The organism is Klebsiella sp. GFKo11 (genome assembly GCF_056490265.1).
On sequence record NZ_CM151369.1, the window covers coordinates 2,123,781 to 2,239,123 of the forward strand.

98 protein-coding genes and 1 other annotated feature (2 of these 99 cut by a window edge) are annotated in these 115,343 nt (G+C 50.3%); of the genes, 63 read left to right on the plus strand and 35 right to left on the minus strand.

Annotation, left to right across the window (positions count from 1 at the left end):
- On the minus strand, positions 1–144 hold the start of the coding sequence (locus AC07P6_RS10225) for a tetratricopeptide repeat protein (protein ID WP_181485648.1). 579 nt of this gene lie to the left of the window's left edge; the window shows 144 of its 723 coding nt (coding positions 1–144); the start codon lies at positions 142–144; its stop codon lies off the left edge, out of view.
- A gap of 50 nt (positions 145–194) precedes the next feature.
- On the opposite strand from AC07P6_RS10225, the gene AC07P6_RS10230 reads away from it, so the two are divergent.
- Complete coding sequence (locus tag AC07P6_RS10230; protein ID WP_181485649.1) at positions 195–551, plus strand: hypothetical protein; 357 nt, start codon at positions 195–197, stop codon at positions 549–551.
- Here the strand turns inward: AC07P6_RS10230 and baeR are convergent.
- The 7 genes from baeR to AC07P6_RS10265 all read right to left on the minus strand — a co-directional run bounded on the left by baeR (position 450) and on the right by AC07P6_RS10265 (position 11,958).
- Positions 450–1,172, minus strand: a complete 723-nt coding sequence (gene baeR, locus AC07P6_RS10235) for an envelope stress response regulator BaeR (protein ID WP_181485650.1) — start codon at positions 1,170–1,172, stop codon at positions 450–452. The two genes, AC07P6_RS10230 and baeR, sit on opposite strands and share 102 nt — an antisense overlap.
- Positions 1,169–2,695 (minus strand): envelope stress sensor histidine kinase BaeS, encoded by a 1,527-nt coding sequence (gene baeS, locus AC07P6_RS10240; RefSeq protein WP_181485651.1) that lies wholly within the window; start codon positions 2,693–2,695, stop codon positions 1,169–1,171. The genes baeR and baeS overlap by 4 nt, the downstream gene beginning before the upstream one ends.
- Positions 2,692–4,107: an MFS transporter gene (gene mdtD, locus AC07P6_RS10245; RefSeq protein ID WP_181485652.1), complete on the minus strand. Its 1,416-nt coding sequence runs from the start codon at positions 4,105–4,107 to the stop codon at positions 2,692–2,694. The genes baeS and mdtD overlap by 4 nt, the downstream gene beginning before the upstream one ends.
- A 1-nt stretch (position 4,108) precedes the next feature.
- Positions 4,109–7,186, minus strand: a complete 3,078-nt coding sequence (gene mdtC, locus AC07P6_RS10250) for a multidrug efflux RND transporter permease subunit MdtC (RefSeq protein WP_181485653.1) — start codon at positions 7,184–7,186, stop codon at positions 4,109–4,111.
- Positions 7,187–10,309: an MdtB/MuxB family multidrug efflux RND transporter permease subunit gene (locus AC07P6_RS10255; RefSeq protein WP_181485654.1), complete on the minus strand. Its 3,123-nt coding sequence runs from the start codon at positions 10,307–10,309 to the stop codon at positions 7,187–7,189.
- A complete protein-coding gene (locus tag AC07P6_RS10260) occupies positions 10,309–11,568 on the minus strand; it encodes an MdtA/MuxA family multidrug efflux RND transporter periplasmic adaptor subunit (RefSeq protein ID WP_181485655.1) in 1,260 nt (419 codons plus the stop codon). Before AC07P6_RS10260 ends, AC07P6_RS10255 begins: the two co-directional genes overlap by 1 nt.
- Positions 11,569–11,772: 204 nt before the next feature.
- Complete coding sequence (locus tag AC07P6_RS10265) at positions 11,773–11,958, minus strand: hypothetical protein (protein WP_478316153.1); 186 nt, start codon at positions 11,956–11,958, stop codon at positions 11,773–11,775.
- Between AC07P6_RS10265 and AC07P6_RS10270 the strand changes: the two genes are divergently transcribed.
- The 4 genes from AC07P6_RS10270 (at position 11,953) to AC07P6_RS10285 (ending at position 14,994) form a co-directional block, all read left to right on the plus strand.
- Positions 11,953–12,714 (plus strand): dimethylarginine dimethylaminohydrolase family protein, encoded by a 762-nt coding sequence (locus AC07P6_RS10270; RefSeq protein WP_478316154.1) that lies wholly within the window; start codon positions 11,953–11,955, stop codon positions 12,712–12,714. The two genes, AC07P6_RS10265 and AC07P6_RS10270, sit on opposite strands and share 6 nt — an antisense overlap.
- Positions 12,715–12,742: 28 nt before the next feature.
- Entirely contained in the window at positions 12,743–13,516 is a 774-nt protein-coding gene (locus AC07P6_RS10275) for an ABC transporter substrate-binding protein (protein ID WP_182207325.1), read from the plus strand.
- Between the two features lie 63 nt (positions 13,517–13,579).
- Positions 13,580–14,272 carry an ABC transporter permease gene (locus AC07P6_RS10280; RefSeq protein WP_182207324.1) on the plus strand — a complete coding sequence of 231 codons (693 nt, stop codon included), beginning with the start codon at positions 13,580–13,582 and terminating at the stop codon, positions 14,270–14,272.
- On the plus strand, positions 14,269–14,994 hold the full coding sequence (locus tag AC07P6_RS10285; protein WP_182207323.1) for an ABC transporter permease: 726 nt from the start codon (positions 14,269–14,271) through the stop codon (positions 14,992–14,994). The genes AC07P6_RS10280 and AC07P6_RS10285 overlap by 4 nt, the downstream gene beginning before the upstream one ends.
- Here AC07P6_RS10285 and AC07P6_RS10290 read toward each other — a convergent pair whose 3' ends face one another.
- Positions 14,995–15,450: an Lrp/AsnC family transcriptional regulator gene (locus AC07P6_RS10290; protein ID WP_182207648.1), complete on the minus strand. Its 456-nt coding sequence runs from the start codon at positions 15,448–15,450 to the stop codon at positions 14,995–14,997.
- Positions 15,451–15,464: 14 nt separating this feature from the next.
- Here AC07P6_RS10290 and AC07P6_RS10295 point away from each other — a divergent pair, with 14 nt between their 5' ends.
- Both AC07P6_RS10295 and AC07P6_RS10300 read left to right on the plus strand, forming a co-directional pair.
- Positions 15,465–16,583 carry a succinylglutamate desuccinylase/aspartoacylase family protein gene (locus AC07P6_RS10295; protein WP_478316156.1) on the plus strand — a complete coding sequence of 373 codons (1,119 nt, stop codon included), beginning with the start codon at positions 15,465–15,467 and terminating at the stop codon, positions 16,581–16,583.
- A 240-nt stretch (positions 16,584–16,823) separates the two neighbouring features.
- Positions 16,824–18,056, plus strand: coding sequence for a dicarboxylate/amino acid:cation symporter (locus tag AC07P6_RS10300; protein WP_249421917.1), 1,233 nt, complete (start codon positions 16,824–16,826; stop codon positions 18,054–18,056).
- Positions 18,057–18,360: 304 nt separating this feature from the next.
- Here AC07P6_RS10300 and AC07P6_RS10305 read toward each other — a convergent pair whose 3' ends face one another.
- From AC07P6_RS10305 to AC07P6_RS10320, 4 genes are all read right to left on the minus strand, one after another.
- A complete protein-coding gene (locus AC07P6_RS10305; RefSeq protein WP_182207320.1) occupies positions 18,361–18,978 on the minus strand; it encodes a helix-turn-helix domain-containing protein in 618 nt (205 codons plus the stop codon).
- Between the two features lie 107 nt (positions 18,979–19,085).
- Positions 19,086–19,226, minus strand: coding sequence for a small membrane protein (locus AC07P6_RS10310; protein WP_142462796.1), 141 nt, complete (start codon positions 19,224–19,226; stop codon positions 19,086–19,088).
- 368 nt (positions 19,227–19,594) lie between these two features.
- Entirely contained in the window at positions 19,595–20,293 is a 699-nt protein-coding gene (locus AC07P6_RS10315; RefSeq protein ID WP_182239856.1) for a response regulator transcription factor, read from the minus strand.
- Positions 20,290–22,260: a sensor histidine kinase gene (locus tag AC07P6_RS10320; protein ID WP_478316159.1), complete on the minus strand. Its 1,971-nt coding sequence runs from the start codon at positions 22,258–22,260 to the stop codon at positions 20,290–20,292. Before AC07P6_RS10320 ends, AC07P6_RS10315 begins: the two co-directional genes overlap by 4 nt.
- Before the next feature lie 808 nt (positions 22,261–23,068).
- On the opposite strand from AC07P6_RS10320, the gene AC07P6_RS10325 reads away from it, so the two are divergent.
- Positions 23,069–24,355: a citrate synthase gene (locus AC07P6_RS10325; protein ID WP_478316161.1), complete on the plus strand. Its 1,287-nt coding sequence runs from the start codon at positions 23,069–23,071 to the stop codon at positions 24,353–24,355.
- A gap of 100 nt (positions 24,356–24,455) precedes the next feature.
- Here AC07P6_RS10325 and yegD read toward each other — a convergent pair whose 3' ends face one another.
- Positions 24,456–25,808 (minus strand): molecular chaperone, encoded by a 1,353-nt coding sequence (gene yegD, locus AC07P6_RS10330; protein ID WP_478316162.1) that lies wholly within the window; start codon positions 25,806–25,808, stop codon positions 24,456–24,458.
- A 136-nt stretch (positions 25,809–25,944) separates the two neighbouring features.
- Between yegD and alkA the strand changes: the two genes are divergently transcribed.
- The 4 genes from alkA to asmA all read left to right on the plus strand — a co-directional run bounded on the left by alkA (position 25,945) and on the right by asmA (position 30,096).
- Positions 25,945–26,793, plus strand: coding sequence for a DNA-3-methyladenine glycosylase 2 (gene alkA / locus AC07P6_RS10335; RefSeq protein WP_478316972.1), 849 nt, complete (start codon positions 25,945–25,947; stop codon positions 26,791–26,793).
- A gap of 114 nt (positions 26,794–26,907) precedes the next feature.
- Positions 26,908–27,549: a uridine kinase gene (gene udk, locus AC07P6_RS10340; RefSeq protein WP_110275489.1), complete on the plus strand. Its 642-nt coding sequence runs from the start codon at positions 26,908–26,910 to the stop codon at positions 27,547–27,549.
- Positions 27,550–27,639: 90 nt separating this feature from the next.
- Positions 27,640–28,221 (plus strand): dCTP deaminase, encoded by a 582-nt coding sequence (dcd, locus tag AC07P6_RS10345; RefSeq protein ID WP_110275488.1) that lies wholly within the window; start codon positions 27,640–27,642, stop codon positions 28,219–28,221.
- 27 nt (positions 28,222–28,248) lie between these two features.
- On the plus strand, positions 28,249–30,096 hold the full coding sequence (gene asmA / locus AC07P6_RS10350; protein ID WP_478316164.1) for an outer membrane assembly protein AsmA: 1,848 nt from the start codon (positions 28,249–28,251) through the stop codon (positions 30,094–30,096).
- A 326-nt stretch (positions 30,097–30,422) separates the two neighbouring features.
- On the opposite strand, the gene AC07P6_RS10355 is transcribed toward asmA, so the two are convergent.
- Entirely contained in the window at positions 30,423–32,009 is a 1,587-nt protein-coding gene (locus tag AC07P6_RS10355) for a TerC family protein (protein WP_478316165.1), read from the minus strand.
- Positions 32,010–32,990: 981 nt separating this feature from the next.
- Between AC07P6_RS10355 and galF the strand changes: the two genes are divergently transcribed.
- The 20 genes from galF (at position 32,991) to ugd (ending at position 60,533) form a co-directional block, all read left to right on the plus strand.
- Complete coding sequence (gene galF, locus AC07P6_RS10360) at positions 32,991–33,887, plus strand: UTP--glucose-1-phosphate uridylyltransferase GalF (RefSeq protein WP_182207313.1); 897 nt, start codon at positions 32,991–32,993, stop codon at positions 33,885–33,887.
- Positions 33,888–34,346: 459 nt separating this feature from the next.
- The gene (locus AC07P6_RS10365; protein WP_478316167.1) at positions 34,347–34,976 is read left to right on the plus strand and encodes a phosphatase PAP2 family protein; all 630 of its coding nucleotides are present in this window, start codon (positions 34,347–34,349) and stop codon (positions 34,974–34,976) included.
- A 994-nt stretch (positions 34,977–35,970) separates the two neighbouring features.
- Positions 35,971–37,410: a capsule assembly Wzi family protein gene (locus AC07P6_RS10370; RefSeq protein ID WP_478316169.1), complete on the plus strand. Its 1,440-nt coding sequence runs from the start codon at positions 35,971–35,973 to the stop codon at positions 37,408–37,410.
- Positions 37,411–37,483: 73 nt separating this feature from the next.
- Complete coding sequence (locus tag AC07P6_RS10375; RefSeq protein ID WP_478316171.1) at positions 37,484–38,620, plus strand: polysaccharide export protein; 1,137 nt, start codon at positions 37,484–37,486, stop codon at positions 38,618–38,620.
- A 2-nt stretch (positions 38,621–38,622) separates the two neighbouring features.
- Positions 38,623–39,057 (plus strand): arsenate reductase/protein-tyrosine-phosphatase family protein, encoded by a 435-nt coding sequence (locus AC07P6_RS10380; protein WP_478316172.1) that lies wholly within the window; start codon positions 38,623–38,625, stop codon positions 39,055–39,057.
- Between the two features lie 17 nt (positions 39,058–39,074).
- Positions 39,075–41,237: a polysaccharide biosynthesis tyrosine autokinase gene (locus AC07P6_RS10385; RefSeq protein WP_478316174.1), complete on the plus strand. Its 2,163-nt coding sequence runs from the start codon at positions 39,075–39,077 to the stop codon at positions 41,235–41,237.
- Between the two features lie 81 nt (positions 41,238–41,318).
- A complete protein-coding gene (wbaP, locus tag AC07P6_RS10390; RefSeq protein ID WP_478316176.1) occupies positions 41,319–42,746 on the plus strand; it encodes an undecaprenyl-phosphate galactose phosphotransferase WbaP in 1,428 nt (475 codons plus the stop codon).
- 18 nt (positions 42,747–42,764) lie between these two features.
- Entirely contained in the window at positions 42,765–43,820 is a 1,056-nt protein-coding gene (locus tag AC07P6_RS10395) for a glycosyltransferase family 4 protein (RefSeq protein ID WP_478316177.1), read from the plus strand.
- Between the two features lie 17 nt (positions 43,821–43,837).
- Positions 43,838–45,256 carry a hypothetical protein gene (locus AC07P6_RS10400; RefSeq protein ID WP_478316179.1) on the plus strand — a complete coding sequence of 473 codons (1,419 nt, stop codon included), beginning with the start codon at positions 43,838–43,840 and terminating at the stop codon, positions 45,254–45,256.
- A complete protein-coding gene (locus AC07P6_RS10405) occupies positions 45,243–46,169 on the plus strand; it encodes a glycosyltransferase family 2 protein (protein WP_478316180.1) in 927 nt (308 codons plus the stop codon). The genes AC07P6_RS10400 and AC07P6_RS10405 overlap by 14 nt, the downstream gene beginning before the upstream one ends.
- 140 nt (positions 46,170–46,309) lie before the next feature.
- Positions 46,310–47,479: a glycosyltransferase gene (locus AC07P6_RS10410; protein WP_478316181.1), complete on the plus strand. Its 1,170-nt coding sequence runs from the start codon at positions 46,310–46,312 to the stop codon at positions 47,477–47,479.
- Between the two features lie 37 nt (positions 47,480–47,516).
- Positions 47,517–49,271 carry a hypothetical protein gene (locus AC07P6_RS10415; protein ID WP_478316182.1) on the plus strand — a complete coding sequence of 585 codons (1,755 nt, stop codon included), beginning with the start codon at positions 47,517–47,519 and terminating at the stop codon, positions 49,269–49,271.
- A gap of 66 nt (positions 49,272–49,337) precedes the next feature.
- Positions 49,338–50,483 (plus strand): glycosyltransferase family 4 protein, encoded by a 1,146-nt coding sequence (locus tag AC07P6_RS10420; protein WP_478316183.1) that lies wholly within the window; start codon positions 49,338–49,340, stop codon positions 50,481–50,483.
- 139 nt (positions 50,484–50,622) lie between these two features.
- A complete protein-coding gene (locus AC07P6_RS10425) occupies positions 50,623–52,140 on the plus strand; it encodes an MATE family efflux transporter (RefSeq protein ID WP_478316184.1) in 1,518 nt (505 codons plus the stop codon).
- Positions 52,137–53,477, plus strand: coding sequence for a Coenzyme F420 hydrogenase/dehydrogenase, beta subunit C-terminal domain (locus AC07P6_RS10430; protein WP_478316185.1), 1,341 nt, complete (start codon positions 52,137–52,139; stop codon positions 53,475–53,477). Before AC07P6_RS10425 ends, AC07P6_RS10430 begins: the two co-directional genes overlap by 4 nt.
- Positions 53,478–54,611 (plus strand): polysaccharide pyruvyl transferase family protein, encoded by a 1,134-nt coding sequence (locus AC07P6_RS10435; RefSeq protein WP_478316186.1) that lies wholly within the window; start codon positions 53,478–53,480, stop codon positions 54,609–54,611.
- Positions 54,612–54,759: 148 nt separating this feature from the next.
- Positions 54,760–56,166: an NADP-dependent phosphogluconate dehydrogenase gene (gndA, locus tag AC07P6_RS10440; RefSeq protein WP_478316188.1), complete on the plus strand. Its 1,407-nt coding sequence runs from the start codon at positions 54,760–54,762 to the stop codon at positions 56,164–56,166.
- 227 nt (positions 56,167–56,393) lie between these two features.
- Positions 56,394–57,809 carry a mannose-1-phosphate guanylyltransferase/mannose-6-phosphate isomerase gene (locus tag AC07P6_RS10445; protein ID WP_478316189.1) on the plus strand — a complete coding sequence of 472 codons (1,416 nt, stop codon included), beginning with the start codon at positions 56,394–56,396 and terminating at the stop codon, positions 57,807–57,809.
- A gap of 22 nt (positions 57,810–57,831) precedes the next feature.
- Positions 57,832–59,202 carry an O9 family phosphomannomutase RfbK gene (gene rfbK / locus AC07P6_RS10450; RefSeq protein WP_478316190.1) on the plus strand — a complete coding sequence of 457 codons (1,371 nt, stop codon included), beginning with the start codon at positions 57,832–57,834 and terminating at the stop codon, positions 59,200–59,202.
- A gap of 164 nt (positions 59,203–59,366) precedes the next feature.
- Positions 59,367–60,533, plus strand: a complete 1,167-nt coding sequence (gene ugd / locus AC07P6_RS10455) for a UDP-glucose 6-dehydrogenase (protein WP_182207294.1) — start codon at positions 59,367–59,369, stop codon at positions 60,531–60,533.
- A gap of 733 nt (positions 60,534–61,266) precedes the next feature.
- Here the strand turns inward: ugd and AC07P6_RS10460 are convergent.
- Together AC07P6_RS10460 and AC07P6_RS10465 are read right to left on the minus strand one after the other, a co-directional pair.
- Positions 61,267–61,389 (minus strand): small membrane protein, encoded by a 123-nt coding sequence (locus AC07P6_RS10460; RefSeq protein ID WP_142512903.1) that lies wholly within the window; start codon positions 61,387–61,389, stop codon positions 61,267–61,269.
- A gap of 476 nt (positions 61,390–61,865) precedes the next feature.
- Positions 61,866–62,870 carry an NAD-dependent epimerase gene (locus AC07P6_RS10465; RefSeq protein WP_182207293.1) on the minus strand — a complete coding sequence of 335 codons (1,005 nt, stop codon included), beginning with the start codon at positions 62,868–62,870 and terminating at the stop codon, positions 61,866–61,868.
- A gap of 1,151 nt (positions 62,871–64,021) precedes the next feature.
- Between AC07P6_RS10465 and AC07P6_RS10470 the strand changes: the two genes are divergently transcribed.
- From AC07P6_RS10470 to AC07P6_RS10505, 8 genes are all read left to right on the plus strand, one after another.
- Positions 64,022–65,437: a mannose-1-phosphate guanylyltransferase/mannose-6-phosphate isomerase gene (locus AC07P6_RS10470; RefSeq protein WP_478316191.1), complete on the plus strand. Its 1,416-nt coding sequence runs from the start codon at positions 64,022–64,024 to the stop codon at positions 65,435–65,437.
- Positions 65,438–65,460: 23 nt separating this feature from the next.
- Complete coding sequence (gene rfbK, locus AC07P6_RS10475) at positions 65,461–66,837, plus strand: O9 family phosphomannomutase RfbK (protein ID WP_478316192.1); 1,377 nt, start codon at positions 65,461–65,463, stop codon at positions 66,835–66,837.
- A 1-nt stretch (position 66,838) separates the two neighbouring features.
- A complete protein-coding gene (gene wzm, locus AC07P6_RS10480) occupies positions 66,839–67,633 on the plus strand; it encodes an O8 family O-antigen export ABC transporter permease subunit (protein ID WP_110275459.1) in 795 nt (264 codons plus the stop codon).
- Entirely contained in the window at positions 67,633–68,847 is a 1,215-nt protein-coding gene (wzt, locus tag AC07P6_RS10485) for an O8 family O-antigen export ABC transporter ATP-binding subunit (RefSeq protein WP_478316193.1), read from the plus strand. The genes wzm and wzt overlap by 1 nt, the downstream gene beginning before the upstream one ends.
- Positions 68,847–70,127, plus strand: coding sequence for a methyltransferase domain-containing protein (locus tag AC07P6_RS10490; protein ID WP_182207289.1), 1,281 nt, complete (start codon positions 68,847–68,849; stop codon positions 70,125–70,127). Before wzt ends, AC07P6_RS10490 begins: the two co-directional genes overlap by 1 nt.
- A gap of 2 nt (positions 70,128–70,129) precedes the next feature.
- A complete protein-coding gene (locus AC07P6_RS10495) occupies positions 70,130–73,768 on the plus strand; it encodes a glycosyltransferase (RefSeq protein WP_478316195.1) in 3,639 nt (1,212 codons plus the stop codon).
- 65 nt (positions 73,769–73,833) lie between these two features.
- Entirely contained in the window at positions 73,834–74,979 is a 1,146-nt protein-coding gene (locus AC07P6_RS10500) for a glycosyltransferase family 4 protein (RefSeq protein ID WP_304260384.1), read from the plus strand.
- 9 nt (positions 74,980–74,988) lie between these two features.
- Positions 74,989–76,104 (plus strand): glycosyltransferase family 4 protein, encoded by a 1,116-nt coding sequence (locus AC07P6_RS10505; RefSeq protein WP_478316197.1) that lies wholly within the window; start codon positions 74,989–74,991, stop codon positions 76,102–76,104.
- 41 nt (positions 76,105–76,145) lie between these two features.
- Here AC07P6_RS10505 and hisIE read toward each other — a convergent pair whose 3' ends face one another.
- The 9 genes from hisIE to hisL form a co-directional block, all read right to left on the minus strand.
- Positions 76,146–76,742, minus strand: a complete 597-nt coding sequence (gene hisIE, locus AC07P6_RS10510; protein ID WP_110275454.1) for a bifunctional phosphoribosyl-AMP cyclohydrolase/phosphoribosyl-ATP diphosphatase HisIE — start codon at positions 76,740–76,742, stop codon at positions 76,146–76,148.
- A complete protein-coding gene (gene hisF / locus AC07P6_RS10515) occupies positions 76,736–77,512 on the minus strand; it encodes an imidazole glycerol phosphate synthase subunit HisF (RefSeq protein WP_182207286.1) in 777 nt (258 codons plus the stop codon). The genes hisIE and hisF overlap by 7 nt, the downstream gene beginning before the upstream one ends.
- Positions 77,494–78,231, minus strand: coding sequence for a 1-(5-phosphoribosyl)-5-[(5-phosphoribosylamino)methylideneamino]imidazole-4-carboxamide isomerase (gene hisA / locus AC07P6_RS10520; RefSeq protein WP_112216607.1), 738 nt, complete (start codon positions 78,229–78,231; stop codon positions 77,494–77,496). Before hisA ends, hisF begins: the two co-directional genes overlap by 19 nt.
- Entirely contained in the window at positions 78,231–78,821 is a 591-nt protein-coding gene (gene hisH / locus AC07P6_RS10525) for an imidazole glycerol phosphate synthase subunit HisH (RefSeq protein WP_478316198.1), read from the minus strand. The genes hisA and hisH overlap by 1 nt, the downstream gene beginning before the upstream one ends.
- The gene (gene hisB, locus AC07P6_RS10530; RefSeq protein ID WP_182207283.1) at positions 78,821–79,888 is read right to left on the minus strand and encodes a bifunctional histidinol-phosphatase/imidazoleglycerol-phosphate dehydratase HisB; all 1,068 of its coding nucleotides are present in this window, start codon (positions 79,886–79,888) and stop codon (positions 78,821–78,823) included. The genes hisH and hisB overlap by 1 nt, the downstream gene beginning before the upstream one ends.
- Positions 79,885–80,946, minus strand: a complete 1,062-nt coding sequence (gene hisC / locus AC07P6_RS10535; RefSeq protein ID WP_182207282.1) for a histidinol-phosphate transaminase — start codon at positions 80,944–80,946, stop codon at positions 79,885–79,887. Before hisC ends, hisB begins: the two co-directional genes overlap by 4 nt.
- Positions 80,943–82,247, minus strand: coding sequence for a histidinol dehydrogenase (gene hisD / locus AC07P6_RS10540; RefSeq protein ID WP_478316200.1), 1,305 nt, complete (start codon positions 82,245–82,247; stop codon positions 80,943–80,945). The genes hisC and hisD overlap by 4 nt, the downstream gene beginning before the upstream one ends.
- Before the next feature lie 39 nt (positions 82,248–82,286).
- Positions 82,287–83,186: an ATP phosphoribosyltransferase gene (hisG, locus tag AC07P6_RS10545; RefSeq protein WP_110275568.1), complete on the minus strand. Its 900-nt coding sequence runs from the start codon at positions 83,184–83,186 to the stop codon at positions 82,287–82,289.
- A 47-nt stretch (positions 83,187–83,233) separates the two neighbouring features.
- Positions 83,234–83,356: a sequence feature (His leader region), on the minus strand.
- The gene (gene hisL, locus AC07P6_RS10550; protein ID WP_009654477.1) at positions 83,332–83,382 is read right to left on the minus strand and encodes a his operon leader peptide; all 51 of its coding nucleotides are present in this window, start codon (positions 83,380–83,382) and stop codon (positions 83,332–83,334) included. It overlaps the preceding feature by 25 nt.
- Positions 83,383–83,556: 174 nt before the next feature.
- Here hisL and AC07P6_RS10555 point away from each other — a divergent pair, with 174 nt between their 5' ends.
- The 4 genes from AC07P6_RS10555 to AC07P6_RS10570 all read left to right on the plus strand — a co-directional run bounded on the left by AC07P6_RS10555 (position 83,557) and on the right by AC07P6_RS10570 (position 86,957).
- On the plus strand, positions 83,557–84,381 hold the full coding sequence (locus AC07P6_RS10555) for an SDR family oxidoreductase (protein ID WP_110275447.1): 825 nt from the start codon (positions 83,557–83,559) through the stop codon (positions 84,379–84,381).
- Positions 84,382–84,420: 39 nt separating this feature from the next.
- Positions 84,421–85,311, plus strand: a complete 891-nt coding sequence (locus tag AC07P6_RS10560; protein WP_434662619.1) for a LysR family transcriptional regulator — start codon at positions 84,421–84,423, stop codon at positions 85,309–85,311.
- A 235-nt stretch (positions 85,312–85,546) separates the two neighbouring features.
- Entirely contained in the window at positions 85,547–85,609 is a 63-nt protein-coding gene (yoeI, locus tag AC07P6_RS10565) for a membrane protein YoeI (RefSeq protein ID WP_098949253.1), read from the plus strand.
- On the plus strand, positions 85,599–86,957 hold the full coding sequence (locus AC07P6_RS10570; protein ID WP_434662621.1) for an APC family permease: 1,359 nt from the start codon (positions 85,599–85,601) through the stop codon (positions 86,955–86,957). Before yoeI ends, AC07P6_RS10570 begins: the two co-directional genes overlap by 11 nt.
- Before the next feature lie 163 nt (positions 86,958–87,120).
- Here the strand turns inward: AC07P6_RS10570 and AC07P6_RS10575 are convergent, their stop codons facing one another.
- On the minus strand, positions 87,121–87,432 hold the full coding sequence (locus tag AC07P6_RS10575) for an ArsR/SmtB family transcription factor (RefSeq protein WP_004103633.1): 312 nt from the start codon (positions 87,430–87,432) through the stop codon (positions 87,121–87,123).
- 238 nt (positions 87,433–87,670) lie between these two features.
- On the opposite strand from AC07P6_RS10575, the gene fusA reads away from it, so the two are divergent.
- Complete coding sequence (gene fusA, locus AC07P6_RS10580; RefSeq protein WP_478316202.1) at positions 87,671–89,773, plus strand: elongation factor G; 2,103 nt, start codon at positions 87,671–87,673, stop codon at positions 89,771–89,773.
- A 104-nt stretch (positions 89,774–89,877) separates the two neighbouring features.
- On the opposite strand, the gene sbcB is transcribed toward fusA, so the two are convergent.
- Complete coding sequence (gene sbcB / locus AC07P6_RS10585; protein WP_478316204.1) at positions 89,878–91,302, minus strand: exodeoxyribonuclease I; 1,425 nt, start codon at positions 91,300–91,302, stop codon at positions 89,878–89,880.
- Between the two features lie 180 nt (positions 91,303–91,482).
- Here sbcB and dacD point away from each other — a divergent pair, with 180 nt between their 5' ends.
- The 7 genes from dacD (at position 91,483) to cobS (ending at position 97,718) form a co-directional block, all read left to right on the plus strand.
- A complete protein-coding gene (dacD, locus tag AC07P6_RS10590; RefSeq protein ID WP_478316205.1) occupies positions 91,483–92,649 on the plus strand; it encodes a serine-type D-Ala-D-Ala carboxypeptidase DacD in 1,167 nt (388 codons plus the stop codon).
- A 154-nt stretch (positions 92,650–92,803) separates the two neighbouring features.
- A complete protein-coding gene (locus tag AC07P6_RS10595; RefSeq protein WP_478316207.1) occupies positions 92,804–94,240 on the plus strand; it encodes a capsule assembly Wzi family protein in 1,437 nt (478 codons plus the stop codon).
- 127 nt (positions 94,241–94,367) lie between these two features.
- Complete coding sequence (gene sbmC, locus AC07P6_RS10600; RefSeq protein ID WP_478316208.1) at positions 94,368–94,841, plus strand: DNA gyrase inhibitor SbmC; 474 nt, start codon at positions 94,368–94,370, stop codon at positions 94,839–94,841.
- A 98-nt stretch (positions 94,842–94,939) separates the two neighbouring features.
- Positions 94,940–95,998, plus strand: coding sequence for an FUSC family protein (locus tag AC07P6_RS10605; protein WP_142514892.1), 1,059 nt, complete (start codon positions 94,940–94,942; stop codon positions 95,996–95,998).
- 168 nt (positions 95,999–96,166) lie between these two features.
- Positions 96,167–96,502: a DUF496 family protein gene (locus AC07P6_RS10610; RefSeq protein WP_110275437.1), complete on the plus strand. Its 336-nt coding sequence runs from the start codon at positions 96,167–96,169 to the stop codon at positions 96,500–96,502.
- A 197-nt stretch (positions 96,503–96,699) separates the two neighbouring features.
- Positions 96,700–96,912, plus strand: coding sequence for a bifunctional adenosylcobinamide kinase/adenosylcobinamide-phosphate guanylyltransferase (locus AC07P6_RS10615; protein ID WP_478316210.1), 213 nt, complete (start codon positions 96,700–96,702; stop codon positions 96,910–96,912).
- A 65-nt stretch (positions 96,913–96,977) separates the two neighbouring features.
- A complete protein-coding gene (gene cobS, locus AC07P6_RS10620; protein ID WP_478316211.1) occupies positions 96,978–97,718 on the plus strand; it encodes an adenosylcobinamide-GDP ribazoletransferase in 741 nt (246 codons plus the stop codon).
- A 119-nt stretch (positions 97,719–97,837) separates the two neighbouring features.
- Here the strand turns inward: cobS and AC07P6_RS10625 are convergent, their stop codons facing one another.
- Positions 97,838–98,947 (minus strand): adenosylhomocysteinase, encoded by a 1,110-nt coding sequence (locus AC07P6_RS10625; protein WP_478316212.1) that lies wholly within the window; start codon positions 98,945–98,947, stop codon positions 97,838–97,840.
- Positions 98,948–99,258: 311 nt separating this feature from the next.
- On the opposite strand from AC07P6_RS10625, the gene AC07P6_RS10630 reads away from it, so the two are divergent.
- The 6 genes from AC07P6_RS10630 to AC07P6_RS10655 all read left to right on the plus strand — a co-directional run bounded on the left by AC07P6_RS10630 (position 99,259) and on the right by AC07P6_RS10655 (position 105,367).
- Positions 99,259–99,990 carry an HPP family protein gene (locus AC07P6_RS10630; RefSeq protein WP_478316213.1) on the plus strand — a complete coding sequence of 244 codons (732 nt, stop codon included), beginning with the start codon at positions 99,259–99,261 and terminating at the stop codon, positions 99,988–99,990.
- Between the two features lie 380 nt (positions 99,991–100,370).
- Entirely contained in the window at positions 100,371–101,795 is a 1,425-nt protein-coding gene (locus tag AC07P6_RS10635) for a sugar porter family MFS transporter (protein ID WP_112216589.1), read from the plus strand.
- Positions 101,796–101,816: 21 nt separating this feature from the next.
- Positions 101,817–102,827 (plus strand): Gfo/Idh/MocA family oxidoreductase, encoded by a 1,011-nt coding sequence (locus tag AC07P6_RS10640; RefSeq protein ID WP_475699890.1) that lies wholly within the window; start codon positions 101,817–101,819, stop codon positions 102,825–102,827.
- Between the two features lie 24 nt (positions 102,828–102,851).
- Positions 102,852–103,301: a PTS mannitol transporter subunit IIA gene (locus tag AC07P6_RS10645; RefSeq protein ID WP_478316215.1), complete on the plus strand. Its 450-nt coding sequence runs from the start codon at positions 102,852–102,854 to the stop codon at positions 103,299–103,301.
- Complete coding sequence (locus tag AC07P6_RS10650; RefSeq protein ID WP_181485696.1) at positions 103,298–104,239, plus strand: sugar phosphate isomerase/epimerase family protein; 942 nt, start codon at positions 103,298–103,300, stop codon at positions 104,237–104,239. Before AC07P6_RS10645 ends, AC07P6_RS10650 begins: the two co-directional genes overlap by 4 nt.
- A gap of 123 nt (positions 104,240–104,362) precedes the next feature.
- Positions 104,363–105,367: a LacI family DNA-binding transcriptional regulator gene (locus AC07P6_RS10655; protein WP_434662639.1), complete on the plus strand. Its 1,005-nt coding sequence runs from the start codon at positions 104,363–104,365 to the stop codon at positions 105,365–105,367.
- Here AC07P6_RS10655 and AC07P6_RS10660 read toward each other — a convergent pair.
- Positions 105,364–105,753, minus strand: coding sequence for a tautomerase family protein (locus AC07P6_RS10660; protein WP_434662641.1), 390 nt, complete (start codon positions 105,751–105,753; stop codon positions 105,364–105,366). The genes AC07P6_RS10655 and AC07P6_RS10660 overlap by 4 nt on opposite strands.
- Before the next feature lie 114 nt (positions 105,754–105,867).
- Between AC07P6_RS10660 and AC07P6_RS10665 the strand changes: the two genes are divergently transcribed.
- On the plus strand, positions 105,868–106,785 hold the full coding sequence (locus AC07P6_RS10665; RefSeq protein ID WP_478316217.1) for a LysR family transcriptional regulator: 918 nt from the start codon (positions 105,868–105,870) through the stop codon (positions 106,783–106,785).
- Here the strand turns inward: AC07P6_RS10665 and AC07P6_RS10670 are convergent.
- Both AC07P6_RS10670 and shiA read right to left on the minus strand, forming a co-directional pair.
- Positions 106,778–107,521: a lipoyl protein ligase domain-containing protein gene (locus tag AC07P6_RS10670; protein WP_478316218.1), complete on the minus strand. Its 744-nt coding sequence runs from the start codon at positions 107,519–107,521 to the stop codon at positions 106,778–106,780. The two genes, AC07P6_RS10665 and AC07P6_RS10670, sit on opposite strands and share 8 nt — an antisense overlap.
- Before the next feature lie 16 nt (positions 107,522–107,537).
- Positions 107,538–108,863, minus strand: coding sequence for a shikimate transporter (gene shiA / locus AC07P6_RS10675; protein ID WP_182239770.1), 1,326 nt, complete (start codon positions 108,861–108,863; stop codon positions 107,538–107,540).
- Positions 108,864–109,164: 301 nt separating this feature from the next.
- Here shiA and AC07P6_RS10680 point away from each other — a divergent pair, with 301 nt between their 5' ends.
- From AC07P6_RS10680 to AC07P6_RS10695, 4 genes are all read left to right on the plus strand, one after another.
- The gene (locus AC07P6_RS10680; protein ID WP_110275423.1) at positions 109,165–109,662 is read left to right on the plus strand and encodes a putative pterin-binding protein; all 498 of its coding nucleotides are present in this window, start codon (positions 109,165–109,167) and stop codon (positions 109,660–109,662) included.
- A 10-nt stretch (positions 109,663–109,672) separates the two neighbouring features.
- A complete protein-coding gene (locus AC07P6_RS10685; RefSeq protein ID WP_478316220.1) occupies positions 109,673–111,598 on the plus strand; it encodes a putative bifunctional diguanylate cyclase/phosphodiesterase in 1,926 nt (641 codons plus the stop codon).
- A gap of 206 nt (positions 111,599–111,804) precedes the next feature.
- The gene (locus tag AC07P6_RS10690) at positions 111,805–112,137 is read left to right on the plus strand and encodes a TehB family protein (RefSeq protein WP_478316221.1); all 333 of its coding nucleotides are present in this window, start codon (positions 111,805–111,807) and stop codon (positions 112,135–112,137) included.
- A gap of 8 nt (positions 112,138–112,145) precedes the next feature.
- The gene (locus AC07P6_RS10695; protein ID WP_110275567.1) at positions 112,146–112,484 is read left to right on the plus strand and encodes a DUF1869 domain-containing protein; all 339 of its coding nucleotides are present in this window, start codon (positions 112,146–112,148) and stop codon (positions 112,482–112,484) included.
- 142 nt (positions 112,485–112,626) lie between these two features.
- On the opposite strand, the gene AC07P6_RS10700 is transcribed toward AC07P6_RS10695, so the two are convergent.
- The 3 genes from AC07P6_RS10700 to AC07P6_RS10710 all read right to left on the minus strand — a co-directional run.
- Entirely contained in the window at positions 112,627–113,085 is a 459-nt protein-coding gene (locus AC07P6_RS10700) for a hypothetical protein (protein WP_478316222.1), read from the minus strand.
- Between the two features lie 136 nt (positions 113,086–113,221).
- The gene (locus AC07P6_RS10705) at positions 113,222–114,691 is read right to left on the minus strand and encodes an EAL domain-containing protein (RefSeq protein WP_478316224.1); all 1,470 of its coding nucleotides are present in this window, start codon (positions 114,689–114,691) and stop codon (positions 113,222–113,224) included.
- Between the two features lie 28 nt (positions 114,692–114,719).
- Positions 114,720–115,343: the 3' portion of a fimbrial protein gene (locus AC07P6_RS10710; RefSeq protein WP_478316226.1), read on the minus strand. Its footprint extends 282 nt past the window's final position; the window shows 624 of its 906 coding nt (coding positions 283–906); its start codon lies beyond the right edge, outside the window — the gene reads right to left on this strand; it ends in the stop codon at positions 114,720–114,722.

Here is a 115,343-nt window from a genome sequence, read left to right on the forward strand (position 1 = left end):
GTAGAACTGCTCGCCCTGATTGGCCCAGTCCGGGATTTTTGCACAATCAGCCTCGATCTGCTGCTCGGTGATTTCTGCTCTGGCGGCGGCGCAGAGCAGAAGCAGAGCGTAAAAAGGTAAATATTTCTTTGTATTATCACTCATGGCATTCCTTGCGCAGTTGAGTATTAGAGAATATCTGGATGGAATATATCATGACGTCGGATGATTTCTTATTCTTGAGGGTATTCTCAGATTATGGCGTGGGGGAAGGTGGATATTTCCCGGAGGCGATGCTGCGCATCTGTCCGGGCTACCGGCCCGCAGGCGGCGGTGAACCGGTTGCCTGGTCAGCGCAGCGCCACCGGGAAGACGCTACGCCGATGCATCAGGTCCGGCACATTTCCCCGGCTACCGGCCCGCAGACGGCGGTGAACCGGTTGCCGGGGAAATGTCGGGCAGTTGGCTCACTACGCCAGGCGGCAGGCGTCGGCTTCCCAACGATAGCCTACGCCGTAAACGGCGCGGATAAACGACTGCTCGGCGTCCAGCGACTCCAGCTTGCGACGTAGGTTCTTGATATGGCTATCGATGGTTCGGTCGGTCACCACGCGGTAATCATCGTACAGATGATTCAACAACTGCTCGCGCGAGAAGACTTTGCCCGGCTCCTGGGAAAGGGTTTTCAGCAGGCGGAACTCTGCGGGTGTAAGGTCCAGCAGTTTATCGCGCCAGGAGGCCTGGAAGCGGCCTTCGTCAACGATCAGCGGGCTTTGCGCATCCAGCGCCTGCAGATCGCGCTGCGGCTTGCAGCGGCGAAGAATGGTCTTCACGCGAGCGACAACTTCACGCGGGCTGTAGGGTTTACAAATATAGTCGTCGGCACCGATTTCCAGCCCGAGCAGACGGTCGATCTCTTCGATTTTCGCCGTCACCATCACTACCGGAACTTCGGAGAAGCGGCGGATTTCGCGGCATAAGGTGAGTCCGTCGGTGCCGGGCAGCATCAGATCTAACAGGATCAGATGCGGCGGCGTCTGGCGAACGTACGGTAGAACCTGATCGCCGTGATTAATCAGCGTCGGCGAATAGCCCGCCGCCTGGAGATAATCGATCAGCAACTGGCCTAGCTTGGGCTCATCTTCCACGATCAGAATGCGTGGTGTGTTTTCATCAACAGGTAATTCAGTCATACGTCTCTCGATAAATTACGTTCCAGAGGTAACTCTACTTTAATGCTAACCCCGCCCAAAGGCGAATGACCGGCACGCAAAGTGCCACCGTGGGCAGCCACAATGTTAAGGCAAATCGCCAGCCCTAAACCAGAGCCGCCGCTGGCACGATTGCGCGACCCTTCGGTACGGTAAAAGCGCTCAACCAGCCTTTCCAACTGCTCATCGGTTACACCCGGAGCGCTATCGGCAAAGTCGAGAACCAGCATGCGGCCATTTTGGCTGGCGCTAATCTGCAGCCCCCCGCCGCTATCGGTATAGCGCAGGCTATTTTCCAGCAGGTTATTAAAGAGCTGCATCAGGCGATCCCGGTCGCCGAAAATCGTCGCGCTTTCCGGTAGCGAAACACCGATCGACAGTCCGCGGCTGGCGAAACGTTCGCGGAACGCGCCAGCGGCGACTTCCAGCAGGTTGATGATATCCACCGAGGTTTTCTGGTAGGAGAGCGCACCTTCATCGGACATCGATAGCTGATGTAAATCGTCAACCAGTTTGGTGAGAGTGGCGACCTCGGCCTGTAAAGAGGTGATGGAGTCCGGGGTGAATTTCCTGATGCCGTCCTGAATCGCTTCCAGCTCGCCGCGCAGCACTGCCAGCGGCGTGCGCAGTTCGTGAGAAATATCAGCCATCAGGTCCCGGCGCATTTGCTGATTGCGCTCCAGGGTGCTGGCTAACTGGTTAAAATCCTGCGCCAGGCGGCCCAGTTCATCGCTGCTGCTGGCCGTAACACGGGTCGAGAAATCTCCGGCAGCCAGACGATGGGTGCCCTCGACCAGCCGCTTGACCGGCGCAAGCAGGCCGCGCGCCAGCGGGAAGGTAGCCAGCGCGGCGAGGAGCGTCGCGAGGGCGACAATCAGCCAACTGGTGCGTTTCTGCTGGCGGTCAAAATTGATATCTGTATTGCGCGTCAGACGTTCAACCGGCGACGCAATCACCGCGCCGACTTCCACGCCGTTAACCATAATATTGCGCCGGGTGCCATCTTTCGGTAAGCGTTCGCGCGGCCCTACCAGCACGCGGCCTTTTTGATCGACCACCCAGAACATGGTACGCCAGCCGTGCGGCGGAATGTCCGGGCCGGGACCTCGATCGCCGCGTGGGCCATCGAGCGGTCGGTCTGGCGCGGCATCCGGCGGCATCTCCCCGGGGCCGGGACCCGGTCCAGGCTCATCCATTGGCTCAGGTCTCATACCGCGCCCCTGCGGCGAGTGGTCGTCGTTGTCGCGCTCAAACGTTTTCAGCAACTGGAAAATAAACCGGTCATTATTGCGCAGGAACTTCCAGCTACCGTGCTGGGCATACTGTTCGCTCAGGGCGTCCCCGAGCATGGTCAGCCGCTGCTCGTTTCCGCGCTTGATATAGTCGATAAACCCGCGTTCAAAACTGATGCGCACCGCCCAGTGCATGCTGATTAACAGTACGATGCAGGTGGCGAGGATCGCGATAAATAGCTTGCCGGTAATGCCGGGACGCCAGAACTTCAAGATTCACTCCTTTTGCGACGACCAATCACGGTGTTGGTGGTGTCGTCGTCCGGTACGCGGGAAAAAATCAGCGCGGGTAGCGCGATAATCACCGCCATGCTTAAGTAGGTATAGAGAAAGACCTGATGAGTGGTTGTCGCATCGGCGCTGATATGCTGCTGACCATAGAGACCCAGCAGCATGCCGGCGATGGTGACGCCGATACTCATCGACAGCTGCATGACCATTGACAGCATGCTGTTGCCGCTGCTGGCGAGGTCATCGGGCAGGTCTTTCAGAGTCAGCGTGTTCATTGACGAAAAGCGGCTGGAGTTGATCATCCCTTGCAGGAATAGCACCACCGGCAGCAGCCAGTACCAGCCCGCGAGAGCGACCGCCATAAACAGCAGGCTGACCAGCGCCAGGCCGATTGTTGAGGCCACCAGCACCCGACGATAGCCGAAGCGGTTGACCACCTGGACCACGATACGCTTCATGCCCATGCTGCCGAGCACCATCGGGATCATCATCAGCCCGGCGTGGAATGGCGTAAAGCCGAGGCCAATCTGCAAAAATACCGGCGTCATAAACGGCAGCATGCCGCTGCCGATGCGCCCGGCGAAGCTGCCGCCGAGGCCGAGAGAGAAGGTGCGGTTGCTGAACAGTTTCAGGCTAAACAGCGCGTTGCGATTACCGCGCGCGTGCCACAGATAGAACAAAATGGATGCAACGCCGGCCGCTACCAGCGCCGCCAGCCACTGCACAGAGATACCGAGCCCTTTTTTACCGTCGAGCGCCAGGGTTAGCGTGGCCATTCCCGCCGCCAGCAGAATAAAGCCGAAGATATCAAAGCGCCGGGTTTGCAGGGTGTAGTTGGGCATCAGGCACAGGGTGGCGATGGCGCCGATAATCCCGACCGGAATATTAATCAGGAAGATCCAGTGCCACGAGGCGTACTCCACCAGCATTCCGCCGAGCGCTGGGCCGAGCAGCGGGCCGACCTGGCCGGGGAGGGTGACGAAGGTCATCGCCGCCATATATTGACTGCGCGGGACGATTTTCATCACCGTCAGGCGACCGACGGGAACCATCATCGCGCCGCCGACGCCCTGCAATACGCGGGCAAGTATTAACTGGTCGAGAGTAGCAGCCTGAGCGCAGAACAGCGAACCTGCGGTAAACAGGATGATAGCGCTGAAGAAAATATTACGTACGCCCACCCGGTCCGCCAGCCAGCCGCTGGCGGGCAGCATCACCGCTACCGTCAATACATAAGAGACGATAACCATATGCATATGCAACGGACTCTCCCCGAGGCTTTTCGCCATTGAGGGGAGGGCGGTGTTGACGATAGTGGTATCCAGCGCCTGCATAAAGAAGCCGAAGGCCACTATCCATAACTGCCAGCGCACGCTGGCGGGGAGATCGGTCATGTTATTCGCTTACCGGTTGATGGAGTTTTCGCGAAAAACGCAACCGCAGACGGTCGAAGAACAGATAGACCACTGGCGTGGTATACAGGGTCAACAACTGACTCATCACCAGACCGCCGACGATGGTAATCCCCAGCGGCTGGCGCAGCTCGGAGCCATCACCACTGGAGATAACCAGCGGCAGCGCGCCGAACAGCGCTGCCAGGGTGGTCATCATTATCGGGCGAAAACGCAACAGGCAAGCCTGGAAGATGGCTTCTTCCGGCGGCAGGTTGCCGTTACGCTGCGCCTCAAGGGCAAAATCGACCATCATGATGGCGTTTTTCTTCACGATGCCAATTAATAGCATAATCCCGATTAGCGCGATTAGGCTGAACGGGGCATCGAAAAGCTCCAGCGCCAGCAGCGCGCCGACGCCAGCGGAAGGAATGGTCGAAAGGATAGTCAGCGGATGAACGTAGCTCTCGTAGAGGATCCCCAGCACGATATAGACCGTGGCGATTGCCGCCAGAATCAGAATCACCTGCGAGTTCATGGTCTCCTGGAATACCTGCGCGGTCCCGGCGAACGAGCCGCGCACGCTTGACGGCACGCCAAGCTGGGTCATTGCCCGGTTAATCGCATCGCTGGCTTCCGACAGCGACTTGCCGGTCGGCAGGTTAAAGGAGATGGTCGACGCCGCCGACAGCCCTTGATGGTTCACCGACAGCGGGGCGTTGGCCGGTTGCCATTTGGCGAAATAAGAGAGCGGAATGGGTTTATCTTCGCTGTTGATCACAAACATCTTATCCAGCGCGCTGACGTCCTGGGTGTAAACCGGATCGACTTCCATCACCACCTTATATTGGTTCAGAGGCTGGTAAATGGTTGAGATCTGCCGTTGACCGAAGGCGTTGTTGAGCAAGTTATTGGCGTCCTGCACGCTGATCCCCAGACGCGACATGGTATCGCGATCGTAGATCAGATCCATCTCCGCACCGTTATCCTGCTGATCCGAGTTAACGTCCGCCAGTTCCGGCAGCGCCGCCAGCGCTTTGCGGATTTTTGGCTCCCACTCGCGCAGCGCCGCAAGATCGTCCGACAGCAGGGTGTACTGGTAGCTGGCATTAGCCTGACGTCCGCCTACGCGAATATCCTGTACCGCCATCAGGAACAGGTTGGCCCCCGGCTCTTTCGCCAGTTTTTTACGCAGCCGGTCGATAATCTGCTGCGCCGTTTCGTGTCGTTCATCGCGCGATTTCAGGGTGATAAACATCATCCCGCTGTTGACCCGTGAGCCGCCGGTAAAGCCAGTGACGTTATCCACCGCCGGATCTTCACGAATGATCTTCATAAAGTCCTGCAGCTTGCCGCGCATTGCCTGGAACGAAATGCTCTGGTCGGCCTGAATGCCGCCCATCAGTACCCCGGTATCCTGCTCCGGGAAGAAGGTTTTCGGAATCGAGATATAGAGCCAGATACTGAGCGCGATGGTGCCGAGCAGCACCAGGCCGGTTAAGCGGCTGTGCTTCAGTACCCATTTCAGCGACTTGCCGTATCCGCCCTGAATAGCCACCAGCAGACGACCAAAACCGCGCTTGCGCGTCGGCTCGTTGGGCTTGCCGCTTTTCAGCAGCCAGCCGCACATCATCGGCGTCAGGGTCAGCGACACCGCTAGCGAAATGCCGATCGCCACCGACAGGGTAACGGCAAATTCGCGCAGTAACCTCCCCGGTAGCCCGCCCATCAGCAGTAGCGGCAGGAAGACGGCGACCAGCGACACGCTCATCGACAGCACGGTGAAACCGACCTCCCGACTCCCTTGAAGTGCTGCCTGTAGCGGCTTCATACCCGCTTCGAGATGGCGGGAGATGTTCTCCAGCACCACGATGGCGTCATCGACCACAAATCCTGTGGCGATGGTTAGCGCCATCAGTGACAGGTTATTCAGGCTGAAGCCGCACAGGTACATCGCCGCAAAGGTGCCAATCAACGAGACCGGAACCGCCACCGCCGGGATCAGCGTTGCTCGTCCCGAGCGCAGGAACAGGAACACCACGAGGATCACCAGGCCAACCGAAATCACCAGCGTTTGCTCGACTTCTTCCAGCGAGGCGCGGATGGTTGGCGACCGGTCCTGGGCGATTTGCAGGTCGATAGATGCCGGGATCGTGCGCTGCAGATCCGGCAGGCGGGCGCGAATGCTGTCCACCGTTTCAATGATATTGGCTTCCGGCAGCTTGCGGATCATCAGCAAAATTGCCGGTTTAGCGTTGGTCATCCCGGCGTTGCGCACATCCTGTACCGAGTCGGTGACGTTGGCGACATCACCTAACCGCACCGCCGCGCCGTTATTGTAGTGCACGATTAATGGTTGATATTCGGCGGCGGTTTTTAGCTCGTCGTTGGTTTCTACCTGCCAGCGGTGGGAGGCGTCTTCCAGCGCTCCCTGCGGTTTACGCACGTTGGCGTCGCTGATGGCGGTGCGTACCGCGTCCAGCGACACGCCCTGGTTAAACAGCGCCTGCGGGTTGAGATCAACGCGCACGGCGGGCAGGGAGCTGCCGCCGACGTCAACGTCGCCGACGCCGTCAATCTGCGCAATGGTCTGCGCCAGCTGGGTAGAGGCGAAATCGTACAGCTCACCCTGGGAATAGGTATCCGAGGTGAGGGTGAGGATCATGATCGGCGCGTCGGACGGGTTGGCCTTGCGATAGGTCGGGCGGCTCGGCATGCCGCTCGGCAGCAGGCTTTGCGCGGCGTTAATTGCCGCCTGTACGTCGCGCGCGGCGCCGTTGATATCGCGATCGAAGTTGAACTCCATAATGATTCGCGTACTGCCAAGCGAACTGGAGGAGGTCATCTCGTTCACCCCGGCAATCCGCCCCAAAGAGCGCTCCAGCGGCGTCGCCACCGAAGAGGCCATAGTTTCCGGCGAGGCGCCGGGCAGCGAGGCGCTGATCATAATGACCGGAAAATCCACCTGCGGCAGCGGCGCGACCGGCAGCAGGCGGAAACCGAGGACGCCGCACAGGGTGATGGCGAGCGAAATCAGAATCGTCGCCACCGGGCGATAAATGAAGAGGGCGAAAAACTTCACTTACGCCTCCTCCTCACGCCGTGGGAACCGGCTCTTCATATACAGCGACAGGCGGTCGAACAGCAGATAGATGACCGGAGTAGTGAACAGGGTCAGCACCTGGCTGAGCATCAGGCCGCCAACCATACCGATCCCCAGCGGACGACGCAGTTCCGCGCCAACGCCGGTGCTCAACATCAGCGGCAGCGCGCCGAACAGGGCCGCCAGCGTGGTCATCAGGATCGGACGAAAACGCAACAGACAGGCCTGATAAATCGCCTCGCGCGGCGGCATGCCCTGTTCGCGTTCGGCGGCCAGCGCGAAGTCGATCATCATGATGGCGTTTTTCTTAACGATACCGATAAGCAGAATGATGCCGATAATGGCGATAACATCCAGCTCGCTACCGGCCAACCACAGTGCCAGCAGCGCGCCGACGCCCGCCGTTGGCAGGGTAGACAGGATGGTGATTGGATGAATAAAGCTCTCATACAGCACGCCGAGCACGATATACATCGCCACCACGGCGGCAACCACCAGCCAGACGGTGCTGCCGAGCGCCGACTGGAAGGCCAGAGAACTGCCCTGGAACTGGGTACGAATATCGCTCGGGAACTCCAGCGCCTGCTCGGCGCCAAGAATCGCCTCGACCGCATCGCCCAGCGAATAGTTGCCTGGGACGTTAAACGAGATCGTGGTGACCGGGAACTGATCGAGATGGTTAATCGACAGCGGGGCAAAGCGCTGCTCCACTTTGGCGATCGCCGTAAGCGGCACGATCCCGCCGTCGCTGCTGGTCAGGCGGATATTGTCCAACGCCGCCAGCCCCGGCGTCGCCTGGGTATCATGCTCCAGCACCACGCGGTACTGGTTCGCCTGAGTATAAATGGTGGAAATCAGGCGCTGACCGAAGGCGTTGTACAGCGCGTTATCGATATCGGACATGCTGATGCCGAGACGGCTGGCGCTATCGCGGTCAACGTTGATATACGCCGCCAGGCCTTTATCCTGCCAGTCGCTGCTGACGTCGGAGAGCTGCGGCAATGCCTGCAGGCGGGTCAACAGCTGTGGTACCCAGTTGCTCAGCGCATCAAGCGAGTTGGCCTGAAGCGTGAACTGGTACTGGGTGCGGCTGACGGTAGTGTCAATCGTCAGGTCCTGGGTTGGCTGAAGATAAAGTTCGATACCGGGAATGCCGTCCACCGCGTTTTGCAGGCGGGCGATGACCGTTTGTACGCGATCGTCACGCTCGTCCAACGGCTTGAGGTTGATTTGCAGGCGGGCGCTGTTCAGCGCCGGGTTGGTGCCGTCAACCCCAACGTATGACGTCAGGCTTTCCACCGCCGGATCTTTAAGAATGACCGCGGAAACCTGCTGCTGGCGCTCGGCCATGCTGGCAAACGATACCGACTGCGGGGCCTGTAGCGTGCCCTGGATGATACCGTTGTCCTGCGTTGGGAAGAAGCCTTTCGGAATAAACACCCATAGCATAATCGACAGCGCCAGCGTGCTAAGGGCCACGCTCAGCGTCAGCCACGGATGGTTCAGCACCCGGCTCAGCCAGCGGCCATAGACGGCGATCACCCGCTCAAAGAAGCGTTCGCTGGCGCGGGAGAAGCGGTTTTGCTTGCGCAGCGACTCGTGGCTTAACATGCGTGCGCACATCATCGGCGTCAGGGTCAGCGACACCACTGCCGAGATAAGGATCGCCACCGCCAGGGTGACGGCGAACTCGCGGAACAGGCGGCCCACGATATCACCCATAAACAGCAGCGGGATCAGCACCGCGATCAGCGAGAAGGTCAGGGAGATAATGGTAAAGCCGATCTCACCCGCGCCTTTCAGGGCAGCGGTCAGCGGTTTTTCGCCTTTCTCGATATAGCGCGAGATGTTTTCGATAACCACGATGGCGTCATCGACCACAAACCCGGTGGCGATGGTCAGGGCCATCAGCGTCAGGTTGTTAATCGAGAAGTCGAGGAACACCATTACCGCGAAGGTGCCGACCAGCGACAGCGGCACGGCGATGCCGGGAATAATGGTCGCCGGGACGTTGCGCAGAAACACGTAAATAATCATCACCACCAGGGCGATCGCCAGCATCAGCTCAAACTGAGTGTCGCTGACCGAAGCACGAATATTGGTGGTGCGGTCAGAAAGTACCTGCACTTTGACCGATTTAGGCAGGCTTTCGGTCAGCTGTGGCAGCATCTCGCGGATGCTGTCAGCAGTGGAAATGATGTTGGCCCCCGGCTGGCGCTGAACGTTCATCACGATCGCCCGCTGGTTATTGGCCCATGCCCCGAGCCAGCTGTTTTCCGCCCCCTGTTCAACTGTTGCGACATCGCCGAGGCGAATCGCCGCACCGTTCTGCCAGGCGATAATCAGGCGGCGGTAATCTTCCGCCGATTGCATCTGATCGTTAGCTGAAAGCGTAACCGCACGGGACGGACCGTCGAGGCTACCTTTTGCCGAGTTAACGTTGGCGCTGGTAATCGCGGTGCGGACCGTTTCGCTGGTCAACCCGAGGGCGGCAATGGCCTGGGCGTTCAGCTTCACGCGCACCGCCGGGCGTTGACCGCCCGCCAGAGTCACCAGCCCGACGCCGGAAACCTGGGAGATTTTCTGCGCCACGCGGGTTTCTACCATATCTTCGACCTGAGTCATAGGAATGGCGGAAGAGGTGACCGCGAGGGTCATAATCGGCGGGTCAGCAGGGTTCACTTTGCTGTAGACCGGCGGGTTAGGCAGATCTGACGGCAGCAGGTTAGTCGCGGCGTTGATGGCCGCCTGAACTTCCTGTTCGGCAACGTCCAGCGGCAGCGTGAGCTGGAACTGGAGCGTGACCACCGATGCGCCGCCTGAACTCTGGGACGACATCTGCTTAAGCCCGGACATCTGGCCAAACTGGCGCTCCAGCGGCGCGGTGATCGACGAGGTCACGACATCCGGGCTGGCGCCAGGGTAGAGCGTCACCACCTGAATGGTTGGGTAATCCACTTCCGGCAGCGCTGAAACGGGCAGGAAACGATAGCCGATAATCCCGGCCAGCATAATGGCCGCCATTAACAGCGTCGTCGCTACCGGGCGCATGATAAACAGACGGGAAGGGCCACCCGTACTGCTCGGCGGTAACACTTGCATCAGGAGCGCGCTCCTTTTTTACCGTATTCACGGCTGGTGGCTTTTGCCGGTTCGGCTGCGGTGGTGGCGTCGTGAGCCTCAACCACTTCGACCTTCGCGCCTTCCGTCAGGCGGTCGATGCCGTCGGTCACCACGCGATCTCCGGCGGAAAGCCCGGCGTTAATCACCACTTTCAGGCTGTCCTGAATCCCGGGCGTCACCGTATGCTTGCTGACTTTGTTTTCATCGTTCAGCACCCAGACGAAATGACCCTCGTTGCCCATTTGCAGTGCTGCGGTCGGAATAACCACCGCGTTTTGCTCGGTATCCACCAGCATCCGGGCGTTGACGAACTGATTCGGGAACAGGGCGTCGTCCTGATTATTAAAGCGTGCTTTAAGCTTGATGGTGCCGGTGGTGGCATCAATCTGGTTGTCGAGACTCAGCAGAGAACCTTCGCTGATCTTCTGTTTGTTGGTACGGTCCCAGGCTTCGACGACCAGGTTTTTGCCCGCCTTTTGCGCCTGAACCACCGTGGCGATTTGGTTTTCCGGCAGCGTAAAGACCAGGTCGATAGGGTGAGTTTGCGTTAGCACCACAATCCCGGTGGTGTCGCCGCTAGAGATCTGGTTGCCGATATCAACCTGCTTTAAGCCGACCCGACCATCAATCGGCGCGGTGATGCGGCTCCAGTTCAGCTGTAATTGGGCGCTGGCGACGGCGGCTTCATCGGCTTTAATCGTGCCCTGAGATTCGCTGACCAGCGATTGTTGAGTATCCAGCTCCTGGCGTGAAACCAGGTTGGTTTTGACCAATTGCTGGTAGCGCGCCAAATCGCGACGAGCGTTGGCCAGGGTGGCCTGATCTTTTGCCAGCTGGCCCTGAGCCTGGGCGAGGGCGACTTTAAACTGGCTGGGGTCGATTTCGGCGAGCAGGTCGCCCGCCTTTACCTGTTGGCCTTCCGTGAAGTGGATAGCCAAAAGCTGACCGTCAACGCGGCTGCGCACGGTGACGGTGTTCGCCGCCGTTACCGTACCAAGGCCGGAGAGATAGCGAGGGACCGATTCACTGGTGGCCGTTGCCGCCTGCACCGGCGCAAGGGCTGCGCCAAAACGACCGTGGCGTGGCCCACCTGGCCCTGGACCCTGCTGGCCCGGGCCTGCTGCCGTTACAGAGGTGCTGTTTGCCGCTTCGCGACCCTGCCAAAACCAGTACGCTGCACCCGCGACGATCGCGACTACCAGCACGGCTACCCAACGGCTTTTCTTGCTACCTTTCATTAATTTGCTATCTCATCCTGAAACGTTTCACGGAATGATACTAGTTTAGTCAGTGAACGCTGCTTAAAAATGGAGGAATTATGAAAAGACTGTTGAGATATGTCTGGATAAAACGCTTTTTGCTGAGAGGCTTACGGTGAATATTTACGCGTAATTTACGCTTATCAATTTTTACCCACCGATCTTGCGAACGCCGATATTTATTTATCGGTATCCGTTGTTTCTTGATACCAACAGCGGATTGCGTCGAATCTGAGCTGATATACAGCGTGAATAAGCAGCCGCTGGAGGTGATTCAACCTGATTGGCGGTCGTATCTGTTTGATAATCAAATTCACTCATTATTTTGCCTTTATCAAAGCGACCAATACCAGAGGGTTCTTTATGCATTTTACCCAAGCCATCGCTCGTCTACCGGCCGCTACCTGCGGCGCGGGCCAAACTACCGCGCAGCTAGGCGCGCCGGATATAGCCAGCACCACTCGCCAGTTTCTCGCTTATGTCGAAACTTTGCTTAAGCTCGGTCTCAAAGTGACCGTGCTGCCTGCGGCGGCAGATTATCCGGATGCGCACTTTGTTGAAGATACCGCCGTGGTGATGCCGGAACTGGCGGTGATTACCCATCCGGGCGCACCGAGCCGCCAGGGTGAAGTTGACACCATCGCGCCGGTGCTGGCGGGCTTTCGTCCGCTGGTGCAGATGAGCGAGCGTGGGCATATGGACGGCGGCGATGTGCTGCTGGTGGACAAGCAGTTTTTTATTGGCCTGACGGCGCGTACCGATGAGCAGGGCATTCGCGAATTTGCCGCTGCCGTTGAGCCACACGGCTATAAGGTGACGGCGATTGAAGTGAGCGCCGGTCTGCATCTGAAATCAATTGTTAACTACGTTGGCCGCAATACGCTGCTGCTGACGGAAGGCTATGTTAACCATCCGGCATTTAACGGTTTTAACAGCATTGTAATCCCTGAAGAAGAGTCCTACGCCGGTAATACGCTGTGGATTAACGATACCTTAATTACGCCGCAGGGTTACCCCCATACCCTGGGCGAAATCAGCAAGCTGGGAATGCCCATTGTGCAGCTCGACACCAGCGAATTTAAGAAAATGGATGGCGGGCTGACCTGCCTCTCACTGCGTTTTTAATCACCGCGCCGACACCGGGGAAACCGAAATGAAAACACGCATCGCCGCATTACTGGCCTGTATGGCGCTCAGCGCGCCGCTGGCCGCCCAGCAGTTTGACACCATCAGCTTTGGCGTCGATGGCGGCTATCCGCCTTTCGATGTCCTGGCACCCAGCGGTGAAATTACCGGTTTTGATATTGATATCGCCAATGCGCTCTGTACGCAGCTAAAAGCGAAATGCGTTTTCGTTAAGCAGCCGTTCGAAAGCATGATCGCCGCGCTGAACGCGCATAAATTCGATGCCATTATCGCCTCGTTGAATATTACCGATGAGCGCAAGAAGGAAGTGGATTTTACCGACCGCTACTATCGCAGCGCGGCGCAGCTGGTGGCACGTAAAGGCAGTCCGCTGCTGCCGGATGTTGCGACGCTGAAAGGCAAGACCGTTGGCGTCCAGACAGGCTCCACTCATGAGGCTTTTGCTAAGGCCAACTGGGCTAATCACGGCGTGAAAATCGTCGGTTACGCAAACCAGGATAACGTCTATCTCGACCTGCTTTCCGGTCGTATCGACGCCGCTTTGCAGGATAATATTCAGGCGGCGACTGGTTTTATCGATACCCCACGCGGGCAGAAGTTTGCCTTTGCCGGCCCGGTTATCCAGGACGGCGGCATCTCCTCTGACGTTGGGATCGCAGTCAATAAAGACAATCCGGCGCTGCGTGACGCGCTAAACGGCGCGATTAAAGCGATTCGTGCCGACGGCACCTACGACACCATTCAGAAAAAATATTTCAGCTTTGATATCTACGGCAAATAAGCTGGAGGGGGAGGGCGCAGTCGATGATTTGCGCCCCGTTAGGGTACAAGCGGAAGGCTGAACATGGTCGCAGATTATTTACCGTTACTGTTACGCGGCGCGGCGCTCTCGCTGTGCGTGATGCTGGCTTCGCTGCTGGTGGCCCTGCTGCTGGGACTGGTCAATTCACTGATTAAGCTGTTTGGCCCGCCGTGGCTGCGCCTGTTTTCCACCGCCTACACCACGTTAGTGCGCGGTATCCCGGAGCTGGTGATTATGCTGCTGCTGTTTTTCGGCGGCGAAATGCTGGTGAATCTGCTGTTGGGGCTGGTTGGGTTGGGTCCCGTTCGCTTCAATACTTTTATTTCCGGCGTACTGGCGATTGGGTTTGTTTTCGGGGCCTACTACACCGAGACCTTTCGCGGCGCATTTCTTACCGTTGATAGCGGGCAAACAGAGGCGGCGCAGGCTTACGGGATGCGCCCGTGGACGGTGTTCCGTCGGGTGATGCTACCGCAGATGCTGAGCTTTGCGATTCCGGGCATTAACAATAACTGGCTGGGGCTGATGAAAGCGTCGGCGCTGGTCTCGATCCTCGGCCTGGAGGATATGGTATGGCTGGCTGAACAGGCCGGGCGCGCCACACAAAAGCCCTTCTTGTTTTATTTCCTGGTCTCGCTGATTTATATGGTCATCACCGCGCTCTCCAGCTGGCTGTTTAGTCGCCTGGCAAAACGTTACGCGCTGCGCTCTTCAACGGCGGGAGCGACGCTATGAATGTACAAACCTTTATTGACGCGCTTCCCAGCTATTTGTGGAGCGACGGCAACGGAGCAGCGAGCGGGCTGGCGGTGACGGCAGAGCTGTTTTTGCTCTCGATCATCCCGGGCATGGTGCTGGCGGTACTGATGGCGGTGGGGCAGGTTTACGGCCCTCGGGCGCTGGCGCTGCCCATTCGCGCATTTACTTATTTTTTCCGCAGCACGCCGCTTTATCTGCAACTGATGCTGATTTACTACGGCTTGTCGCAGTTCGATATCGTGCAGACGGGTTGGATGAACGACCAGCCGTTCTGGCTGCTGTTTCGCGATGCCACCTTTTGCGCGGCGCTTGCGCTGGTGCTGAACACTTCTGCTTACGTCGCGGAATTGTTGGCGGGGATGATGGTGACTTTTCCGCGTCAGGAGTGGGTTGCCGGGGAAGCCTATGGGATGGGCAAATGGCAGATTATCCGCCGTCTGGTTCTGCCCGCGACTCTCAGACGGGGAATTCCGGCGCTGAACAACGAAATGGTCTTTTTACTGCACGCCACATCGTTGGCCAGTACCGTCACATTGCTGGATGTCACCGGCGTGGCGCGCGCCTTCTACGCTATGACCTATTCGCCGTTCATTCCGTTTCTGATGGCCGCAGCGCTGTATCTGCTCTGCACTTTTTTGCTGATTTTTGCCTTTTCACGTGCCGAGCGGCGCTGGCTGGCATTTATTCGTCGCGGCTAATCAGGAGCGCTTAATGGATTGCAGTTCGGTCAGGGTGACGATTTTATCAACGTGAAACTTTTTACTGGTCAGCCAGCTATCCGCCAGCTGGCAGTAGTGGGCCATACTGCGACAGCCAATCCGTACCAGGAAGTCAAAGCTGCCGCTGACCAGCCAGCAGTCCAGCACTTCGGGCGTCTGGCGCATCTCCTGTTCAAACACCGGCTGCGAGCGCCCGTGGTCAGCCAGCGCGATTTGCGCCTGCACCACAAAAGCGTGCTCCGGCTCGGGCAGTTCAATGATCGCGCTGTAGCCGCGAATAATGCCGTCGCGCTCAAGGCCGCGCACGCGTTCCAGGCAGGGACGCGCGGTGAGGTTTACCTGCTCCGAGAGCTTTTGATAAGAAATGCGGCCATCCCGGCGCAGGATTTCAAGGATCTTATGATCAATACGGTCAAGCCGGGCTTTCTTTTCCACAACCAGGACGTCCAATGAAAATTAAACACCATACGTTACCTGAACATGCGCTCAGTGGGCAGAGGCAATTAAGCCATTTTCACTTTGGCGAGCCCGGATCCGGGGAAAAAGTCTATCTGCAGGCGGGGCTGCACGCCGATGAAATCCCTGGCATGTTGGTTTTGCACTATCTTAAAAGATTGCTAAGTCAGGCGGAGCGACGCGGTGAGCTGCGCGGTGAAATCATTCTCGTGCCGGTGGCGAACCCGCCGGGGCTGGCTCAGGTGCTGCTCAATAGCGGTATTGGCCGTTTTGATCTGGCGAGCGGGCGCAATTTTAATCGTGACTTCCCCGACCTGGCCTTACTGGCGCGACCGCATATCGATGCGGAATCGCCTGTTTCCCGCATGCATTACTTGCGACGAGTGCGCGGCGCAATGCAGGTCGCATTAGCGGCACTTCCCAGCGAGAGTGAAGTTCAGGCCCTGCGCCATCATCTGTTGAGTCTAGCCTGCGATGCCGATCTGGTCCTGGATCTGCACTGTGACGACCAGGCCATGTTGCATTTGTACGCCGACCCGGACTGGCAGGAGGAAGCCGGCGTTATGGCGGCATTTCTCGGCATTGGCGCGGTGCTGCTGTCGCAGGAGAGCGGCGGCAACTCGTTTGATGAAGCCTGTGGTTTACCATGGCGACGTCTGGCCGTGCAGTATCCACAGTGGCAGCAATACCGTCCTGGTTGTATGGCGGTGACCGTCGAGCTGCGCGGGCAGCAGGATGTGAATCACGCCACCGCGTGTGAGGACGCCGAGCGTATTTACCGCTATCTGCAATATCGCGGCGTGCTGGCGGGCGATAAGCCTGAGGTGCCGCAGCAGGAAACGGTAATGTTGCCGTTTGCCGCCGGAGAGATTGTCACCGCCCCGGCAACCGGAATTTTAGTTCAGCTAAAACAGCCTGGTGAGTGGGTCAGCCGCGACGATGTTGTCGCGGAAATCATCGACCCGCTCACTGACATGGTCAAAGCGGTACGGCCGAAAGCGGGCGGCCTGATCTATGCCAGCCGTCGTGCGCCGTTTGTGACTCTTGGGGCGGAAGTGATGAAAATCGCCGGAGAGCAGCCGTTTAGCGGCGGTGGCGGGCTGGCGATGTAAGAACCGGACGTTTTGCTGAGGCTCTCTACGGCTTGATGCACATCAACGCGCACATTAACTTTTACTATAAAAACTAAAAAACGGTTGTAACTTCTCCTGCTTTTATTCAATTTGTATGGTGAATGTTTAATGCTCTCCAATAAATAAAATACATGAGCATTAAGATCAACATGTTAAATAAATCAGGGGTTAATTTTTGTGGCAAGTGCAAACAAACTCACGCTATTCATCATCATTTTCATGCTGTTGGGGATCCTCTCCGGCGCGGCGATACACGCATATGCCGCGCAAACGACCATTACCGCATGGTCTGAAAACATTACGCTGCTGACCGATGTGTTTCTGCGCCTCATTAAGATGGTGATTGCGCCATTGGTCTTCAGCACCTTGACGGTCGGCATCATGCGCCTTGGCGAGACGGCCACAATCGGGCGGGTCGGCGGCAAAGCGATGTTGTGGTTTATCACTTCGTCAATCCTGTCCATCCTGGTCGGGCTGGTGATTGTGAGCATTGAGCATCCGGGTACCGGCTTAAATCTGACGATCCCTAAAGAGTCCGTTGAGACGGGGCTGGCGGTGAGCGGCATGAGCTTAAAAGGCTTCTTGACCCACACCATACCGACCAGTATTACCGAGGCGATGGCCAACAATGAAATCCTGCAAATCGTGGTGTTTTCTATGTTCTTTGGCATTGGCGGCGCGTCGCTGGGGGAAAAATTCAATGCGCCTTTGGTCGCGGCATTGAATGTGGTTTCCCACATTATGTTGAAGGTGACCGGGTATGTAATGTACGTCGCGCCGCTGGCAATTTTCGCCGCGATCTCCTCGGTTATTGCCTCGCAAGGGTTGGGCATCCTGCTTAACTATGCTTCTTTTATTGGCGGTTACTATGTCGCTATTTTACTGACCAGCGCGGTGCTGCTGGCGGTAGGCTACGTGGTACTGAAAAAAGAGGTTTTCCGCCTGCTGAACATGCTCAAAGACCCGGTGCTGGTAGCGTTCACGACCAGTAGCTCCGAAGCTGCCTATCCAAAGACCCTGGAACGGCTGGTTAAATTCGGCTGCTCGCGCAATATCGTGTCGTTTGTTCTGCCGATCGGTTACTCCTTTAACCTGGTTGGATCGATGGTGTACTGCTCTTTTGCCGCCATGTTTATCGCCCAGGCTTACAATATTCAGCTGAGCTTTAGCGAAATCACCGTCATGATGTTGACCCTGATGCTGGCGTCAAAAGGGATTGCCGGGGTACCCCGTTCCGCGCTGGTGGTGCTGGCTGCGACTATCCCAAGTTTCAATATTCCCGTTGCCGGTATTCTGCTGCTGATGGGTATTGACCATTTCCTTGATATGGGGCGTTCGGCGATTAACGTACTGGGTAACGGTATCGCCACGGCGATGCTGTCGAAAAATGAAGGTTTATTACGGGAAGAAGAGCCTGAGTCTGAGGTTGAACCTCAGCAGGTAGAAGCCTGATGGCCATCCGCCCTCTCTGATGGGGGCGTTTTGCTGCATGAGATGAAAAAGAGGCCCCTAACAGGCACGCAAGGGGCAATGTGACGAAGTGACATATTCCTCGATAGAGACGTTTTTCTTATTGTATAAAAATACACAGCTGTATCTTTATACCAAGGAACCGGACAATACTACCTGCTGCTTATGGTGTCAGAGTAGACCTTTTTCACCGGGTGATATTTTTTCGGAATACCTTCCTGTACAAGCCGTCAAATTCCTAATTTTCAATGCTCTAATGTTATCAATGATTGGCATATGAGACAGGTTACCACCGCTCTCTTAACAAATTAATAAACTGGAAAAAGTCGTAATTGTTATTAAGACTATATTTTTCCATGATTTTACTTTTGTGCCAGGTGGTGGTTTTGATGCTGACCTTGTTGAGGGCCGAAATCTTACTGATGTCAAAGCCATGAATAATGCCATTGGCGACGGCGATCTGCGATCGTGATAGCATTTTATGCGGGCAGTTAGCGCAGGTTAGCGTTGAATCTGTAACCTGCGCCAGCGTCAGGCGTTCACACCTTTTTAGTTCCAGGGCAATAATTTCAAACATTTTATCAATGTTGACCGATTTTATTGAGACAAAGATAACACCTTTCAGGCAGTTAACGATTAACTCTTTTTCCGGGAGCTTGTCATAACTATGTAATATGATCACTGAGCTGTTTTTCTTGCGATTTTTTATGCTGGTATTGCACAGATAGATCTCTCCAGGGAGAACTTCAGCAATAATGATATCCTTATCTAAAAAGTCATTATGCTTATAAGAAAAACTGGCAGCGAGATTATCGTTGTTGCCGGTCAGTTCATTGACCATTGAAACCAAAGATTCTCTGAGAAACGTATTTTTAGTATTGATTGCGATGTTTATTCTTTTCATGGCGTTATTTCCCTGATAAATCAACATAACGCCATGTTGTGATCAATCCTCCGGGCGTATGCGGTGATTGTTGCTGTGCAGATTTTTTATTATTGCTGTGGCTTTAATTATCTTCTGCGCGAAGAGTTTTTCGTTGAAAACGGAAACTTCTGTTTTCTCCTGTCTCTGATATAAGAAACAAGACTATAGACGGAAACGCAAAGGCAAAATATACACAGCAATAAGGCTAACCATGTTTGCATGGCCATGATTGATATCCTTTAACTTAATTTTAGGTGTTAAAACAGTACATCGTACGCACGAGAATATTTTTATACTCTTCTTCAAAATCGTACTGGCGATCGTGGGAGCAAAGCGTGTGGCAAACGGCCGGAATTCAGAGGTTGCTGAATTTATCGACAGTCCATTATCTTAATGACGCTTTGACGTGGTTCGCTCACGACACCATGTCAATGTAGGAAAATTCTTAATGTGCTGTCAGTCTCATTTCTCTCATTCCTCTCAAAAAATGAAAAAAAGTTAACAAGAAAAGCCGAATTCATAACGTAATAGTAATGAAACAGTACAGAAAGGACGGACTAAGCCGGCAGACTGGTGACTGCCGGGGCGAGAGATATCAGGAAATAAACGCCAGACCTTTGCCAAAAATGGCGCGAATAGGCAGGGTAATGCCGTGCAGGCGGGCCTTGTGCCGTAAACGACTGATGACCACGTCGATTCGGTGCAGCTCCGGTTCGCCTTCATCGGTGAACAAGCAGTCGTGCAGGGCAACTTTGTTACAGACTTCATTACGATTACGCATTAAGACCTCCAGCAGCCGATACTCTTGTTGCGTCAGCGGTAGGGTCAGCCCCGAAGGTGCGACAAGCTGCTCAACTTGCAGCGTCCAGGGCGACGACGCTGACTGTTCCGCTGATACTGCCTGGGGAGCGTTAACTGGCGGTTTTTGCTGCCGAAGCCGGGAGCCAAGCGCATTAATGCTATCGGCGAGATCGGAAAAATTCACCGGTTTGATGAGGTAGAGGTCAGCACCTGAATTTAACGCCTGGAGCCGGTCCTGCTCATGCCCTCTGGCGGTGATGACGACCAGTCCAAACTGACCAATTTCGTGCAGATAGTCTAGCACGCTAAATCCATCTTCTCCCGGTAAGCCGATGTCGATGAGTACGATATCAACCGGATCGCGATGCAGCTGACGCCAGAATGCTTCTGCGCTGCGCACGCCCCAGGCGTCGAATCCGCGATGGCGTAAAAAGGCCAGCAGTTCATCGAGTAAATCAGCGCTATCTTCGATGATAGCCACACGTAATGTCATGATTTTTCCTTCTGCTGTCCGGTCTGTGGGAGAGTGAGCGCAAATTCGCATCCGGCAGGGGTGTTTTTGGCTAACCACAAGTCTCCACCGTGGGCTTGTACGATTTGTCGGGCAACATACAATCCGAGGCCAGTTCCGGCAGGCGTTGTCGTATGCGTCTCACCGCGGCGATAGCGCTCAAAAATCAGCTCAACCTGTTCACCCGGAATACCGGGCCCGCGATCGCTAATCCGTATTTCGAACGGCGTTTTCTGTTGATGAATTTCGATACAAATCTCACCTGAAGCGGAATACTTGACCGAATTATCGAGCAGATTGGCGAGCGCAATACATAGCAACCCGCCGTCAATAAATAGCACCGGGGAGGACGATTCCGGGCTGGTAGTTTGCCCATCAAGGGTGACAGTTAAATAATGATTCAGCGAAAGATCGACGACCGTCGCGGCCATCTGAATGACCGGTAGCAGTTCTGAATCTTGCTTATCAGCCCGGAGGGCATAGGACGACAGGCGGGCGTCGGCCAGACAGTTATCGGTTAACTGCACCAGCCGGGTCGTCGCCCGCTGCATCCTGTCGAGACGCGGTTCCTGCACAGAGGTTGAAGAGCACAGGCGTAAGTTTTCCAGCGCGGCCTGAATAATTGCCAGCGGTGTTCTGAACTCATGCGCCACCATGCCCATAAACTGGCGCTGATGGAAACTGGCTTCGCGCTCAATCTGTAGCTCCCGCGCCAGCTGCTGTTTCTTCATTAACTTGCGGTTTTCCGCGCGAACGCGCAGCACGGCGATAATCAATACGGTGACGATATGGATAATCAGCGCGTACTGCCAGGTTGAATAAACCATATTATGAAAGGGAATGACGCCATGGATGGAGAGCAAAACCAGCGCGGCGGATACCACGTATACCGGCGGCAGCAGCCCCAGCAGTAGCGTATTCAGGTCAATCGCTTTACGCCGCCACAGCGTCCAGGACGTTATCAGCAGAATAGGGGCGGCGATGAAGAATATTCCCGCTTCTATCTGCATCGCCAGGCCATAGAAGCCCAACGGGATACTGATTTGCAAGACAATATTTAACCCGATAGCCGCCAGCAGCAGTTTATGCAGTCGCGGCATATTCTTTTTAAGATCAAAAACCTCGCTGTGCATCCACAGGGCAGTGGCGTAGCTCACCAGCGACAAACAGCTGATCATGTAATCCTGCACCGGCAACACCACGTCGCCAAAGAGCCATTCAGGATAACCGTGCAGTGCCGCCACCAGCGGATAGTTGAGGGAGAACAAGCAGATCCCCCACAGTAAACGGCGGCGCAGCGCAACGGCGAGCCACAGTGCGATGCTGCTGGCAATCACAGCCAGACCAAAATAAAAGCTCCAGAAGGCCGTGTCGAGAGTCGCAGAGCGCACAAACTCCTGTGGGGAAGAGAGGGTTGCCAACAGAATGAGTGTGCTGCTGCTCTGGAGACGGAATGCTATCTCGTAGCCCTCAACGGTGGGGGGCGGCGGTAAAATCAGCACGCTCTCCCGATAGTCGAGATCGTTATCCCGGGCGGGAGCATGATCGCCAAACTCTTTTCGTATCCACGGGCTATCGCTGCCGTAGGGACGATAAAATACGCTTAAATGATCAACAAATGACGGGCCCAGCTGCAGCCAGCGTTGTTCACCGGCGAAGTATGCCGCAGGAAGCGTGGTACGCAACCAGAAGGTCTTTGGCGAATAGCCAAACGAGGGGATCAGCGGTGCCGTTTTCAGCGCATCTTTCGGCAGAGAAAAAAAGGCATCTAACGTCATCTTGTCGCTGACGTCGGCGTACCAGTATACAGGAATATCGATACCCAGTTGACGGACTTCCGCGCGAGCCGGAGCCAACATCTGTAGGACCAAAAATACGCCACTCCATGCCCAGAAATGAAGTCTGTTGCATCGGCAAACAATATCAAAAACTGCGCACACACGATTCAATCACGACCCCTTGCGGTATGGATTAATAAAACCAGTACGATATGAACGGCGATGAAGCCTGCTGCTGGCACAGGCAATCCCCCGGAATCCGGGAAATAAACTCGTAGGGTTGGACGACGCAGCATTCTGCTGTTGTCAAAGATATTATTCCAGCGTTATTTGCATGTCGGGCAACTGGCCAGACCTGCCTTGGGTAAATTCTCATGTCAGGTTAACGTATGGGGAGAAAGGGAGGATATGCAAGCTAAAAATTCCGTCAAAGCATAGGCGTTTTTGATATTAGCCAGTGGTATAGATATATAAAATTTGCAATAGCTTATTTAATAATGACGGCGGCTGATAGTTGGCAAATATTACACTTTAATTAATTTTTTATTTATTGGTATGTTACGAGGGAGTCTGAAAAAGCACCACCGTCGAACGGTATCAACGATCGAACCTGCAGTCTCGCATGTAGACTCTCTTGTCGCCATTGGGAGGGCCAGGGATTGATATCATTGGGTAATGATGTGGGAGTAAATGCTGAATAAAATGAGGAACCACGATTGGCTATCGAATGTAAAATAAAATCATCCTTTATGCATAAAATCGCAGGATTTAAGTAATGCAAATGATCGGTTGTTCATTATTTTATTCAATGGGGAGTGTGGCGAAGTTTCACTAAAACGACGAATAATAATGCGCCTTTGTGAATGTTTTGGTTATTCATATCAAAGAATCCCTGGGCGACTCTGGTTATGTTGGCAATTCCGCCTGGAGAAATGGCCAGGCAAATTATTCATTATGTTGTACAGGGGGACCTTACAGGATGACGACGAAATCGTTAATGCTTTCTTTGGATGAACAACGGTCAATTCCTTTGAGTACGGTCACCGGGACTCTCGGCCACGTTGGCATGGATATACGCCCGTTAGCGCCTTTAGGGATATGCAGTTTTGACCCCGGTTTTAGCAACACCGCAGGCTGTACGTCAGCCATCTCCTGGATTGATATCGAAAATAGCGTTCTGCTGCATCGCGGATACCCGGTGGATCAGCTCGCTCGTCAGTGTGACTTCCTTGAGGTCGCTTATATTCTGCTGCGTGGCGATGCGCCAGACGAAGCCAGCTATCAGGTTTTCAACGAAACAATTACCCGCCATAGCCTGGTGCACGAGCAGATTGCCCGCATGTGCAGCAGTTTTCGTCGCGACTCCCATCCGATGGCATTAATGTGTGCTTTGGTAGGGACCCTGGCAGCGTTTTATCACGATGTGCTGGACGTCGAAAACCCGGAACACCGCGCGCTGGCCGCGACGCGTTTACTGTCGAAAATGCCAACCCTGGCGGCGATGAGCTATAAGTTTTCTATTGAACAGCCGGCGCAGTATCCACGTAATGATCTCTCTTATGCGGGCAATTTCCTGCATATGCTGTTTGCGATCCCGGCAGAAAAATATCAACTTAACCCGGTGATTGAGCAGGCCATGAATCAGATTCTGGTGCTGCATGCTGACCACGGCCAGTGCGCGTCGACCACGACTGTGCGGGCAGCGGGCTCTTCCGGGGCAAACTTATTCGCCAGCGTTGCCGCGGGGCTTGCGTCTCTGTGGGGGCCAGCACACGGCGGGGCTAACGAAGCCAGCATGCGAATGCTGGAAGAGATTGAGACCGTTGACCAAATCCCCGCCTTCCTGAGTAGAGCAAAACGCGATCCGCAGGCATTCCGTCGCCTGGGCTTTGGTAACTCTCGCTACCGTAATCTTGACCCCAGAGCGGCTATACTGCGTGAGACCTGTCACCGGGTGCTGGAAGAGCTGGGCATGTGCGATATGCCATTGCAGGTGGCGATGGCGCTTGAAGAGGTGGCGCTGACCGATCCGTATTTTGTTGAGAATGGCCTGTCGCCGAGCGTCGACTTTTATACGGCCGTGATCCTCAAAGCAATGGGGCTGCCTGCGTCGATGTTTGTGGTAATTACCGCCGTAGGCAGAACGCTCGGTTGGGTGGCGCACTGGAACGAAATGCATGAAGCGCCACTGAACATTTATCGCCCGCGACAGATTTATACTGGAGAAGGGATGCGAGATTACGTTTCGCGTCGTGAAGGGAAATAACAGAGCGCGGTTTTGATATTGTGTTCGTATTGTTGCCGGGCGGCGGCTGACGCCTTGCCCGGCCTACGAAACCCCGATCATCCGGGGAAACAATCAATGATTAACGAAACACCACCTGCGCCCAGCGGGCCAATCCTGCCGTTACCGAGCCAAAATCATCGCCACCGGCAATTGGAATGCCCGGCAGATGAGCCGCCAGCGCTTTTTTAATCAACGGCGAGCGAGCACTGCCGCCGGTCAGGTAAATCACATCCGGTTTATCGTTGCTGTTATCCAGCGCCAGCTGCACCTGTTCCATAATGCGGGTTAACGGCTGATCTAAAGCCGCTTCCAGACCCTGCTGGCTGATAGCCGTCGCCAGCTCGTCGCTGATAAACGGTAGCCCGGTCGTGACGCTCGACTGTGCGGAAAGGGCGATCTTGCTCTCTTCCGCGCTGCGAACCAGACGATAGCTCAGACGCTGACGCCAGACTTTCAGCAACAAAGCAACCTTCTCGCTATCGCGGGCGCTGCGCAGTAAGTCGTTCAGCAGACGGCCGTTGGCGGTGCTGTAAAAATCAGTCTGTGCGGGAACGTCGTTAATTGCTACCGCATTCCACCACGGCAAAATCGGCAGGGCGATGCCTTTTTCGGTATCGCCGCCCATGCCCAGCAGCGGCATCAGGCATTTAAAGGCGAGCGCGATGTCCAGATCGTTACCGCCGACGCGACAGCCGCTGTGCCCGAGCAGACTTTGATGACGATCGGCTTTTTCTCGCCATTGTGGCCCCATCAGCAGCAGTGAACAGTCAGTGGTACCGCCGCCGATATCGACAACCAGAACGCGTTTTTCTTCGCTGAGTGTCGCTTCGAAATCCAGCCCTGCCGCAACTGGTTCAAACTGAAATACCACGTCGCGAAAGCCCGCGCGTTTTGCCGCGCGTTCCAGAATGCCCTGCGCTTGGGCGTTGGCCTCATCGCCGCCGAGCCCCTGGAAGTTAATCGGTCGCCCAATCACTGCCTGGTCGATGGTTTCCGGCAACTGCGCTTGTGCCTGCTGCTTAATATGCAGCATCATGGCACAGACTAAATCTTCAAATAGCGCAACCTGCTGCGGCTTGAGTCCGCTGGCGCCGAGGAACGATTTCGGCGATTTCACAAAGTAGACTTCTTCCGGATCGTCGACGTATTGATGCAGCGAGGCGAGGCCAAACTGCACGCTATTGCGTAACACATCGATATCTTCATCGCGGTTGTAGTTGATGGCGCGCCGCAGCAGCGCCTGGTTTTCATCACTGCTGGTCGGGACTTCATGATGACGGTAGAGCCATTCGCTGACCGCTTCGCGAGTGGGCGCTGAAAGCATTGATGGCAGCAGTGAACTGCCGTTTTCCAGCGTTAGCAATTGCGGAATATTGTCGCGCATCACCGCGACTGAACAGTTAGCGGTACCGTAGTCAAAACCAATAAACATAGCCTGCAAAATCCCCATGCCAGTGAAGAAGGGGGGCGACTTTAGCGGATTGATGCCATCGCGACAACTGGAATTTAAAAGCAAGGCGCATGCGACGTTCCGCGGCTATGATTGAAGCGCTGAAAAAGGAGAAATGATGACGCTGTTAGCCTGGCACCCTCCCTATGACTGGGAGTGGATGTTTAGTTTTCTTGGCGCTCGTGCGGTGCAGGGGGTTGAGACCTTCGTTGACGGGCGCTATATCCGCAGTTTTGCGCTGGCGGGCCATGCCGGTCTGATAACCGTCACGCCGGATGAAGCGGCACAAGGAATGCAAGTCACGCTTTCCCCCGGGCTGGAGCCGGTGGCAGATGAGTGCCTGGCCCGTATTGCGCGACTGTTTGATTTATCCTGCGACCCGCAGCAGGTCGCTTTGGCGCTGGGGGAGCTGGCGCAGCCGAGGCCGGGTTTACGCCTGCCGGGTTCCCTTGACGCCTTTGAACAAGCGGTACGTGCGGTGCTGGGGCAACTGGTCAGCGTGGCCATGGCGGCGAAACTTGCCGGAAAAGTCGCTGCTGCCTGGGGGGAACCGCTTGCCGATGCGCCGGAGTTTTACCTTTTCCCCACCGCGCACCAGTTGGCACAGGCTGACCCGCAAGCGTTAAAGGCGCTGGGAATGCCGCTTCGGCGTGCAGAAGCCCTGATTCATTTAGCTCAGGCGGCAATCAGCGGCGAACTGCCCTTAGTTGCGCCAGATAATATAGAAGCCGGAATGAAACAGTTGCAGACGCTGCCCGGCATTGGCCGCTGGACCGCCAGCTATTTTGCGCTTCGCGGCTGGCAGGCGCAGGATATCTTTCTGCCGGATGACTACCTGATTAAACAGCGCTTCCCCGGAATGACGCCGACGCGTATTGCGCGTTACGCCAGCCGCTGGCAGCCGTGGCGATCGTATGCGTTATTGCACATATGGTATACGCAAGGCTGGTCGCCGGATGAGGAATAGCCGGGCAGGGCGCTTAGCACTAGTATCGCAGGCCTGAAATCCCTATAATTGCCGAGTTTGGCGTTCAACCGCCACCCTTCCTACATTCCCAGGTTAATCAGGTCGCAAAAATTTATGACTGATACGTCTCATCAGTGCGTCATTATAGGCATCGCCGGCGCATCGGCTTCGGGCAAAAGCCTCATCGCCAGCACGCTTTATCGTGAACTACGTGAACAAGTCGGCGATGAGCATATCGGCGTTATTCCGGAAGACAGCTATTACAAGGATCAAAGTCATCTGTCGATGGAAGAGCGTGTAAAAACCAACTATGACCACCCAAGTTCGATGGATCATAGTTTGCTGTTTCAGCATCTACAGATGCTGAGAAGCGGCCAGCCAATTGAGTTGCCGGTTTACAGCTATGTTGAGCACACTCGCATGCCGGAAACAATTCATATTGAACCGAAGAAAGTGATCATCCTTGAAGGGATCTTACTGCTGACTGACGTTCGCCTGCGTAATGAACTCAGTTTCTCTATTTTCGTTGATACCCCGCTGGATATCTGCCTGATGCGCCGCATCAAGCGTGATGTGAACGAGCGTGGGCGTTCAATGGATTCGGTGATGGCGCAGTATCAGAAAACCGTTCGCCCGATGTTCCTGCAGTTTATCGACCCTTCCAAGCAGTATGCCGACATTATTGTGCCTCGCGGCGGTAAAAACCGCATCGCCATCGATATTCTGAAGGCCAAAATCAGTCAGTTCTTTGAATAACACGAACGAATTGTGTAACGTGCAAAGAGAAGCCAAATTGCCCTTATCCCCGGAAGGCGTAAGGGCGCGATGCCTTAAAGGAGAACGTTCATGCGTCTGTGCGACCGAGATATAGAAGCCTGGTTGGATGAGGGGCGGTTGGCCATTAATCCACGTCCACCTGTAGAACGGATTAATGGCGCGACGGTTGATGTCCGCCTGGGGAATAAATTCCGCACATTTCGCGGCCACACCGCGGGTTTTATTGACCTGAGCGGGCCAAAAGCGGAAGTCAGCGCAGCGCTGGATCGCGTGATGAGCGAGGAGATTGTGCTGGCGGAAGGAGAGGCGTTTTTCCTGCATCCTGGTGAGCTGGCGCTGGCGGTAACGTATGAATCCGTGACGTTGCCTGCAGACCTGGTTGGCTGGCTCGACGGGCGTTCTTCACTGGCGCGTCTTGGGTTGATGGTTCACGTCACCGCACACCGTATCGATCCGGGCTGGTCCGGCTGCATCGTGCTTGAGTTCTATAATTCCGGCAAGCTGCCGCTGGCGTTGCGTCCGGGAATGCCTATCGGGGCGCTAAGCTTTGAACCGTTATCTGGCCCGGCAGCGCGGCCTTATAACCGTCGTGAAGATGCCAAATATCGTGACCAGCAGGGTGCGGTGGCGAGTCGAATCGACAAGGACTGATAATTTAAGCGGTTTGCTGAGGAAGCCATGAGACGAATTCTGACGACGCTGATGATCTTGCTGGCGGTGGTTGTCGCCGGTCTTACCGCACTGGTATTGCTGGTCAATCCCAACGATTTTCGCGCCTATATGGTCAAAGAGGTCGCGGATCGTAGCGGCTATCAGCTTGAGCTCGATGGTCCGCTGCGCTGGCACGTCTGGCCGCAGCTCAGTATTCTCTCTGGTCGCATGACGTTGACCGCGCCTGGCGCTGCCGAACCGGTGATTCGAGCCGACAATATGCGTCTGGACGTTGCGCTGATGCCGCTGATTTCTCATCAGTTGCAGGTAAAGCAGGTGATGTTGAAAGGCGCTGTTATCCAACTGACCTCAAAAACCGAAGCCGTGCGTAGTCAAAATGCGCCAGTGGTTCCACATGATAATACGCTGCCGCAGGTGTCTGAAGATCGCGGCTGGTCGTATGATGTCCGGCAGCTACAGATCGCCGATAGCGTGCTCTTCTTCCAGCATGAAGACGGCGAACAGGTCACGGTGCGCGATATTCATCTGCAGATGGAACAGGATGAGCATCATCATGCGACGCTCGATTTTTCTGGCCGGATTAACCGCGATCAGCGAGACCTGGCGCTTTCGCTCTCCGCTCAAGTGCAGGGCGGCGACTATCCTCACTCCCTGAAGGCGGAAATTTCACAATTGAACTGGCAGCTTCGTGGCGCTGAACTTCCTGCTGCGGGGATCAGTGGTCAGGGCAGCCTGCAGGCAAGCTGGTTTGAAGACGCGAAAAAACTCAGTTTTGACAAACTAAATTTAAGCGCCAACGGTAGCGCTATTACCGGCAATGCCAGCGTGGTGTTAGGCGAACAACCTGACTGGACGCTGAATCTTCAGGCGAGCACGCTGAACCTGGACAGCTTACTGACTCATGCTTCACCTTCCACTGATAACGGAGCCAACCAGCAAGGGCAGAGTCAGACTCGTCAGCTGCGTCCAGTTATCGCCAATAGCGATATTCAGCAAGATTACAACGCTCTGCGTGCTTTTAATGCGCAAATGACGCTAACGGCTGACCAGCTTCAGTGGCGAGGAATGAATTTTACCCAGGTTAAAAGTGATATCAGTAATCAGCAGGGGCTGTTGACGATCAATCAGCTGCAGGGAAATCTGGATGGCGGCAACCTCTCGCTGCCAGGTTCGCTGGACGCCCGGAGCGATACGCCGCAGGCCTCGTTCCAGCCGAAACTCGACAATATTGAGATCGGCTCGATTCTGAAAGCCTTTAACTATTCGTTAAATCTCACAGGTAAGCTGTCGCTGAGCGGGGACTTCTCCGGCGAAAAAATAGATGCCGATGATTTCCGTCGTAACTGGCAAGGGCAGGCGCAAATCCAGATGACGGATACGCGTACTGAAGGACTCAATTTCCAGCAGCTCGTGCAGCAGGCAGTGGAGCGCAGCACCAATGTGCAGGCGCAGGAAAACTACGATAACGCCACCCGGCTCGATTCTGTCAGCAGTGCACTGGAGCTGGATAATGGTTTGGTGACGTTAAGGCGAATGAAGGGGCAATCTGAACTGATGGCGCTCACCGGACAAGGTGAGCTTAACCTGCTGAAAGAAGACTGCGATATGCGTTTTAACGTGAGAGTATTGGGCGGCTGGAAGGGCGAGAGCAAGCTCATTGACAGACTCAAACAAACCGCAATTCCGCTGCGTATTTATGGTAACTGGCAGACGTTGAGCTATAGCCTGCAGGTGGACCAGATTCTGCGTAAACAGCTGCAAGATGAAGCCAGAAAACGCCTGAATGACTGGGCGGATCGCAATAAAAACTCCCAGGACGGGAAGGATGTGAAGAAGTTGCTCGATAAGCTGTGAGTTTGGTCTGGAAAAGCAGAAGAAGCGTCTCGTGCCCGGATTGCTGGCAATAGCTCTGTTGTGAAATCGCCCGGCGGCGCTTCGCTTGCGCGGGCCTACAGGCTAAGAGGGTGCGGGTTTTATTAGCCGGGTAAGGCGCCAGTCGCCACCCGGCGTTAATACGAGTACAGGTTTTGTTGGGCGGGAAGGGCGTAAGCCGTCACCTGGCGTGAATACGAGTGCAGGTTTTGTAGGTCGGGTAAGGCGTTAGCCACCACCCGACATAAACATTAGGGCACTTTCTACAACTGATTTACCACCCTTCACCCTGTTCACATATGAAGGCATTACACTTCATAATCCAGTTCATCTTCTTCATGCACTGGCGGCACTATCTGTACTTTTTGTACCCGATGGCTTTCCACCTGCAAAGTGCGCAATGTATACCCGGCAATTTCCACTTCCTCGCCCTCTTGCGGGACGTGCTGCAGGTACTCCATCAGTAAACCGGCAATAGTGTGATATTCACGTTTCTCATCCAGCGGTAGAGGAACGTACTGCACCAAATCTTCCAGCGGCATATGACCATTGACTGTCCAGGTGTCGTCACTGTTTTTGTGAATATCATGGCGGGCATCGGTCTCTTCCACTTCATTAGGCAGATTACCCGCAATGGTTTCCATCACGTCACTGAGCGTAACAATCCCTTCTACGGAACCAAACTCGTCAACAACAAAGGCAAAGTGGGTCCTGGCATTACGGAACTGTTCCAGAGCAGAAAGCAGCGGCAGCGCCTCCGGAAATACCAGCGGCTGGCGGATAAGAACGTGTAAATTGAGCGGCTCGTTACGCAGCGACTGTTGCAGTAGGTCGATAACGTGCACGACGCCGAGCATATCGTCGTCATCATTACCACCGGTGACCACCACGCGCGTATGCTGATTTTTATCGAGTAATGCACGAATCTCATCTTCCGGCGCACTCAGATCGATATGTTCAATATCATGACGCGAGGTCATGATACTGCTAACGGTGCGTTGGTTAAGATTGAGGACCCGCTCAATCATTCTTCGTTCCTGGGGATTAAAGAGCGGATTGTCGTCATGGTCAGCGATGAGCGAGGAACCATCACTATCGAGTTCGGCTTTTTCTTTGTGGCCACTCAACAGGCTCATGACCGCCTCAGTTGTTCTCTGACGCAGGGTCAGATTGGCCGAAAGAAAACGGTGACGGTTGAACATCGCCAATTGGTTAAAGGATTCAATCATTATCGAGAAGCCGATTGCGGCATACAAATAGCCTTTCGGGATCGGGAAACCAAAACCTTCGGCTATCAGGCTAAAGCCAATCATGAGCAAGAAGCTCAGGCACAGAATAACGATCGTCGGGTGGCTGTTAACAAAACGGGTTAAAGCTTTACTGGCCATTAGCATCAGACTAATGGCAATAACTACCGCTGCCATCATGACGGCCAGATGATCAACCATTCCGACCGCCGTAACGACGGAGTCTAGGGAAAAGATGGCATCAAGTACTACAATTTGCGCCACGACTCCCCAGAATTTTGCCCCTTTGCGCTGACTGGGATTATCGCTATCTTTCCCTTCCAGCCGTTCATTGAGCTCGACAGTGGCTTTAAAGAGCAGAAATAATCCCCCGAATAACATGATCAGATCGCGGGCGCTAAAGCTCAGATCGTGCCAGATAATCAGTGGTTTAGTCAGGGTAACCAGCCAGGAGATAGAAGCCAGCAATAGCAAACGCATCAACATTGCCAGCAGCAGGCCCGTTACCCGCGCGCGGTCTCTTTGCGCCGGGGGAAGTTTTTCCGCGAGAATTGCGATAAAGACCAGATTATCAATACCGAGAACCAGCTCAATAACGACAAGAGTTATGAGTCCGGCCCAGATCGAGGGGTCGGCAATCCATTCCATAATCAGTTAAAACCTTTACAACCTAAGAGTGCCATGTACCGATCATGGATAAGGCATAGATAAAATGCAATATTTTCAGCCGTAATTTGCCTGATGGTCAAAATTCAGGTCCTTGTCATATCAGAAAGCAAAATAGCCAGTTGTCAACGATGTAACCTATTAAGTTCCTGCGTCCAGGATTTTACTTATTCATGGTTGTGCTAATTTTCATCAATGTCGGAGGGGCGTCTGATTTCCGATCAAATTCATGGGCTGAAAATAGTTCAATCGCTCCTGAAGGATAGCCAGCCGCTGATGCATCGTCCGCGTAGTAACAAAACCCCATCAATAGATTTGATGTATATAACATCGTTTTTCTATAATTTGGATTTTTATACTACTTAATATCGTGGCTTGCCGGAGAAAAAATTTTGCTAGACGATATTGTCAGCGTTATGTGGAGATAAATAGTAATAAAATCAGAGGTGAAGGGCATTGGCAGAGAGTAAGGTATCCCAGTTCATTGACTGGATAAGTCTGAGGTCTTGCTGAAAGTAGACCGTGAAAGAGATGTTGCTGAAATTTAGTCGCTTTTATACATACAAATAATTTTATTATCACTATAAGCGATTATTTTGGCTGATTTTCTATTTTTTTATGGTCACTTGTTCTGTATCAACTCAAGCTGAAAGATAACAGAGTATCAAAGGGTGTAGATGGCGAAAAGATGAATGTCAGTGCTATCTCTTACAAATTAAAACAGATAGTTAGCTATGATAAGTCATTGTAAATAGTAGTAAGTTCGTATGAACAATCATGCATAAGAATTTTCTTAAGTCTGTCTATTGGTCTACACGCTTTACGTGTATTCTTAAACTATTCGTGTAATTTCGGAATTTGACGGACAGTAGGACAGACTGCAACCGTGTATCATCATGGATAATTGCCAGTGATACATACAATCTGACAGGAATCGAGAGATTTATAACCATACGGGTGGAAATGATAATGGTGAGTTTGAAAGCAGTTATACCGGTAGCAGGACTAGGGATGCATATGTTACCCGCCACCAAGGCCATTCCGAAAGAGATGTTGCCGATCGTCGACAAGCCTATGGTGCAGTACATTGTTGACGAAATCGTAGCTGCTGGTATCAAGGAAATTGTGCTGGTCACCCATTCATCTAAGAATGCTGTTGAAAACCATTTTGACACCTCCTACGAGCTGGAAGCCTTGCTTGAGCAACGTGTGAAGCGTCAGCTGCTAGCGGAAGTGCAGGCTATTTGTCCACCGGGCGTAACCATTATGAACGTGCGTCAGGGTCAGCAGCTTGGATTAGGGCACTCTATCCTTTGTGCGCGCCCGCTAATTGGCGATAACCCATTTGTGGTTGTATTGCCGGATATCATTCTTGACGACGCCAGTGCCGATCCGCTGCGCTATAACCTTGCAGCTATGGTCGCTCGCTTTAAGGAAACTGGCCGCAGCCAGGTTCTTGCAAAACGTATGGAAGGCGATCTCGCTGAGTACTCTGTTATCCAGACCAAAGATACGCTGGAATCAGCAGGACAGGTTGCGCGTATCGTTGAGTTCATCGAAAAACCTGATGAACCGCAAACGCTGGATTCTGATCTGATGGCGGTAGGTCGCTATGTACTTTCTGCAGAGGTGTGGTCTGAACTGGAACGCACCGAGCCAGGTGCCTGGGGTCGTATTCAGTTAACCGATGCCATCGCTGAACTGGCGAAGAAACAATCTGTTGATGCCATGTTGATGACTGGCGAAAGCTATGATTGCGGTAAAAAAATGGGTTATATGCAGGCTTTTGTAAACTACGGGCTGCGTAACCATAAAGAAGGCACTAAATTCCGCGAGAGCATTAAAAAGCTGTTAGCGTAATTCGTGAACATAGTCTTTCAGGTTTATGAACGTGAACGGTCTGCGGCAATATTAAGATAAGTATCAGAGACTGCAGTCGTTCACTGACTGAGGGTATGGTCGGCTTTGAACCTGATTGACGTTAAAATACAATGGATTAGGTTGTGCTCTGTTATGTTGTATCATTTACGGACGCAAATTAGGTTCGGAGACTTCTGGTAGTCAGACAAGATGTATCATGATGCAATGAGTAGGTGACTGAAATTTAATCTTAGCTAATAATTACTTACTAAGATTTTTCTTAATAAAGTGGTCGTTAATAAGATCACAATATAAAAATAAAACTTGACTGAGATCATGTTTACGCATTAAACAACGGTTATGCATGCATAAAAATGTGAAGTTACGAAATATGCATGTCCACAAAAAACGTGGAAATGGCGTTCCAGACAGGAGAGATCGTTAAAGGATGAAAGGTAAATGAACTGGCAGGTTGTCACATTTTTTGGCGATAGTACTGTGCTGTTACCCAGTGCGGCCGTGTTGTTTATCGTCCTTTTGCTGCGAAAAGACTCAAAGCAGGTTGCCTGGGATTGGGCGCTGCTGTTCGGTATCACTGGCGCGATTGTGTGCGCATCAAAACTGGCATTTATGGGGTGGGGGATAGGCATTCGCGAGCTGGATTTCACAGGCTTTAGCGGACACTCTGCATTATCCACCGCTTTTTGGCCAATTCTCTTATGGCTGCTGTGCGCACGTGCAGCACCAGCAATTCGTCGTATTTCTGTTCTGTTAGGTTATGCATTGGCCGGGTTAGTAGGTTACTCGCGATTGGTGATTCACGCGCATTCAGCTTCAGAAGTCATTGCCGGTTTACTGCTGGGGGCCGTGGGAAGTGCACTGTTCTTACTGATGCAGTCGCGTGGTGAAAGCGCCCATGTCGCGCAACTCTCATGGGGAGGGTTGGCAAGCGTTGTTATCATCCCGCTGATGTTATTGAATACTGGTGCTAAAGCGCCAACTCAGTCTCTGCTGGGCGAGATAGCAGTGAAGCTGGGACCACTGGAAAAACCGTTTACTCGGGCCGATCTGCATAAGCGTTTTTATTGATGCTCATGACGACAGCAGCAGTGTTATGGCAAAAGCAGTTCACATATTACACATTATGAAGCGTTCAGGCTGAAGTGATGGTTCATGTTGAAATTCATATTCATGAAATAAATTAGTGATGCTGCATTATGTACGATATTCAGCACAATGATAAACGGCCAGGATGTATCCTAAATAGTATTTTTAACTTAACATCGAATTTATTAATGATAACAACAATCTGGCATAACTCTTTTAACTATTAAATTTTGTAGTTGACTGGCTTTAATTATTTTGAAAGTAAACCAGTATGGTTGGTGTGGTGAAAAGTCAGTAAAATCATGCTGTTGAGATTTGGTCTATAGCATGAGTTCGTCGTGTTTATAATCGCTCGTTGATAAATAATAATGTTATTGCATGACCTGTGCGTGCTATCAACCGAGTGGTTAATTATTCGAGATTAGACTCCCAATTTTGTGCAGAATCTCGTAAACTTGTGCCGCGAAATTGATTGCTTTGATGGATTAATCACCGATTTTTCGGGAATGGTGATTAAATTAAGAATGGAAGAAGTCCAGTGCATTGGTAGCTGTTAAGCCAAGGGCGGTAGCGTACCTGCGAGCTGGCGTTTTCTTTCAATCACATCTCATTTCATGCGACCGAAATTCCTAAAGTAGGTTCCCCACAGGTGATTATCCTCACAACCTGTATATACTAGCGAGTTTGTCAGCAAACTAGCGTTTGCCCACTTTGGGTGAATGATAGAAAACCGCGGGTATGAAGCGCGATGGAATGGCCTTCAATAACAATTTCGCATACATTGTGTACTGCAGGTTGCTCTAAAGTTGAAAGCTGGCGATGGCCTGGGATACAACCAGGCCTGCACTTTCGTGTGGCCAGGCCAGAACCTGTAGGACAATCATACTTAAGGTTGGCGTCAGAGGGCGCTGCATCTAACAGTGTTCCCCATGTCGCGCCAGCTTGCGGAAACGGGGCTTAAAATGGATCTTGTACAATGATAAAAATTGCGCGAATCGCACTCGCATTAGGGCTGCTTACTTCTGCCAGCTCACTTGCCTATGCCTCTGGTCTGGTAATGAATGATAACGAACTCCGTAACGATCTGGCCTGGTTGTCCGATCGCGGAGTCATTCATCTCAGCTTGTCTACATGGCCTCTGAGCCAAGAAGAGATCAATCGAGCGGTCAAAAAAGCCAAACCATCCTACTCTTCCGAACAGGTTGTTCTGGCACGAATTAACCAGCGGCTTTCTTCTTTGAAAGCCGATTTTCGCGTGAGCGGCTATACCTCAACGGATAAGCCCGGCACTCCGCAAGGATTTGGTCAGAACCAGCCCGCTGATAGCTCATTATCATTAGCTTTTAATAATAGCGGCGAGTGGTGGGATGTTCACCTGCAAGGCAACGTTGAAGGTGATGAGCGCATAAGCAACGGTTCGCGTTTTAATGCCAACGGCGCGTACGGTGCAGTGAAATTCTGGAACCAGTGGCTCTCATTTGGCCAGATGCCACAATGGTGGGGACCGGGATACGAAGGCAGCCTGATTCGCGGTGACGCCGCGCGCCCAATGACTGGCTTTTTAATGCAGCGTGCTGAACAGGCCGCGCCGGAAACATGGTGGTTACGCTGGATTGGCCCGTGGCAGTACCAAATTTCCGCCAGCCAGATGAACCAATATACCGCCGTGCCACACACCAAGATTATTGGTGGGCGTCTGACTTTCTCTCCATTCCAGTCTCTTGAACTGGGCGCATCGCGTATTATGCAGTGGGGAGGGGAGGGGAGACCGGAATCGTTTAGTAATTTTTGGGATGGTCTGACGGGTAAAGATAATACCGAGGCAAACGATCCCAATGAACCAGGTAACCAGTTGGCTGGTTTTGATTTCAAGTTAAAACTGGAACCTACGTTGGGCTTGCCGATCAGTTTGTACGGTCAAATGATTGGTGAAGATGAGTCTGGTTTTTTACCTTCAGCAAATATGTTCCTTGGGGGAGTTGAAGGTCACCACGGTTGGGGCAAAGATGCTATCAACTGGTATGTGGAGGCGCACGATACTCGCTCGAATATGAGTCGTACTAATTACAGCTATACACACCATATCTACAAAGATGGCTACTACCAACAGGGCTACTCACTAGGTGATGCGATGGGAGGCGATGGCCAGCTATTTGCGGGTAAAGTCGAACTGGTGACTGAGGATAATCAACGTTGGAGCGCGCGTTTGGCGTATGCGAAGGTTAACCCAAAAAATCAGTCAATTAATAAGGCGTTTCCTCTTTCAGATACTTTAAAAGGTGTACAATTTGGTTGGAGTGGTGATGTGTACAAATCTGTACGTCTGAACACTTCACTTTGGTATACCGATGCGAACCATAACGATAGTGATGATGTGGGTGCTAGCGCTGGGATAGAAATTCCATTTAATTTATAGCCTTAACGCAGCTTCTGGAAATAGACTGTTGTTTGGGGATTACAAACTTTTGGTTTACTGATGATGTGACATTATGAAGAAAAAAATTGTTAGATTTTCGGCGTTGGCATTAGCTATTGGGTTTTTATCAGGTTGTACCATTGTGCCCGGTCAGGGATTAAATAGCATGCGTAAAAACGTGGTTGAGCTGCCGGATAGCGATTATGATTTGGATAAACTGGTTAATGTATACCCTATGACTCCGGGTCTGGTAGACCAACTTCGTCCTGAAAAGATACTGGCGCGTCCTAACCCACAATTAGATAATTTGCTCAAGAGCTATGAGTATCGCATAGGTGTTGGTGATGTTCTTATGGTGACTGTATGGGATCATCCTGAATTAACAACACCTGCAGGACAATATCGTAGTGCAAGTGATACTGGAAACTGGGTGAATTCTGATGGAACAATATTCTATCCATATATTGGTAAAGTTCAGGTTGCTGGTAAGACGTTGAGCCAAGTCAGGCAAGATATTGCAAGCCGTTTGACAACTTATATTGAGAGTCCACAAGTAGACGTAAGCATCGCTGCCTTCAGATCCCAGAAAGTTTATGTTACAGGTGAGGTAGCAAATTCAGGAAAGCAAGCAATTACGAATATCCCTCTAACGGTCATGGATGCTATTAACGCTGCTGGTGGACTTGCTCCTGATGCCGATTGGAGGAATGTAGTTCTTACTCACAATGGTAAAGATTCTAAAATTTCATTGTACTCGCTAATGCAAAAAGGGGATTTAACACAAAATCATCTGTTATATCCTGGTGATATTTTGTTTGTACCGCGCAATGATGAGTTGAAAGTGTTTGTTATGGGTGAAGTTGGTAAGCAAAGTACACTTAAAATGGACCGCAGTGGAATGACTCTTGCGGAAGCAATAGGTAGTTCTGATGGGGTATCGCAAACGCTGAGTGATGCAACTGGTATTTTTGTCATCCGGCAATTGCAAAACGATAAGCAAGGAAAAATTGCAAACATTTATCAGCTTAATGCACAAGATGCATCTGCCATGGTGTTAGGAACAGAGTTTCAATTGGAACCATACGATATAGTTTATGTAACCGCTACACCGCTTGTGCGCTGGAATCGAGTCATATCACAACTTGTACCAACGATCACTGGTGTACACGATATGACAGAAACTGTACGCTATATTAGAACTTGGCCATAATTATGTTTAATTCAATATTGGTTATTTGTACAGGTAATATTTGCCGTTCACCTATTGCAGAGCGAATTCTACGCACTGTGCTTCCTGAGAAAAAAATAGATTCAGCAGGTACTGGTGCCCTAGTTGACTACCCAGCTGATCCCTCAGCAATAAAAGTGGCTGAGAAATATGGAATCTCGCTAGACAATCATAAAGGAAAGCAATTCACGTCAGCGCTTGGCCGTCAGTATGATTTGCTATTGGTTATGGAGAAAAACCATATAGAGCAAATTAGTAGCATTGCACCTGAAGTACGTGGGAAGACAATGTTATTGAGTCATTGGCTGAATGGTAAAGATATTCCGGATCCATATAGGAAAAGTGATGAAGCTTTTGAATCGGTATATAAACTAATTGACAAAAGCTGTAAACACTGGGCAGAAAAATTAGGTAGATAATTTCAGGAAATGATTGCATGACATCAGTAATAAATAATAAATCATCGTCACCGGATTCTGATGAAATCGATTTGGGACGTATAATTGGTGAGTTAATCGATCATCGTAAATTGATTATAGCCATTACGACTGGTTTTACTGTGTTGGCACTATTCTATGCTTTATTGGCAACACCAGTTTACCAAGCAAACGCATTGATACAGGTGGAACAAAAGCAAGGTAATGCAATCCTAAACAGCTTAAGCCAGATGTTGCCTGATAGTCAGCCGCAGTCTGCACCTGAAATCGCTCTATTGCAGTCTCGAATGATTTTAGGAAAGACAGTCGATGACCTAAATTTGCAAGCTAGGGTTGAGCAGAACTTCTTTCCAATGGTCGGTAGAGGCTTATCGCGGATTATAGGGGAAAAGCCTGCAAATATTGATGTAACACGTATTTATCTTCCGAAGGTAGAGGGACAAGATTCACCGAGTATAAATGTTAAAATTAAGGATAAGAGCCATTATCAAATTGAGTATGGTGATACGACTCTTGATGGGGTAGTGGGCGAATTGTTGGAAGCCAAAGGTATTTCTTTATTAATTAGGTCAGTTGACGCTGAGCCAGGTGATAGCTTTACTGTAACTTATGTATCATCATTAAAAGCAATAAATAATTTACAAGAGTCATTTAATGTTACAGAACAAGGTAAAGATACTGGAATGTTAAATCTCACCCTTACAGGTGATGATTCAGAGCTTATAACACATATTCTTGATGGAATAAGCCAAAACTACTTAGCTCAAAACGTTGCCAGACAAGCTGCCCAAGATGCAAAAAGCTTGGAGTTCCTTAGCAAGCAATTGCCTGAGGTGCGTTCTGATCTTGATTCTGCAGAGGATAAACTAAATGCTTATCGCCGGCAAAAAGATTCAGTAGATTTAACGATGGAAGCTAAGTCGGTTTTGGACCAAATTGTTAATGCAGATAATCAATTAAATGAGCTTACATTTAGAGAGGCGGAAATATCACAGCTTTATACTAAAGAACATCCGACATATAAAGCTTTAGTCGAGAAAAGAAAGATACTTCAAGAGGAAAAAGCGAAACTTAATAAAAGAGTGAGTGGTATGCCTTCTACTCAACAAGAAGTACTAAGATTGAGTCGTGACGTAGAGTCAGGTAGAGCAGTATATTTGCAACTTCTAAATCGCCAGCAAGAATTAAATATTGCAAAATCTAGTGCAATTGGCAACGTAAGAATCATTGATACAGCAGTCACTGAGCCAAAACCAGTAAAACCCAGAAAAGTACTAATTGTGGTTATGGGATTATTACTGGGTTTATTTGTATCTATTGGTCTTGTGTTGTTGAGGGTGTTTTTGAGGCGTGGTATTGAAACTCCAGAAGAACTGGAAGATATGGGGATTAATGTATATTCTAGTATTCCTGTATCCGAATGGTTAACGAAACATCTGTCAAGTAATAAGCGAAAAAAACAAGAGTCGGATACTCTCCTTGCAGTAGAAAATCCTGCAGATCTAGCTGTTGAAGCTATTCGTAGCCTAAGGACAAGCTTACATTTCGCAATGATGGAATCTAAAAATAACATATTAATGATTTCAGGTGCTAGCCCAAATGCAGGCAAAACTTTTGTTAGTACTAACTTAGCTGCTATTATTGCTTTGACCGGTAAAAAAGTACTCTTTATAGATGCTGACCTTAGAAAAGGATATGTTCATAAAATGTTTGGGCAAAACCAATCTAAAGGATTGTCAGATATTTTATCGGGTCAAGAAGTAACAGAAAATGTAGTACAGAAAGTGGTTGGAGGGGAGTTTGACTATATTTCTAGGGGGCAAATTCCACCCAACCCAGCCGAATTACTAATGCATGAGCGTTTCGAAGCTGTGCTTAAATGGGCTTCGCAACAATACGAGATAGTTATTATCGATACCCCGCCAATACTTGCTGTTACTGATGCAGCGATTATTGGAAGATATGCAGGGACAACGTTACTGGTAGCAAGATATGAGGTAAATACTCCTAAAGAGATAGCTGTGAGTATTCGTAGGTTTGAACAAAGTGGTGTGACAATAAAGGGTTGCATTTTGAATGGCATGGTGAAAAAGGCTAGTAGTTATTATGGTTATGGCTATAACCACTATGGGTATTCTTATATTGATAAGAAATCTGATTAATTAAAAATTGGGCTCTTATTGAGCCCTATTTATTTTCCCTAAAATTAATTAATTTTAATGAGAATATAAATAGAGGGGACTATGACATATTTTTCGAAAAATGTTAGTTGTAGTGTATTGCTAGTGCTATCTGATTTTATTAGTTTTGTCTTATCACTTTATCTCTCGTTGGGACTACTATCCTTCATTTTGGGAGAGCATAACTATCATATGTCTCGTGAGCAGTTAGACGGTTGGATTGGATTACATTGGTTACTGGGAATTTGCTGTGTCTTATGGTATGGAATACGTTTACGCCATTATTTTTATCGTAAGACATTCTGGTTTGAACTAAAAGAAATACTCCGTACATTGGTAATATTTGCAGTTATTGAATTGGCTGTTATGGCATTTGCTAAATGGGATATATCTCGCTATATCTGGCTTTTTACATGGATTTTCGCAGGGCTATTAGTCCCATTGGCCCGAATGTGGACCAAATGGTTATTAAATAGGATAGGGTTCTGGCAACGAGAAACTTGGATTATTGGCAATGGAAAAAATGCATTCGATGCATGTAAAGCTATTAATAGTGAGTTAAATTTAGGCCTAAATATTGTTGGGTTTGTATCAACAAATAATAAATTAATCAATAATGCTATTGATTCGAGGTTGAAGGTTGTCGAAGGTGATAAAAAATGGCTTGAATCTATAGATAAGAGGACTCAATTTATAGTTGCAGTTGAGTCAGATGAAAGTGATGCTAGAAATAGTTGGTTACGAGAGTTTATGATCAAGGGGTATCGTTATGTTTCTGTAATACCAACCTTAAGAGGGGTTCCTTTAGATAGTACCGATATGTCATTTATTTTTAGTCATGAAGTGATGATTTTTAGGGTACAACAGAATTTAGCAAAATGGTCCTCCAGAATTATTAAAAGAACTTTTGATATTATCGGTTCGCTCGGAATAATAACTATATTATCACCAATTCTATTATATATCAGCTATAAAGTTAAACGCGATGGAGGACCTGCAATTTATGGGCATGAGCGAGTAGGTAAAAATGGCGAATCATTCAAATGTCTTAAGTTTAGATCCATGATAATAAACTCAAAGGAAGTATTAGAAAATTTGTTATCTACTGACTCGAATGCAAAAAAAGAATGGGATGAAACATTCAAATTAAAAAATGATCCACGAATAACACCAATTGGAAAATTTTTGCGGCGAACTAGTTTAGATGAGTTACCGCAATTGTTTAATGTCTTAAAAGGTGAAATGAGCCTTGTTGGGCCACGTCCCATTATTACGGCAGAACTTGAGCGGTATAATGATGAGGTTGACTATTATCTCCTTAGTAAACCTGGAATGACTGGTCTGTGGCAAGTTAGTGGCCGTAGTGATGTTGATTATGACACTCGAGTTTATTTAGATGCTTGGTATGTAAAAAATTGGTCAATGTGGAATGACATTGCTATTTTGTTCAAGACTATTGGTGTTGTTCTTAAAAAAGATGGTGCTTATTAAACCCTAGAGTTGAATAATATGATATATGTGAATGCTAGGTTTTTAACTCAAGAAATGACGGGTGTACAACGCTTTGCAGAGATGATTTCATTAGAACTGAATCAGAAAGTAGATAATATATGTTTTTTGTCTCCATCAAATATAGTTAGAGCAGATATAGCATCGCAGCTAAATGTAAGAATTATTGGGAGAAATACAGGTCATTTGTGGGAGCAATTAGATCTTCCATATTTTTTAAGCAAACAAAGAAAGGGTGTTCTTGTGAACTTAGGAAATACTGCTCCAATTTTATTTCGGAATAAGATAACCGCAGTACATGACATAACATTTTTGAAATTCCCTGAGTCATTTTCTAAAAAATTTCTATATTTTTATAAAGTCTTAATCCCATTAGTTATTAAAACATCGAAACATGTTATAACAGTTAGTGAGTTTTCTAAAGATGAAATATTAAAAAATTATAATCTAGATAAAGAAAAAATATCTGTTGTATATAATGCGGTAAATAATAATTTTAGTATTAAAAAGATTGAGAAATACAATGGGAAGCCATATTTTTTAATGGTATCTTCTCAAAATTATCACAAGAACTTTAGCCGAGCTCTAGACGGATTTTACCTTGCAAGAAAACATGGCTATTTAGATGAGTTTGCATTAAAAATTATCGGGGCGAAAAATCCGACGTTTAATACTCAGTCATACACTTCTAATCTCAAAGAAGATGTCGAGTTTTTGGGACGTGTATCAGATTCACAATTGGCGAATTTGTATGCAAATGCTACTGCTTTCATTTTTCCTTCGTTATATGAAGGATTTGGAATTCCACCTCTTGAGGCTCAATATTTTGGATGTCCTGTAATTGCAAGTAATGCAGCATCCCTACCTGAGGTTCTTAGTGATAGTGTATTATATTTTAACCCTCTTTGTTCTTCTGAAATTAAAGATGCAATGATTAAAGTATCAAATGATTTAAATCTACGAGAGAAATTAATTGAATGCGGATATAAAAATCTAAATAAATATTCATGGGGTGACTCTGCTTCAAAATTACTATCAATTATTAATAAGATCTAATATGGAAGTAATAATCTATGGGGCTTAATGAAGCAATACTATTTGATGCACTAAATTTTTCCCTTTTTTTATTTATGGCATTATGCTATGCCTTTCTTCTAAAAAGGCGAATATCAAAGGTTGTTGGAAGATGGTTCGTTTTTTTATTGATTATAACAAGTTATTCTTCCTATAACATAATGGTTGCACCTGTTCATGATTACAACCAAGTAATTTCAAGAACATTCATGTACCATCAAAAAATTTTTGGTCCCTTTAATTTAGTTGATGTCTTATTTATAGTCACTATAGCTTTCTTTTCGTATAAGTTAATTTATATAACGAGATATTATAAAAAACTCACTGTTAATAATTCAGGTGTGAAAATAGTTTTTAATAGAGAGTTTATGGTATTCTTTATTTCTTTCTTTTCTTTCATCCTTTGGAATTATTTTAATGACAAAAGTTTTGATTTTGGCAGTGAGTTCATTTATTATCGAGGTTTAATATATTTTCTTGGGGCTATACTAGCATTAAGATTTGATGTAAATAATAAAATTTCTGTAAAAGAAATATTTTCTTTCTTCTTAATTATTGATGCTCTTAACCTAGTATCAGGTTTTGTTGCAACACAGCTATTTAGTAACTATGTGTGGTTTCGTTATGTATTCAAAGTAACGATCATAAATCAGGATAGCATATCATCATTCGTTTCAATTTATAGCATTGTGGCCATAGTCGCTATATTTAGATATCGCGAAATGAAAAAAACAATTGGCGGATTTAATCTCTTTATTTGTTTTGCTATTCTTATTTTATCACAGATCAATTTTTACAAGGGATTGATACTCAGTATGTCTATTGTAATCATGATCTACTCCATTAGTTTGGTACTTGCAAAAAAGAAAACTATATCGTTGGCAATAATTATTTTATTGGGTCTTGTCCCTCTTACGCTATTGGCTTTGTCGAAAAGTGATAAGTTCTCGGATACAGCGTTGGCGACACGTTCAGTTCAAACCTTGGATTATATTGAATATTTAAATACTCAAACACCACTCCAATATATAATTGGAACAGGATTGGGATCAACATATCCATACTACCATCAGGATTTAGATAGAGGCGCAACAAAAGAAGTCGATGTAGAAAGTGGAAATGAAAGACGTTCGATTCAGGTTCCATATCTAAATATATATAAAGCTAGTGGCTTGTTAGGAGGATTAGCCTACACGCTGCTTACACTTATTGCATTGTTTTTATTAGTAAAATCAATAATAAATGAAGAGAATGTTTTAATTCAGGCATTGTTACTTTTTCTAATCACTCGATTATATAATGGAACTGGGCTAATGACGCCATTCCCAGTCATTATATTTGTTGTCAGAACAATTTATCTGCTCTATGTAAGTAAGTGTGAAAGTAGCCAAGATGAGAGAAGTTATGAAAGAAATTAATAGTAAAATACTTGATATTATCTGTCCACTTTATAACAAAGAAAACTATATTGAGGATTTCCTGTCATCTTTGCGTATTCTGCCATCAGACAAAGTAAATATAATTCTGATCGATGATGGTTCATCTGACTTAACCAAAGAAAAAATTGATACATATATTTTTAAAAATAACATAAATAATGTTTATTATTTTTACAAAAAAAATGGAGGTGTCTCATCAGCTAGGAATAAAGGAATAGCTGAATCAGTTTCTGATTACATTTGGTTTTGTGATCCTGATGATCTTATTACGAGTGAATCATTAAACATTTTACAAAAAGTGGATCATTTAAATGAAGATATTGTTGTATGCGGTTACATTACAGCCTTTGAAGAAAATAAAATTGAAAATATCACTTCCTATGAAGAAGAGAGATACTCCACGATCAATTTTTTAACATCTCACGATTATTTTACAAAGAAGAATTCAATCAGTACTGTTTGGAATAAAATATATAAAAGGCAATTTATTGGGAATGTACGTTTTCCAGAAGACATGAATCATTCTGAAGATCGTTATTTCAATCTCTCCCTTTTTAAAAAAAATGGTACTGTACTAACATGTGATCTCATTATTTATAGACATAAAAGATACTCTGCCAATACCCTAAGCACAACGAAAGACAGTGCCAGAATAAATGATATTATAAAGGCGGATTTGTATAATTTAGTTGTATTGAGTGATTTTAAAAATGTCAAAAAGGAAAAAAAAATTCATGTGTATAGAATTTCTCGTGAAAAGATGCAAGCATCAGAAAAGAGAATAATGGAATTTTATCGAGACGAGTGTAAGTTATTAGATATTAAACCAAGTTTCTTTATTTCTAGCAAAGATTTTTTATTATATTTATACCTTTTAATATTTGGTAAGTAAAGAAAATATTCCAATTGTGAATATTGCTTTAAATGATAAATATAATACTGTGCTGAAAAGGATATTCTCACTACTAAGTAAAAATCTTTTGAGTTAGTAAGCGATACAGCACTATCGTTTGCTATTATTATGGATAACAAATGAAAATAATGCTTGTAAACTCGCTTTATTATCCTTTTAAAGTTGGTGGCGCTGAGGTCTCAGTCCAGTTACTAGCTGAAGGTCTTGTCAAGTATGGTTGCGACGTAATGGTTGTAACTTTGACAAACGATAGAATGAAGCATTTGACTACTGAGTATATAAATAATGTAAAAGTGGTAAGGGTTTATCTCAAAAATATTTATTGGCCATTTGATGAAAAAAATAATCGAGGAGCCATAAAGAAACTAGTGTGGCATATTGTTGATTCGTATAATCCATTAATGCAGAAAATTTTTAATAAACTAGTTACCGATTTTTTACCCGATATAATCCATACTAACAATATTTGTGGTTTTTCAACATCGATTTGGAATAATCGCAACAAAATAAAAATTATTCATACAATCAGAGATTATTATCTATTAACACCATCAAGTGTATTAAGTGATAATAAAAAATTATCGACGATAGATATAGCTCTTTCGTGGATCAAGAAAAAAAGGATATCTAAAGTATCTTGCTTTATAGGTATAAGCGAATATATACTAAAAAAACATAATGGCCATGGCTTTTTTAGTGGAAATGAATATTTAAAGAAAATTTATAACTCTGCTACATTAACTGATTCTTTTTACTTGAACAAAAGTAAAAGTGATACTTTTACCATTGGGTTTATTGGCCGTTTGACCGAGGAAAAAGGATATTCCATCTTTTATGAGTTGGCTGAGCATTATAAACACAATAAACGTATTGTTTTTAAAGTGGCAGGAAGTGGCCGTAAAGATTATTTGGATGAATTGAAATGTAAGTATCCAGGTGTTAATTTGTTTGAGATGGGGCATACTTCTCAAAGTGAATTTTATGAAAAAATCGATCTACTTGTTATTCCAGCCAAATGGGCTGAACCTTTTGGCCGGACTGCTATTGAAGCTTTTTCATATGCAGTTCCGGTTTTGAGTTCTGGCGCGGGTGGTTTGCTCGAGATTAATTCAATTTTAAAACAAGACATATATACTGACTTTCAAGATTTGATTAAAAAAGCGGATGTCCTAATTGAGAATAATCCTTCAGTAGATAAATCTATGGTAAATGAGTTTAATGAGCATTTTTCTGAAAAAAATTATATTTCTCAACATTTGAAATTATACTCTTTTCTTTGTAATAAATGAATGCTTATGTAGCGTGTTAACCATTAAAGGTATTTTTATGAATTTTTTTTCGCGAAGACTTATTTTAAGTAAACTTACAACATTACCATTCATACTTTTTTTTTCAAAAACGTATGCTCAAAATAATAAAGATGACAATGGTAGTTCAAAAAATGGCTATACTTCAAATAAAAATGATTATTTGCATGCTGAAACTGAAGTTATAAAAGCTAGCGAAACACAAAAAGTTATGCTTGATGAGCTAGTAGCACAAAGAAAAAAAATACATTTCCTTATGGAAAATCCTTCTATTTCTTTTGATTTTTTTTTAGACATTCACGATGGTTCTGTTGATGCTACGTCAGCATTGAAAGCTGCTGCAGCATCAGGTAAAACTATCATTTTCCCGTCAAACGGAGTCTATTCAATAAATCAAAACGATATAGCCATTGCTCCATTCACTAAATTTGTTGGCCCAGATGGGGGTTATGCAACATTTTTAGTTAATTCAACAGAAGGTAATTTCGGTACTTTTGATTTACGAAATAAAAATGGGTTAGAAGATGATATCTACAGCGGAGGGTATTTTAATGTATTTAGAAATCTTCGATTTAGATATCCCCGTCAAATTAAAAATTTGACTGACGCCACATCTAATCCTATAGCCTATCTCCCTCTTTTTTTTGGAGGTGGTTACTCAAGTCGCTTCGAATATCTTGATATAGGTAATGCATATATTGGGTTCGTTCTTGGTGGCAGGGGATTAGGAAGTTGTAGTCGGATAGTATTGAAGGATATAGTAGGTGCGCCGATTTTTCTTGGGCTGAGTATTGAGCAAGTAAGAGATATACCAACTATACAGAATATTTCTTGGAATTATAATTATCTCGATTTAGATAAAAAAAATTCATACGGAACTACGTTAAAACAATGGGTAGCATTAAATGCTACTGCTTTTCAGTTCGGTCGATGCGATTGGGCATCCTGTATCAATCTTTTTAGCTATGGATATTATAAAAATTTAGTTATTGAATCTACACGATATACTGGTTCAGCTGATAGGATTAAGTTTATAGGATGCTTTAGTGACCAGTGTATTCATCCCTTATGGGTTAAAGATTTTGAAAATCAACTGGATTTTATTGCATGTGGTTTTACCGGTGTGAAAACTAATGTGAAAAAAGCTAGTGGTATCTTTTTATCAACAAAAAGTATCAAGGCGAGTGTAAGTTTTACTAATTGTACATTTAATTCTTATTACACGGACGTTATAATCTCTAAAGTTAATGTTAATATGTACGCCTGCCAATTATATAATTATGGTTTTGGCAGCAAACAATCTTCTCCAGCTTCTGCTATTAGCATTGATAGTGACAATGTAATAGTAAATATTGTTAATACTGACATCGACGCATCCGCTGGTGAATATGTTAGATGCTTATCCGACGGAGGGCATTCTGGATGCTTGTTAAATATTACTGGGTGTTCAAACTTGTCAGGCTCTAAATTTGAGATCTTTAGATGGGATAGTAGCTCAAGTAATTCTGAATTAATCTCACAAGATTCATTTATATCAGGAGCTTATGATAATATTGTTGCTGTTAGTAGTCTTGGTATAATGGCATACATTCCTCGGCAGTTTTATCTAGAGTCTCTACCTCAGAAAGGATCATTTAAAGAGGGTGACTATATTGTTAATACAAAGCCAGGTGATGCAAAAGAAGATGGTATCATTAAGGGATGGGTGAGAATGACAACTGGTCACAATAATCAACTTAACATAGATTGGGTTGAAGATAAACTAGCAAAATAAAAATTTAGTTTAAACTTGAATTTTATTAGTATATTTCTCGACTGATTATTAAAATTTGGAATAATTATGCACAATTTTAACGTAGGTATAGTTTCTGATTGGTTTATTACATATGCAGGCTCTGAGAAAGTTGTTGCAGAACTTATTAAGGTTTTCCCAGATTCTGAACTTTATTCTGTTGTAGATTTTCTTTCAGAAGAAAATAAAAAATATTTTCAGAATAAAGACATCACGACAACTTTTATTCAGAACTTACCAAAAGCTAAAAATAAATATCAAAGCTATTTACCATTGATGCCACTAGCTATTGAACAGTTAGATGTCTCAAAACATGATGTAATTATATCGAGTAGTCATGCAGTAGCTAAAGGTGTTTTAACTGGACCGGATCAATTGCATATTAGCTACATTCATTCTCCTATTAGATATGCTTGGGATCTTCAACACCAATATCTTCGGGAGGCTGGATTAGATAAAGGTTTTAAAGGTCTTTTAGCAAAATTTATTCTTCACAAAATAAGAATGTGGGATGTACGTACTGCCAATGGCGTAGATCACTTTGTTGCAAATTCACATTTTATAGCTAGGCGAATTAAGAAAGTTTATGGGCGTGATGCTGATGTTATTTATCCTCCGGTTGATGTGGAGAGATTTAAATTAAATGAGAATAAAGAAGAATACTACCTGACTGCCTCTAGATTAGTGCCATATAAAAGAATCGATCTCATTGTTGATGCATTCAAAGCGATGCCTGATAAAAAGTTGATTGTCATTGGTGATGGTCCAGAAATGAAAAAGATACGTGACAAAGCAAGTGCAAATACTGAAATACTTGGCTTTCAGTCTAATGAAGTAATGGAAAATTACATGCGGAATGCTAAGGCATTTGTTTTTGCAGCAGAGGAGGATTTTGGTATTACTCCGGTTGAAGCACAGGCCTGTGGTACTCCAGTTATTGCCTATGGAAAAGGAGGGGTCCTAGAAACGATACGCGGCATGTCGAAAAATAATCCGACTGGAGTTTTCTTTGATAAACAACATGTTGGATCTATAGTTGATGCTGTAAATAGATTTGAGTCGAACTTTGATCTTTTTGAACCGATTGAATGCAGGAATAATGCAATGCGGTTTTCAGAGGAGCGATTTAAAAAAGAAATTCATTTTTATGTAAATGATAAATGGAATGAGTTCAAAGAACGCATTGAGATTTGAATAAAATCATTCATATTTACTTATATATGTTTGGGATGTATTTTTGTTGGTGATATACTTCATCATCATATTATCATCTCTCTATATATACGTTTTATTTAAACTCTGCTTGTGATGAAAATCCCACGAAGTCTGCCTAATGTCAAAAAACAAATTAATCGTTAAGAATACTATTTTTCTAGCGACAAGAACTGTAATATCTATATTAATTTCTCTTTATACGACAAGGGTTGTATTATATCAATTAGGTACTAACGATTATGGTTTATTTAATGTAATATATGGCGTGGTTGCTCTTACTATATTTTTATCAGCAGCTATGAATGAATCAGTTCAACGCTATATTTCACTTGATCTTGGACGTGGAGATATACAAGCTGTTAGGAATACAATTAAGAATAGTTTATGTATTTATTTATTTTTATCTCTTGCGTTTACTTTTGTGCTTTTTTCTTTAAATAATTATGTCATCACATCTTTAATTAATATCCCTCATTCATCTATAATTGTTGCCAGAAAAGTTTATTACATCGCGGTATTATCAATTTTTATTTCTATAATTCAAACACCATTTAATGCAATTGTTATTGCCCACGAAAGAATGTCTTTCTATGCATATATGTCAATTTTTGATGTCAGCTCAAAATTGCTAATTGCTTTTTCGTTGTCTATAGTGACACACGATAAAGTATTTTTTTATTCTTTATTTTTACTATTTTCTTCTGTAATAACATTCATAATCTACATGGTTTTCTGTTTTTTTAGTTTTAAAGATAACTTTAAAAATGGATTTCTTTCGATTTTAGTAATTAAGGACATTGCTTCTTTTTCCTTTTGGAATATTTTTGGTAATTTCGCTTATGTATGTAGAACTCAAGGAATTAACATTGCAATTAATATATTTTTTTCAACTGCGACAAATGCTGCATATGCGATATCTACCTCTGTTTTAAATGCAATGACATCACTTACGCAATCTCTTGCACTTGCAATCAGACCTCAAATTTTCAAGTCATATGTTAATCAGTCTGATAGCAATAGATATAAAATGTTGATTTTTTTTGGGTCAAAGTATACTTTTTCCTTGTTGTTTCTTTTGTCCTTTCCGATTATTCTTCTTACTGAGCAAGTGCTTGCGATTTGGCTAGTTAACGTTCCTTTCTATGCGGTAATATTTGTACGAATTATACTTTCTGTTGCATTGGTTGATAGTCTTTCATCCAGCATAATTGCAGGGATTCAAGCTTCAGGAAGAATTAAGGTATACCAGCTTGTTGTTGGTTTTATGGTTTTTATGTCCTTGCCATTGACATATTTTTCCTATAGATTGAATTATCCGGCATACAGTGCATTTGTTATTCTATTCATAATTTCGATAATAAATTTAAATCTTAGAATATTTTTTCTTAAGAAGGCCACAGGATTTACATTTAAGGATTATTATTCTTCAGTAATATGGCCTTGTATGTGTTCTGTTGTCTTGGTTATAGTTATTAACTACATATTGTTGAATTTTTTAAGATATGATTCAATTATGAGTATGTTTGTCAGTATGACATTACATTATACCGTAACCTTTTTTGTGTTATGCATAACAGTTCCCTCTAAGGAGGAAAGACAATTTGTCTTAAACTATATGTTGAGGAAGTTTAAGTGACTATAAAAGAAATTGTACGGAATGAACTTTGTACTGGATGCGGTGTTTGTATCTCAGAAGATAAGAGTAATTCATCGTCGATGATATGGAATTCTCAGGGTTTTTTAGTGCCGGAATTATCAAATTTTTCGGATGAGAAGTCGATGGAAAGGGTTTGCCCATTTAGTTTGAATGGTAAATATAATGAAGACACTCTTGCAAAACTATTTTTAAAGGATGCACCACACCAAGATAGTGATATTGGTTTTTACTCGAGTTTATATTTTGGGTTCTCTAAGGAACATAGAGCTACATCTTCTTCTGGAGGAATGGCTACTTTTTTATTCGAGCAGATATTATTATCGAACCAAGCAGATCACCTTTTTATAGTTAAAGAAATTGATGGTAAGTATGGCTATCAACTTCATAGCTCAGTTGATTCTATAAAAGAAATATCAAAAACACGTTATTACCCTGTCACACTTGAATCACTTTTTTCAGAAATTGACAACATTAAAGGCACTATAGCTATTTCAGGTGTTGCATGTTTTATTAAAGCAATTAGATTAAAACAAGTTTATAATCAAGAATTGAGGGATAAAATTACATTCTTAGTTGGGATCATTTGCGGGGGGCTAAAAAGCAAATATTATACGGATTTTCTGGCGCAATCTTCAGGCTGCTTCGATGATTATAGTAATGCAGAATATCGTATAAAAAAACCAGAAAGTTATGCACTTGATTATAAATTTACGTGCAAAGAAAAATATGGTGAAAGAATACATGTTGTAGAAATGCGTAAAATGGGTGATATGTGGGGGACTGGACTGTTTAAATCAAACGCCTGTGATTTTTGTGATGATGTAACAACAGAACTAGCAGATATATCCCTTGGTGATGCTTGGATCGAACCATATAGCTCAGATGGTATGGGAAACAGTGTTGTGATAGCGCGAAGTACTCTTGCTGATGATATTGTTAAAAGAGGAATGCTGGATGGTAGTTTGAATTTAGTTCATGCTTCTCTTGAGCAAGTCAAATCATCTCAACAAGGTAGTTTTAATCATAGGCACAAGGGACTTTTGTTTAGGATAAAAGATGCTGAATCAAGAGGAAGACTTTATCCGATAAAAAGGGCTAGATTTTTATCTAAACAGTCTATTTTGTTTAATGAAATTCAACGTTTGCGGATGAAAACTAGAGAAAATAGCTTGGCTCTTTGGGTTAACACGCAAAATGTTGATGGGTTTAATAATTCTTTTTCTCCATACCTGAGTAAATTAAAAAGAGTTACTACACTCCAAAAATTTGTATTGAAAGTCAACAAAAAAATAAAAAAACTACGAGGTATTAAATAAATGAAAATCGCAATACTGACATTGCCTCTGCACGTTAATTATGGTGGGAATGTACAAAATTTTGCGTTACAAAAAACTTTACGTAAGTTAGGGCATGATGCAATTACTATCGATTGCCAGGAAGCTCATATAGGTACTTTGCGTTACGGCCTTTCTACAGCAAAGCGCTTGTTTCAGCAGCCTAAGAGTAGCAGACGATTACTTTTCACCAAAAAAGAAAAGGAAATTATTTCTCTTAACCATAAACGTTTTATTTGTGATTATATTAAATTAACCGCGCCTGTTAATTTCACTGAGCTGAATCTTTTTTTTAAAAACAATAAATTTGATGCTGTATTTGTTGGTAGTGATCAAGTTTGGCGCCCTAAGTACACACCTTGTATTGAGTCTTATTTCTTAAGTTTTATTCAAGATAATACAGCAATCAAGAAAATATCTTATGCAGCTTCATTTGGCTCCGATAAATGGGAGTACAATAGTCAGCAGCATTCCATTTGTAGGTCACTCATTGAAAAGTTTGATGCTTTATCTGTACGAGAGTCTCTTGGCGCTGATATGTGTAAAGAGTATTTTTCAGTAAACGCACAGCATGTGTTAGATCCAACAATGCTATTGACTAAAGAGGAATATATGGAGATTTTCAAGAATGAAAATCTTCCTAGTCATAAAGGAAAATTATTCAATTATACATTGGACGTTGATGAGGCGAAAAATAAATTAATAAGAAACATATCATTACATATAAATAAGGGTTGTTTTACTACATATCCAGAGAAAACACAGAAAAAAACTTTATTTATTCAAGATATTAATACCTATCAGTATCCTTCTGTTCAAGCTTGGTTGAAATCTTTTTTTGATGCTGACTTTATCATTACAGATTCATTTCACGGTACGGTTTTTTCTATTATTTTTAACAAGCCCTTTATTGCACTTTCTAACAAAGATCGTGGGGCAGCAAGATTTATATCGCTATTGAAGATGTTCGGGTTAGAGTCGCGTCTTGTTACTGACATTGATAAATTTGATAAAAGTATAATTGATGATAATGTTGATTATGTTGAAGTCAACAAACGACTTGAACAATATCGCAAAATGTCTTTAGATTTCATAAGTAATGCGTTGAGTCAATAATGTCAGTAATATATGTTTTGACTTTTATTTGACTATGTTTATTTCTTTGTGTTTTTTTAGGCTATGTTCCTTACTAGCTTTGCGCTAACATATTCATCACATTTAAGCTGCGAACAGTCGCAGTGACCACACCTGACAGGAGTATGTAATGTCCAAGCAACAGATCGGGGTTGTCGGTATGGCAGTGATGGGGCGCAACCTTGCGCTCAACATCGAGAGCCGTGGTTATACCGTCTCCGTTTTCAACCGCTCCCGTGAAAAGACCGAAGAAGTGATTGCCGAGAACCCTGGTAAGAAACTGGTCCCACACTATACAGTGCAAGAGTTTGTTGAATCGCTCGAAACTCCGCGCCGTATCCTGTTAATGGTGAAGGCGGGCGCAGGCACTGATAGTGCCATCGACTCTCTGAAGCCTTACCTGGACAAAGGGGACATCATCATTGATGGTGGTAATACCTTCTTCCAGGACACTATTCGTCGTAATCGTGAACTTTCTGCTGATGGCTTCAACTTTATTGGTACTGGCGTATCCGGCGGGGAAGAGGGCGCTCTGAAAGGTCCTTCTATTATGCCTGGTGGGCAGAAAGAAGCTTATGAGCTGGTTGCTCCAATTCTTAAGCAGATTGCTGCTGTCGCGGAAGATGGTGAGCCGTGTGTAACCTATATTGGTGCGGACGGTGCTGGTCATTATGTAAAAATGGTCCACAACGGTATTGAATATGGTGACATGCAGCTAATTGCTGAAGCCTATGCTTTACTGAAAGGTGGTCTGGCTCTTTCTAACGAAGAGCTGGCTCAGACCTTTACCGAATGGAATGAGGGTGAGCTGAGCAGCTACCTGATCGACATCACCAAAGATATCTTCACCAAAAAAGATGAAGAGGGTAAATACCTGGTTGATGTGATTCTGGATGAAGCAGCCAACAAAGGCACCGGTAAATGGACCAGCCAGAGTTCTCTGGACTTGGGTGAACCATTATCTCTTATTACCGAATCTGTATTTGCTCGCTATATCTCCTCTCTGAAAGAGCAGCGTGTTGCAGCGTCAAAAGTTCTTACTGGACCGCAAGCAAAGACTGCTGGTGATAAAGTAGTCTTTATTGAGAAAGTACGTCGCGCTCTGTATCTGGGTAAGCTAGTTTCTTATGCTCAGGGTTTCTCCCAGCTGCGTGCGGCATCTGATGAGTACAACTGGGATCTGAACTACGGTGAGATTGCTAAAATCTTCCGTGCTGGTTGCATCATTCGTGCTCAGTTCCTGCAGAAGATAACTGATGCCTACGAGCAGAATGCTGACATTGCCAACCTGCTGCTTGCTCCATACTTCAAGCAAATTGCTGATGACTATCAGCAAGCGTTGCGCGACGTCGTTGCTTATGCAGTGCAGAATGGCATTCCGGTTCCAACCTTCTCTGCGGCCATTGCTTACTACGATAGCTATCGTTCCGCAGTTCTGCCTGCCAACTTGATTCAGGCGCAGCGTGACTACTTCGGTGCCCATACTTATAAGCGTACTGATAAAGAAGGTGTATTCCATACCGAGTGGATGGAATAATTAATATACTGCAATAAAAAACCTGGTGAAAACCAGGTTTTTTATAATTAGAAATTGAATATTAAATTAAGATATAAGTTTATAGTCGCAAGTATAATAATTTTTTTATCTCCTTTAAAATACCATGTTTTCTTTTTTTGCGAGTTTGAATGTTTAAACTTACAAAAGAAGAAGTCATTACTTCTATAACGTCATTTTTATTACTTCATTTTATTAAGGATTTTATTATGTTGCTTCCTGTGATTATGGCTGGCGGCACGGGTAGCCGTCTGTGGCCGATGTCCCGTGAGCTTTATCCAAAACAGTTTCTGCGACTGTACGGGCAGAACTCCATGTTGCAGGAAACCATCTCGCGCCTCTCCGGGCTGGATATCCATGAGCCCATGGTCATCTGCAACGAAGAGCACCGTTTTCTGGTGGCCGAACAGCTGAGACAGCTCAATAAGCTGTCGAAAAATATCATCCTTGAACCAGTGGGCCGCAATACCGCCCCGGCTATCGCGCTCGCGGCATTACAGGCCACGCAGAATGGCGATGACCCGCTGATGCTGGTGCTGGCGGCTGACCATATCATTAATAATCAGCCGGTCTTCCACGACGCCATCCGCGTGGCGGAACAGTATGCGCAGGACGACCACCTGGTGACCTTCGGCATCGTGCCGAACACCCCGGAAACCGGCTACGGTTATATCCAGCGTGGCGATGCGCTGAGTGAGGGAGAGCACACGCCTTATCAGGTCGCCCGTTTTGTGGAGAAACCTGACCTTGAACGTGCACAGGCCTATCTGGCCTCCGGCGAATACTACTGGAACAGCGGCATGTTTATGTTCCGGGCGAAAAAGTACCTCTCCGAGCTGGCGAAATTCCGCCCGGATATTCTTGAGGCCTGCACGGCTGCCGTCCGGGCGGCCGACAGCGGCAGCGACTTTGTTAGTATCCCGCATGATGTGTTCAGTGCCTGTCCGGATGAGTCCGTCGACTATGCGGTGATGGAAAAAACCGCCGATGCGGTGGTGGTGGGGCTGGATGCGGACTGGAGCGATGTTGGCTCCTGGTCAGCGCTGTGGGACGTCAGCCCGAAGGATGAGCTGGGCAATGTGATGACCGGGGATGCCTGGGTACACAACAGCCAGAACTGCTACATCAACAGTGACGAAAAGCTGGTGGCAGCGATTGGCGTTGAGGACCTGGTGATTGTCAGTACCAAGGACGCGGTGCTGGTGATGAACAAAAATCGTTCCCAGGATGTAAAAAAAGTGGTGGAGTACCTGAAGAGCAACCAGCGCAGCGAATATAAACGCCACCGCGAAATATATCGTCCGTGGGGACGTAGCGACGTGGTGGTGCAGACGCCGCGCTTTAACGTTAACCGTATTACCGTCAAGCCGGGTGGCGCATTCTCCATGCAGATGCATCACCACCGCGCCGAGCACTGGGTGATCCTTGCGGGCACGGGGCAGATAACGGTCAACGGCAAGCAGTTCCTGCTCACGGAGAATCAGTCGACCTTTATTCCCATCGGTGCCGAACACTGCCTGGAAAACCCGGGACGTATCCCGCTGGAAGTGCTGGAAATTCAGTCTGGCTCCTATCTGGGCGAAGACGACATTATCCGTATTAAAGACCAGTATGGTCGTTGCTAATTTGTATTTAAGGATTAAATAGATGGCAAAATTAACCTGTTTTAAAGCTTACGATATTCGCGGCGAACTGGGCGAAGAATTAAACGAAGATATCGCCTACCGCATCGGGCGCGCCTATGGTGAGTTCCTGAAGCCAAAAAAAATCGTGGTGGGCGGCGACGTCCGTCTGACCAGCGAGTCCCTGAAGCTGGCGCTGGCCAACGGCCTGATGGATGCGGGTACCGACGTGCTGGATATCGGTATGAGCGGCACCGAGGAGATTTACTTCGCCACGTTCCACCTGGGCGTGGACGGCGGCATTGAAGTGACGGCCAGCCATAATCCGATGAACTACAACGGCATGAAGCTGGTGCGTGAAAATGCGAAGCCCATCAGCGGCGATACCGGCCTGCGCGATATCCAGCGTCTGGCGGAAGAGAATCAGTTTCCTCCGGTGGACGCATCCCGGCGCGGTACCCTGCGTCAGATATCTGTCCTGCAGGAATACGTGGACCACCTGATGGGCTACGTGAACCAGGCAAACTTCACCCGCCCGCTGAAGCTGGTGGTGAACTCCGGCAACGGTGCCGCCGGTCATGTGATTGATGAAGTGGAAAAGCGCTTTGTTGCAGCTGGCGTGCCGGTGACCTTTATTAAGGTGCATCACCAGCCGGACGGCAATTTCCCGAACGGTATCCCTAACCCGCTGCTGCCGGAGTGTCGCCAGGATACCGCTGATGCGGTACGCGAGCACGGGGCGGATATGGGGATTGCCTTTGACGGGGACTTCGACCGCTGCTTTATGTTTGATAATGATGCTGAATTTATCGAAGGGTATTATATAGTTGGCCTGCTGGCGGAGGCCTTCCTGCAAAAGCAGCCGGGGGCCAAAATTATCCATGACCCGCGTCTGACGTGGAACACGGTGGATATCGTGACCCGCAGCGGCGGCAGGCCGGTGATGTCGAAGACCGGACATGCGTTCATTAAAGAGCGTATGCGTCAGGAAGATGCGATTTACGGCGGTGAGATGAGTGCGCATCACTATTTCCGTGATTTCGCCTACTGTGACAGCGGGATGATCCCGTGGTTGCTGGTGGCAGAGCTGCTGTGTCTGAAAAACAGCCCGCTGAAAGCGCTGGTGGCGGACAGGCAGGCGGCGTTCCCGGCCTCCGGGGAAATTAACCGCAAGCTGGAGAATGCGGCAGCGGCGATTGCGCGCATCCGCGAACGTTATGAGGCAGATGCGGCAAATGTGGACACCACCGACGGCATCAGTATTGAATACCCGGAGTGGCGCTTTAACCTGCGCAGCTCGAATACGGAGCCAGTGGTGCGTCTCAACGTGGAGTCTAAGGCAGATGATGCTTTAATGAAGGCTAGAACAGAAGAATTATTAGATCTTCTTAAATAGAACTTATTCTGGATTAAAGCCATAAGGACAGGTTTTTGGAGTTATAGCTCACCTTATGGCTCTTTCTTGACTTCCCACCCTCGTGAGAGTACAACCGCCACAAGTGTTGATTACCAGGGTGGCTAATATGCCGCCGTCCAGTTAACTGATTAAAGTGTGATCGAATGAAAATTACAATTTCCGGTACCGGTTATGTTGGTCTATCGAATGGCATCCTGATTGCGCAGAACCACGAGGTGGTTGCGCTGGATATCATTCAATCTAAAGTTGATATGATTAACCAAAAGATCTCCCCGATCGTCGATAAGGAGATCCAGGAATATCTGGCGGAAAAACCGTTGAATTTTCGTGCGACAACTGACAAGCATGATGCCTATCGTAATGCTGATTATGTCATTATCGCCACGCCGACTGATTACGACCCCAAAACAAATTACTTTAATACCTCAACCGTTGAAGCGGTTATTCGTGATGTCACGGAAATTAACCCTAATGCGGTAATGATTATTAAATCAACAATTCCCGTCGGTTTTACGCGTGATATTAAAGAGCGTCTGGGGATTGATAATGTTATTTTCTCTCCGGAGTTCCTGCGTGAAGGTCGTGCGTTATATGACAACCTGCATCCATCCCGCATCGTTATTGGTGAGCGTTCAGAACGCGCAGAGCGTTTTGCTAACCTGCTGAAAGAAGGGGCGATTAAGCAGGATATCCCGACACTGTTTACCGACTCTACTGAAGCAGAAGCTATTAAGTTATTTGCGAACACCTATCTTGCATTGCGCGTGGCTTACTTTAATGAGCTGGATAGCTATGCTGAGAGCCAGGGCCTGAACAGCAAGCAGATTATTGAAGGTGTTTGCCTCGATCCGCGTATCGGCAATCACTATAACAATCCTTCATTTGGCTACGGCGGCTACTGTCTGCCGAAGGACACCAAGCAGCTGCTGGCAAACTACGAATCCGTGCCGAATAACATCATTGGCGCAATCGTTGATGCTAACCGCACACGTAAAGATTTTATTGCTGATTCTATCCTTGCGCGTAAGCCTAAAGTTGTTGGTATCTACCGCCTGATTATGAAGAGTGGGTCTGATAACTTCCGCGCTTCATCGATTCAGGGCATCATGAAGCGTATCAAGGCCAAAGGCATCCCGGTCATCATTTATGAGCCAGTGATGCAGGAAGATGAGTTCTTTAACTCTCGCGTCGTTCGTGACTTTGATGCTTTCAAACAAGAAGCAGATGTTATTGTTTCCAACCGCATGGCTGAAGAATTATCGGATGTTGCCGAGAAGGTTTATACCCGTGATTTGTTTGGCAGTGACTGAATACTCTCTGGCCGGTAGTTTTAAACTACCGGCCGGACCTTCATATCCCACCCTCACTTCCCCCATATTCCTGCCACTCCTCACTTCGCTAAATGTTATGTATCCTCTCAGATTACATCATACTAAAAAACGTGACCCGGATTATATTCTTCAGTTGATCATCTTGCCGTAATCATTGAGGTCGGATATGTTAAATCTACCTTGTGAAGAGCTACCGTCACTGAGATGTAGATGCTGGAGATAAGCGCCGGAAGGTAAAACAGAGCCTGCTTGCAGGCTTTTGTTATTTCTGAATCCAGGATTCTGAAAGATGTAACTCCCCATCGCGCTATGCACTCCCGGTTAATGTTTGCTCGGTAGGTGAGCAGGGGTCGTTGTGGGAAGCTGCGATATTACTGGCTTATAATGCACCTGTAGTCATATATCCGTCATACTTCAAGTTGCATGTGCGTTGGCTGCACTCGTTCACCCGAGTCACTTACCAAAGTAAGCTCATCGGGATTCACTCTCTTGCCGCCTGCCTGCAACTCGAATTATTTAGGGTATAGAGATGTATTATTGATGTTTTAATGCATAATATGGATTTCCGATAGCTGAATAACTTAAGGTTATCATCACTACCAATCTCCCAATGCCAGCTGATAAAGACCGTACAGATCTCCACCGCTGGCAGCATTTTATTCTTATATTATTATTTCCTATGTCAGCATTATAATTATATTAATTTTTCGTTTCACCACTTGCGCTTGTTAAATGTTAGTTTGGTTTTTTTCTGATCTTTAAGATAAGAAATCAGAAAGAAAACTGAAACAATCAGTAGTATGGCAGCAACGACCAAGAAAAAAATATTTTCCATGATACATACCAGATTGGGAGTAATGTTATAAATCCATTTGCCTGAGTACTCATGATACATCTGCTAAAGTTTGCTTTAGCTTGATTAACATAACCTAAGTTTAAGAAAACTCCTATATGCTGTGTGTGGTATTTATCAGGAAAGAATATAACGCCTTTTTCATGATTTTCTGCTGAAGCCTAAACCTGTAGTCATTATTTTTTATGGATTAAAATCCGGTATTTTACATATTCTGTGAGATTATAGGCTGCACATGAGGTGGCGGAATGGAGGGGAGTGCGGGTTTACGATAAAAAATATTTCCAGTTAGTTTATTCTTGGTTTACTTTGGCAAGATTTTGTCGGTTTTATGAACATTACTCATAAGCAAAGTCCGATCCGTGAGACTAGCTAAAAGGGTCTTTGAATGGCGTTTCTCCCGGCGTAAAAAAGCCGCAATGTAGACACTGCGGCTTATCGTTTGCTATCTACGGATATTACGCTTTGTAATATGCCTTATACCAATCAACGAAATTCTTCACTCCCTGTCTGACCGTTGTCTGCGGTCTGAATCCAACCATGTCATACAGCGGTTTGGTATCGGCACTGGTTTCCAGTACATCTCCGGGTTGAATCGGCATCATATTCTTCTCAGCCTTCATCCCTAAAGCCTCTTCCAGCGCAGTGATGTAATCCATTAGCTCAACGGGTGAACTATTACCGATGTTATAAACACGATACGGGGCTGAGCTGTCCGCTGGCGAACCCGTCTCAACCGTCCACTCAGGATTGGGTTGTGGAATGATATCCTGCATGCGCACTATCGCCTCGACGATATCGTCAATATAGGTGAAGTCGCGCTTCATTTTCCCATAGTTGTATACATCAATACTCTTCCCTTCCAGCATAGCCTTCGTGAACTTGAACAGCGCCATGTCCGGCCGACCCCATGGGCCGTAAACGGTAAAGAATCGCAGTCCGGTTGTTGGGATCCCGTAAAGGTGGGAGTAGGTATGCGCCATCAGTTCGTTTGCTTTCTTGGTGGCCGCATACAGTGAAACCGGGTGATCAACCGAATCGTCGGTTGAGAATGGCATCTTGCGGTTTAAACCATAGACCGAGCTGGATGAGGCATATAACAGATGTTCGACTTTATTATGTCGGCAACCTTCCAGTATGTTCAGATAACCAATCAGGTTGGAATCAGCGTAAGCGAACGGGTTTTCCAGGGAATAACGTACACCTGCCTGGGCGGCGAGGTGGATCACTCGATTAAACTTCTCACTAGCGAAAAGTTGAGCCATACCTTCACGATCGGCCAGATCAATTTTGTGAAAACTGAACAGGGGAGATTGCAGTAAGTCCAGGCGAGACTGTTTAAGATTGACGTCGTAGTAGTCGTTCATATTGTCGATACCGACAACCTCATGACCCGCCTCCAGAAGGCGCTTGCACGCGTGAAAGCCGATGAATCCTGCGGCTCCAGTCACTAAAAACTTCATATTTATCCTCCGGGTTTGCTGTGCCCCGCTCAATATAATCATCGATTTTACACTGGCTTGCCGCATGGATCACCCGCTTTCCCAGTGCAGTCTATGTTGTTGCTATAGATGTGGCCAGTTAGAAGGGCCGCTGATAGTTCAAAGTCATGTGGTTATTGGTAAATAATAATTATTATCACCATGAAATGAGGTTAGCATTCAAATAATAACATTGTGGTTTTTATGCTTTGAAATGATTTGTTTGTACATTGAATGCGCTATCAATAGCGTTAAGCTGATGAGGTTTTATATTGTTAGAAATTATGTATTCTCCGAGTGTTTCTGCAGGAATCATTCGTGAATTCCATTTGTTTAATTTTTTGCATTATGTAACTGCATGTTTTTACACGGGTTGTGTAATTATCTTGTGAGTCCCAATTGATTGCCTTTGATCATTCATTCTTTTTGTGAATCAATTATTAAGCTTTCCCATTTTTATTCTGACTAACCAGCGCTATACTACGCAGATAATTCATCTGTTTGGTGTATGTGTTGTTGGCGTATGATCTCTCTATCCCATCTTCTGGAACATATCGTGAGCGTTTTACCCAAAAAGATAGCCGATCTGCTTTGGTCAGATGTTGTTGGTCAAAAGTGGGGCCTGGCCTTATGTTGCAATTCCGCGGTTTATTCCACCATTCAGATTTTTTCTCAGGGTACTTCCAACACTGATATCAAGTCGCCTCGATTCACTCTCACTGCTGGTAACGGCAGGACCTCGTTATTACTAAATGAGAAAGTCCTGATAGATGTCCGGCCTATAAACGGGGAGAGTATCTATCGTTTTTTGGCGGGTTGAATTTGCGGTTGCAGTTTGAAAACAGAGATATGGCAGCTGGCATATCTCTGTTTTTAGTTTTACTGAGCACTCAGGCAGAGCTTGCTAGCGACAAGTTAGTTAGCGCTCTTCTTACGAGGCTTGAGGATTAGCTTAACTGGTGTTGGCGCCGCTTCTGCGGCTTATACCGTGAAATTGTGGGCACAGCGATAAAGCCTGACGCGATTTGGTTGCGATAGCCAAGGGCGGTAGCGTGCTCAAAATATAGTCTGAAGTCAGATGTCTCCGGTTAATTGATAGTAAACAAAACGATTATTTATTTAAGGATTTTATCATGTTACTTCCTGTGATTATGGCTGGTGGCACCGGTAGCCGCCTGTGGCCGATGTCCCGTGAGCTCTATCCAAAACAGTTCCTGCGACTGTACGGGCAGAACTCCATGTTGCAGGAAACCATCTCGCGCCTCTCCGGGCTGGATATCCATGAGCCCATGGTCATCTGCAACGAAGAGCACCGTTTTCTGGTAGCCGAACAGCTGAGACAGCTCAATAAGCTGTCGAAAAATATCATCCTTGAACCAGTGGGCCGCAATACCGCCCCGGCTATCGCGCTCGCGGCATTACAGGCCACGCAGAATGGCGATGACCCGCTGATGCTGGTGCTGGCGGCTGACCATATCATTAATAATCAGCCGGTCTTCCACGACGCCATCCGCGTGGCGGAACAGTACGCGCAGGACGACCACCTGGTCACGTTCGGCATCGTGCCGAACACCCCGGAAACCGGCTACGGTTATATCCAGCGTGGCGATGCGCTGAGTGAGGGAGAGCACACGCCTTATCAGGTCGCCCGTTTTGTGGAGAAACCTGACTTTGAACGTGCGCAGACCTATCTGGCCTCCGGCGAATACTACTGGAACAGCGGCATGTTTATGTTCCGGGCGAAAAAGTACCTCTCCGAGCTGGCGAAATTCCGCCCGGATATCCTTGAAGCCTGCACGGCTGCCGTCCGGGCGGCCGACTGCGGCAGCGACTTTATCAGCATCCCGCATGATGTGTTCAGTGCCTGTCCGGATGAGTCCGTCGACTATGCGGTGATGGAAAAAACCGCCGATGCGGTGGTGGTGGGGCTGGATGCGGACTGGAGCGATGTTGGCTCCTGGTCAGCGCTGTGGGAGGTCAGCCCGAAAGATGAAATGGGTAATGTGTTAAAGGGAGATGCCTGGGTACACAACAGCCAGAACTGCTACATCAACAGTGACGAAAAGCTGGTGGCAGCGATTGGCGTTGAGGACCTGGTGATTGTCAGTACCAAAGACGCGGTGCTGGTGATGAACAAAAATCGCGCCCAGGACGTGAAAAAGGTCGTTGAGTACCTGAAGAGCAACCAGCGCAGCGAATATAAACGCCACCGCGAAATATATCGCCCGTGGGGACGTAGCGACGTGGTGGTGCAGACGCCGCGCTTTAACGTTAACCGCATTACCGTCAAGCCGGGTGGCGCATTCTCCATGCAGATGCATCACCACCGCGCCGAGCACTGGGTGATCCTTGCGGGCACGGGGCAGATAACGGTCAACGGCAAGCAGTTCCTGCTCACGGAGAATCAGTCGACCTTTATTCCCATCGGTGCCGAACACTGCCTGGAAAACCCGGGACGTATCCCGCTGGAAGTGCTGGAAATTCAGTCTGGCTCCTATCTGGGCGAAGACGACATTATCCGTATTAAAGACCAGTACGGTCGTTGCTAACTTTTGCAGGACATTGACTCAGAATGACACAGCTTAACTGTTTTAAAGCCTATGATATTCGCGGCAAACTGGGTGAAGAATTAAACGAAGATATCGCCTACCGCATCGGGCGCGCCTATGGTGAGTTCCTGAAGCCAAAAAAAATCGTGGTGGGCGGCGACGTCCGTCTGACCAGCGAGTCCCTGAAGCTGGCGCTGGCCAACGGCCTGATGGATGCGGGTACCGACGTGCTGGATATCGGTATGAGCGGCACCGAGGAGATTTACTTCGCCACGTTCCACCTGGGCGTGGACGGCGGCATTGAAGTGACGGCCAGCCATAATCCGATGAACTACAACGGCATGAAGCTGGTGCGTGAAAATGCGAAGCCCATCAGCGGCGATACCGGCCTGCGCGATATCCAGCGTCTGGCGGAAGAGAATCAGTTTCCTCCGGTGGACGCATCCCGGCGCGGTACCCTGCGTCAGATATCTGTCCTGCAGGAATACGTGGACCACCTGATGGGCTACGTGAACCAGGCAAACTTCACCCGCCCGCTGAAGCTGGTGGTGAACTCCGGCAACGGTGCCGCCGGTCATGTGATTGATGAAGTGGAAAAGCGCTTTGTTGCAGCTGGCGTGCCGGTGACCTTTATTAAGGTGCATCACCAGCCGGACGGCAATTTCCCGAACGGTATCCCTAACCCGCTGCTGCCGGAGTGTCGCCAGGATACCGCTGATGCGGTACGCGAGCACGGGGCGGATATGGGGATTGCCTTTGACGGGGACTTCGACCGCTGCTTTATGTTTGATAATGATGCTGAATTTATCGAAGGGTATTATATAGTTGGCCTGCTGGCGGAGGCCTTCCTGCAAAAGCAGCCGGGGGCCAAAATTATCCATGACCCGCGTCTGACGTGGAACACGGTGGATATCGTGACCCGCAGCGGCGGCAGGCCGGTGATGTCGAAGACCGGACATGCGTTCATTAAAGAGCGTATGCGTCAGGAAGATGCGATTTACGGCGGTGAGATGAGTGCGCATCACTATTTCCGTGATTTCGCCTACTGTGACAGCGGGATGATCCCGTGGTTGCTGGTGGCAGAGCTGCTGTGTCTGAAAAACAGCCCGCTGAAAGCGCTGGTGGCGGACAGGCAGGCGGCGTTCCCGGCCTCCGGGGAAATTAACCGCAAGCTGGAGAATGCGGCAGCGGCGATTGCGCGCATCCGCGAACGTTATGAGGCAGATGCGGCAAATGTGGACACCACCGACGGCATCAGTATTGAATACCCGGAGTGGCGCTTTAACCTGCGCAGCTCGAATACGGAGCCAGTGGTACGCCTCAATGTGGAGTCAAAAGCAGCGCCTGCGCTGATGAAAGAAAAAACAGCAGAGCTGTTACACCTGTTAAGCGGGGAATAAGGTGAGAGAATTGTTCACGACGATTTATCGTTATCGGGGATTTATCTGGAGCAGCGTTAAGCGCGATTTTCAGGCGCGCTACCAAACCAGCATGTTGGGCGCGCTATGGCTGGTTTTACAGCCGCTCTCAATGATTCTGGTTTACACCCTTGTCTTTTCCGAAGTGATGAAAGCCAGGATGCCGGATAACACCGGTCCGTTTGCCTACAGTATTTATCTCTGTTCTGGCGTGCTGACCTGGGGGTTATTTACGGAGATGCTGGATAAAGGGCAGAGCGTGTTTATTAACAACGCCAACCTGATTAAAAAGCTTAGCTTTCCGAAAATTTGCCTGCCGATTATTGTTACCTTATCGGCGATTCTTAATTTCGCGATTATCTTCAGCCTGTTTTTGATTTTTATTATTGTCACCGGTAATTTTCCCGGCTGGTTATTCTTTTCAGTAATACCGGTTTTACTGCTGCAGGTACTATTTGCTGGTGGTTTAGGCATGGTATTAGGCGTCATGAACGTCTTTTTCCGCGATGTCGGTCAACTTGTGGGCGTCGCGCTCCAGTTCTGGTTCTGGTTTACGCCTATCGTCTACGTGCTTAATTCATTACCGGGATGGGCGAAAAATCTGCTGCTGTATAATCCGATGACGCGCGTCATGCAGTCATATCAGTCAATATTTGCCTACCATCAGGCGCCCAACTGGTATTCGTTATGGCCGGTACTGGCTCTTGCCATTATTTTCTGCGTCATCGGCTTCAGGATGTTCCGCAAGCATGCGGCAGATATGGTGGATGAATTATAATGAGCGATATCAGAGTAAATAATGTTGGTAAGGCCTATCGCCAGTATCACTCAAAAACCGGCAGACTGATTGAATGGTTATCTCCTTTTAACACTAAACGCCATAACCTGAAATGGATCCTGAGCGACATCAACTTTGAAGTCGCTCCCGGCGAGGCGGTTGGGATCATCGGGATAAACGGCGCGGGTAAAAGCACTCTCCTGAAGCTGATTACCGGAACGTCCAGACCGACGACCGGAAATATTGAAATCTCCGGGCGCGTTGCGGCGCTACTGGAGTTAGGGATGGGGTTTCACTCCGATTTTACCGGTCGACAAAACGTCTATATGTCCGGGCAACTGCTGGGGCTGTCGTCAGAAAAAATTACTGAGTTGATGCCTGAGATCGAAGAGTTTGCCGAAATTGGCGACTATATCGACCAGCCGGTACGCGTTTATTCAAGCGGCATGCAGGTGCGTCTGGCCTTTAGCGTAGCGACGGCTATTCGCCCGGATGTGCTGATTATTGATGAAGCTTTATCCGTTGGCGATGCCTATTTCCAGCATAAAAGTTTCGAACGCATTCGTAAATTTCGCAAGGAAGGGACCACGCTTTTGCTGGTATCCCATGATAAGCAGGCTATCCAAAGCATATGCGATCGCGCCATTTTATTGAATAAAGGCCGTATTGAGATGGAAGGCGAGCCGGAAGCCGTCATGGATTATTACAATGCGCTGCTGGCGGACAAGCAAAATCAGTCCATCAAACAAGTCGAGCATAACGGTAAAACGCAAACTGTTTCCGGCACTGGCGAAGTGACCATTTCGGAAGTGAACCTACTGGATGAACAACGGAATGTGACTGAATTCGCTGCGGTAGGGCAACGCGTTCACCTGCAGGTGAGTGTCCAGGTTGAGAAAGATATTCCTGAACTGGTTGTTGGTTACATGATTAAGGATCGCCTGGGGCAACCTATCTTTGGGACCAATACGCATCATCTTAATCAGGCTCTTACCTCCTTGAAAAAAAGGGAAAAACGCTCATTCTTGTTCTCTTTCGACGCTAACCTGGGCGTTGGCTCCTATTCCGTTGCCGTTGCGTTGCATACTTCAAGTACCCATCTGGGCAAAAACTACGAGTGGCGCGATCTGGCTGTGGTATTCAACGTCGTGAATACAGATCAGAAAGAGTTTGTCGGTGTGTCCTGGCTGCCGCCTGAACTGGAGATTTCTTAATGGGTTCGTCGTTTTATCGTTCATTTGAAGAACGACACAGAGGTTCGGTCGAAGATATTAAGGGCCGCCTGAGTTTTTATTTGCCCTTTTTGACGCGTCTGAAAGCGTGCTATCCAGATGGGATGATTGCCGATATTGGCTGCGGCCGCGGAGAATGGCTGGAGATCCTCAATGAAAACGCTATCGCTAACGTTGGCGTTGACCTTGATGACGGTATGCTGGCGCGCGCTCAGGAAGCCGGGCTGAATGTGCAGAAAATGGACTGCCTGCAGTTCCTTGAGCAGCAGGAAGACGAAAGTCTAATCGCACTGACCGGTTTCCATATTGCTGAACACCTGCCTTTTGAGGTTTTGCAGCAGCTCGTCAAGCACACTCTACGTGTGTTGAAGCCCGGCGGCTTGCTGATTCTTGAAACGCCGAACCCGGAAAACCTGAGCGTCGGATCCTGTTCATTCTATATGGACCCGACTCATCACCATCCGCTGCCGCCGCCGTTGCTGGAGTTTCTGCCTATTCACTACGGCTTTAATCGCGCGATAACCGTGCGTCTGCAGGAAAAAGATGCCCTGAAAGCTGCTAATGCATCGGTTAGGCTGGTTGATGTCCTCAAAGGCGTCAGCCCGGATTACAGCATCATTGCGCAGAAAGATGCGCAGCCTGAGCTTCTCGCCAGCTTCGAGCCATTGTTTACCCAACAATACGGCCTGACGCTGGATGCTTTAAGTGACCGATACGATGCTATTTTGGGTGAACAACTTGAGGCTTCTGCTGCGCAACTGGAAGCACTTGAGCAATCGTACGCCCGAAAAATAGGTGAAATGGCGCAGGGCATTCAGCTCCTGCAGAGCCAGGTGGGCGAACTCAACCAACTTGTGGCGCATAACCACCAGCTTAATCAGCAGGTTACTGATTTACATAACAGCCGCTCGTGGAGAATCACCCAGCCGCTGCGCTGGCTCTCATTCCAGCGTCAGTTGTTGCGCCAGGAAGGCATTAAGGTTCGTTCCCGGCGCGCGGCAAGAAAAATATTGCGCAAAGGGATGGCGTTCTCGTTGGTCTTTTTCCATCGCTATCCCAGGTCGAAGGTGTATCTGTTTAAGATCCTCCGGAAAACCGGTAGCTATCAATTGCTCCAGCGCCTGTTCCAGCGCGTGATGCTGGTTTCGTCGGACCCGATGATGATGGCGCAGTCCAGAAGATATGATGTAGATACTGAAGAAATGACAAGTCGCGCGCTGAGTATTTATAACGAATTAAAAAATAAAAATACGGAGAAATAACGATGCGTATCGTCATTGACTTACAAGGCGCGCAGACGGAAAGCCGCTTTCGTGGCATCGGTCGTTATAGTGTTTCCATCGCCAGAGCGATCATTAGAAATAATAGCCAACATGAAGTTTTCATTGCTTTGTCCGCCATGCTCGGGGAATCCATCGCCGATGTGAAGGCGCTGTTCGCCGATCTTCTGCCGCCAGAAAATATTGTTATCTGGCATGCCGCGGGGCCGGTCCGGGCGATGGACAGAGGTAACGAATGGCGCCGGGAAAGCGCTGAGCTGATGCGGGAAGCTTTTCTTGAAGGGCTGCGTCCGGATGTGGTTTTCATTACCAGCCTGTTTGAAGGGCACGTCGACGACGCTGTCACCTCGGTGCACAAGTTTAGCCGTCGCTACAAAGTGGCGGTACTGCACCACGATCTGATTCCCCTGGTACAGGCAGAAACCTACCTGCTGGACGATATTTACAAGCCCTATTATTTGCAGAAAGTAGAATGGTTAAAAAACGCCGATCTTCTGCTGACTAACTCAGGTTACACCGCGCAGGAAGCAATCGAGCACCTGCATCTGCAGGGCGAGCATGTGCAGAACATCGCCGCAGCGGCGGATCCGCAGTTCTGTGCGGCAGACGTTAGCGCGAGTGAAAAAGAGACGGTATTGGGCCACTACGGTATCCAGCGCGAGTTTGTCCTGTATGCGCCGGGCGGGTTCGACTCGCGTAAAAACTTTAAACGACTGATTGAGGCCTATGCCGGGCTCAGCGACGATTTACGTCGCGCACACCAACTGGTAATCGTCAGTAAACTTTCAATTGGCGATCGTCAGTATCTTGAGTCCCTGGCTTCCGGCAATGGCCTGCAGCAGGGTGAACTGGTGCTGACCGGCTATGTGCCGGAAAACGAACTGATTCAGCTCTACAGGTTGTGTAAGCTGTTTATCTTTGCCTCATTGCATGAAGGTTTTGGCCTGCCCGTGCTGGAAGCGATGTCCTGCGGCGCTCCGGCGATTGGCTCAAACGTTACCAGCATTCCTGAAGTTATCGGCAATCCCGATGCGCTGTTTGACCCTTATTCCGTTACCTCCATTCGTAAAAAGATAACTCAATGCCTGACGGATACTCATTTCCTGGCGCGGGTGAAAGAACTGGCGCAGCAGCAGGCGGGGAATTTCTCATGGGATAAGGCTGCTGTTACCGCTCTGGAAGCTTTTGAGAAAATCGTAGCGGAAGAAAAAAACGGTGTTCCGTCGTCCCCAGAGTCGCTGGTGCAGCGGATCCTCGCTATCAGTCAGGGGCAAGCGGAAGATCGTGATTTGCGTTTATGCGCGACGGCTATCGATTACAACCTGAAGACGACTGAACTCTATCAGCTTGATGATGACGCGCTAAACTGGCGCGTAGAGGGGCCTTTCGACAGTTCATACAGCCTGGCGCTGGTGAACCGTGAGTTTGCCCGTGCGCTGGCAGGGGATGGCGTGGATGTGCTACTGCATTCGACGGAAGGGCCCGGAGATTTCGCCCCCGATGCGGCGTTTATGGCGCAGGCGGAAAATAGCGATCTGCTTAATTTTTATAATAAATGCCGCGCTGTTAAGGCTGGGGAAAAGGTTGATATCCTCAGCCGAAATATCTACCCACCGCGCGTTGCTGATATGAATGCCCGGGTTAAACTTCTTCACTGCTATGCCTGGGAAGAAACCGGTTTTCCCCAGCCATGGATCGGTGAATTCAACCGTGAACTGGATGGCGTTCTGTGTACTTCAGAGCACGTGCGAAAAGTATTGATCGACAATGGGCTAAACGTACCGGCCTTTGTGGTCGGCAACGGCTGCGATCATTGGCTGAATACGCCAACAAAACCCGGAAATAAGAACGAAGATGGCACGTTCCGTTTCCTGCATGTTTCTTCATGTTTTCCACGTAAGGGCGTTCAGGCGATGCTGCAGGCCTGGGGCAGGGCGTTTACCCGTCGCGATAACGTTTCCCTTATCATTAAAACCTTCGACAATCCGCATAACGAAATCGACGCCTGGCTTGCGCAGGCGCAAAGCGAGTTTGCTGACTATCCAGCAGTTGAAGTGATCAAAGCGGATATGTCGGCCAGCGAGCTGAAAGGCCTTTACGAAAGCTGCGATGTGCTGGTTGCGCCGGGTTGCGCAGAAGGTTTTGGTCTGCCTATTGCTGAAGCGATGCTTAGCGGGCTACCGGCGATTGTGACCAACTGGAGCGGTCAGCTTGATTTTGTGAATTCACAAAATTCCTGGCTGGTGGACTATCAGTTTACGCGGGTAAAAACGCATTTTGGACTGTTTGCTTCCACCTGGGCCAGTGTAGACATCGATAATTTAACCGCTGCCCTGAAGCAAGCCGCTGCAACGGACAAACCCGTGCTGCGCAAAATGGCTGATGTCGGGCGTCAGCTCATTTTGTCTCAATTTACGTGGGCGGCAGTTGCGCAGCGCTCTCAGCAGGCGGTTAAAACCTTGCGAGCGCACATTGATATTGCTCAGCACCGGGCGCGGATCGGCTGGTTGACTACCTGGAATACGAAGTGCGGCATCGCGACCTATTCTCAGCATTTAGTGGAAAGCGCGCCGCAGGGTGCGGATGTGATTTTTGCTCCCCAGGTCAGCGCCGAAGAGTTGGTTAATCCTGATGAAGACTTTGTGCTGCGCAACTGGATAGTCGGTAAAGAGAACAACTATCTGGGAAATCTCCAGCAACAAATTGATGCGCTGCGCCTTGACGTGATTGTGATTCAGTTCAACTACGGTTTCTTTAATCATCGTGAACTGGCTGCGTTTATTCGTCATCAGCATGATGCCGGACGCGTCGTGGTTATGGCGATGCATTCGACGGTGGATCCGCAAAAAGAGCCAACGTGGAACTTCCGCCTTGCTGAAATGGCAGATGCGCTGGCGCTGTGCGATCGGTTGCTGGTGCATTCCATTGCCGATATGAACCGTCTAAAAGGGCTGGGTCTGACCGATAACGTCGCCTTGTTCCCTCATGGGGTCATTAATTATTCGGCTTCGGTTGTTCAGAACAAACCGCAGACATTACCATTAATCGCCAGCTACGGTTTTTGTTTACCGCATAAGGGGTTGATGGAGCTGGTTGAATCCGTTCATCGGTTGAAGCAGGCTGGAAAGCCGGTTCGTTTACGGTTGGTGAATGCCGAATATCCGGTAGGAGAATCGCGTGACCTGGTGGCTGAATTGAAAGCAGCGGCTCAGCGTCTTGGCGTAACGGATCTGGTTGAGATGCATAATGATTTTCTACCTGATGATGAAAGTCTGCGCTTGCTCTCAGAAGCTGACCTGCTGATTTTTGCCTATCAGAATACCGGTGAGTCAGCGAGCGGCGCGGTACGCTACGGTATGGCGACGCAAAAGCCTGTTGCCGTCACGCCGCTGGCGATATTTGATGATCTGGACGATGCCGTCTTTAAATTTGATGGCTGCGGCCTGGATGATATCAGTCAGGGAATTGACCGCATTCTGCAGTCTATTCGTCAGCAGGATACCTGGGCGCTCAGTACTCAGAAACGCGCTGATGCCTGGCGGGAACAGCATGATTACCACGCCGTATCCCGTCGCCTGGTTAATATGTGTCAAGGCTTAGCAAAAGCTAAATATTTTAAATAAAATAGTCCCCTGCATTTTTTGCCTTTTAATGCAGGGGATGCCTGCTTAATGATGTGCCATTCATTATGAAAATTATATTTGCAACTGAGCCAATTAAATACCCACTAACGGGTATTGGTCGTTATTCTCTTGAACTGGTAAAACGACTTGCGCTTGCCAGCGAAATTGAAGAACTTAAGCTATTTCACGGTTCTTCATTTATTGATAGCATTCCGCAGGTAGAAAATAAGACGGATACTAAGGCCAGTAACCACGGTAAGCTATCGGCTTTTTTACGTCGCCAGCCATTATTTATTGAAGCCTACCGTATATTACACCCTCGTCGTCAGGCATGGGCTTTGCGCGATTATAAAGACTATATTTATCATGGCCCTAATTTTTATCTGCCGCATCAACTGGAGCGAGCGGTAACCACCTTCCATGATATTTCTATATTTACCCGCCCTGAGTTTCATCCCAAAGAGCGGGTACGTTATATGGAAAAGTCACTACGTGAAAGTCTGGCATCGGCAAAGCTGATTTTGACCGTGTCTGACTTCTCCCGCAGTGAAATTATTCGGCTGTTTAATTACCCCGCTGAACGGATTGTGACGACCCGGCTTGCCTGTAGCAGTGACTATATTCCACGCAGTCCGGCTGAGTGCTTGCCAGTACTGCAGAAATATCAGCTGGAGTGGCAGCGCTATGCGCTTTATATCGGCACTATGGAACCACGGAAAAATATTCGTGGTTTATTGCAGGCCTATCAACTTCTGCCAATGGAGACGCGTGTGCGCTACCCACTGATCCTTAGCGGTTACCGCGGGTGGGAAGACGATGCGCTGTGGCAAATTGTTGAGCGTGGAACCCGTGAAGGATGGATACGGTATTTGGGATATGTACCGGATAGCGATCTCCCGTATTTATATGCAGCAGCCAGAACTTTTATTTATCCTTCATTTTATGAAGGATTCGGATTACCTATTCTTGAAGCAATGTCTTGCGGTATTCCGGTAGTATGCTCCAATGTCACCTCATTACCTGAAGTTGCCGGAGATGCGGGGTTGCTATCGGACCCTAATGATGTAGATGCGATAAGCGCTCATATTTTGCAAAGTCTGCAGGATGAATACTGGCGGGAGATAGCAGTAGCGCGCGGTTTTATTCAGGCACAACAGTTTTCGTGGGAAACCTGTACGGCCCAGACGATCAATGCCTATAAATTACTCTAAGGGTGCAAGTTGAGAGTTTTACACGTCTATAAGACCTATTATCCGAATACCTACGGTGGTATTGAACAGGTCATTTATCAGTTGTGCCAGGGCAGCGCACGCCGGGGAATCGCTGCCGACGTATTTACCTTTTCACCAGATAAAAATACCGGGCCTGTGGCTTATGAAGAGCACCAGGTTATCTATAATAAGCAATTAATTGAAATCGCCTCTACGCCATTTTCCCTGAGCGCGTTAAAGCGATTTAATAAAATTAAAGATAACTACGATATTATTAACTACCACTTTCCGTTTCCATTTATGGATATGCTGCATCTTATGGGGCATCCAAAAGCGAAAACGGTCGTCACCTATCATTCCGATATTGTGAAACAAAAGCGGTTAATGAAATTATATCAGCCATTGCAGGAGCAATTTCTCTCCAGCGTGGACTGTATTGTGGCATCTTCACCTAACTATGTGGCGTCCAGCCAGACGTTGCAAAAGTACCTGGATAAAACGGTGGTGATCCCTTTTGGCCTTGAGCAAAAAGCTATACAGCATAACCCTCAGCGCGTGGCCTACTGGCGTGAGAAAGTTGGCGATAGCTTTTTCCTGTTTGTTGGCGCATTCCGTTATTACAAAGGATTGCATATTCTGCTGGATGCCGCCGAACGTAGCCAACTGCCAATCGTGATTGTCGGCGGCGGCCCGCTTGAAGCGGAGGTTCGCCGGGAGGCGGAGCGGCGCGGCCTGAGCAACGTGGTCTTTACCGGCACCCTGAATGATGAGGATAAATATATTCTCTTCCAACTTTGTCGCGGGGTGGTTTTCCCTTCCCACCTGCGTTCAGAAGCTTTTGGCATTACCTTGCTGGAAGGTGCGCGCTTCGCCCGCCCGCTGATCTCTTGTGAGATTGGTACCGGAACTTCGTTTATCAATCAGGATAAGGTCAACGGCTGCGTCATCCCACCTGATGATAGCGCGGCGTTGGTTGAGGCGATGAACGAGTTGTGGAACAGTGATGAAACGGCTGCGCGCTATGGCGCAAATTCGCGCCGCCGCTTCGAGGAGATGTTTACCGCAGAACATATGATTGATGCCTACGTTAATCTCTACAACACACTGCTGGAAAAGAAATCCTGAACTTCAGCGTTTCGCCCCCGCTTTAGCGGGGGCAAACAGCATCAGTGACGACTCTTCAGATTATTAATCACATCCGTCAAGTTCAACTCCTGATCCTGCAGCAGCACCAGCAGGTGATACATCAAATCCGACGCTTCATTCTTCAGCTCGAACTTGTCATGCACCGTTGCGGCCAGCGCGGTTTCCACACCTTCTTCTCCCACTTTCTGCGCAATACGCTTGGTACCGCTGGCATAGAGCTTCGCGGTATAGGAGCTTTCAGGATCAGCGTGTTTGCGTTCCGCTAACAGCTGCTCCAGCTGATACAAGAACAGCCACTGGTGGCCGGTATCGCCGAAGCAGCTTGAGGTGCCTTTATGGCAGGTCGGGCCAATCGGATTCACCAGTACCAGCAGGGTGTCGTTATCGCAATCCGGGGTGATGCTGACCACGTTAAGGAAATTGCCTGACGTTTCCCCCTTGGTCCACAAACGCTGCTTGGTCCGTGAATAGAAAGTTACCTTGCCGGTTTCTTCGGTTTTCGCCAGCGCTTCCTGGTTCATATAACCCAGCATCAGCACTTCGCCGGAAACGGCGTGCTGCACGATGACCGGCATCAGACCGTCGGTTTTTTGCCAATCCAGCTGTTCAGTTAACATACCCTAATCTCCACGCCCTGTGCTGCCAGGTACGTTTTCAGTTCACCAATATTGATAATTTGCTTATGGAACACCGAGGCGGCCAGCGCACCGTCGACGTTGGCGTCGCGGAAGGCTTCCAGGAAGTGCTCCATGGTGCCCGCGCCGCCGGAAGCGATCAGCGGAACATGGCACACGGCGCGTACCTTGCTTAACTGTTCCAGGTCGTAGCCGTTACGCACGCCGTCCTGGTTCATCATGTTGAGGACAATCTCCCCGGCCCCGCGCTTCTGCACTTCCTGCACCCAGTCCAGCGTTTCCCACTGTGTCACCCGCGTGCGGCTCTCATCGCCGGTATACTGATTGACGTGATACTTACCGCTATCGGCGTCAAACCAGGTATCAATGCCCACTACAATACACTGCACGCCGAAACGGTCGGCGAGGCGGGTAATCAACGTCGGATCCGCGAGGGCAGGTGAGTTGATAGAGATTTTATCCGCGCCGAAGGAGAGGATTTGTGCCGCCTCTTCCAGCGACTTAATGCCGCCAGCCACGCAGAACGGAATGTCGATCACTTCCGCGACGCGTGACACCCAGCTTTTGTCCACCACGCGGCCATCGCTGGAGGCGGTGATATCGTAGAACACCAGCTCATCTGCGCCCTCGTCGGCATAGCGTTTCGCCAGCGGGACGATATCGCCGATGATTTCGTGATTACGGAACTGCACGCCTTTCACTACCTGGCCATCGCGAACGTCGAGGCAGGGGATTATCCGTTTTGCCAGCATTGAATGGCCTCCGTTACGTTGAATTTACCTTCCAGCAGCGCGCGGCCGACAATCACCCCGCGCACTCCGGTACCGCGCAGCGCGGCGATATCATTGAGATCGCCAATGCCGCCGGAGGACTGAAACGCCACCTGTGGATAGCGAGCGCAAACTTCTTCATACAGCGAGACGTTTGACCCGGCCAGCGTCCCGTCGCGGGAAATATCGGTACACAGGACGTGCTGCAGGCCGACGGATTGATAGCTTTCCACCAGCTCTTCCAGCGTGACGCCGGAATTTTCCTGCCAGCCGCTAACCGCCACCTGCTTATTACCTTCGGCGTCGATGCGCACGTCCAGCGCCAGCACCAGGTGCTGTGGGCCAAAACGTTTAAACCAGCCTTTGACCACTTCCGGCGATTTCACCGCCGTCGAGCCTACCACCACGCGCGCCACGCCCGCTTCAAGCAGGGCGGCCACGTCTTCTTCCGTGCGCACGCCGCCGCCAACTTGCACCGGTACATTGACTCCGGCAACTAACGTTTTCAGTAAGGGGATCTGGCGCTTCGCCGGATCTTTTGCACCGGTCAGGTCGACCAGGTGTAACACTTCGGCCCCTTGCGCCGCATAGGATTGCAGGCGCGGCAGCGGATCGTTGCCGTAGTCGCGCTGCTGGCCGTAATCGCCCTGATGGAGACGGACAACCGTGCCGTCAATTAAATCTAACGCAGGAATGATCATCACATCTCCAGGAAGTTTTTCAGCAGCTGCGCCCCGGCGCTGCCGGAGCGTTCTGGGTGGAACTGCACACCAAAAAAGTTATCTTTCTGCACTGCTGCGGTGAAGGCCTCGGCGTAGCTGCACTGGGCGATGGTATTGGCGTTAACCGGCATCGCGTAACTGTGGACGAAATAGAAATATGCCCCGTCCTCAATACCGCGAAACAGACGGTCGCCTGCTTTGGCATACACCTGATTCCAGCCCATATGCGGCAGCGGCAGGCCATGGTCGGTCATTTTCGGCACATCCTGCTCGATGATGCCCAATAAATCGACGCCGTTATTCTCTTCGCTGCGTGTACCCAGCAGCTGCATGCCGAGGCAGATCCCCAGCACCGGCTGAGTGCAGGCTTTGATAAGTTCGATTAAATCGCGCTCGCGCAGCTGGTCCATCGCCGCCTGAGCAGTACCGACGCCGGGAAGGAACAGTTTATCGGCGCGCAGCACCACATCCGGGTCACGGCTAACCAGCGGCTCATAGCCGTGGCGGCTTACCGCCGATTTCACCGAATTGAGGTTGGCGCAGCCGGTATCGAGGATCACCACGTTCATCACAATACCCCTTTCGAAGACGGCAGCGTGTCGCCCTGGACGCGAATCGCCTGGCGCAGCGTGCGGCCAAAGGCTTTAAACAGGCTCTCCACGCGGTGATGGTCGTTTTTACCCTTGGTTTTCAGGTGCAGGGTGACCGCCATGGTGTAGGAGAGCGAGCGGAAGAAGTGTTCAACCATCTCGGTGCTCAGGTCGCCAACGCGCTGATAGGTAAAGTCGGCGCGGTATTCAAGGTGCGGGCGACCGGAGATATCCAGCGCGCAGCGGGCCAGGCATTCGTCCATCGGCAGCACAAAACCGAAACGACCGATGCCGCGTTTGTCACCCAGCGCCAGCTTCAGCGCTTCGCCCAGCGCGAGGCCAGTATCTTCCACGGTATGGTGATCGTCGATATAGAGGTCGCCGCCAACGTTGATTTCCAGGCGGAATCCGCCGTGGGTGGCGATTTGATCGAGCATATGATCGAAGAAGCCGACGCCGGTGTGAATTTTGCTGCCGCCTTCGCGGTCCAGCCACACTTTCACATCAACCTGCGTCTCCTTGGTGTTGCGCTCGACGTGGGCATAGCGGTCGCGGCGGGTCAGCTGTTCGCAAATGGTTGGCCAATCCAGCTTTTCGCGGTCATAGCGCAGGCCGATAATGCCCATGTTATCCGCCAGCTGGATATCGGTCTCGCGGTCGCCGATCACGTAGCTGTGGGCGGTATCCATCACGCCTTCTGCCAGCCACGGCAGCACCAGCTTAGTTTTCGGCTTGCGGCAGTCGCAGTTATCGGCCGGCAGGTGCGGACAAATCAGCACTTCGTCAAAGTTGACGCCCTGCGAGGTGAAAATCTGCATCATCAGGTTGTGCGGACCGTCGAACTCGTCCTGCGGTAGGCTGGCGGTCCCCAGACCGTCCTGGTTGGTGATCATCACCAGCTTGTAGCCTTCCTGCTGCAGCTTCAGCAGGGCCGGGATTACCTGCGGCTCAAAGGCCAGCTTATCAAAGCGATCTACCTGGAAATCAACCGGTGGCTCGGAAATCAGCGTACCGTCACGGTCAATAAAGAGAAACTTCTGGGTCATACATTCTCCGCAGTCAAAGCGTCAATGACGCGCTGGCTCTCTGCACGGGTACCGATAGTGATACGCAAACAGCCGCTTAATGAAGGTTGTTTATTCTGGTCACGTAAGATAATGCCCTGATCCCACAAAGATTTAAACACCGCGCTGGAAGCGGTAATCCGCGCCAGAACGTAGTTAGTCTCGGAGTCGAACACTTCTTCAACGCAGGCGATGTTGCGCAACTGGCTGACCAGATAATCGCGCTCGTCGAGGATCTGCGCCACGCGTGCCCGCATTGCGGCAATTCCTTCGGCGCTGAGCGCCTGGGCGGCGATATCGGCGACCGGCGTGGAGAGCGGATAGGGGGCGATCACCTTCATCAGCACGTTAATCACTTCGGCGTTGGCGAGGGTAAAGCCACAGCGCAGTCCAGCCAGCGCGAATGCTTTGGACAGCGTGCGCAGGACCACCAGGTGCGGATATTCGTTTAGCCAGGTTGCCAGCGTCGCTTGCGGGCAGAACTCAATATAGGCTTCATCCGCCACCACGATAGCTTTACCACGCGCCATCTCCAGCAGGGTGCGGAAATCTTTCGGGTTGATAATCTGCCCGGTTGGGTTGTTTGGGCTGCAAACAAACACCACTTTCACACCGTCGAGATTTGCCGCGATACCCGGCAGATCCAGCTGCCAGTCGGCGAGCGTCGGCACCGTGCGGCAGGTCACGCCGATGGTTTCCGCGCTGACGCTATACATACCGTAGGTCGGCGGGCAGTAGAGTACCGCATCCTGGCCTGGTTCACAGAAGGCGCGGATCAGCAGTTCGATACCTTCATCTGCGCCGCGGCTGACCAGCACCTGTTCCGGCTTCACGCCCGCGTACTGTGCGTAGCGTTCAATCACTGCTTTCGGTTGCGGTTCCGGGTAGCGGTTCAGCGTTTGCTCGGTTAGCTGAAACTCTACCGCCGTGGGGAATTCGTTGGCGTTCAGCCAGACATCGCCTTTTCCGCCCAGACGGCGAGCAGATTGATACGGCGTCAGCGCGCGGACGTTGGCGCGGGCTAAATCTTCGATGCTCATGCTTGCTCCTTAAGGGCTGCAACGCGCAGCGTAACGGCGTTTTTGTGGGCGTCCAGGCGCTCGGCGGCGGCCAGAGTCTCAATGGTGGCGGCGAGGGCGGCAAACCCTTCGCGCGACAGCTCCTGCACGGTCATGCGTTTCTGGAAATCCGCAAGGCCAAGGCTGGAGCAGGTCGCGGTGTAGCCGTAGGTCGGCAATACGTGGTTGGTACCGGAGGCGTAATCGCCTGCGGATTCCGGCGACCAGTCACCAAGGAACACGGAACCAGCGCTGGTGATGCCGTCGACCAGCTCACGGGCGTTGCGGGTCTGAATAATCAGGTGTTCCGGACCGTACTGGTTGGAAATCTCAACGCACTGGGCGATATCGCGAGCCACGATAATCCGGCTGGCAGAGAGCGCTTCACGGGCAGTTTCCGCACGCGGTAGCGCAGCCAACTGGCGCTCGACGGCTTCGGCGACGCGCGTGCCCATATCGGCGTCCGGCGTCAGTAGAATCACCTGCGAATCCGGGCCGTGCTCCGCCTGCGAAAGCAGGTCAGAGGCGACAAAGTCCGGGGTCGCACCGCTATCGGCGATGACCAGCACTTCTGACGGTCCGGCGGGCATGTCGATCGCCGCGCCGTCAAGACGCTGGCTCACCTGGCGCTTGGCTTCGGTAACGAAGGCGTTGCCTGGACCAAAGATTTTATCGACTTTGGCGACCGACTCGGTGCCGAACGCCAGGGCAGCAATCGCCTGCGCGCCGCCGACGTTAAAGATATTGCGCACGCCGCACAGCTGGGCGGCATAGAGGATTTCATCGGCAATCGGCGGCGGCGAGCACAGAACAACCTGCTGGCAACCGGCGATGCGCGCAGGCGTCGCCAGCATCAGTACCGTTGAAAACAGCGGCGCAGAGCCACCGGGAATATATAAGCCGACGGAGGCGATAGGGCGGGTCACCTGCTGGCAGCGTACGCCCGGCATGGTTTCGACATCAACGGCCTGAAGTTTTTGCGCGTTATGAAAGGTTTCGACGTTCTTAACTGCCACGGCCATCGCCTGCTTGAGCTCGTCGCTCAGGCGCGCACCGGCGGCGGCAATCTCTTCTTCACTGACCTTCAGCGCCTTGACATCGGTCTTATCGAACTTTGCGCTGTACTCGCGCAGGGCCGCATCGCCGTTGCTTTTCACATTGCTAAGGATCTCCGACACCGTTTTGCTGATGCTTTCGGAGGCGGAAATCGCCGGGCGCATTAAGAGTTGTTGCTGTTGTTCTGCGCTACGGCCGTTCCAGTCGATGATTGTGTTGAAGCTCATGATTGTTTCCCCTGTTTGTCCCGTTACCGACCTGTCGGATTACTCCATCATCTTCTCAATCGGCAGCACCAGAATGGAGCTGGCACCCAGCGCTTTCAGTTTTTCCATGGTTTCCCAGAACAGGGTTTCGCTGCTTACCATGTGCATTGCCACGCGCTGCTTGTCGCCAGCCAGCGGCAGAATGGTTGGACGTTCGGCGCCCGGCAGCAGGGCCACCACTTCTTCCAGACGCTCGGTCGGGGCGTGCATCATGATGTATTTCGACTCGCGGGCCTGAATTACGCCCTGAATACGGGTCAGCAAGCGGTCAATCAGCTGCTGTTTGCTATCTGCCATCTCGCCGTCGCGCTGGATCAGACAGGCTTTAGAGCGGAACATGACTTCCACTTCACGCAGGCCGTTCGCTTCGAGGGTCGCGCCGGTAGACACCAGGTCGCAAATGGCGTCGGCGAGGCCAGCGCGCGGGGCCACTTCAACCGAGCCGTTCAGCAGGCAGGATTTGAACGAGATGCCTTTTTGGTCAAGGTAACGCTTCAGCAGGTGCGGGTAGGAGGTGGCGATGCGTTTACCGTCAAGCGCAGCCGGGCCGTCCCATTTTTCATCTGCCGGAGTCGCCAGCGACAGGCGGCAGCCGCCGAAATCGAGACGGCGCAGGGTGAAGTAGCGCGGATCTTCGCCCTGAGCGCGGCGGCTCAGCAGCTCTTCTTCCAGCACGTTTTCGCCGATAATCCCCAAATCGACCACGCCATCCATGATGAGGCCCGGGATATCGTCATCACGCACGCGCAGAATGTCGATTGGCATATTTTCCGCCATCGCAATCAGGCGCTGGGTGTGCAAATTCACTTTGATGCCGCAGCGGCTGAGTAATTCGCGTGAATCTTCACTTAAACGCCCTGATTTCTGAATAGCTATGCGTAAACGGCTGTTGTCTAACATTCTTATTTTCCTCTGTAACCTTGTCTGAATCTGTCCGAATTCGGTCCAAAAAAAAGCCCCCGGAAGTGAATCTTCCGGGGGCTCTCTTTGCGTTCATGCACCACTGGAAGATCCAAACGTCTTCCAGCACACATCGCCTGAAAGACTAGTCAGGATGATGGTGATGATGGTGGTTTTTAAATTGAACGCTGTTCATAAAATTCTCTGTGAATGACTATGCATTTGATGCCTTTAACCTAAACCACTTTACTCGCATAAAGCAAGGGCTTTTTTCTATCATTAATTCATTTCATATTGACCGAAGAAATTGTCAGTTGCCACTGGCTGGCGTAGCCTTAAGTCAGTACAGCGAAAAGTCAGGAGCAAGGGGATGAAAAAGGTCGCGATCGTAGGTTTGGGATGGCTGGGTATGCCGCTTGCGCTGTCGTTGATGTCGCGTGGATGGCAGGTGACCGGCAGTAAGACCACGCAAGATGGCGTGGAGGCGGCGCGGATGTGCGGCATCGACGGCTATCCTTTACGTCTGGAGCCGCAGCTGGTCTGCGATACCGACGACCTGGATGCATTAATGAATGTTGATGCGCTGGTGATCACCTTACCGGCGCGCCGTACCGGACCGGGGGAGGATTTTTACCTTCAGGCGGTCCAGGAAATCGTCGATACCGCGTTGGCCCATCACGTGCCGCGGATCATTTTTACCAGCTCAACTTCCGTTTATGGCAACGCCAGCGGCACGCTGAAAGAGAGCTCTCCGCGCGACCCGCAAACCGCCAGCGGCAGGGTGCTGAAAGAGCTGGAGGACTGGCTGCATAATCTTCCCGGCACCTCGGTGGATATTTTGCGCCTCGCCGGGCTGGTGGGGCCGTCCCGTCATCCGGGGCGCTTCTTTGCCGGGAAATCCGCGCCGGACGGCCAGCACGGCGTCAATCTGGTGCATCTCCAGGATGTGATTGCCGCCATTGAACTGTTATTGCAGGCCCCGAAGGGCGGGCACATCTATAATATATGTGCGCCTAAGCACCCTGCGCGCGGCGTTTTTTATCCGCAAATGGCCCGCGAGCTGGGGCTTCCTGAGCCTATATTTAGTGATAATCCGGAAAACGGCGCAGGCAAGATCGTTGATGGTAACCGTATTTGCTACGAACTGGGGTTTGAATACCAGTACCCCGATCCGCTGGTAATGCCGATGGAGTAATCCGCCAGCGGTGAATCGCGTACCGTAAGGGGGACGACGATGAAACCACTGCTGGATGTGCTCGTCATTCTTGATGCCCTCGAAAAAGAGGGCAGCTTTGCCGCCGCCTCGGCAAAGCTCTATAAAACGCCCTCGGCGCTGAGCTACACCATCCATAAGCTGGAAAGCGACCTCAATATTCAGCTCCTTGACCGCAGCGGCCACCGGGCGCGTTTTACCCGAACCGGACAGATGCTGCTGGAAAAGGGGCGCGACGTGCTGCATACCGCCCGTGAACTGGAAAAACAGGCTATTAAGCTGCATCAGGGCTGGGAAAATGCGCTGGTGCTGGCCGTCGATAACGCCTTTCCTTTCTTTCTACTGGCCCCGTTAATCACCTCGTTTTACCGCCTGCATAACGTCACTCGCCTGCATTTTCGCCGTGACATAGCCTCGTCGGCCTGGCAAACGCTGGTGGACGGAGAGGCGGATCTGGTGCTCGGCGCGCTGAGCGAACCGCCGGCGTTAAGCGGTTACGGCTTTAGCTCGCTAGGGACGCTGGAACAGGTGTTTGTCGTTTCACCACTGCATCCGCTTGCCCATACCCCTGAACCGTTGAGCTGGCGGACGCTGCGACGCCATCGCGCTATTGTGACCGTTAACCCCTGGCCACAAGGGGATAGTCCGGACAGCCTGACGGTTTTCGATATCGCCAGTCAGCTGGCCTTACTTTGCTCTGGACTGGGATGGGGCTATTTGCCGCTATTCCAGGTACAGGCGTTATTAGAGAGCGGTGAGTTAAAGATAATAACAGCGACGGTTCCTGGGCCTTTAAATCGTGCCTGGATTGGCTGGAATGAAGATGCCTGTGGACCGGCAGGCGAATGGTGGCGAAACGAGGTATTAGCAAATAGTGCTATCCGTAACATCTATAATACTAAAATCGTATGAATATTAGGCTTTTAAATAATTGCCGCCATTTTTTGGCCTTGCAACATCTTGTCATCGTGCCAGTAGTTGTTGCAAAATACGCGTCCTGAAAATCAGAAACTGGCCGACGCTTTTTTAAAGTGTCGGTTATTTTTTTGGTTGAAAGACACATCATTCAATACCAAGAGGCCGGGCTTCGTACCGGATAGATATTTACTAAAAACCGACAGTGGTTGTCGCTGAGGAATACAAAGAAATGGGGCAATTTTTTGCTTACGCGCTGGCATTCGCCGTAAAAGGGGATAACTATGTCGCATAACGCTACTCCAAAAACCTCTCGCGTGGAATTACGTAAAACGCTTACGTTGATTCCGGTTGTTATGATGGGCCTGGCCTATATGCAGCCAATGACGCTGTTCGATACGTTTGGTATCGTCTCTGGATTGACTGATGGTCACGTTGCGACGGCCTACGCCTTCGCGCTGATCGCCATTCTCTTCACGGCACTAAGCTACGGTAAACTGGTTCGCCGTTTCCCGTCAGCGGGTTCCGCTTACACCTACGCACAGAAATCCATTAGCCCGGCTGTCGGCTTTATGGTTGGCTGGTCATCGCTGTTGGACTACCTGTTCATGCCGATGATCAATATTCTGCTGGCGAAAATTTACTTTGAAGCGCTGGTGCCTTCCGTACCATCGTGGATCTTCGTTGTCGGGTTGGTGGCCTTTATGACCGCTTCGAACCTGCGCAGCATTAAGACCGTGGCGAATTTCAACACGCTGATCGTTATCCTGCAGATGGGTATCGTGGCGGTGATTGTTGGGATGATTATCTACGGTGTTGCGCACGGTGAAGGCGCGGGTACGCTGACCAGCACCCGTCCGTTCTGGTCTGAAGGCGCGCACGTAGTGCCGATGATTACCGGTGCGACGATCCTGTGCTTCTCGTTCCTCGGCTTTGACGGTATCTCTTCTCTGTCTGAAGAAACCAAAGATGCAGAGCGCGTGATCCCGAAAGCTATCTTCCTGACCGCGCTGATTGGCGGCCTGATCTTTATCGGGGCGTCCTACTTCCTGCAACTGTACTTCCCGGATATCTCGCGCTTTAAAGATCCGGATGCGTCGCAGCCAGAAATCATGCTGTACGTGGCGGGCAAAACATTCCAGTGGGGCGTGCTGATTTTCTCCAGCGTCACCGTACTGGCATCCGGCATGGCCGCGCACGCGGGCGTTTCTCGTCTGATGTACGTGATGGGCCGCGATGGCGTATTCCCAAGCCGTTTCTTCGGTTATGTTCATCCGAAATGGCGTACCCCGGCATGGAACGTACTGCTGGTTGGCGTGATTGCCCTGCTGGCGATTAAATTCGACCTGGTGACGGCGACGGCGCTGATTAACTTTGGTGCGCTGGTGGCGTTCACCTTCGTTAACCTGTCGGTGATCTCACAGTTCTGGATCCGTGAAAAACGCAACAAGACGCTGAAAGACCACTTTAACTACCTGTTCCTGCCGGTGTGCGGCGCGCTGACCGTTGGCGCACTGTGGATCAACTTAGAAGAGAGCTCAATGGTTCTCGGCCTGATCTGGGGCGGTATTGGTCTGCTCTACTTGGCCTGCGTAACTAAAAGCTTCCGCAACCCGGTACCGCAGTACGAAGACGTTGCTTAATCACACAATGTGATGAGAAAAGCCGGAGGGAAACCTCCGGCTTTTTTGTATCTGGCATTCGCTGATTCCCCGGTGGCGGCTGGCGCCACGGGTTTCTGCGGTCTGGTAGCCCGGACAGATGCGCAGCATCACCTCCGGGAGATACGGCAGAAATGCGGACGGTTTACTTCTCTTGCTGCATCACCTTAAGCAGCGTATCCAGCAATCCAGGAAAGCGCGCGTCTAAATCTTCCCGGCGCAGCGAAATCAAATTCTCCCGCCCTTGAGGCCGTTGCCAAATCACGCCGCTATCACGCAGGACGCGCCAGTGGTGGGTCATGGTCGACTTGGCCACATCTTCATGGCGCAGAGCATTACAGCTCTGCTCGCTGCCGTCGGCAAGGATGCGGATAATCTCAAGTCGTAGCGGGTTACCGAGGGCAAAAAGGACATTTTCTAGGCGGATTTGTTCACGTTCGGGGTGATTGGCGATCATAATATTCCTGTGTCGGCGGTTGTGCTGCTCCGCGAGCAGCAGCCCGTATCGGCGGCTGGCCGGTAATATACCCAAACTGCTTTTTTAAAGCCACGCGCGTCGTCGCAGCTTCACCAATAGTAACGATAGCAAAAATAGTTCGAATATACTCGTACAGTTGTACTATGATAGATAGCGTTAAATGAATCGCGGCCAATTCCGGCCGCTTACTGACAGTCAAAATGACTAAGGACGCATCATGCCCCGACCCATCCCCCTCGAACGTTATCGCAACATCGGTATCTCCGCGCATATCGATGCCGGCAAAACCACCACCACCGAGCGCATTCTGTTTTATACCGGGATGAGCCACAAGCTGGGGGAAGTACACGATGGCGCGGCAACCACCGACTGGATGGCGCAGGAGCAGGAGCGCGGGATAACCATTACTTCTGCGGCGGTGAGTTGCTTCTGGCCCGGTATGGACCGCAGCTTCGAGCCGCACCGGATTAACATTATCGACACCCCCGGGCACGTGGATTTCACCATCGAAGTGGAACGATCCATGCGTGTACTGGACGGCGCGGTGATGGTTTACGACTCCGTTGGTGGCGTGCAGCCACAGTCGGAAACCGTCTGGCGGCAGGCGAATAAATACCATGTCCCCCGGCTGGCTTTCGTCAACAAGATGGACCGCCCCGGTGCGGATTTTTTCCGCGTGGTGCAGATGATGACCGACCGCCTGAAGGCCAATCCGGTGCCTGTTGTTATTCCGGTTGGTGCTGAAGAGCACTTCGCCGGCGTGGTGGACCTCATCAAGATGCGCGCGATTTTGTGGGATGACGCCACCCAGGGCATGACTTTCAGCTATGCGCCGGTACCCGACGACCTGCTGGAAACCGCCCGGCTATGGCGGGAGAAAATGGTCTCGGCAGCGGCGGAAGCCAGCGATGAACTGATGGACAAATATCTGGAAACCGGCGATTTGAGCGAGGATGAAATCGTCGCCGGGCTTCGTCAGCGCACCGTGAAAGGCGAAATTCAGGCGGTACTGTGCGGTAGCGCGTTCAAAAACAAAGGCGTCCAGCGGATGCTCGATGCGGTGGTTGAGCTGATGCCATCGCCGCTGGATATTCCGGCGATTCAGGGCATTGATGAGAAAGGAGAGCCCGCTGAGCGTCACCCGAGCGACGACGAGCCGTTCTCGGCGCTGGCCTTCAAGCTGATGACCGACCCCTACGTCGGCCAGTTGACCTTTATCCGTGTCTATTCCGGAACCTTGAAAAAAGGTGATGCGGTGTGGAACCCGGTGAAAGAGAAGAAAGAGCGTATCGGACGAATCGTGCTGATGCAGGCCAACGATCGCCATGAGGTCGATGAGCTGCACGCCGGGGATATTGCCGCCTGCGTCGGCCTGAAGGATGTCACTACCGGCGACACGCTGTGCGACCCGAACGCGGTGATTACTCTGGAACGAATGGAGTTTCCGGAACCGGTGATTTCGCTGGCGATTGAACCGAAAACCAAAGCCGATCAGGAGAAAATGGGCATCGCGCTGCAGCGGCTGGCGGCGGAAGATCCGTCGTTCCGTCTGCATACTGACGAAGAGTCCGGGCAGACAATCATTTCCGGGATGGGCGAACTGCATCTGGAGATCATCGTCGACCGCATGAAGCGTGAGTTTGGCGTCGAGGCGAATATTGGTCGTCCGCAGGTAACGTATCGCGAAACGATCCGCAAAACGGTGAAAGAGGTGGAGGGTAAGTTCGTCCGCCAGTCCGGTGGTAAAGGGCAGTACGGTCATGTGGTACTAACCCTTGAACCGCTGGAGCCGGGTAGCGGTTTCGTTTTTGAAGATGCCACCAAAGGCGGCGTGGTGCCGCGTGAGTACATTCCTTCAGTGGAAAAAGGGCTGCGCGAAGCGCTGGGCTCCGGCGTGCTGGCGGGCTATCCGGTGGTGGATATCAAAGCGACCCTGACCTTTGGTTCGTATCACGATGTCGACTCTTCGGAAATGGCCTTCCGCATGGCGGCGATTTTCGGCTTCAAGGAAGGGGCGCGCAGAGCGGATCCGGTGATTCTTGAACCGGTGATGCATGTGGAAGTGGAAACGCCGGAAGATTACGCCGGTAACATTATGGGCGATCTCTCTTCCCGTCGCGGGATGGTGCAGGGGATGGAAGAGCGGTTCGGCAGCCAGATTATCCGCGCCGACGTGCCGCTCGCCGAAATGTTTGGTTATTCCACCACGCTGCGTTCGATGTCTCAGGGCCGGGCGACTTACAGCATGGAGTTCCACCACTACGCACAAGCCCCGCACAATGTGGCAGAGGCGATTATCGCCAGCCGTGCCAAAGGCTAAATAACCTTCCCGGAGGCGATGCTGCGCATCTGTCCGGGCTACCATCTATCAGACGAGTAGCCCGGACAGGCGCGTCAAGCGCCGCCTCCGGGAATTTCTCCCAATCAAACAATCTCCTGCGCGTACTGCCACAGCGCCTTCAGCTGCGCCAGCTTCTCTTTATCATCCGCATGCTGTTGATACAGCATCTGCAGCTCATCGGCATAGGCCTGTAAAAACTCTGGCGTAAACACCTCACGACGATGCTCCAGCCAGCGCTGCTGCTCGGCTTCATCCAGCGTGCCTGGGAAATTGCGTGCACGATAGTTGAACAACAGACGCTCAATACGCTTATCGGCGAAGGTGATATCCAGCGCCGGCAGGTTATGCGGCTCGGTCTCAAGCACGATTTTCATTGCCGCGCGATCGGCATCGCTGAAAAAGCCGTTATACAGCTGGGCATCGACGTTATCGGACGGCACAAAAGGCTCCGCTTCGGCAAAAATCGCCACCACTTTTTCGCGCACCTGGGGATTAGCCCGTAGCTGCTGGGCGTTATCCGGACAGCGCTGGATATTGATCCCCAACCGGTCGGCATCCTGCGGGCGCAAAGTGTTTTGCTGCGCCAGCACCGGGCACTTATTGAGATGCACCAGCTTAATCGGTACTGCGGCCAGATCGCCCAACTCGCTTTTCGGCGTATACAGCCGCTCGCGCAGGGTATCGGCATCCAGCTCCAGCAGCGGAGAGATATCCCCGGCCAGGTCGACCATAATCACCGCATTACGATTATCCGGATGCCACGCCAGCGGAGCCACCAGGCTGGTATTGCCGCGAGCCGCGCCAAACATGCCGGAAACATGCACCAGCGGTTTGATCTGCGGAACGTCAATCAATGTCGCCAGCTTGCGTTTGTTGCGATAGCTATATAGATAGTCAAACAGGCGCGGCTGCTGGGTTTTCACCAGTTTTGCCATCGCAATGGTGGCGTAAACGTCGGCCATCGCGTCGTGGGCGTTACTGTGCTCGATACCGTTGGCGACGGTCAGATGCTCCAGACGAAAGCTTGGCAGGCCATCTTCATTTTCCGGCCAGTTGATCCCTTCAGGGCGCAGTGCATAGCAGGCGCGCATCACGTCCAGCAAATCCCAACGAGAGTTATCGTGCTGCCAGCTCCAGGCGTAAGGATCGTAAAAATTGCGATAAAAGATATTGCGCGTCACTTCGTCATCGAAGCGCACGTTGTTGTAGCCGACGATACAGGTTTTCGGCACCGTGAACAGATCGTGAATGCGGCGGGCAAAGGCGGCTTCGTTGTCGCCTTTGGCGATAGCTTCCTGCGGCGTTATTCCGGTTATCATTACCGCCTGCGGCTGAGGCAGATAGTCATCGGCGAGCTTGCAGTAGAAGACCTCTGGTTCACCGACAACGTTCAGATCTTCATCGGTGCGAATGGCGGCAAACTGCGACGGTCGGTCGAGCGAAGGGCTGGTGCCGAAAGTCTCGTAATCGTGAAACAAAAATCCGGGCTGGTTGGCGCTATCTTGCATAATCTGTTCATTATCCCTGGTGGCGAGCAGCCATCATGGTAAACGATTTACCGGGCCATCAGAAGGGCATCGGCTTTGCCCATCGTCTGAGATGTCATATTTTCTTGCAATTAAACCCTGATATGAAACGAGAAGTTCCGTAAAAAGGACGGCGAATCTGTCAATTTAGAGGATATGCCGTTGAAAGGCCGTTTGTTTATTGCTGTAACTTTGCTCGCTGCGAGCGTTTCCTGCGCATTTGCCGCCAATGATTTTCCCGTCAACGTGACGCCGCCTTCCATTCAGGCCGGTTCCTGGGTGCTGATGGATTACACCACCGGTCAGATCCTGACTGCGGGTAACGAGCATCAGCAGCGCAATCCCGCGAGTTTGACCAAACTCATGACCGGCTATGTGGTTGACCGCGCCATCGACAGCCACCGTATCACCTTTGACGATATCGTCACCGTAGGCAAAGATACCTGGGCCAAGGGTAATCCGGTATTCGACGGTTCTTCCCTGATGTTCCTCAAGCCTGGCGACCGCCTTAGCGTGCGTGATTTGAGCCGCGGGCTAATTGTTGACTCTGGTAACGACGCCTGCGTGGCGTTGGCGGACTATGTTGCGGGCGGTCAGCCACAGTTTGTCGCGCTGATGAATAGCTACGTAGAGAAACTGCACTTAAAGGATACCCACTTCGAAACCGTTCACGGCCTGGACGCACCGGGGCAACACAGTTCGGCCTACGATTTGGCCGTGCTCTCGCGGGCGATAATTCACGGCTCGCCGGACGTGTATCATATGTACAGCCAGAAAAGCCTGACCTGGAACGGCATTACCCAGCAGAACCGTAATGGCTTGCTATGGGATAAAACCATGAACGTCGATGGCCTGAAAACCGGCCATACTTCCGGGGCGGGATTTAACCTGATCGCGTCGGCGGTCGATGGTCAGCGCCGTCTGATTGCGGTGGTGATGGGGGCTGAAAGCCCGAAAGGGCGGGAACAACAGGCGGCGAAGCTGCTGCACTGGGGTCAGCAAAATTTCGACACCGTACAGGTTTTGCAGGACGGCAAACAGGTCGGGGTTGAGCGTATTTGGTATGGTGATAAAGAGCAGATAACGCTGGGCACCGATCAGGATTTCTGGCTGGCATTGCCGAAGTCGGAAGTGTCGCGCATTAAAGCAAAATATGTGTTGGATAAAAAAGTACTGGAAGCGCCGATTGCCGCCCATCAGCGGGTCGGTGAAATTTCGCTTTATGACGGCGATAAAGTGGTGGCCCACTGGCCGCTGGTGACGCTGGAAAGCGTCGGCAAGGGCGGTGTTTTCTCGCGCTTTAGCGATTATCTGCATCAGAAGCTGTAACTCTCCGGCCGCTCCGTTCTGGAGCGGCACCTCGTAGCTGTTTGATTATTATGCCACTTTGGTTGGCGCTTCGTTTAGTTTCAATCCATTACCTTACCCGGTCACCGTTCAGGAAATAACCTGGCGCTTCTGCGCCAAACACGGAGCTGGGAAGATGAAATATTTTGCGCGTAGTGCGCTTTCTCTGGGATTGTTCGCCGTTTTTAGCACCTCTTGCTTTGCCTCTGGCCTGGTTCTGGCCGATAACGAATTCCGCAATGATTTAGCCTGGTTATCCGATCGTGGAACCCTCTCTTTAAGTTTGTCGACCTGGCCCCTGAGCGAGGAGGAGATTAACCGTGCGCTGGCGAATGCCCATCCGACAACATCCGCAGAGCGGGTGGTGCTGAGTCGGGTGAATCAGCGATTAAGATCGCTAAAGGCCGACGTGCGCCTTACCGGCTACAGCTCCATTGACAAACCAGGAACGCCGCAGGGCTTCGCCCAGTCTTATCCCGCTGACCAGTCGCTCTCTATCGCGCTGAATAACAGCGGCGAATGGTGGGACCTGCACTTACAGGGCAACGTTGAAGGGGACAAGCGCATTAGCAACGGTTCAAACGTTAACGCTAATGGCGCATACGGCGCGGTAAAGTTGTGGAACCAGTGGCTGGCGTTCGGGCAGATCCCACAGTGGTGGGGGCCGGGTTATGAGGGCAGCCTGATTCGTTCCGATGCTGCGCGACCGATGACCGGTTTTCTGCTACAGCGTGCCGAGCAGAGCGCGCCGCAGACGTCATGGCTAAGCTGGATTGGCCCATGGCAGTATCAACTCTCTGCCAGCCAAATGAGCCAGTATGCTGCCGTTCCGCATACCAAAATCTTCGGCGGTCGTTTGACGTTTTCGCCGTTTAACTCGCTGGAGCTGGGGGCTTCGCGCATTATGCAGTGGGGTGGAGAAGGGCGTCCTTCCTCGTTTAGCAGCTTCTGGGACGGCCTGACCGGCAATGACAACACTGGCGAATCAGCCGACGATCCAGGCAACCAGCTGGCCGGTTTTGATTTCAAACTGAAGCTGGCGCCAACGCTGGGCTGGCCGGTGAGCGTTTACGGTCAGATGATCGGCGAAGATGAAGCCGGGTATTTACCCTCTGCGCACCTCTATCTTGGCGGCGTGGAAGGGCATCATCAATGGAACAGCAACGCGGTTAACTGGTACCTGGAAGCCCACGATACCCGTTCGAATATGGGACGCACCAACTATATCTATAACCACTTTATCTACAAAGATGGCTACTACCAGCAGGGATATCCGCTGGGTGATGCAATGGGGGGCGACGGACGCTTGTATGCCGGGAAGGTGGAGCTGGTGACCGAAGAGAACCAGCGCTGGAGTGCGCGTCTGGTGTACGCCGAGGTGAATCCGAAGAATCAACGGATCAACAAAGCCTTCCCGCACGCCGACACGCTCAAAGGCGTGCAGTTGGGCTGGAGCGGTGATGTCATGCCGACGGTACGCCTGAGTACCTCCGTGTGGTACACCGATGCTAACCATAGCGCCAGCGATGACCTTGGGGCCAGTATCGGTCTCGAACTGCCGTTCAGTTTGTAATCGAATGGCGGCTGTTTTTTAGGCTTTTTCACACGCGATTTTTGTGAATTACCGCACATACTATGGGTGATAGTACTGTTAGATTGTATGTATATTCATACAGTACTTTATCAACGATGGAGGTAGCATGGACTATAACGTTAAATCCGTGGGCAAAAGAAAGATCGCCGGGTTTCATCTGGTCGGTCCCTGGGAGCAGACGGTAAAACAGGGCTTTGAACAGCTGATGATGTGGGTTGATAACAGCCAGGTTCCGGCACAGGAGTGGGTCGCTGTCTATTACGACAACCCTGATGAAGTCCCGGCGGAAGAACTGCGCTGCGATACTGCCGTCACGGTGGCGGAAGACTACGAGCTCCCCGCTAACAGCGAAGGTGTGATGATGACCGAAATCGCCGCCGGAGATTATGCCGTCGCCCGCGCCAGAGTCGAAAATTTTGATTTTAAGACGCCGTGGTGTCAGTTCTTCGACAGCCTGATGCAAAGCAAAGAGTATCAAATGACGATGGATCCCTGCTTTGAAGTCTATCTTAACGACGGTGATAAGGATGGCTACTGGGATATCGAGATGTACATTGCGGTCGAGCCCTCGGTGAAATAAGGCTTTGTCCCCTCAGTGGACAAGGTTTCTTACATTCGCGTGATGCTTGCGGCGAAAAAGCAGTTACAATTGGCGTTTTCGTTGTGTCGGAGTCGGTTGTGCGCGCGGATAAATCACTTAAGCCATTTGAAATTCGGCTGTATCGCCATTACCGCATAGTCCATGGTGTGCGAATAGCATTGGCCTTTGTGCTCACCTTTCTGCTGGTGCGCTTGCTTAAGGTTCCGGAAGGGACCTGGCCACTCATCACCCTTGTGGTGGTGATGGGGCCCATCTCCTTTTGGGGAAACGTGGTGCCGCGTGCGTTTCAGCGCATCGGCGGCACCATTCTTGGTTCGGCTCTCGGGCTGGTGGCGCTCAAGCTGGAGCTTATCTCGCTGCCCATTATGCTGCTGTGGTGCGCGGCGGCAATGTTCCTCTGTGGCTGGTTGGCATTGGGCAAAAAGCCCTATCAGGCGCTGCTGATTGGCATTACGCTGGCGGTGGTTGTCGGTGCGCCGCCGGGAGACATGAATACTGCGTTGTGGCGAAGTGGCGACGTTATCTTTGGTTCCCTGCTGGCGATGCTGTTTACCGGTATCTGGCCGCAGCGGGCGTTTCTGCACTGGCGTATCCAGATGGCCAGCTACGTCACCACTTTTAACCGGCTCTATCAGGCGGGCTTTTCGCCGAATCTTGTTGAACGTCCGCGTCTGGAAAAACATCTGCAAAAAGTGCTCAACGACGTGGTGAAAATGCGTGGTTTGATTACCCCGGCCAGCAAAGAGACGCACATCCAGAAATCCATCTTCGAAGCGATCCAGACCGTCAGCCGCAATCTGGTCTGTATGCTGGAGCTGCAAATCAATGCTTACTGGGCCTCAAGGCCCGGTCACTTCGTGATGCTTAATGCCCATACGCTGCGTGAAACCCAGCAAATGACTCAGCAAACGCTGCTGACCATCGCTCATGCACTCTACGAAGGTAACCCGCAGCCAATTCTCGCCAATAATGAAAAGCTGAATGAAATCGTTGCCGAGCTGCGTCTGCTTATCAAAGAGCAGCAGGATGAGAATTTCTCCGAAACGCCGATTCATGGTTATGTCTGGTTAACCATAGAGCTGGCGCGCCAGCTTGAACTGCTGTCGCATTTAATCTGCCGGGCGTTGCGTAAATAAAGACCAGATACGCGCGGTTTGCCCATCGGTTGCTTCGATTCAGCAGCGTTTAGGGTTATGATTAGAGCAAAGGAAAAAACATTGTCATCAGCGGCTGCTAACAGTTATGTTAGCCCTATGTAGCAGTCGCTTTAGCGAATCCGAATCTCAAATATTAGGGGTGTAAAAATGGAAACAATTAAGCCTTCTTTCCAGGACGTACTGGAGTTTGTTCGCCTGTACCGTCGTAAGAACAAGCTGCAGCGTGAAATTCAGGACGTTGAGAAAAAGATCCGTGATAACCAGAAGCGCGTACTGCTGCTGGACAACCTCAGCGACTACATCAAGCCGGGCATGAGCGTTGAAGCTATTCAGGGCATCATTGCCAGCATGAAAAGCGATTACGAAGATCGCGTTGACGATTACATCATCAAAAATGCTGAGATCTCTAAAGAACGTCGCGATATCTCTAAAAAGCTGAAAGTGATGGGCGAAGCGAAAGTCGAAGAGAAAGCGGGCGAGTAATCCCCGGTTTAGCACTCCGGTGGCGGTTCTCGCCGCCGGGGTCATCTTTCACCAAATCTGCGTTATCTCTCAAATCCTCAGCAAAACAGCCCGCGCAACGCTGATCCAACCCCCTATAATTTGGTATACTCCCGCCGTAAACATATTGATATCGGAAGGGTTTATCTCATGCTGTCCCTGCAACAGGTGCCGCCGCGATGATACTGATTGCCGGTGGCGCGCATAGCGACCAATGCCGTGATGCCGAATCTATACTCAACACCTTCGTTTCGGCTGCCTACATCATCACCTCCTGGATTTCCGACAATCAAGTAACCGCTCGCATCCAACACCACCGTGATACCCGGCTGGCTCACTGGCGTCTGGAAGATGGATGTCAGGCATTTTTTGCAACATTGCTACGCGGATAAATCGGGTAGCGGTCGGCGATAAATCACCGCTGACCGTGGGTTTTATCGACAGGAGTCTCACTTCAATGATTAAGTCTTTTTTTGCCGCATTATCGTTTATCAGCCGCCTGCCGGTCCCGGCGCGTTTGTCCCAGGGGCTGGAGATAGAACAATATCAACGCAGTATCGTCACGTTTCCATTCGTCGGGCTTTTGCTGGGGGCTATCGGCGGCGCGGTGGTGATGCTACTCCAGCCGTGGTGCGGTGGCCCGCTTGCCGCGCTGCTCGGCGTGCTGGCGCTGGCGCTGTTGACTGGCGGTTTTCATCTTGATGGTCTGGCGGATACCTGCGATGGCATCTTTTCCGCCCGTCGCCGTGAGCGGATGCTGGAAATCATGCGCGACAGTCGGCTAGGAACCCATGGGGGTCTGGCGCTGATCTTCGTGCTGGTCGCTAAGGTGCTGGTGGTGAGCGAAGTCGCGCTACGCGGGACGTCGGCAATTGCTGCGCTGGCGGCCGCCTGCACCGTGGGTCGCGGGATGGCGGTGCTGCTGATGTATCGCCAGCGCTACGCCCGCGAGGAGGGGTTGGGTAATCTGTTTATCGGCAAGATTACGCTGCGTCAGACGCTGATTACCATGGGGATAGCTCTGGTGCTGGCGACGCTGCTGCTCGGAGTCAACGGTTTGCGAGCGGCACTCATCACGGTGGTGCTGGTCTGGGCGTTGGGTCAGGCGCTGAAGCGTACCCTGGGTGGGCAAACAGGCGATACATTAGGCGCAGCGATTGAGCTGGGGGAAGTGATATTTCTGCTGGCGCTGCTATAGGAATTGCTTTCTTCCCGGTGGCGCTGTGTATGACCGGGCTACGGGTAGTACAGTCTGCATGCTGGGTAGCCCGGACACGCGCATCGCGCCGCCTCCGGGAAATTATTCAGCGCATACGCCTACAGCGCTTTTTGCCACACGCTCTGCGGTAGCAGATAAACGTCCGCTGGCGCGTTCATTCCGTCGGTCACGATATGCTGAATGCCGCTGGTCATCACCGCCAGGGTGACGTCGAAGGCGTTCAGGCTATCGCCAAAACCAGCGGTCAGGTTGAGCATTGAACCATTAGCCATCAGATACACGGTTTTATCGCCCATCCGATAGGCGTTGATATACGGCATCACCTCTTCATGGCTGAACTGGCGCAGGTACTCGCAGTCAATCTCTTCCGCCACGTGGCCGACGTTAAGGATAAACACGCCATTTTTGGCCTTATCCAGCGCCTGTCTATTGACCACTTTTTTACCACCGGTCGCCGTGGCAACGACGTCTGCTGAGGCAATCGCTTCCTGCAATTCAACCACGTGCCAGCCGTCGTAGGCCGCCTGGAGTCGACGGGCCGGATCGATTTCCGCCACCATCACCTGGCCGCCGAAGGCTTTTGCTGCCGCCGCTACGCCCTGACCAACCAGACCATAACCGATCACCAGTACTTTTTTCTCATGCAGGGTGAGATGGGTGGTCTGGAAGAAGGTGTGCCAGGCGGTCAAACCGACCATATGGCGGTTGTGCAGCCCCTCTTTAACCGGTAAATCATCCCAGTTAAAAATCGGATAGCCGGGACGGATATCGCCCAAACGACTGACGCCGGAACCCGTCGCTTCAAGCCCAGCCACGATGTTGCCGAACTCGCCGCGCTGATGCAGCAGCGTGGTAATATCCGCGCCCATTTCACACAGATGCGTCGGCTGCCATGCAATCGCTTTTTCCCAGGATTGCTGCCAGTCGGCATCGCTCATATCGCGCCATGCACAGGCTTCTGCGCCGCGTTCCACCAACCAGGCGACAACGTCATCTTGCACCGTCGTTGGGTTACAGGTGGTGAGGAAAACCTTCGCGCCTTTCTCCAGGATCCCCTGTACCAGCGGGATCATTTTCATATCAAGATGCATGCAGCAGGCCAGGCGGACCTGGCTGAGATCGGGCAGGGCGGCAACCTGGCGCACGGTGCGCGGCATATTCTGACTGGCCCATGCCACTTCTTTCTCTAAATTTGTTTTGTTATTCAATGTGGTTGACCTTCAATCCATAGAGTGGGTATATCCGTCATACTTTAAGTTGCATGTGCGTTGGCTTCCTCGCTCACCCCAGTCACTTACTAGAGTAAGCTCTTGGGGACTCACTGCGTTGCCGCCTTCCTGCAACTTGAATTATTTAGGGTATATATCCCGACGGGGAGAGTGATTTTAACGTAGCGTGTAAATTTTTTATATTCACAAAATGAATACTGTAAAGCCACGATAAAGACATGGTTGTTAAATTATGGTTAAAAAAAGAAAATGAAACATAAGTTCTTATTATGACGTAAGCGAGTTGTACGATGTTAAGCGTTTTACCCGGATCGTTCTTTTCACGGATCCGCATCTTCCTTGGCCGTTTGAAACCACATGCTTTGCCGGTCGCCAGAAAACACATTGTTTTGGCGTCGAACGGTGCCGGGACGGGGCTGGCGGTAACCAGCATGTTCAGCCACTGGTTGCTGGGCGAAGTCAATCTCTGGTTTATCGCGCCAATGGGCGCATCGGCGGTGTTGTTGTTTGGCGTGCCGAGCAGTCCGCTAGCCCAACCGTGGTCGATTGTCGGCGGCAACGTATTATCGGCGCTCATCGGGGTGACGGTGGGGATACTGGTCCCCGATCTCGCGCTGGCTTGCGGTGTGGCGGCAGGGATGGCGATCGCCGGAATGTATTTCCTGCGTTGCCTGCATCCGCCGGGCGGGGCGGTGGCGTTAACCGCGATCCTTGGCGGCGCTGGTGTGCAGAGTGAAGGCTATCACTTTGTTTTAACTCCGGTATTACTCAACTCCTTAATGCTGGCGCTGCTGGCCATTGTCTTCAATAATCTGGTTGGACGCCGCTATCCGCACCCGCTGGCGGCGGAAGAAGTGAAGGCGAAATCGGTGCCGCTGGGCATCGCTGTGACGCGTGACGATATCCACGCGGCGCTGCTCGACGGTCAGTTTCTCGATATTGATGAAGATGACGTGCAGGAACTGCTGGAAAATATCGAGCAGAAAGCCAGGCTGCGGATCGCCAGCACGCAACGATCCTGATTTTCTTTCCTGCTACCGGGGGAACGTGAATTTACCTCGCGTTCCCTTTTTTATTGTACTTCCTCCCGACCAATAGCCGAGTCAGGCAATTCTTCACGCCCCGTACGTACAAAACTCTCTGGATCGTGATTGCGATCGAGAAAATCGTCCATTTGATGAGCAAAAAGTTGACGCCCTTAACGAAATGAAAATTCCAAAATAAATTTATATGGATTTTTTAATTCGTAAGCGTATAACAAGTTGTTAAATTATGCACCCGGGTGCAAAAAAGTTTGCAACTGATTTCCGATGCCAGAACCTGCTGTCTCTGCATTGGCAATGTGATCTTTTTATTCATAAAAACAAAACGATAGAACGCTCATCCCTGACAGGACAACAAAATGACCGATCATGTGATAACTGAAAGTCGTAAAACAGATAATGATAAGAAAATCAGATTAATAACCCTCGTCTCCACCATCGGCGGTTTGTGCTTTGGCTATGACACCGGGGTTATTTCCGGCGCACTGATTTTTATGAAGAACGACCTTGGCCTCAGCCCGTTGCAGGAAGGGCTGGTGACATCATTCTTATTATTCGGCGCTGCAATCGGCTCCGTTGGTGGCGGTTGGCTGTCGGACCGGCAGGGCAGGCGGAAAAATATCCTTTGGGTGGCGATTATCTTTATCTTCGGCGCGCTCGGTACCGCCGTAGCGTGGGATATGTCGTCGATGATTATCGCCCGCTTTATCCTTGGCCTGGCGGTGGGCTGCGCGTCGGTGACGGTGCCGATTTATATCTCCGAACTGGCGAGGCCCTCGCAGCGCGAACGGCTGGTCACGGTCAACGAGCTGATGATCGTCACCGGGCAGTTTCTCGCCTATTCGGTCAACGCCGCCATCGTCAATTTCTATCCCGATATGTCACACAACTGGCGCTTGATGCTGGCAATCCCGGCGCTGCCCGGTGCGCTGCTGTGGATCGGCATGCTGGTGATGCCGGAGTCTCCACGTTTCTTTGTGCGTAAGGGGCAAATCGACAAAGCGGTTGCGGTGTTGAAAACGATTCGCCGTCCGGAAGAAGTGGAGCAGGAGATCCGCGATATTCAGCAGGTAAGCCAGGCTGGCGCTATCCATGGTCGGTTTATCGACGAACTGAAAAAGAAATGGGTGCTACAGCTGATTTTAATTGGCTTAATGATTGTGCTGGCGACGCGGGTCACCGGGGTTAATACCATCATGTACTACGCCCCGACGGTGCTGAAATCCACCGGTCTCGGCGATGCGGCGGCGGTGACCGGCGCGGTGGCCAACGGCGTGGTTTCTATCCTCGCGACTCTATTAGGGATGCTGCTGATTGGCAGACACTCGCGGCGGAAAATGTTCTTCACCGGGCAGATAGGCGTCACGTTAAGCCTGGTGCTGATCGGCCTCTCTTTCAAACTCTTCTTCCACATGGAAACCGTTGATGGCGTTAGCGGGCTGCAGGCCAACTTTGCCGGCGCCAGCTACATCATTCTCGCCCTGATGCTGGTGTTCCTCACCTTTATGCAGGGGTGGATTGCCCCGGTGTTCTGGCTAATGCTCGCGGAAATTTACCCGCTGCGGATGCGCGGCCTGGGAATGGGCTTTGCGGTATTCGGGCTATGGATTTTTGACTTCATCATCCAGTCCGTGTTCCCGATTTTACTTAACAACTATGGCGGTGGAATGACCTTCGGTTTCTTCGCCGGTACCAACGTCATTATGTTGATTCTGCTGGTGAAATATCTTCCGGAAACCCGCGGATTAACCCTTGAGCAAATTGAACAAAAATTCAGATTCTGATTTAGAAATGTGGAGGAACATATGACAGTCAATATCGGTTTAATTGGTTTGGGCATGATTGGGCGCGACCATTTACAGCGTTTCCAGTCGGTTATTCAGAACGCCAGAGTCAGCGCTGTTTGCGATATTAATCACAACGTGACCGACTCCATAGCTCGTGAATATGGCGCGCAGGCTTATTACGATGCGGTGGAGATGATTCAATCAGACGACGTAGATGCCGTTTTTATTTGCTCGATTGGCCCGGTTCACAAAGAGCAAATATTGGCAGCGATTAAAGCGGGCAAGCCGGTATTTTGCGAAAAACCGCTGACCCCAACCGCTGATGAAGCGAGGGCGATTATTGATGCTGAAGTGGCGTGCGGCAAACGCATGTTACAGCTGGGGTTTATGCGTCGCTTCGACCCCGGGTACAACCAGCTTAAAGCCACCTTGGACGGTGGTGAACTGGGCGAAATTCTGTTGATTCATTGCGCCCACCGCAACGCCTCGGTCCCGGAAAGCTACACCCTGGAAATGGCGATTAACGATTCCGCGACCCACGAAATAGACATTATTCGCTATCTGCTCGACGAAAATATCGTGTCGGTGCGCGTCGACAAACCGCGTAAGAAGACCCGCAGAGCCTGTGCGCACCTGCAGGATCCGCTGATCGTGATTTTTGAAACCGAATCCGGCGTGCGCATCGATGATGAACTGTTTGTGAACTGTGATTACGGCTACGACATCCGTTGTGAAGTGATCGGTGAAAACGCCATCAGCGCGCTGACCGAGCAGGCGCTCACCACCACTCGTTCAACGAAAGGCTACAGCCGGGCGATCCCGCAGACCTGCATGGAACGTTTCGCCACTGCCTACGATCGTGAAGTGCAGAACTTTGTTGATCGCGTGAATGAAGGCAGTGAAATGACCGGGCCATCTTCGTGGGATGGGTTTGTCGTGGCGATGGTGTGTGATGCCGGGCTGGCTTCGCTGAAGGATGGCGAGAAGCATGCCGTCTCTCTGCCGGAATGCCCGGCGCTGTATCGCTAACCCTTTAACGTACGGGAGAGGCGCATGTTAACCCTCAAACAAGAAGATATTTTTATTGGCTGCCGGGCGAATTCAAAGAAGAAGGCGCTGCGCATTGCTGCGGGTTCCCTTCAGGCCAGCGGTTACGTCAGCGACGGTTTTTTTGAATCGATGGTAGATCGCGAAAAGGCACTCTCTACCTGGCTCGGGGCGGGCGTGGCGATGCCTCATTGCAGCAAAGAGGGCATTGATTTGGTGCGGCAAACTGGCTTCCAACTGTTTCAGTTTCCGGATGGCGTGGGCTGGGGGGAAGGCAGAGTGGCTTTCTTGGTGGTCGCCGTGGCGGCAAAAAATAATGAACACATTGATGTTATCGCGGATCTGGCAGACCTGCTTGATGACGAAGTGAAAACGACGCTGCTCGCCAGCGCTGACAGCAAAGACGCGTTTATGCAGATCCTCGAAGGTCATTCATTTAAGAAGGATAGAATATGAAACTGGCACTCTGTACTGATGTTCTCGCCGACCTGGCTTTCCCTGAAATGCTCGACCGCGTTAAGCAGTATGGCATTAACGGCGTAGAGATGACCGCAGGCGGATGGTCGCCTTGCCCGCATGTGAAAACCGAAGAGCTGCTGGCTTCCCCAGCGAAGCTCGCTGCGTTTTGCGGGGAACTGGAAAAACGCGGCATGGAAATCGTTGCCCTGAACTGTTCGGGTAATCCGCTGGCACCCGGTGCGCTGGGCGAAAAGCATACCGCCAGCAGCTACCGCACAGTTGAGCTGGCGGCGAAGCTCGGCGTGAAAAAAATCGTCATGATGAGCGGTCTGCCCGGCGGCGGCCCGGATGACAAAATCCCTAACTGGATAACCTCAACGGTTTCCTGGCCCGACTATATGCCAGGGGTGATTGATTACCAGTGGAACGAGGTGGCGATACCGTGGTGGCAGGCTTTTGCCCGCCATGCGGCTGAACACGGGATCGAACAGATTGCCCTCGAAGAGTTCCCCAGCCAACTGGTGTACAACCCGAGCACGTTGCTTCGCCTGCGCGATGCGGTGGGTGACATCATCGGCATGAACCTCGACCCGTCGCACCTGATTGCCATGGGGGCTGAGCCCATTGCCGCTGCCCGGAAGCTGGAAGGAGTGATATATCACGTTCACGGTAAAGATGCGCGTATTGAGCGCGGGCTGGCGGACGTTGATGGACTGCTGGAGTATCAGCCGGTGACTGAAACCAAAACCCGGACCTGGAACTACGTGGCGGTTGGCTGCGGACAGGATTTGAAGTGGTGGAAAGAGTTCTTCTCAGTGCTGCGCATGACTGGTTACAACGGTTATGTATCGCTGGAGATGGAGGACCTGACGATGAGCGTTGAAGCGGGGCTACGGACGTCGATTGATGCTCTTAACGCAACCTTAAGTCAGTGATAACGGGCCGCGTTCTTCCACCGGGGGGCGGGAGAACGCGGTGCGTTTTTTGTTGAGCGGATTCTATCTTGCTGTATTTTACGTTCTATTGGATGTTAATCATCAGGAACGTTAAAACCGAGAATGAGCGCCTCTAAACGACAAAAAGCGACCGCCAGCGATGTTGCGTTACTGGCGGGCGTCTCAAAATGGACCGTTTCCCGGGCGTTTACTCCCGGGGCATCTATCCAGGCGAAAACGCGAGAAGATGTCATGAAGGCCGCCAATACCCTGGGGTATCGGCCTAATTTGCTGGCGCGCAGCCTGACGCAAAAGCAAACCCACATCATCGGCGTGGCGGTAGACGAGCTGCGCAATCCCAATATGGTGCTGTTGCTCAATGAAGTGACTCGCCAGCTACAAAATCGCGGCTATATGGCATTGGTAATTAACGTTGCCGATCAGGAAAGCAACCGCACGGCGATGGCGCTGGCTTACCAGCTCCAGGTCGATGGCATTCTGTTTATGGCAACGGTACTGACGCCGGAGCTTATTGCGATCGCCACTGAAATTCACCGGGTACCGCTGGTGCAGATTGGTCGTAATACCGAGAATCCGGAAATCCAGGTGGTGAATATCGACGGCTGGCTTGCTGGCAAGCAGATCGCTGAACTGCTGCTGGGGCAGGGGCATCGTACATTTGGTTATATGAAAGGGCCTGACACCCCGTCGCATCATTTACTGCGAATGGAAGGGTATCAGGCGGCGCTGGAGAAGGGCGGTTGTCGACTTGATACGTTGCTGGTGGCCGGGCAGTATCTGCGCACCCGGGGATATGCTGCGATGAGCGACTATCTTGACGCTACGCCTGAAGCCGAGCGAGTCGATGCTCTGTTCTGCGAAAACGATATTCTGGCCATTGGCGCGCTGCAGGCGCTGCGCGAGCGGGATTTAACCATGAGTATTGTCGGTTTCGATAATATCGACGAAGCGGCAGCGCCGGAGTGGCAGCTGACCACTTACGATCAACGGCGCGAGCGGCTGGTTGAAGAGGCACTGAATCGACTGATCGACGCAACTGAAGGCTTGCCGGCGGCGTGGCGCACCGGGGAACTGATCGTGCGCCAGTCTCATCGCCACCAGGGCTAAAGCTCGCCGGTCATATACTGTGCGACGCCGCGGCCAAAACTCCAGTCGCCTTTGTGGTTGCTTATCACCGAGATCATCAGGTCATCGCCGCTCAGCCCGCAGTGCTCCTGCAATTGAGTTTGCAGAGTGGCATAGAAAAGCTGCTTCTGCTGTTCGCTGCGCGGGCTGGTATAAACTCTCACCACGACCACCTCTTTGCTGCGCGTTAGTTCCAGTCCGGTATCTTCAATCACCATATGGTGAGCTTTGTTTTCGTGAACAATCTGGTAACGGTCGCGCTCGGGTACTTTGAATGCCTGCACCACGGCGCGGTGAGCCGCATCCAGCAGGGTTTTGATCTCGCTTTCACTACGGCCTTCAATAATATCAAACGTTAGTAACGGCATGGCAGGTGGTCCTTATTGTTGGATTAACGAGCGATGAATGTGATGCTAAACCATGCTGATGCGGGCAAAAACCGCTATATTTGAACTCATTGTTTTCCTACGTGAACAATCGACATGAACGAAATCCGCCCGGAAATATACTGGACTCACCTGTACTGGCTAACGGTACTGGAGGAGCAAAAAAGCTACACCCGTGCGGCTGAAAAGCTGGCGGTGAGTAAGTCCGCCATTAGCCAGAAGATCAGCGAACTGGAGCGAGTGACCGGCAAGGCGCTGGTGCACCGAACCACTCGCAGCGTCACGTTAAGCGAAGATGGGTTGCGGCTGGTGGCGGAGCTTAACGAGCCTTTTGGGCAGATCCGCGAGATCTTCACCGGCACCTGCGATGATGAAGGCGGGCCACTGCGCGGAACGCTGCGGCTAACCGCACCGGTGGCCTTTTCGCGCCAGCAGCTGGTCCCGGCTATCACGCCCTTTTTGCACCAGCATCCGCAGCTTCATCTTCAACTGGAAGTCACCGACCGGCTGGTGTCGCTGGCTAGCGAAGGATTCGATCTTGCCATTCGCCACTGCCGTCGCGAACTGCTGCCACAGACCCATGTGGCCTGGCCACTCTGTCGGACGGCAACCCTGGTTGTTGCCTCGGCGGGTTATATTCGCCGCTTTGGTCGCCCCGACTCGCCAGACGCGCTGCGTCAGCATCACTGCCTGACCTATCCGCGTGGGCCGCAAAGCCCGCACTGGACCTTCGAATGCGGCAATGAACGAGTCAGCGTGAAAGTGCAGGGGCCGTTTTCGACCAACAACAGTGAATCCCTGCGCGATGCGGTGCTGGCTGGGCTGGGAATTGCATTACTGCCGGATTTTAGCGCCAGAGAGGCGATTGGCCGTGGGTTGGTACAGGAACTGTTGCCGGGCTGGCAGCCGGTGGATGTGTTTGCGGAAAATCTTTACGTCATTCGCCCCTACACGCCGCGGGTATCGCGGGCGGTAGAGACCTTTAGCCGCTATCTGAAGACCACTTTTAGCTGATGTTTTGCAGTACTTGCACCAGCGCCTCGCGAAAGCGGGGGAGCAAATCAGCCTCTTCAGGGATAAGCTCCGCCAGGGCCACGGTTTTATCGGTGCGGTAGATTCGACCGCTGCCCAGATGCGCTTCAAAGGCATTCGCCGCCTGATGCGCTGCATGGAGATCGGCGTCCAGCAATATCACCGCGTGAGCGAGGACCACGTGGCCTTTGCCCCCAGCCATTGGTCGCCAGTACTGGGCCGTACCGGCGATTTTACGCACCTGCTCGCCTTCACCGCAGGCCAGATTGTAGCGACCATCGCAAAACGAACCGCTCACCGCCTGGAAGTGGCTGGCGACGTTAAAAGTTGCCAGCGTGCGCTGAAGCAGGCCGCAGAGGAACAGATAAATCGGCTCTGCCGCGTCGCCCAGCGGTTGGTAAACCGGCCAGGCGAGGCTGAGATTGATAATCCCCGGCCCCTGCGGCACCAGCCCGCCGCCGGAGCGGCGTAGCCAGACCGGCCAACCCTGGTGGGCAAACTGCTCACTTACCGCCGCCAGTTCCGTGAATTTTCGGTAGCTTCCGGGGACCACAAACCCCTGCGGAGCCTGCCAGAGCTGAGCGACGGCTTCCCCGTTAATAGCCCGATCAAACAGCGGCTGCTCCGCCAGCGTCGGGTCGGGGCAATATTGAATCGGAAGAAGCTGATGATTAAAACGCGTCGGCCAGCATGCCTCGCCGCGATAGTCCTGAGTCATTTTGTCTCCTTAAAGACTATTCAGCGTGGCGACTGGGCTTCATCAACATCGCCGTCAGGGCGGAGAGCAGGCAGCCTGCGGTCAAATAGATAGCGACGCTATGCCATGACCCCCCTGAGAAGGTGACCAGCGCGGCGGCGATAAACGGTGTAAAGCCGCCGCCAACCACGCTGGCGACCTGATATCCCACCCCGGCTCCGCTATAGCGGTAGCTGGCGCCAAACATCTCGGTAAACATCGGCTGCTGAACGCAAACCACCATATCGTGGGCGATGTTCGCCAGCATCAGCGCGAAGAACAGGATCCAGAAATAGGACTGGCTTTCGAGCGCCATAAAAAATGGGAAACCGCTAAGCGTACCGATTAGCGCTCCGGTGATGTACACCCGACGTCGCCCGAAGCGGTCCGCCAGCCATGCGAAGCAGGGAATGGTCAAGCAGCTTATGGCGCCGACGAGCAGGCCGATATTAAGGAACAGTTCGCGCGGCAGGCCGAGATTCTGCGTGGAGTAGTTCAGTGCGAAGGCGGTGACGATGTACATCGTCAGCAGTTCGCACAGGCGCAGACCGATGATCATTAAAAAAGCGCCCGGATGGCGGAGCAGAGCTTCTACCACCGGCAGACGCTTTTTCTTCGGTTGGCTCTGCTGATCACGCTGCTGCTGTTCGAATTCAGCCGATTCTGCCATGCCGTTACGGATCCACAGCGCCGCCAGCACCAGCACCACGCTAAACAAGAACGGCAGACGCCAGCCCCAGCTCAGGAACTGTTCATCAGTAGTGCAAGAGCTTATCAGCGACACCAGGCCGGTAGAGAGCAGCAGGCCGACGCCGTAGCCCACCTGCACGCCACTGCTGTAGAACGCTTTTTTATTTTTTGGCGCACTTTCTACCGCCAGCAGCGCCGCGCCGCCCCATTCACCGCCTACCGCAAAACCCTGCACGGCACGCAGCAGAACCAGCAGAGCTGGTGCCCACCAGCCAATCTGATTGAACGAAGGTAGCAGGCCGATGCAGGCGGTGGCGATCCCCATCATCCAGACGGTCATCATCAGCATACGCTTGCGCCCAAGGCGATCGCCGAAGTGGCCGAAGATAATTCCGCCGAGCGGGCGGAAGAGGAAGCCTACGCCGAAAGTGGCGAAGGCGGCCAGGGTGCCCATCGCCGGGCTGACCTGCGGAAAGAACTCCCGGTTAAAAACCAGCGCGGCGGTAATGCCATAGAGGAGAAAATCGTACCAGTCGACCACGGCCCCGGCGAAGCTGCCCCAGGCCGCCCTGCGGGCGCGATTGAGTGAGTTTGCCTCCTTGCCGGGGCGATTAGAAATGAGCGTTGAGTCCATACTTGTCCTGTCTGTTGCTGAATTTATAATTTTTGGAATGAGACGCTTTCCTGATTAGCGTTCTATTGAGACTACCGCGCTGATGGAAAAGAGAAAAGATTTTTACTTGGGCTTTGTCCTGAAAGGCATATAGCGCCTGGACAGAGGAAAGGACAACGGTCTTCCTGGCCGCTCAGAATGTGAGCTTCAGAGTTGGCTTATTGTCTTTAATTTATTTTTTAGTCTCGATGTGGACATCTTTTAAGAATTCACGCAAATGGTTTACAATTAACATGTCTCCAATTTCGGAATGGTGAGTTAAATGCGTTTATTTTTTGCAGCTTTATTTTGTGTCATGGTTTTGCCTTCCGCTTTTGCAGAAAAACTGCCGATGCCTGTGGGGAAACCCGTTTTAACTATTTCCGGACTGATTGGGAATACGAATGAAGGCGATACGGCCGTTTTTGATGTCGCAGCATTAGAAAAACTGGGTATGGAAACGACAGTGACCACGACGCCATGGTATTCCGGGAAAGTCCGCTTTGACGGGGTTTCCCTTAGTAAACTCATGGATTTAGTCGGTGCTAAAGGAAAGTCAGCCAGGGTGCTGGCGCTTAATGATTATACCACCATCGTTCCGCTTGATGATTTTCAAAAATTCCCTGTTATTTTGGCTTTAAAAATGAATGGCGAATATATGCGCATTCGCGATAAAGGGCCTTTATTTATTGTTTATCCCTATGACAGCAGCCCGGAATTGCAGAATCAAATCTATTATTCCCGTTCAGCATGGCAGGTTTCGAAGATTATAATTGAGTAAGGGTTTGATCTTGAATCGAATACTCACTGCCATTATTTTGTCGCTTTTCATTGTTACCGGATACATTACCTATCTGGTACATGAGCGACAAAGTGAGCTGCAAAAATTAACGCGTTACACCGATTCGTGGTCAGTCTCACAAATAGTCTCCGAATACATGCGCCTTGAAGCGCGGCTGAGTGCAATGGGGATGGGCGTTGAGGGGAGCGATCGCGATGAGGTGCGCCTGCGCCTGGAAATTATGATGAGCCAGATTGCGCTGCTACAGCAGGGCGATCTGGGTAAGTTTATTGGTAAAGATGCGCAGCGTAAGGCAACGGTTGCCCGCCTGGTACGTATCCTGAATCAGTTGGATAAGCAACTGGATACCATGACGACCGCGCAGTTAAAACCGCTACTGCGCGAAATGAGCACGCTGGATGGACCTATGACCTCAATAGCGTCAACCTCGCTTGCTCAGGACATCAATATTGTTAATCTGACCCACGATAAAATACAGAACCTGTATTATATCTATTCGGCCATTTCTATCCTGTTGATTACCCTCTGTATCACGTTGGGTCTGCTGATGCTGCGGCAAAATAATACGCTGCGCCGTGCTCATGTGCGGATGAAATTACTGGCCAACGATCTGCAGACATCAAAAGAGAAACTGCAGGTACAGAACCGTCGGCTGCAGTACGACGCCTATCATGATTCGCTGACCGGTATGCCCAACCGACTCTCTTTCTGGCAACGGTTGCAGGAGATAGTTAACCAGGTCCGGCCCTATAACGGCTCGGCGGTGGTGATGCTGTTCGATCTCGACAATTTTAAGGATGTGAATGATACCCAGGGCCACGATGCCGGGGATAAGCTACTGCAGGATTTAGCCAGCCGTCTCTCCTTTTTTCGCAAAACGTCAGAGACGCTGTATCGGTTGGGGGGCGATGAGTTTGCGCTTGTTTCGCACGATTTAAGCGAGGAGATGGCGCTGGAGCGGGCGAATGTCATTCGCGAAAAAATCAGTCAGCCGTATCAGATTTATGATTCGCTGATCCATATCGGCGCTTGCATCGGGATTGTTATTTCTGATGGCGAGAGCCGTACCGATTATTTATACAAGTGTGCCGATCTGGCGCTGTACGAAGCGAAAAAAGAGGGTTCCGGCAAAGTACAGATATTCCGTCCCGATATGCTTGAGCGTTTGCAGGAGAATAAATCCTTTGAAGACGATCTGCTGCAGGCGCTGGATAAAGGTGAGTTCAGGGTTTACTACCAGCCCATTGCCGATACGATTAACGGTGAAATCTACGGTTATGAAGCGCTGGTCCGTTGGTTTCATCCGCTGCGCGGTAGCGTACCGCCCAGCGAATTTATCCCGGTAGCCGAGAAAATTGGCCTGATTAACCCGTTGGGCGAGTGGGTACTCAGAACCGCCTGCCGGGAGGCCGCCAGCTGGTCATCGCCGCTCAAGGTGTCGGTTAACGTTTCGCCCATTCAGCTTATTAACAGTTCGCTGACCGATACCGTCATTTCGATACTGAAAAGTACCGGGCTCGATCCGCACCGCCTCGATCTGGAGATTACCGAATCGGATGTATTTAACGAAAACACCCGTTCCTTAGAGATCCTCAGCCAATTGCGCGAACTGGGCGTTCAAATTTCTATTGATGATTTTGGTACCGGGTATTCATCGCTATCGCGCTTGAGTTATTTCCCTTTTGATAAGATAAAAATCGATCGTTCATTTGTGATTAATATTCCGGGTCAGAAAGATGATCTCGATATCGTCCGCTTGATTATCAGCATGGGCAAAAGCTTGCATATGCGCATCGTTGCCGAAGGCGTTGAAACAGAAGAGCAGCTGAAGTCGTTGCAGAAATTAGGATGTGATCTGGTGCAAGGATATTTAATTGGTAAGCCAGGGCCGCTGAACTCATCAGAGAATAAATAACTTATCTTACTTTTTGCGGGTGATTTCGATTTTATAGAATCGCCCGTATCTATTTTAGTGAGTATCTAACTCCTGGTGGGTATAAATAGGGGTAGGTGCAACGTTTACCAAAAAATAATCCCCTCAGTGACTCAAAGGGGTATATGATATGCAACATATTTTCCCGTTCCCTATCGCACTGATAGTGCGTAAAGAGAGGCAGAATCATGCAGCGAATCATTATCCCGACCCACTATGTCCAGACCCGCAGTACGCCGCTGTGGACCAAAGAGACCGCTCCGGCGTCAATCTGGAAACGACATCTTGATACCGGGACCCGGCAGGGCGTCTATCCGCGTCTGTCGGTTATGAGAGGGGCGATACGCTATCTGGGATTTGCTGACGAGACCAGCCCCGATCCGGTTGAAACGTTAACGATTGCCGAAGGTGAATTTGGCGTTTTTCCTCCAGAGAAATGGCACTGCATTGAAGCATTAACTGAAGATACCGTTTTTAATGTCGATTTTTATGTCGATCCCAAAATTCTGATTGAGGGCTAAGGAAGATGATGAACAGTGAAAATCTGGGGTACTCGTTAGCGGTGATTAACGGCAACAATAAAGATAAAAAAGAGAAAGTCTATCTTAAGCCGATGGCCCTTTATGTTCCTGATATCGCCGTACAGGCCGTATCTGAGCTTATTTCTACGCTGTCCGCGGATAATGCCGGAGGAAAAGGGTTTATATTGACGGTCACCAACAATAATAATGGTGTATCGGTAGACAATGAATTCGCTACCCTGGCTGAGTTGCAGGATCCGACCATCGCCGCTGATGCGGTTAAAGACCTGATCAACATCGTGCGCGGCTACGAGTCTGATGAAGAGACCAACGTCTGCGGCTGGTAGTGGGTTTGTTAAAGCAGAACCGTCAGCTGCCGTCGATGGTCAGCTGACGATGAACTGCCTGTGGCGTACGACGGCGAATCCAACTGATGATCAGGCAAATTCAAAGTTTTTTCTGACAGCACCACTGCTATTGGAAAGATAACTAGTCCGCCAGTATAAACTGGATCTCGATTTGATTATCTTTGGCTAAAGGTCCATTCCAGAAGTGATAAACCTCCCGACTTTCATTGGTCAGCATAATTTTTCCCGCAACAATATCTTTCAGCAGCGGCGCATATCCTTGGGTGAACAGCGAACGTAAAGGGCCAGTGTAACAAGAGGAGGCACAAGAGACTTTATTCAGTTTTTTAACCGACACCGCGCCGGCAGCCTGAGCTCGCTCATCAACGATTAAGCAAAAGTCTATTTTATATTTTGTTTTGCCATTTTTAGGCAAGTTGTAAGAGATGAAAATCCATTTATTATCTACTTTAATATTCTGTTTTTTTAATTCTGATTCTATTGTTTTTTGTGCATCGATAGAATATTTGGCGATTTCGGGAATACACAACATATTGCTGACGTAAGCAACATACAGCTCATCTTGAACCTTAATTTGCATTTTTAGCTCCTGAAAAAGATATGAGTGCTTTCTCATGGTTCTGGCTTCAGAAGTACTTTATCAAAAGCGAAGGGTAGTTCAATTAAATTTTTAAAATATATTTTAATTAACTGAAGTTGTATTTTTCTTGGAAATGCTAAGAATGGATAGCATGCTTTACCTGAACTTTAGGTGCATCGTCGAACCGACCTTCCATCCCATGCGAAAGCTGCAAAATCAGCTCAGCCACGTTATCTTTTTCCACCGGCGGCGAGAGGTAATATCCCTGAAAGCGATCGATTCCCAGCGCTTGCAATCGGTTGAATTTTTCCTGGCTGTCTACGCCTTCGGCAATGCAGCGGCTACCGGTAAGCTGGCAATAATAGACCAGACTCTTTATCAGAGTCAGCGCGTGCAGGTCGCACTGCATATCGTTCACAATACTCATATCCAGCTTATATGCGTCGAATATGACCGTGCGCACCGGAAACATCACGCTGCTTTGTGAAAAGCAGTCATCCAGCACGATGCGAAAACCGCGTTTGCGCAGCCGGGCGATATTTTCAGCTATTTTTCCATGATGATGAGGATCTATGGTTTCGGCAAATTCCAGCACCAGTCGGTCAGACATTCGGGGATGACGTAGCTGCTGGCGCGCCGTTTCCATCATTCGGATCAGGTTTTCATTGTTGGCGATAGCAGCGGGAATATTCACCGAGAAATAACACTCGCCAGGATGCTGATTAATATTCTGTACCGCCTCCTGGAGCACAAACGCGGTCAGTACCAGCCACGCGTACTCAGAATGTACCTGCGGCAAAAAATCGCCAGCCAGCAGTACGTCGCCATTCCGACGCCAGCGGGAAAGGATCTCTATTCCTCGAACCTGCAGATGCTCATCGGTGATGGGCTGGAAAACCGGGAAAATTTGCCGACTGTAAATAGCATGCACAAATTCGCGCTCAAAAGTGGACAGCGCGTTGAGGGCTTTATTTGTCGTTCCTTTGAGCTGACCGCCGGGAAAACACGCGGCCAGCTGAGGGTGGTGTTCCACCATCTTTTTCAGTCCTGCAGTTCTTTGGTTGTAGAGGGTTTTATGGCTGATGCCGCGGCGTTTTGCCTGGACGATAGCGCTGTATCCGCTGAATAAACCGAGAATGGCGTTGAGCTCCGGCCTGGTTAGCCCGCCGGGGCGTTTTCCGCGAACTTGTGCCTCTTCGTCTGATAATTGCTCAAGTAAAGGATAGCTCTCCAGAATGTGATCCTGAAGCAGTGCTGACAGACAGGAGACGGGGAGATCGGAGGCGGCGGCGCGCACTTCAGAAAGCAGACGCCGGTCTGCAACCTGATGCAACAGCGTGTGCCACAGCCAGTTCGCCGGACTGCGGCTGAGAAGCAGCATCGGCAGCGGCACGTTGGAGTGCTCCAGCAGGTCTGCGGCTTGCCGTAGTGTGCTAAGGAGCTTGCCTGGCGCGTCGGGCAAAAATACCACGATACGGTGAACGTGGGTGTTGACGGGTATCACCGGGGTGTCCGAGGGCAGCACTACGGGCGGCATCCCGCCTTCAATCATCATGGCGACTAGCCCCGTGGCGGCCAGCGAGCAGGGAGACAAGATATAATCCACCCCCGACTCGCTGTCTGGTATGGGCGAATTATTCGTAAACAAAAGTCACCCCGATAATTGACTGCACGTTGCCCGCCGTCACTTGTCCGCTGGTGCGCGCGTAGTTAGCCGTTAAGCCCAGGTTCACCGCCGAAGTACTCACGTTGCCTAAGGACACCGTACTATTGGTGGGAACCGCGCTACCGTTACGCGTTAGCTGAACGCCAATCCCCAGGGCCGGAGAGGCCGATGCGGTATTCGTGAATATTGAGTTGCCAGCATCTTCCGTGGTTCCGGAGAGGTAATAGCCCAGATTCTGGCTTTGCGCGCAGTAAACTGTCAGCGGTACTACCGCTGAAGCTGGATATTCCGGCAGCGTCACCGTCACATCGCGAGCAGAAACGTCGCAGCCGCCGGTTGGAACCACCACATCGTTGTTAGCGTAAATGTTCCACACGAACTGGAAGTCGTCATTGTCCTTGTTGTTGGTCTGGCGCAAGATCAGCACGGCGATTAATGACCCGGCGGAAATCGCCACCCCGCCTGCGGTGCTGATGGGCGTAAGATAGAGCAGGGTAGGCCAGGGTTTATCGACTATTGAGTTGTATTCCACCCGTGCTGTTTCGCTGGTGGTTGGAAACGGGTAGCTGGTGCCGTTGTACCTGACAGTGCC

Excerpts from the sequence above, each read along its gene's own strand:
- AC07P6_RS10610 (WP_110275437.1), top strand. The coding sequence starts at position 96,167 with ATGGAAACAATTAAGCCTTCTTTCCAGGACGTACTGGAGTTTGTTCGC.
- AC07P6_RS10270 (WP_478316154.1), top strand. The coding sequence starts at position 11,953 with ATGCATTTTACCCAAGCCATCGCTCGTCTACCGGCCGCTACCTGCGGC.
- ugd (WP_182207294.1), top strand. The coding sequence starts at position 59,367 with ATGAAAATTACAATTTCCGGTACCGGTTATGTTGGTCTATCGAATGGC.
- AC07P6_RS10255 (WP_181485654.1), bottom strand. The coding sequence starts at position 10,309 with ATGCAAGTGTTACCGCCGAGCAGTACGGGTGGCCCTTCCCGTCTGTTT.
- AC07P6_RS10415 (WP_478316182.1), top strand. The coding sequence starts at position 47,517 with ATGAATTTTTTTTCGCGAAGACTTATTTTAAGTAAACTTACAACATTA.
- dcd (WP_110275488.1), top strand. The coding sequence starts at position 27,640 with ATGCGTCTGTGCGACCGAGATATAGAAGCCTGGTTGGATGAGGGGCGG.
- AC07P6_RS10635 (WP_112216589.1), top strand. The coding sequence starts at position 100,371 with ATGACCGATCATGTGATAACTGAAAGTCGTAAAACAGATAATGATAAG.
- hisIE (WP_110275454.1), bottom strand. The coding sequence starts at position 76,742 with ATGTTAACTGAACAGCTGGATTGGCAAAAAACCGACGGTCTGATGCCG.
- hisG (WP_110275568.1), bottom strand. The coding sequence starts at position 83,186 with ATGTTAGACAACAGCCGTTTACGCATAGCTATTCAGAAATCAGGGCGT.
- AC07P6_RS10460 (WP_142512903.1), bottom strand. The coding sequence starts at position 61,389 with ATGGAAAATATTTTTTTCTTGGTCGTTGCTGCCATACTACTGATTGTT.
- AC07P6_RS10645 (WP_478316215.1), top strand. The coding sequence starts at position 102,852 with ATGTTAACCCTCAAACAAGAAGATATTTTTATTGGCTGCCGGGCGAAT.
- AC07P6_RS10560 (WP_434662619.1), top strand. The coding sequence starts at position 84,421 with ATGAAACCACTGCTGGATGTGCTCGTCATTCTTGATGCCCTCGAAAAA.
- AC07P6_RS10295 (WP_478316156.1), top strand. The coding sequence starts at position 15,465 with ATGAAAATTAAACACCATACGTTACCTGAACATGCGCTCAGTGGGCAG.
- AC07P6_RS10575 (WP_004103633.1), bottom strand. The coding sequence starts at position 87,432 with ATGATCGCCAATCACCCCGAACGTGAACAAATCCGCCTAGAAAATGTC.
- AC07P6_RS10325 (WP_478316161.1), top strand. The coding sequence starts at position 23,069 with ATGACGACGAAATCGTTAATGCTTTCTTTGGATGAACAACGGTCAATT.
- AC07P6_RS10695 (WP_110275567.1), top strand. The coding sequence starts at position 112,146 with ATGAACAGTGAAAATCTGGGGTACTCGTTAGCGGTGATTAACGGCAAC.
- rfbK (WP_478316190.1), top strand. The coding sequence starts at position 57,832 with ATGGCAAAATTAACCTGTTTTAAAGCTTACGATATTCGCGGCGAACTG.
- galF (WP_182207313.1), top strand. The coding sequence starts at position 32,991 with ATGATAATGGTGAGTTTGAAAGCAGTTATACCGGTAGCAGGACTAGGG.
- AC07P6_RS10405 (WP_478316180.1), top strand. The coding sequence starts at position 45,243 with ATGAAAGAAATTAATAGTAAAATACTTGATATTATCTGTCCACTTTAT.
- cobS (WP_478316211.1), top strand. The coding sequence starts at position 96,978 with ATGATTAAGTCTTTTTTTGCCGCATTATCGTTTATCAGCCGCCTGCCG.
- AC07P6_RS10570 (WP_434662621.1), top strand. The coding sequence starts at position 85,599 with ATGTCGCATAACGCTACTCCAAAAACCTCTCGCGTGGAATTACGTAAA.
- AC07P6_RS10275 (WP_182207325.1), top strand. The coding sequence starts at position 12,743 with ATGAAAACACGCATCGCCGCATTACTGGCCTGTATGGCGCTCAGCGCG.
- AC07P6_RS10420 (WP_478316183.1), top strand. The coding sequence starts at position 49,338 with ATGCACAATTTTAACGTAGGTATAGTTTCTGATTGGTTTATTACATAT.
- AC07P6_RS10435 (WP_478316186.1), top strand. The coding sequence starts at position 53,478 with ATGAAAATCGCAATACTGACATTGCCTCTGCACGTTAATTATGGTGGG.
- hisD (WP_478316200.1), bottom strand. The coding sequence starts at position 82,247 with ATGAGCTTCAACACAATCATCGACTGGAACGGCCGTAGCGCAGAACAA.
- AC07P6_RS10555 (WP_110275447.1), top strand. The coding sequence starts at position 83,557 with ATGAAAAAGGTCGCGATCGTAGGTTTGGGATGGCTGGGTATGCCGCTT.
- AC07P6_RS10680 (WP_110275423.1), top strand. The coding sequence starts at position 109,165 with ATGCGTTTATTTTTTGCAGCTTTATTTTGTGTCATGGTTTTGCCTTCC.
- mdtD (WP_181485652.1), bottom strand. The coding sequence starts at position 4,107 with ATGACCGATCTCCCCGCCAGCGTGCGCTGGCAGTTATGGATAGTGGCC.
- AC07P6_RS10670 (WP_478316218.1), bottom strand. The coding sequence starts at position 107,521 with ATGACTCAGGACTATCGCGGCGAGGCATGCTGGCCGACGCGTTTTAAT.
- hisB (WP_182207283.1), bottom strand. The coding sequence starts at position 79,888 with ATGACCCAGAAGTTTCTCTTTATTGACCGTGACGGTACGCTGATTTCC.
- AC07P6_RS10640 (WP_475699890.1), top strand. The coding sequence starts at position 101,817 with ATGACAGTCAATATCGGTTTAATTGGTTTGGGCATGATTGGGCGCGAC.
- AC07P6_RS10315 (WP_182239856.1), bottom strand. The coding sequence starts at position 20,293 with ATGACATTACGTGTGGCTATCATCGAAGATAGCGCTGATTTACTCGAT.
- AC07P6_RS10615 (WP_478316210.1), top strand. The coding sequence starts at position 96,700 with ATGATACTGATTGCCGGTGGCGCGCATAGCGACCAATGCCGTGATGCC.
- sbmC (WP_478316208.1), top strand. The coding sequence starts at position 94,368 with ATGGACTATAACGTTAAATCCGTGGGCAAAAGAAAGATCGCCGGGTTT.
- rfbK (WP_478316192.1), top strand. The coding sequence starts at position 65,461 with ATGACACAGCTTAACTGTTTTAAAGCCTATGATATTCGCGGCAAACTG.
- yegD (WP_478316162.1), bottom strand. The coding sequence starts at position 25,808 with ATGTTTATTGGTTTTGACTACGGTACCGCTAACTGTTCAGTCGCGGTG.
- AC07P6_RS10470 (WP_478316191.1), top strand. The coding sequence starts at position 64,022 with ATGTTACTTCCTGTGATTATGGCTGGTGGCACCGGTAGCCGCCTGTGG.
- AC07P6_RS10655 (WP_434662639.1), top strand. The coding sequence starts at position 104,363 with ATGAGCGCCTCTAAACGACAAAAAGCGACCGCCAGCGATGTTGCGTTA.
- AC07P6_RS10305 (WP_182207320.1), bottom strand. The coding sequence starts at position 18,978 with ATGAAAAGAATAAACATCGCAATCAATACTAAAAATACGTTTCTCAGA.
- hisH (WP_478316198.1), bottom strand. The coding sequence starts at position 78,821 with ATGAACGTGGTGATCCTCGATACCGGCTGCGCCAACCTCAATTCGGTG.
- AC07P6_RS10310 (WP_142462796.1), bottom strand. The coding sequence starts at position 19,226 with ATGGCCATGCAAACATGGTTAGCCTTATTGCTGTGTATATTTTGCCTT.
- fusA (WP_478316202.1), top strand. The coding sequence starts at position 87,671 with ATGCCCCGACCCATCCCCCTCGAACGTTATCGCAACATCGGTATCTCC.
- AC07P6_RS10690 (WP_478316221.1), top strand. The coding sequence starts at position 111,805 with ATGCAGCGAATCATTATCCCGACCCACTATGTCCAGACCCGCAGTACG.
- AC07P6_RS10660 (WP_434662641.1), bottom strand. The coding sequence starts at position 105,753 with ATGCCGTTACTAACGTTTGATATTATTGAAGGCCGTAGTGAAAGCGAG.
- AC07P6_RS10400 (WP_478316179.1), top strand. The coding sequence starts at position 43,838 with ATGGGGCTTAATGAAGCAATACTATTTGATGCACTAAATTTTTCCCTT.
- alkA (WP_478316972.1), top strand. The coding sequence starts at position 25,945 with ATGACGCTGTTAGCCTGGCACCCTCCCTATGACTGGGAGTGGATGTTT.
- AC07P6_RS10230 (WP_181485649.1), top strand. The coding sequence starts at position 195 with ATGACGTCGGATGATTTCTTATTCTTGAGGGTATTCTCAGATTATGGC.
- gndA (WP_478316188.1), top strand. The coding sequence starts at position 54,760 with ATGTCCAAGCAACAGATCGGGGTTGTCGGTATGGCAGTGATGGGGCGC.
- AC07P6_RS10300 (WP_249421917.1), top strand. The coding sequence starts at position 16,824 with ATGCTGTTGGGGATCCTCTCCGGCGCGGCGATACACGCATATGCCGCG.
- sbcB (WP_478316204.1), bottom strand. The coding sequence starts at position 91,302 with ATGCAAGATAGCGCCAACCAGCCCGGATTTTTGTTTCACGATTACGAG.
- AC07P6_RS10355 (WP_478316165.1), bottom strand. The coding sequence starts at position 32,009 with ATGGAATGGATTGCCGACCCCTCGATCTGGGCCGGACTCATAACTCTT.
- AC07P6_RS10380 (WP_478316172.1), top strand. The coding sequence starts at position 38,623 with ATGTTTAATTCAATATTGGTTATTTGTACAGGTAATATTTGCCGTTCA.
- hisF (WP_182207286.1), bottom strand. The coding sequence starts at position 77,512 with ATGCTGGCAAAACGGATAATCCCCTGCCTCGACGTTCGCGATGGCCAG.
- AC07P6_RS10370 (WP_478316169.1), top strand. The coding sequence starts at position 35,971 with ATGATAAAAATTGCGCGAATCGCACTCGCATTAGGGCTGCTTACTTCT.
- baeR (WP_181485650.1), bottom strand. The coding sequence starts at position 1,172 with ATGACTGAATTACCTGTTGATGAAAACACACCACGCATTCTGATCGTG.
- AC07P6_RS10700 (WP_478316222.1), bottom strand. The coding sequence starts at position 113,085 with ATGCAAATTAAGGTTCAAGATGAGCTGTATGTTGCTTACGTCAGCAAT.
- AC07P6_RS10265 (WP_478316153.1), bottom strand. The coding sequence starts at position 11,958 with ATGCATAAAGAACCCTCTGGTATTGGTCGCTTTGATAAAGGCAAAATA.
- AC07P6_RS10280 (WP_182207324.1), top strand. The coding sequence starts at position 13,580 with ATGGTCGCAGATTATTTACCGTTACTGTTACGCGGCGCGGCGCTCTCG.
- AC07P6_RS10425 (WP_478316184.1), top strand. The coding sequence starts at position 50,623 with ATGTCAAAAAACAAATTAATCGTTAAGAATACTATTTTTCTAGCGACA.
- AC07P6_RS10495 (WP_478316195.1), top strand. The coding sequence starts at position 70,130 with ATGCGTATCGTCATTGACTTACAAGGCGCGCAGACGGAAAGCCGCTTT.
- AC07P6_RS10445 (WP_478316189.1), top strand. The coding sequence starts at position 56,394 with ATGTTGCTTCCTGTGATTATGGCTGGCGGCACGGGTAGCCGTCTGTGG.
- hisC (WP_182207282.1), bottom strand. The coding sequence starts at position 80,946 with ATGAGCATCGAAGATTTAGCCCGCGCCAACGTCCGCGCGCTGACGCCG.
- AC07P6_RS10410 (WP_478316181.1), top strand. The coding sequence starts at position 46,310 with ATGAAAATAATGCTTGTAAACTCGCTTTATTATCCTTTTAAAGTTGGT.
- AC07P6_RS10490 (WP_182207289.1), top strand. The coding sequence starts at position 68,847 with ATGGGTTCGTCGTTTTATCGTTCATTTGAAGAACGACACAGAGGTTCG.
- AC07P6_RS10385 (WP_478316174.1), top strand. The coding sequence starts at position 39,075 with ATGACATCAGTAATAAATAATAAATCATCGTCACCGGATTCTGATGAA.
- AC07P6_RS10365 (WP_478316167.1), top strand. The coding sequence starts at position 34,347 with ATGAACTGGCAGGTTGTCACATTTTTTGGCGATAGTACTGTGCTGTTA.
- asmA (WP_478316164.1), top strand. The coding sequence starts at position 28,249 with ATGAGACGAATTCTGACGACGCTGATGATCTTGCTGGCGGTGGTTGTC.
- wzt (WP_478316193.1), top strand. The coding sequence starts at position 67,633 with ATGAGCGATATCAGAGTAAATAATGTTGGTAAGGCCTATCGCCAGTAT.
- AC07P6_RS10465 (WP_182207293.1), bottom strand. The coding sequence starts at position 62,870 with ATGAAGTTTTTAGTGACTGGAGCCGCAGGATTCATCGGCTTTCACGCG.
- AC07P6_RS10665 (WP_478316217.1), top strand. The coding sequence starts at position 105,868 with ATGAACGAAATCCGCCCGGAAATATACTGGACTCACCTGTACTGGCTA.
- shiA (WP_182239770.1), bottom strand. The coding sequence starts at position 108,863 with ATGGACTCAACGCTCATTTCTAATCGCCCCGGCAAGGAGGCAAACTCA.
- AC07P6_RS10650 (WP_181485696.1), top strand. The coding sequence starts at position 103,298 with ATGAAACTGGCACTCTGTACTGATGTTCTCGCCGACCTGGCTTTCCCT.
- AC07P6_RS10375 (WP_478316171.1), top strand. The coding sequence starts at position 37,484 with ATGAAGAAAAAAATTGTTAGATTTTCGGCGTTGGCATTAGCTATTGGG.
- AC07P6_RS10630 (WP_478316213.1), top strand. The coding sequence starts at position 99,259 with ATGTTAAGCGTTTTACCCGGATCGTTCTTTTCACGGATCCGCATCTTC.
- AC07P6_RS10500 (WP_304260384.1), top strand. The coding sequence starts at position 73,834 with ATGAAAATTATATTTGCAACTGAGCCAATTAAATACCCACTAACGGGT.
- AC07P6_RS10395 (WP_478316177.1), top strand. The coding sequence starts at position 42,765 with ATGATATATGTGAATGCTAGGTTTTTAACTCAAGAAATGACGGGTGTA.
- udk (WP_110275489.1), top strand. The coding sequence starts at position 26,908 with ATGACTGATACGTCTCATCAGTGCGTCATTATAGGCATCGCCGGCGCA.
- AC07P6_RS10285 (WP_182207323.1), top strand. The coding sequence starts at position 14,269 with ATGAATGTACAAACCTTTATTGACGCGCTTCCCAGCTATTTGTGGAGC.
- hisA (WP_112216607.1), bottom strand. The coding sequence starts at position 78,231 with ATGATCATTCCTGCGTTAGATTTAATTGACGGCACGGTTGTCCGTCTC.
- AC07P6_RS10260 (WP_181485655.1), bottom strand. The coding sequence starts at position 11,568 with ATGAAAGGTAGCAAGAAAAGCCGTTGGGTAGCCGTGCTGGTAGTCGCG.
- AC07P6_RS10595 (WP_478316207.1), top strand. The coding sequence starts at position 92,804 with ATGAAATATTTTGCGCGTAGTGCGCTTTCTCTGGGATTGTTCGCCGTT.
- wbaP (WP_478316176.1), top strand. The coding sequence starts at position 41,319 with ATGACATATTTTTCGAAAAATGTTAGTTGTAGTGTATTGCTAGTGCTA.